The sequence below is a fragment of the Pseudomonas poae RE*1-1-14 genome (assembly GCF_000336465.1).
GTDB classification, from domain to species: Bacteria; Pseudomonadota; Gammaproteobacteria; order Pseudomonadales; family Pseudomonadaceae; genus Aquipseudomonas; species Aquipseudomonas poae.
Map to the genome: position 1 here is coordinate 229409 of NC_020209.1, position 113493 is coordinate 342901.

Annotated in this window: 109 protein-coding genes, 1 other RNA gene and 1 riboswitch (2 of these 111 only partly in view); of the genes, 67 read left to right on the plus strand and 43 right to left on the minus strand. The window is 61.5% G+C overall.

What is annotated here, in order from left to right; all coding sequences use genetic code 11:
• From H045_RS01055 to H045_RS01065, 3 genes are all read left to right on the plus strand, one after another.
• Positions 1–1012 carry the 3' portion of an MFS transporter gene (locus H045_RS01055; protein WP_015371168.1) on the plus strand. 353 nt of this gene lie to the left of the window's left edge, so only the last 1012 of its 1365 coding nucleotides appear in the window; the start codon falls outside the window, past its left edge; its stop codon occupies positions 1010–1012.
• Between the two features lie 11 nt (positions 1013–1023).
• Positions 1024–2577 (plus strand): galactarate dehydratase, encoded by a 1554-nt coding sequence (gene garD / locus H045_RS01060; RefSeq protein WP_004372231.1) that lies wholly within the window; start codon positions 1024–1026, stop codon positions 2575–2577.
• Between the two features lie 162 nt (positions 2578–2739).
• Positions 2740–3681: an AEC family transporter gene (locus H045_RS01065; protein ID WP_015371169.1), complete on the plus strand. Its 942-nt coding sequence runs from the start codon at positions 2740–2742 to the stop codon at positions 3679–3681.
• A gap of 36 nt (positions 3682–3717) precedes the next feature.
• Here the strand turns inward: H045_RS01065 and H045_RS01070 are convergent, their stop codons facing one another.
• From H045_RS01070 to gatC, 6 genes are all read right to left on the minus strand, one after another.
• Positions 3718–4101, minus strand: a complete 384-nt coding sequence (locus H045_RS01070; protein WP_015371170.1) for a carboxymuconolactone decarboxylase family protein — start codon at positions 4099–4101, stop codon at positions 3718–3720.
• Positions 4098–5144, minus strand: a complete 1047-nt coding sequence (locus H045_RS01075) for a calcium/sodium antiporter (RefSeq protein ID WP_041931412.1) — start codon at positions 5142–5144, stop codon at positions 4098–4100. The genes H045_RS01070 and H045_RS01075 overlap by 4 nt, the downstream gene beginning before the upstream one ends.
• Positions 5145–5202: 58 nt before the next feature.
• Positions 5203–5574, minus strand: a complete 372-nt coding sequence (locus H045_RS01080; RefSeq protein ID WP_004372219.1) for a septal ring lytic transglycosylase RlpA family protein — start codon at positions 5572–5574, stop codon at positions 5203–5205.
• Between the two features lie 161 nt (positions 5575–5735).
• On the minus strand, positions 5736–7181 hold the full coding sequence (gatB, locus tag H045_RS01085) for an Asp-tRNA(Asn)/Glu-tRNA(Gln) amidotransferase subunit GatB (RefSeq protein ID WP_004372217.1): 1446 nt from the start codon (positions 7179–7181) through the stop codon (positions 5736–5738).
• A gap of 10 nt (positions 7182–7191) precedes the next feature.
• The gene (gene gatA, locus H045_RS01090) at positions 7192–8643 is read right to left on the minus strand and encodes an Asp-tRNA(Asn)/Glu-tRNA(Gln) amidotransferase subunit GatA (RefSeq protein WP_015371171.1); all 1452 of its coding nucleotides are present in this window, start codon (positions 8641–8643) and stop codon (positions 7192–7194) included.
• Between the two features lie 16 nt (positions 8644–8659).
• Complete coding sequence (gene gatC / locus H045_RS01095) at positions 8660–8947, minus strand: Asp-tRNA(Asn)/Glu-tRNA(Gln) amidotransferase subunit GatC (RefSeq protein WP_004372213.1); 288 nt, start codon at positions 8945–8947, stop codon at positions 8660–8662.
• Between the two features lie 210 nt (positions 8948–9157).
• Between gatC and mreB the strand changes: the two genes are divergently transcribed.
• The 8 genes from mreB (at position 9158) to tldD (ending at position 20338) form a co-directional block, all read left to right on the plus strand.
• Positions 9158–10195 (plus strand): rod shape-determining protein MreB, encoded by a 1038-nt coding sequence (gene mreB, locus H045_RS01100; RefSeq protein ID WP_002555108.1) that lies wholly within the window; start codon positions 9158–9160, stop codon positions 10193–10195.
• A 168-nt stretch (positions 10196–10363) separates the two neighbouring features.
• Positions 10364–11428 (plus strand): rod shape-determining protein MreC, encoded by a 1065-nt coding sequence (mreC, locus tag H045_RS01105; RefSeq protein ID WP_004372132.1) that lies wholly within the window; start codon positions 10364–10366, stop codon positions 11426–11428.
• Positions 11428–11916 (plus strand): rod shape-determining protein MreD, encoded by a 489-nt coding sequence (mreD, locus tag H045_RS01110; RefSeq protein WP_004372130.1) that lies wholly within the window; start codon positions 11428–11430, stop codon positions 11914–11916. Before mreC ends, mreD begins: the two co-directional genes overlap by 1 nt.
• 51 nt (positions 11917–11967) lie before the next feature.
• Positions 11968–12564, plus strand: a complete 597-nt coding sequence (locus H045_RS01115; protein ID WP_004372128.1) for a Maf family protein — start codon at positions 11968–11970, stop codon at positions 12562–12564.
• Between the two features lie 70 nt (positions 12565–12634).
• Positions 12635–14092, plus strand: coding sequence for a ribonuclease G (gene rng / locus H045_RS01120; protein WP_004372126.1), 1458 nt, complete (start codon positions 12635–12637; stop codon positions 14090–14092).
• A 76-nt stretch (positions 14093–14168) separates the two neighbouring features.
• A complete protein-coding gene (locus tag H045_RS01125) occupies positions 14169–17984 on the plus strand; it encodes a YhdP family protein (RefSeq protein ID WP_015371172.1) in 3816 nt (1271 codons plus the stop codon).
• A 46-nt stretch (positions 17985–18030) separates the two neighbouring features.
• Positions 18031–18879: a carbon-nitrogen hydrolase family protein gene (locus H045_RS01130; protein ID WP_004372122.1), complete on the plus strand. Its 849-nt coding sequence runs from the start codon at positions 18031–18033 to the stop codon at positions 18877–18879.
• 16 nt (positions 18880–18895) lie between these two features.
• Entirely contained in the window at positions 18896–20338 is a 1443-nt protein-coding gene (gene tldD / locus H045_RS01135; protein ID WP_004372119.1) for a metalloprotease TldD, read from the plus strand.
• A gap of 45 nt (positions 20339–20383) precedes the next feature.
• Here tldD and yjgA read toward each other — a convergent pair whose 3' ends face one another.
• Positions 20384–20905, minus strand: coding sequence for a ribosome biogenesis factor YjgA (yjgA, locus tag H045_RS01140; RefSeq protein WP_004372117.1), 522 nt, complete (start codon positions 20903–20905; stop codon positions 20384–20386).
• A 108-nt stretch (positions 20906–21013) separates the two neighbouring features.
• Here yjgA and pmbA point away from each other — a divergent pair, with 108 nt between their 5' ends.
• The 6 genes from pmbA to H045_RS01170 all read left to right on the plus strand — a co-directional run bounded on the left by pmbA (position 21014) and on the right by H045_RS01170 (position 26271).
• Complete coding sequence (pmbA, locus tag H045_RS01145) at positions 21014–22360, plus strand: metalloprotease PmbA (RefSeq protein ID WP_004372115.1); 1347 nt, start codon at positions 21014–21016, stop codon at positions 22358–22360.
• 150 nt (positions 22361–22510) lie between these two features.
• A complete protein-coding gene (locus H045_RS01150) occupies positions 22511–22906 on the plus strand; it encodes a hypothetical protein (RefSeq protein ID WP_015371173.1) in 396 nt (131 codons plus the stop codon).
• Entirely contained in the window at positions 22899–24275 is a 1377-nt protein-coding gene (locus tag H045_RS01155; protein WP_015371174.1) for a class II fumarate hydratase, read from the plus strand. Before H045_RS01150 ends, H045_RS01155 begins: the two co-directional genes overlap by 8 nt.
• A gap of 27 nt (positions 24276–24302) precedes the next feature.
• The gene (locus tag H045_RS01160) at positions 24303–24731 is read left to right on the plus strand and encodes a hypothetical protein (protein WP_004372109.1); all 429 of its coding nucleotides are present in this window, start codon (positions 24303–24305) and stop codon (positions 24729–24731) included.
• A gap of 1 nt (position 24732) precedes the next feature.
• Positions 24733–25344 (plus strand): superoxide dismutase, encoded by a 612-nt coding sequence (locus H045_RS01165; RefSeq protein ID WP_004372107.1) that lies wholly within the window; start codon positions 24733–24735, stop codon positions 25342–25344.
• 33 nt (positions 25345–25377) lie between these two features.
• Positions 25378–26271 (plus strand): ZIP family metal transporter, encoded by an 894-nt coding sequence (locus tag H045_RS01170; protein ID WP_015371175.1) that lies wholly within the window; start codon positions 25378–25380, stop codon positions 26269–26271.
• 26 nt (positions 26272–26297) lie between these two features.
• Here the strand turns inward: H045_RS01170 and H045_RS01175 are convergent, their stop codons facing one another.
• From H045_RS01175 to H045_RS01220, 10 genes are all read right to left on the minus strand, one after another.
• The gene (locus tag H045_RS01175) at positions 26298–26570 is read right to left on the minus strand and encodes an HPr family phosphocarrier protein (protein WP_004372103.1); all 273 of its coding nucleotides are present in this window, start codon (positions 26568–26570) and stop codon (positions 26298–26300) included.
• Between the two features lie 16 nt (positions 26571–26586).
• Positions 26587–27444, minus strand: a complete 858-nt coding sequence (rapZ, locus tag H045_RS01180) for an RNase adapter RapZ (RefSeq protein ID WP_004372101.1) — start codon at positions 27442–27444, stop codon at positions 26587–26589.
• 2 nt (positions 27445–27446) lie between these two features.
• Positions 27447–27902, minus strand: coding sequence for a PTS IIA-like nitrogen regulatory protein PtsN (gene ptsN, locus H045_RS01185; protein ID WP_004372099.1), 456 nt, complete (start codon positions 27900–27902; stop codon positions 27447–27449).
• 9 nt (positions 27903–27911) lie between these two features.
• The gene (gene hpf, locus H045_RS01190; RefSeq protein ID WP_003171804.1) at positions 27912–28217 is read right to left on the minus strand and encodes a ribosome hibernation-promoting factor, HPF/YfiA family; all 306 of its coding nucleotides are present in this window, start codon (positions 28215–28217) and stop codon (positions 27912–27914) included.
• A 76-nt stretch (positions 28218–28293) separates the two neighbouring features.
• Positions 28294–29787, minus strand: a complete 1494-nt coding sequence (locus H045_RS01195; protein WP_015371176.1) for an RNA polymerase factor sigma-54 — start codon at positions 29785–29787, stop codon at positions 28294–28296.
• Between the two features lie 184 nt (positions 29788–29971).
• Positions 29972–30697, minus strand: a complete 726-nt coding sequence (lptB, locus tag H045_RS01200) for an LPS export ABC transporter ATP-binding protein (RefSeq protein WP_004372092.1) — start codon at positions 30695–30697, stop codon at positions 29972–29974.
• Positions 30697–31230 (minus strand): lipopolysaccharide transport periplasmic protein LptA, encoded by a 534-nt coding sequence (gene lptA / locus H045_RS01205; RefSeq protein ID WP_041931413.1) that lies wholly within the window; start codon positions 31228–31230, stop codon positions 30697–30699. The genes lptB and lptA overlap by 1 nt, the downstream gene beginning before the upstream one ends.
• The gene (lptC, locus tag H045_RS01210; RefSeq protein WP_015371178.1) at positions 31217–31789 is read right to left on the minus strand and encodes an LPS export ABC transporter periplasmic protein LptC; all 573 of its coding nucleotides are present in this window, start codon (positions 31787–31789) and stop codon (positions 31217–31219) included. The genes lptA and lptC overlap by 14 nt, the downstream gene beginning before the upstream one ends.
• Before the next feature lie 8 nt (positions 31790–31797).
• Positions 31798–32322 (minus strand): KdsC family phosphatase, encoded by a 525-nt coding sequence (locus H045_RS01215; protein WP_015371179.1) that lies wholly within the window; start codon positions 32320–32322, stop codon positions 31798–31800.
• Complete coding sequence (locus H045_RS01220) at positions 32323–33297, minus strand: KpsF/GutQ family sugar-phosphate isomerase (RefSeq protein WP_015371180.1); 975 nt, start codon at positions 33295–33297, stop codon at positions 32323–32325.
• A 306-nt stretch (positions 33298–33603) separates the two neighbouring features.
• Between H045_RS01220 and H045_RS01225 the strand changes: the two genes are divergently transcribed.
• From H045_RS01225 to hisC, 10 genes are all read left to right on the plus strand, one after another.
• On the plus strand, positions 33604–34413 hold the full coding sequence (locus H045_RS01225) for an ATP-binding cassette domain-containing protein (RefSeq protein WP_003216128.1): 810 nt from the start codon (positions 33604–33606) through the stop codon (positions 34411–34413).
• Positions 34413–35210, plus strand: a complete 798-nt coding sequence (gene mlaE / locus H045_RS01230) for a lipid asymmetry maintenance ABC transporter permease subunit MlaE (RefSeq protein WP_004372077.1) — start codon at positions 34413–34415, stop codon at positions 35208–35210. Before H045_RS01225 ends, mlaE begins: the two co-directional genes overlap by 1 nt.
• The gene (mlaD, locus tag H045_RS01235) at positions 35210–35677 is read left to right on the plus strand and encodes an outer membrane lipid asymmetry maintenance protein MlaD (protein ID WP_003171814.1); all 468 of its coding nucleotides are present in this window, start codon (positions 35210–35212) and stop codon (positions 35675–35677) included. The genes mlaE and mlaD overlap by 1 nt, the downstream gene beginning before the upstream one ends.
• 11 nt (positions 35678–35688) lie before the next feature.
• The gene (locus H045_RS01240; RefSeq protein WP_004372074.1) at positions 35689–36336 is read left to right on the plus strand and encodes an MlaC/ttg2D family ABC transporter substrate-binding protein; all 648 of its coding nucleotides are present in this window, start codon (positions 35689–35691) and stop codon (positions 36334–36336) included.
• On the plus strand, positions 36333–36638 hold the full coding sequence (locus H045_RS01245; protein ID WP_004372071.1) for an STAS domain-containing protein: 306 nt from the start codon (positions 36333–36335) through the stop codon (positions 36636–36638). Before H045_RS01240 ends, H045_RS01245 begins: the two co-directional genes overlap by 4 nt.
• Positions 36639–36752: 114 nt before the next feature.
• On the plus strand, positions 36753–36992 hold the full coding sequence (locus tag H045_RS01250) for a BolA family protein (protein WP_003188597.1): 240 nt from the start codon (positions 36753–36755) through the stop codon (positions 36990–36992).
• A gap of 23 nt (positions 36993–37015) precedes the next feature.
• On the plus strand, positions 37016–38281 hold the full coding sequence (murA, locus tag H045_RS01255) for a UDP-N-acetylglucosamine 1-carboxyvinyltransferase (RefSeq protein WP_004372068.1): 1266 nt from the start codon (positions 37016–37018) through the stop codon (positions 38279–38281).
• A gap of 282 nt (positions 38282–38563) precedes the next feature.
• Positions 38564–39199: an ATP phosphoribosyltransferase gene (gene hisG, locus H045_RS01260; RefSeq protein ID WP_003188599.1), complete on the plus strand. Its 636-nt coding sequence runs from the start codon at positions 38564–38566 to the stop codon at positions 39197–39199.
• A 128-nt stretch (positions 39200–39327) separates the two neighbouring features.
• Positions 39328–40647, plus strand: a complete 1320-nt coding sequence (gene hisD / locus H045_RS01265; protein WP_004372061.1) for a histidinol dehydrogenase — start codon at positions 39328–39330, stop codon at positions 40645–40647.
• Between the two features lie 3 nt (positions 40648–40650).
• Positions 40651–41703: a histidinol-phosphate transaminase gene (gene hisC / locus H045_RS01270; protein WP_015371181.1), complete on the plus strand. Its 1053-nt coding sequence runs from the start codon at positions 40651–40653 to the stop codon at positions 41701–41703.
• Positions 41704–41768: 65 nt separating this feature from the next.
• On the opposite strand, the gene H045_RS01275 is transcribed toward hisC, so the two are convergent.
• Positions 41769–43043, minus strand: a complete 1275-nt coding sequence (locus tag H045_RS01275; RefSeq protein ID WP_015371182.1) for a uracil-xanthine permease family protein — start codon at positions 43041–43043, stop codon at positions 41769–41771.
• Positions 43044–43045: 2 nt separating this feature from the next.
• The gene (gene upp, locus H045_RS01280; protein WP_004372055.1) at positions 43046–43684 is read right to left on the minus strand and encodes a uracil phosphoribosyltransferase; all 639 of its coding nucleotides are present in this window, start codon (positions 43682–43684) and stop codon (positions 43046–43048) included.
• A 164-nt stretch (positions 43685–43848) separates the two neighbouring features.
• Here upp and H045_RS01285 point away from each other — a divergent pair, with 164 nt between their 5' ends.
• The 3 genes from H045_RS01285 to H045_RS01295 all read left to right on the plus strand — a co-directional run bounded on the left by H045_RS01285 (position 43849) and on the right by H045_RS01295 (position 45230).
• Positions 43849–44406: a hypoxanthine-guanine phosphoribosyltransferase gene (locus H045_RS01285; RefSeq protein WP_004372053.1), complete on the plus strand. Its 558-nt coding sequence runs from the start codon at positions 43849–43851 to the stop codon at positions 44404–44406.
• A gap of 3 nt (positions 44407–44409) precedes the next feature.
• Complete coding sequence (locus H045_RS01290) at positions 44410–44877, plus strand: WbuC family cupin fold metalloprotein (RefSeq protein WP_015371183.1); 468 nt, start codon at positions 44410–44412, stop codon at positions 44875–44877.
• 65 nt (positions 44878–44942) lie between these two features.
• On the plus strand, positions 44943–45230 hold the full coding sequence (locus tag H045_RS01295; protein WP_004372049.1) for a PA4642 family protein: 288 nt from the start codon (positions 44943–44945) through the stop codon (positions 45228–45230).
• A gap of 52 nt (positions 45231–45282) precedes the next feature.
• Here H045_RS01295 and mqo read toward each other — a convergent pair whose 3' ends face one another.
• The gene (mqo, locus tag H045_RS01300) at positions 45283–46782 is read right to left on the minus strand and encodes a malate dehydrogenase (quinone) (RefSeq protein WP_004372047.1); all 1500 of its coding nucleotides are present in this window, start codon (positions 46780–46782) and stop codon (positions 45283–45285) included.
• A gap of 729 nt (positions 46783–47511) precedes the next feature.
• Positions 47512–47745, minus strand: coding sequence for a hypothetical protein (locus H045_RS01305; protein ID WP_004372043.1), 234 nt, complete (start codon positions 47743–47745; stop codon positions 47512–47514).
• Positions 47746–47926: 181 nt separating this feature from the next.
• On the opposite strand from H045_RS01305, the gene H045_RS01310 reads away from it, so the two are divergent.
• Positions 47927–48514, plus strand: a complete 588-nt coding sequence (locus H045_RS01310) for a YajG family lipoprotein (RefSeq protein WP_004372041.1) — start codon at positions 47927–47929, stop codon at positions 48512–48514.
• Positions 48515–48574: 60 nt separating this feature from the next.
• On the opposite strand, the gene H045_RS01315 is transcribed toward H045_RS01310, so the two are convergent.
• Complete coding sequence (locus H045_RS01315) at positions 48575–48784, minus strand: hypothetical protein (protein WP_004372040.1); 210 nt, start codon at positions 48782–48784, stop codon at positions 48575–48577.
• A gap of 183 nt (positions 48785–48967) precedes the next feature.
• On the opposite strand from H045_RS01315, the gene H045_RS01320 reads away from it, so the two are divergent.
• The gene (locus H045_RS01320) at positions 48968–49225 is read left to right on the plus strand and encodes a hypothetical protein (protein WP_004372038.1); all 258 of its coding nucleotides are present in this window, start codon (positions 48968–48970) and stop codon (positions 49223–49225) included.
• 111 nt (positions 49226–49336) lie between these two features.
• Here H045_RS01320 and H045_RS01325 read toward each other — a convergent pair whose 3' ends face one another.
• Complete coding sequence (locus H045_RS01325; RefSeq protein WP_032870584.1) at positions 49337–50500, minus strand: 1-acyl-sn-glycerol-3-phosphate acyltransferase; 1164 nt, start codon at positions 50498–50500, stop codon at positions 49337–49339.
• A gap of 133 nt (positions 50501–50633) precedes the next feature.
• On the opposite strand from H045_RS01325, the gene H045_RS24215 reads away from it, so the two are divergent.
• The 4 genes from H045_RS24215 to H045_RS01340 all read left to right on the plus strand — a co-directional run bounded on the left by H045_RS24215 (position 50634) and on the right by H045_RS01340 (position 52689).
• The gene (locus tag H045_RS24215; RefSeq protein ID WP_004372034.1) at positions 50634–50816 is read left to right on the plus strand and encodes a CPXCG motif-containing cysteine-rich protein; all 183 of its coding nucleotides are present in this window, start codon (positions 50634–50636) and stop codon (positions 50814–50816) included.
• A gap of 11 nt (positions 50817–50827) precedes the next feature.
• The gene (locus H045_RS01330) at positions 50828–51088 is read left to right on the plus strand and encodes a putative signal transducing protein (RefSeq protein ID WP_015371185.1); all 261 of its coding nucleotides are present in this window, start codon (positions 50828–50830) and stop codon (positions 51086–51088) included.
• A gap of 36 nt (positions 51089–51124) precedes the next feature.
• Positions 51125–51745, plus strand: a complete 621-nt coding sequence (locus H045_RS01335) for an SOS response-associated peptidase (protein ID WP_004372030.1) — start codon at positions 51125–51127, stop codon at positions 51743–51745.
• A 125-nt stretch (positions 51746–51870) separates the two neighbouring features.
• Positions 51871–52689, plus strand: a complete 819-nt coding sequence (locus H045_RS01340; RefSeq protein WP_015371186.1) for a M48 family metallopeptidase — start codon at positions 51871–51873, stop codon at positions 52687–52689.
• Positions 52690–52815: 126 nt separating this feature from the next.
• Here the strand turns inward: H045_RS01340 and H045_RS01345 are convergent, their stop codons facing one another.
• The 3 genes from H045_RS01345 to H045_RS01355 all read right to left on the minus strand — a co-directional run bounded on the left by H045_RS01345 (position 52816) and on the right by H045_RS01355 (position 55651).
• Positions 52816–53400 (minus strand): TMEM165/GDT1 family protein, encoded by a 585-nt coding sequence (locus H045_RS01345; RefSeq protein WP_004372026.1) that lies wholly within the window; start codon positions 53398–53400, stop codon positions 52816–52818.
• 87 nt (positions 53401–53487) lie between these two features.
• Positions 53488–53608, minus strand: a riboswitch (yybP-ykoY riboswitch).
• A gap of 50 nt (positions 53609–53658) precedes the next feature.
• Positions 53659–54657: a class I SAM-dependent methyltransferase gene (locus H045_RS01350; RefSeq protein WP_015371187.1), complete on the minus strand. Its 999-nt coding sequence runs from the start codon at positions 54655–54657 to the stop codon at positions 53659–53661.
• A gap of 31 nt (positions 54658–54688) precedes the next feature.
• The gene (locus tag H045_RS01355) at positions 54689–55651 is read right to left on the minus strand and encodes a 2-hydroxyacid dehydrogenase (protein ID WP_015371188.1); all 963 of its coding nucleotides are present in this window, start codon (positions 55649–55651) and stop codon (positions 54689–54691) included.
• Positions 55652–55739: 88 nt separating this feature from the next.
• Between H045_RS01355 and H045_RS01360 the strand changes: the two genes are divergently transcribed.
• The 5 genes from H045_RS01360 to H045_RS01380 all read left to right on the plus strand — a co-directional run bounded on the left by H045_RS01360 (position 55740) and on the right by H045_RS01380 (position 64694).
• A complete protein-coding gene (locus H045_RS01360) occupies positions 55740–56372 on the plus strand; it encodes a LysE family translocator (protein WP_004372020.1) in 633 nt (210 codons plus the stop codon).
• 145 nt (positions 56373–56517) lie between these two features.
• Positions 56518–58200 (plus strand): fatty acid--CoA ligase, encoded by a 1683-nt coding sequence (locus H045_RS01365; RefSeq protein ID WP_015371189.1) that lies wholly within the window; start codon positions 56518–56520, stop codon positions 58198–58200.
• Positions 58201–58531: 331 nt separating this feature from the next.
• Positions 58532–60391, plus strand: a complete 1860-nt coding sequence (locus H045_RS01370; protein ID WP_015371190.1) for a DUF1302 domain-containing protein — start codon at positions 58532–58534, stop codon at positions 60389–60391.
• Between the two features lie 44 nt (positions 60392–60435).
• A complete protein-coding gene (locus H045_RS01375) occupies positions 60436–61800 on the plus strand; it encodes a DUF1329 domain-containing protein (RefSeq protein WP_015371191.1) in 1365 nt (454 codons plus the stop codon).
• A 164-nt stretch (positions 61801–61964) separates the two neighbouring features.
• Complete coding sequence (locus H045_RS01380; protein WP_015371192.1) at positions 61965–64694, plus strand: winged helix-turn-helix domain-containing protein; 2730 nt, start codon at positions 61965–61967, stop codon at positions 64692–64694.
• Here the strand turns inward: H045_RS01380 and H045_RS01385 are convergent.
• Together H045_RS01385 and H045_RS01390 are read right to left on the minus strand one after the other, a co-directional pair.
• Complete coding sequence (locus H045_RS01385; RefSeq protein WP_004372007.1) at positions 64691–65962, minus strand: type II toxin-antitoxin system HipA family toxin; 1272 nt, start codon at positions 65960–65962, stop codon at positions 64691–64693. The genes H045_RS01380 and H045_RS01385 overlap by 4 nt on opposite strands.
• Positions 65959–66429, minus strand: a complete 471-nt coding sequence (locus tag H045_RS01390; protein ID WP_015371193.1) for a helix-turn-helix domain-containing protein — start codon at positions 66427–66429, stop codon at positions 65959–65961. The genes H045_RS01385 and H045_RS01390 overlap by 4 nt, the downstream gene beginning before the upstream one ends.
• 372 nt (positions 66430–66801) lie before the next feature.
• Here H045_RS01390 and H045_RS01395 point away from each other — a divergent pair, with 372 nt between their 5' ends.
• Positions 66802–67575 carry a YiaD family glycine zipper/OmpA-like lipoprotein gene (locus H045_RS01395; RefSeq protein WP_015371194.1) on the plus strand — a complete coding sequence of 258 codons (774 nt, stop codon included), beginning with the start codon at positions 66802–66804 and terminating at the stop codon, positions 67573–67575.
• 69 nt (positions 67576–67644) lie between these two features.
• Here H045_RS01395 and H045_RS01400 read toward each other — a convergent pair whose 3' ends face one another.
• The 4 genes from H045_RS01400 to H045_RS01415 form a co-directional block, all read right to left on the minus strand.
• Entirely contained in the window at positions 67645–68226 is a 582-nt protein-coding gene (locus H045_RS01400) for a BON domain-containing protein (protein WP_004371998.1), read from the minus strand.
• The gene (locus H045_RS01405; protein WP_007904374.1) at positions 68223–68816 is read right to left on the minus strand and encodes a phosphoheptose isomerase; all 594 of its coding nucleotides are present in this window, start codon (positions 68814–68816) and stop codon (positions 68223–68225) included. Before H045_RS01405 ends, H045_RS01400 begins: the two co-directional genes overlap by 4 nt.
• A gap of 92 nt (positions 68817–68908) precedes the next feature.
• Positions 68909–69280, minus strand: coding sequence for a YraN family protein (locus H045_RS01410; RefSeq protein WP_004371996.1), 372 nt, complete (start codon positions 69278–69280; stop codon positions 68909–68911).
• Positions 69280–71091 (minus strand): penicillin-binding protein activator, encoded by a 1812-nt coding sequence (locus tag H045_RS01415; RefSeq protein WP_015371195.1) that lies wholly within the window; start codon positions 71089–71091, stop codon positions 69280–69282. Before H045_RS01415 ends, H045_RS01410 begins: the two co-directional genes overlap by 1 nt.
• Positions 71092–71298: 207 nt before the next feature.
• Between H045_RS01415 and rsmI the strand changes: the two genes are divergently transcribed.
• The 20 genes from rsmI to H045_RS01510 all read left to right on the plus strand — a co-directional run bounded on the left by rsmI (position 71299) and on the right by H045_RS01510 (position 93291).
• Positions 71299–72171, plus strand: coding sequence for a 16S rRNA (cytidine(1402)-2'-O)-methyltransferase (rsmI, locus tag H045_RS01420; protein WP_015371196.1), 873 nt, complete (start codon positions 71299–71301; stop codon positions 72169–72171).
• Positions 72172–72267: 96 nt separating this feature from the next.
• Positions 72268–72621, plus strand: an RNA gene (gene rnpB / locus H045_RS24175) — RNase P RNA component class A.
• Between the two features lie 354 nt (positions 72622–72975).
• Positions 72976–73431 carry a division/cell wall cluster transcriptional repressor MraZ gene (gene mraZ, locus H045_RS01425; RefSeq protein WP_004371993.1) on the plus strand — a complete coding sequence of 152 codons (456 nt, stop codon included), beginning with the start codon at positions 72976–72978 and terminating at the stop codon, positions 73429–73431.
• Positions 73428–74375 carry a 16S rRNA (cytosine(1402)-N(4))-methyltransferase RsmH gene (rsmH, locus tag H045_RS01430; protein WP_004371992.1) on the plus strand — a complete coding sequence of 316 codons (948 nt, stop codon included), beginning with the start codon at positions 73428–73430 and terminating at the stop codon, positions 74373–74375. Before mraZ ends, rsmH begins: the two co-directional genes overlap by 4 nt.
• The gene (gene ftsL, locus H045_RS01435; protein ID WP_004371991.1) at positions 74372–74665 is read left to right on the plus strand and encodes a cell division protein FtsL; all 294 of its coding nucleotides are present in this window, start codon (positions 74372–74374) and stop codon (positions 74663–74665) included. Before rsmH ends, ftsL begins: the two co-directional genes overlap by 4 nt.
• Positions 74665–76407 (plus strand): peptidoglycan D,D-transpeptidase FtsI family protein, encoded by a 1743-nt coding sequence (locus H045_RS01440; RefSeq protein WP_163000907.1) that lies wholly within the window; start codon positions 74665–74667, stop codon positions 76405–76407. The genes ftsL and H045_RS01440 overlap by 1 nt, the downstream gene beginning before the upstream one ends.
• Positions 76407–77870, plus strand: a complete 1464-nt coding sequence (locus H045_RS01445; protein ID WP_015371197.1) for a UDP-N-acetylmuramoyl-L-alanyl-D-glutamate--2,6-diaminopimelate ligase — start codon at positions 76407–76409, stop codon at positions 77868–77870. The genes H045_RS01440 and H045_RS01445 overlap by 1 nt, the downstream gene beginning before the upstream one ends.
• On the plus strand, positions 77863–79233 hold the full coding sequence (locus H045_RS01450; protein ID WP_015371198.1) for a UDP-N-acetylmuramoyl-tripeptide--D-alanyl-D-alanine ligase: 1371 nt from the start codon (positions 77863–77865) through the stop codon (positions 79231–79233). The genes H045_RS01445 and H045_RS01450 overlap by 8 nt, the downstream gene beginning before the upstream one ends.
• The gene (mraY, locus tag H045_RS01455; RefSeq protein ID WP_004371987.1) at positions 79233–80315 is read left to right on the plus strand and encodes a phospho-N-acetylmuramoyl-pentapeptide-transferase; all 1083 of its coding nucleotides are present in this window, start codon (positions 79233–79235) and stop codon (positions 80313–80315) included. Before H045_RS01450 ends, mraY begins: the two co-directional genes overlap by 1 nt.
• 5 nt (positions 80316–80320) lie before the next feature.
• On the plus strand, positions 80321–81667 hold the full coding sequence (gene murD / locus H045_RS01460) for a UDP-N-acetylmuramoyl-L-alanine--D-glutamate ligase (RefSeq protein ID WP_004371986.1): 1347 nt from the start codon (positions 80321–80323) through the stop codon (positions 81665–81667).
• Positions 81664–82887 carry a putative lipid II flippase FtsW gene (ftsW, locus tag H045_RS01465; protein WP_004371985.1) on the plus strand — a complete coding sequence of 408 codons (1224 nt, stop codon included), beginning with the start codon at positions 81664–81666 and terminating at the stop codon, positions 82885–82887. Before murD ends, ftsW begins: the two co-directional genes overlap by 4 nt.
• A complete protein-coding gene (gene murG / locus H045_RS01470; RefSeq protein WP_015371199.1) occupies positions 82877–83947 on the plus strand; it encodes an undecaprenyldiphospho-muramoylpentapeptide beta-N-acetylglucosaminyltransferase in 1071 nt (356 codons plus the stop codon). Before ftsW ends, murG begins: the two co-directional genes overlap by 11 nt.
• The gene (gene murC / locus H045_RS01475) at positions 83940–85385 is read left to right on the plus strand and encodes a UDP-N-acetylmuramate--L-alanine ligase (protein WP_004371983.1); all 1446 of its coding nucleotides are present in this window, start codon (positions 83940–83942) and stop codon (positions 85383–85385) included. The genes murG and murC overlap by 8 nt, the downstream gene beginning before the upstream one ends.
• Positions 85382–86338 (plus strand): D-alanine--D-alanine ligase, encoded by a 957-nt coding sequence (locus H045_RS01480; protein WP_004371982.1) that lies wholly within the window; start codon positions 85382–85384, stop codon positions 86336–86338. Before murC ends, H045_RS01480 begins: the two co-directional genes overlap by 4 nt.
• Positions 86339–86341: 3 nt before the next feature.
• Positions 86342–87211, plus strand: coding sequence for a cell division protein FtsQ/DivIB (locus H045_RS01485; protein ID WP_004371981.1), 870 nt, complete (start codon positions 86342–86344; stop codon positions 87209–87211).
• Between the two features lie 15 nt (positions 87212–87226).
• Positions 87227–88489: a cell division protein FtsA gene (ftsA, locus tag H045_RS01490; protein ID WP_004371980.1), complete on the plus strand. Its 1263-nt coding sequence runs from the start codon at positions 87227–87229 to the stop codon at positions 88487–88489.
• A gap of 75 nt (positions 88490–88564) precedes the next feature.
• Positions 88565–89761, plus strand: coding sequence for a cell division protein FtsZ (gene ftsZ / locus H045_RS01495; RefSeq protein ID WP_004371979.1), 1197 nt, complete (start codon positions 88565–88567; stop codon positions 89759–89761).
• Positions 89762–89873: 112 nt separating this feature from the next.
• Complete coding sequence (lpxC, locus tag H045_RS01500) at positions 89874–90785, plus strand: UDP-3-O-acyl-N-acetylglucosamine deacetylase (RefSeq protein ID WP_003171886.1); 912 nt, start codon at positions 89874–89876, stop codon at positions 90783–90785.
• Between the two features lie 257 nt (positions 90786–91042).
• On the plus strand, positions 91043–92059 hold the full coding sequence (locus H045_RS01505) for a hypothetical protein (RefSeq protein ID WP_015371200.1): 1017 nt from the start codon (positions 91043–91045) through the stop codon (positions 92057–92059).
• 224 nt (positions 92060–92283) lie between these two features.
• Positions 92284–93291, plus strand: coding sequence for a hypothetical protein (locus H045_RS01510; RefSeq protein WP_015371201.1), 1008 nt, complete (start codon positions 92284–92286; stop codon positions 93289–93291).
• 44 nt (positions 93292–93335) lie between these two features.
• On the opposite strand, the gene H045_RS01515 is transcribed toward H045_RS01510, so the two are convergent.
• The 6 genes from H045_RS01515 to H045_RS01540 all read right to left on the minus strand — a co-directional run bounded on the left by H045_RS01515 (position 93336) and on the right by H045_RS01540 (position 102632).
• On the minus strand, positions 93336–94832 hold the full coding sequence (locus H045_RS01515) for a sensor domain-containing diguanylate cyclase (RefSeq protein WP_015371202.1): 1497 nt from the start codon (positions 94830–94832) through the stop codon (positions 93336–93338).
• A gap of 87 nt (positions 94833–94919) precedes the next feature.
• Positions 94920–96236: an OprD family porin gene (locus H045_RS01520; protein ID WP_015371203.1), complete on the minus strand. Its 1317-nt coding sequence runs from the start codon at positions 96234–96236 to the stop codon at positions 94920–94922.
• Positions 96237–96341: 105 nt separating this feature from the next.
• Positions 96342–97706 carry a heavy metal sensor histidine kinase gene (locus H045_RS01525; RefSeq protein ID WP_015371204.1) on the minus strand — a complete coding sequence of 455 codons (1365 nt, stop codon included), beginning with the start codon at positions 97704–97706 and terminating at the stop codon, positions 96342–96344.
• The gene (locus H045_RS01530) at positions 97696–98373 is read right to left on the minus strand and encodes a heavy metal response regulator transcription factor (RefSeq protein ID WP_004371973.1); all 678 of its coding nucleotides are present in this window, start codon (positions 98371–98373) and stop codon (positions 97696–97698) included. The genes H045_RS01525 and H045_RS01530 overlap by 11 nt, the downstream gene beginning before the upstream one ends.
• 9 nt (positions 98374–98382) lie before the next feature.
• A complete protein-coding gene (locus tag H045_RS01535) occupies positions 98383–101469 on the minus strand; it encodes a multidrug efflux RND transporter permease subunit (protein WP_015371205.1) in 3087 nt (1028 codons plus the stop codon).
• Positions 101466–102632, minus strand: coding sequence for an efflux RND transporter periplasmic adaptor subunit (locus H045_RS01540; protein WP_004371971.1), 1167 nt, complete (start codon positions 102630–102632; stop codon positions 101466–101468). The genes H045_RS01535 and H045_RS01540 overlap by 4 nt, the downstream gene beginning before the upstream one ends.
• A gap of 216 nt (positions 102633–102848) precedes the next feature.
• Here H045_RS01540 and H045_RS01545 point away from each other — a divergent pair, with 216 nt between their 5' ends.
• From H045_RS01545 to H045_RS01555, 3 genes are all read left to right on the plus strand, one after another.
• Positions 102849–103082, plus strand: a complete 234-nt coding sequence (locus H045_RS01545; RefSeq protein ID WP_004371970.1) for a hypothetical protein — start codon at positions 102849–102851, stop codon at positions 103080–103082.
• A 133-nt stretch (positions 103083–103215) separates the two neighbouring features.
• Positions 103216–104043, plus strand: coding sequence for a transporter substrate-binding domain-containing protein (locus tag H045_RS01550; protein WP_004371969.1), 828 nt, complete (start codon positions 103216–103218; stop codon positions 104041–104043).
• A 187-nt stretch (positions 104044–104230) separates the two neighbouring features.
• The gene (locus tag H045_RS01555) at positions 104231–105388 is read left to right on the plus strand and encodes a transporter substrate-binding domain-containing protein (RefSeq protein ID WP_041931414.1); all 1158 of its coding nucleotides are present in this window, start codon (positions 104231–104233) and stop codon (positions 105386–105388) included.
• Between the two features lie 9 nt (positions 105389–105397).
• Here the strand turns inward: H045_RS01555 and H045_RS01560 are convergent, their stop codons facing one another.
• From H045_RS01560 to H045_RS01580, 5 genes are all read right to left on the minus strand, one after another.
• Positions 105398–106141 carry a YkgJ family cysteine cluster protein gene (locus H045_RS01560; protein WP_004371967.1) on the minus strand — a complete coding sequence of 248 codons (744 nt, stop codon included), beginning with the start codon at positions 106139–106141 and terminating at the stop codon, positions 105398–105400.
• Positions 106142–106249: 108 nt separating this feature from the next.
• Positions 106250–106732, minus strand: a complete 483-nt coding sequence (locus H045_RS01565) for a GNAT family N-acetyltransferase (RefSeq protein WP_015371207.1) — start codon at positions 106730–106732, stop codon at positions 106250–106252.
• A 3-nt stretch (positions 106733–106735) separates the two neighbouring features.
• Positions 106736–107638, minus strand: a complete 903-nt coding sequence (locus tag H045_RS01570) for a chemotaxis protein CheV (protein ID WP_004371965.1) — start codon at positions 107636–107638, stop codon at positions 106736–106738.
• A gap of 111 nt (positions 107639–107749) precedes the next feature.
• Entirely contained in the window at positions 107750–108724 is a 975-nt protein-coding gene (locus H045_RS01575; RefSeq protein ID WP_015371208.1) for a 2-hydroxyacid dehydrogenase, read from the minus strand.
• Positions 108725–109099: 375 nt separating this feature from the next.
• Positions 109100–110068, minus strand: a complete 969-nt coding sequence (locus H045_RS01580; protein ID WP_004371963.1) for a LysR family transcriptional regulator — start codon at positions 110066–110068, stop codon at positions 109100–109102.
• A gap of 182 nt (positions 110069–110250) precedes the next feature.
• Here H045_RS01580 and H045_RS01585 point away from each other — a divergent pair, with 182 nt between their 5' ends.
• Together H045_RS01585 and H045_RS01590 are read left to right on the plus strand one after the other, a co-directional pair.
• On the plus strand, positions 110251–111708 hold the full coding sequence (locus H045_RS01585) for an efflux transporter outer membrane subunit (protein WP_041931581.1): 1458 nt from the start codon (positions 110251–110253) through the stop codon (positions 111706–111708).
• Positions 111705–113493, plus strand: the 5' portion of a protein-coding gene (locus H045_RS01590; RefSeq protein ID WP_015371210.1) for an FUSC family protein. 347 nt of this gene lie beyond the right edge of the window; only the first 1789 of its 2136 coding nucleotides appear in the window; it begins with the start codon at positions 111705–111707; its stop codon lies beyond the right edge, outside the window. Before H045_RS01585 ends, H045_RS01590 begins: the two co-directional genes overlap by 4 nt.

The window sequence follows — 113493 nt, forward strand, 5'->3', positions numbered from 1 at the left end:
GGCCGAAGCCCCGTCGTTTCCTGGCAATGCCCGTATCGTCGCGGCGTGGTTCCCCACGGCCGAGCGCGGCACGGCATCGGCGATCTTCAACTCGGCGCAGTACTTTGCCACCGTGTTGTTCGCGCCGCTGATGGGCTGGATCGTCTACAGCTTCGGCTGGCAGCACGTGTTCATCGTGATGGGCGTGATCGGCATCGTCTTCTCGCTGATCTGGCTGAAAGTTATCCACAGTCCGCGCCAGCACCCGATGATCAACGCAGCCGAACTCGATTACATCGCGGCCAATGGCGCGATGGTCGACATGGATCAGGACAAGGGCAAGGGCAAGAAAACCGACGGTCCGAAGTGGGATTACATCCGCCAGTTGCTGACCAACCGCATGATGCTCGGCGTGTACCTGGGCCAGTACTGCATCAACGGCATCACCTATTTCTTCCTGACGTGGTTTCCGGTGTACCTGGTGCAGGACCGTGGCATGACCATCCTCAAGGCCGGTTTCATCGCCTCGTTGCCGGCCATCTGCGGCTTTATCGGCGGTGTGCTGGGCGGGGTGATTTCCGATTACCTGCTGCGCAAGGGGCATTCGCTGACTTTCGCGCGCAAGGCGCCGATCATTGGCGGCCTGCTGATTTCCAGCAGCATCGTGGCGTGCAACTACGTGGATATCGAATGGATGGTGGTGGGCTTCATGGCCCTGGCCTTCTTCGGCAAAGGCGTTGGCGCACTGGGCTGGGCGGTGGTGTCCGACACCTCGCCCAAGCAGATCGCCGGCCTCAGTGGTGGCTTGTTCAACACCTTCGGTAACCTGGCGTCGATCACCACGCCCATCGTGATCGGTTACATCATCAGCACCACCGGCTCGTTCAAATGGGCGCTGGTGTTCGTCGGTGCCAACGCGCTGGTGGCGGTGTTCAGCTACCTGGTCATCGTTGGCCCGATCAAGCGTGTAGTCCTCAAAGAGCCGCCAAGCAAGGGGCCATCGTTGACCAACCTAACCGAAGCGCATTCCTGAGAGGCCCCGTGATGCAATTGATTGAACATGCCGACTCGCCGCGCTCGATCCGTTTGCACGAGCGCGACAACGTGGTGATCGTGGTCAATGACCAGGGCGTCCCGGCCGGGACCGAGTTCCCGGACGGCCTGGTCACCGTGGATTTCATCCCACAGAGCCATAAGGTGACGCTGGAAGATATTCCCGAAGGCGGTCAGATCATTCGCTACGGCCAGACCATCGGTTACGCCCTGGCGCCGATCCCGCGCGGCAGTTGGGTGCAGGAAGACCAACTGCGCATGCCCACCGCGCCGCCGCTGGACAGCCTGCCGCTGTCCACCGAGGTGCCTGACGCCCAGGCACCATTGGAAGGGTTCACGTTCGAGGGCTATCGCAACGCCGACGGCACGGTGGGCACGCGCAATATCCTCGGCATCACCACCACGGTGCAGTGTGTCACCGGCGTGCTGGACCATGCGGTCAAGCGCATCAAGGACGAATTGCTGCCCAAGTACCCGCATGTCGATGACGTGGTGGCGCTGACCCACAGCTACGGTTGCGGCGTGGCGATCACCGCGACCGACGCCTACATCCCGATCCGCACGGTGCGCAATCTGGCACGCAACCCGAACCTGGGCGGCGAAGCGCTGGTGATCAGCCTGGGCTGCGAGAAATTGCAGGCCGGGCAGGTGATGCATGAGAACGACAGCTCGGTCGACCTGAGCGAGCCGTGGCTGTATCGGCTACAGGACTCCAGCCACGGCTTCACCGAAATGATCGAGCAGATCATGGCGCTGGCCGAAACCCGCCTGAAAAAACTCGACCAGCGTCGCCGCGAAACTGTACCGGCGTCCGAGCTGATCCTGGGCATGCAGTGCGGCGGCAGCGATGCGTTTTCCGGCATCACCGCCAACCCGGCGCTGGGCTATGCCTCGGATCTGCTGTTGCGGGCCGGGGCGACGGTGATGTTTTCCGAAGTGACCGAAGTTCGTGATGCCATCTACCTGCTGACGTCGCGCGCGCAAACGAAGGAAATTGCCCAAGAGCTTGTGCGGGAAATGGACTGGTACGACCGCTACCTGGCCAAGGGCGAGGCGGACCGCAGCGCCAACACCACGCCGGGCAACAAGAAGGGCGGGTTGTCGAACATTGTCGAGAAGTCCCTGGGCTCCATCGTCAAGTCCGGCAGCAGCGCGATCAGCGGCGTGCTGGGCCCCGGCGAGCGGTTCAAGGGCAAAGGCCTGATCTTTTGCGCGACGCCGGCCAGCGACTTTGTGTGCGGCACCTTGCAACTGGCGGCGGGTATGAACCTGCATGTGTTCACCACTGGGCGCGGCACGCCTTACGGGCTGGCGATGGCGCCGGTGGTGAAGGTGTCGACGCGTACGGAGCTGGCGCAGCGCTGGCCGGACCTGATCGACATCGACGCCGGACGTATCGCCACCGGGCGGGCGAGTATCGAGGAACTGGGCTGGGAGTTGTTTCACTTCTACCTGGACGTGGCCAGCGGCAAGAAACAGACGTGGGCCGAGCATCACAAGCTGCATAACGACATCACCCTGTTCAACCCGGCGCCGATTACCTGAGACCGCGTCGCCTGCATCGGGAGCAAGCCCCCTCCCACATTTGACTGCATTCACAGTTCACAATGTGAGAGGAGGCTTGCTCCCGATAGCGGCCTACCAGACGCCACCGCGCCGCATGGCTTATCATTGGCCCTCTGACGACGCGCAAAGGTTCTCCCCGGCATGCTGGCTATCTTCCTCACTACCCTCACCATCACCGCGCCGGTGTTTGCCATGCTGTTTCTCGGTGTGCTGCTCAAGCGCATCAACTGGATCAACGACAACTTTATCCACACCGCCTCATCCCTGGTGTTCAACGTCACCATGCCGGCGCTGCTGTTTCTCGGCATCCTGCACGCCGACCTGCATGCCGCGCTCCAGCCGGGTTTGCTGATCTATTTTGCCGTCGCCACCGTACTGAGTTTCGCCTGTGCCTGGGGCTGGGCGATTTTTCGCTGCAAGCCGGCAGACCGGGGTATCTATGCCCAGGGCGCGTTTCGCGGCAACAACGGGGTGATCGGCCTGGCGCTGGCCGCCAGCATGTACGGCGACTATGGCATCTCCCTGGGCGCCGTCCTCGCGGCGCTGGTGATCCTGCTCTATAACACGCTGTCGACCATCGTGCTGGCGGTGTACAGCCCGGTGATCAAGTCCGACCCATGGAGCATCTGCAAGAGTGTGCTGGCCAACCCGCTGATCATCAGCGTGATCGTCGCCGCGCCGTTCGCCTACTTTCAGCTCGGCGTACCCGGCTGGCTGGAAAAATCCATGCAGTACCTGGCCGACACCACGCTGCCATTGGCGCTGATCTGCATCGGCGGCACCTTGTCCCTGGCGGCGCTGCGCAAGAGCGGCAACATGGCGCTCAGCGCGAGCCTGATGAAGATGGTCTGGCTGCCGATCGTCGCAACCCTGGGAGCGTGGCTGCTGGGTTTTCGCGGGCCGGAGCTGGGGATTCTGTTTCTGTACTTCGGTGCGCCCACCGCCGCAGCCAGTTATGTGATGGCCCGGGCGGCCGAGGGCAACCACGAGTTGGCGGCCGCGATTATCGTGATCACCACGCTGATGGCGGCGGTGACCACCAATATCGGGATTTTCGTGTTGCAGGCAGGTGGCTGGATCTGAGGTTGCGGTGGCTTGCCTGCGATGCCTACCTGAAGATCACTGCTGCTCTGCCTGATACACCTCAATCACTTCCTGCGCCGCCCGAAACGCATCAATCGCTGCCGGCACGCCGGCATACACCGCGCAATGCAGCAGCGCCTCGCGAATCTCTTCCACGGTACAGCCATTGTTCAACGCGCCGCGCACGTGACCCTTGAGTTCCTGCGGGCACTTGAGCGCGGTGAGGGCGGCGAGGGTGATCAGGCTGCGGGTCTTGAGCGGTAACCCTTCGCGATTCCACACACTGCCCCAGGCATGGTCGTTGACGAAGTCCTGCAACGGCTGGGTGAACTCGGTGGCATTACCCAGGGCTCGGTCGACGAACACATCGCCCATCACTTGGCGACGCATGGCGACGCCGGGCTTCTTCTGATCGGTCATTGCGGTTCCCTCTTGTGTTGGCGGCGCCAGGCGCGCAGCGTGCTGAACAGCAGAAAAGCCACCAGCGCCGGCAGGACGTAATACAGCATCAGGTGTTCAAGCTTGCCAGCCAGGGGCATGCCAGTGGTGAACGCCATCACATGCAGCCCATAGGCGAGATACAGGCCCAGCATCACCAGGCCTTCGGCGCGGGTCACGCGGTAGCCGCTGTAGAACACCGGCAGGCACAGTACCACCACGCCGAGCATCACCGGCAGGTCGAAATCCACGGCATTGGGCGACACCGACAGTGGCGTCGGCGCGAGCAGGGCGGTGAGCCCCAGCACCCCGAGCAGGTTGAACAGGTTGCTGCCGATCACGTTGCCCACGGCAATCTCGCGCTCGCCGCGCAGGGCGGCAATCAGCGACGTCGCCAGGCACGGCAAGGAGGTGCCGACGCCGATCAGTGTCAGCCCGACGATACGCTCCGACAGGCCCAGGTCGCCCGCCACGTCCACTGCCGCACCGAGCAGCAGATGCCCGGCCAGTACCAGCACCAGCAGCCCGCCAAAGATGCGCAATACGCTGCTCAGCCATGGTGCCCGGGCCACGGTGTCGAGGGTGCGCGGGCGGCGTGAGTGACGCGTCTGGTAATGCAGCACGCCGAGGTAGGCCAGCAGGGCGACCAGCAATAGCAGGCCGTCGAGCGGTGTCAGTTCCTCATTGGCGGCGAGGGTGAACACCAGCAGCGCAGCGACGATCATCACCGGGATGTCCAGGCGTACCAACTGGCGCGACACCCGCAGCGGGATGATCAGTGCCGCGAGGCCCAGGGTGACGAGGACGTTGAAGATGCTGCTGCCGATCACGCTGCCCACGGCAATATCGGTGTTGCCGGCGAGCGTGGCCTGCAGACTGACGGTCATCTGCGGCGCGCTGCTGCCGAAGGCGACGATGGTCAGGCCGATGATCAGCGGGCGCACCTTGAGGCTCGCGGCCAGGCGTACGGCGGCGCGCACCAGGACTTCGGCGCCGATGATCAGCAGCAGCAGGCCGCTGACCAGTTCGAGCAGGCTCCAGGGCGAGAGGGCGGTTAGTGCGGAAATGACCGGTGCTCCTTCTTCAATTGCTCATGGCCTGCACGCGAACCGGCGCAGTACCGCTGCTCAGCATGCCCAATTGCGCGGCAGCCTTGCGTGAAAGGTCGATCAGGCGCCCACGGGCATGCGGGCCGCGATCATTGATGCGCACGATCACGGAGCGGTTATTGTCGAGATTGGTCACCTTGACCTGCGTGCCGAAGGGCAGGCGCCGATGGGCGGCGGTCAGGGCGTTCTGGTTGAAGGGTTCACCGCTGGCGGTTCGGTTGCCATGGTGTTTGGCGCCGTAATAAGAGGCGGTGCCGGTTTCGTCGTAGCCATTGGGGTCGATGAGGCCGCTGGCGCAGCCGGCAAGCAGAGAGAACAGGGCCAGCAGGCCGAGTAGACGCTTCATGTTCAAGGTTTCCCCATTACAAATGTGGGAGCGGGCTTGCTCGCGAAAGCGGTGGATCAGTCAGCAGATTCGTTGCTTGACACACCGCATTCGCGAGCAAGCCCGCTCCCACAAGGGGTCAGAGTTGGACGTGAGGTCCTGCTCCGACCATTTCACCGCGTTTAGCCTTCGAGTTTGCTTTTCAGCAGCTCGTTCACCTGTTGCGGGTTGGCCTTGCCTTTGGACGCTTTCATCGCCTGGCCGACAAAGAAACCGAACATCTTGCCGCGTTTGGCTTCATCCGCCGCGCGGTATTGTTCGACCTGTTCGGCATTGGCCGCGAGCATTTCATCGAGTACGGCCGAGATGGCGCCGCTGTCGGTGACCTGCTTGAGGCCGCGTTTCTCGATGATCTCGTCAGCGTTGCCTTCGCCTGTCGCCATCGCTTCGAACACCGTTTTGGCGATCTTGCCGGAGATGGTGTTGTCCTTGATGCGCAGCAGCATGCCGCCCAGTTGCTCGGCCGAGACCGGCGCTTCGTCGATTTCCAGGCCTTGCTTGTTCAGCAGGCTGCCCAGCTCGACCATGACCCAGTTGGCCGCCAGCTTGGCGTCACCGGCAATGCTCACGACCTTTTCGAAGTAGTCGGCCTGCTCGCGGCTGGAGGCCAGTACGCTGGCGTCGTACACCGAGAGACCGAACTGCGCCTGGAAGCGCTCGCGTTTCTGCGGCGGCAGCTCCGGCAGGGTGGCGCGGATGTCATTGAGGAACGAATCCTCGATGACCACCGGCAGCAGGTCCGGGTCGGGGAAGTAACGGTAGTCGTTGGCTTCCTCCTTGCTGCGCATGGCGCGGGTTTCATCTTTGTTCGGGTCGTACAGGCGGGTTTGCTGGATCACCTTGCCGCCGTCCTCGATCAGTTCGATCTGGCGACGTACTTCGGTGTTGATCGCCTTTTCGATGAAACGGAACGAGTTGACGTTCTTGATCTCGCAGCGCGTGCCGTACTCGGTCTGGCCTTTTGGGCGCACCGACACGTTGCAGTCGCAACGCAGGGAGCCTTCGGCCATGTTGCCGTCGCAAATGCCCAGATAACGCACCAGCGCGTGGATCGTTTTGACGTAGGCCACGGCTTCCTTGGCGCTGCGCATGTCCGGCTCGGAGACGATTTCCAGCAGCGGCGTGCCGGCGCGGTTCAGGTCGATGCCGGTGGCGCCGTTGAATTCTTCATGCAGGCTCTTGCCCGCATCTTCTTCAAGGTGCGCACGGGTCACGCCGACGCGCTTGATGGTGCCGTCTTCCAGCGGGATATCCAGGTAGCCCTTGCCGACGATCGGCAATTCCATCTGGCTGATCTGGTAACCCTTGGGCAGGTCAGGGTAGAAGTAGTTCTTGCGCGCGAAGACGTTGTGCTGGCCGATTTCGGCGTCAATCGCCAGGCCGAACATCACCGCCATGCGCACCGCTTCCTGGTTCAGCACCGGCAGCACGCCGGGCATGCCCAGGTCGACCAGGCTGGCCTGGGTGTTGGGCCCTGCGCCGAACGTGGTGGCGCTGCCGGAGAAAATCTTCGATTGGGTGGCGAGCTGGGTATGAATCTCCAGCCCGATCACAACTTCCCATTGCATAGTGTTCTCCTCAGAAGCCGGTTGGGGTGCGAGTGTGCCAGTCAGTGTTCAACTGGTACTGGTGCGCCACATTGAGCAGGCGGCCTTCCTGGAAATACGGTGCGAGCAATTGCACGCCCACCGGCAGACCGTCGACGAAGCCGGCCGGCATGGACAAGCCCGGCAGACCTGCGAGGTTGGCGGTGATGGTGTAGAGGTCTTCGAGGTACTCGGCAATCGGGTCGCCGGTCTTGGCACCGATCTTCCAGGCCGGGTTCGGCGTGGTTGGGCCAAGGATCACGTCGACTTCTTCGAAGGCAGCCATGAAGTCGTTCTTGATCAGGCGACGGATTTTTTGCGCCTTGAGGTAGTACGCGTCGTAGTAGCCGGCCGACAGCGCGTAGGCGCCGACCATGATGCGCCGTTGCACTTCGGCGCCGAAGCCTTCGCCACGGGAGCGCTTGTACAGATCGGTGAGGTCCTTGGGGTTTTCGCAGCGGTAGCCGAAACGCACGCCGTCGAAACGCGACAGGTTGGAGGAGGCTTCGGCCGGGGCGATGACGTAGTAGGCGGGAATCGCGTGCTGGTTGTTCGGCAGGCTGATTTCCTTGATCACGGCGCCCAGGCCTTCCAGCGTCTTGACGCTGTTGTGCACGAGCTCTGCGATACGCGGGTCGAGACCGGCGCTGAAGTATTCCTTCGGCACGCCGATGCGCAGGCCCTTGAGCGAGGTGTTGAGGCTGGCGCTGTAGTCCGGCACCGGTTCATCGATGCTGGTGGAGTCCTGCGCATCGAAGCCGGCCATGCCTTGCAACAATATTGCGCAGTCTTCTGCGGTGCGCGCCAGCGGGCCGCCCTGATCGAGGCTCGACGCGTAGGCGATCATGCCCCAGCGCGACACGCGACCGTAGGTCGGCTTCAGGCCGGTGAGGTTGGTGAAGGCAGCCGGTTGGCGAATGGAACCGCCGGTGTCGGTGGCCGTGGCGGCCGGCAACAGGCGCGCGGCCACGGCAGCGGCCGAACCACCGGACGAGCCGCCCGGCACGTGTTCGAGGTTCCAGGGGTTTTTCACCGCGCCGTAGTAGCTCGACTCGTTGGCAGAACCCATGGCGAATTCGTCCATGTTGGTCTTGCCCAGGGTGACCGCGCCGGCGGCGGCCAGCTTGGACACCACGGTGGCGTCGTAGGGCGCTTTGAAGTTGTCGAGCATCTTCGAGCCGCAGCTGGTGCGAATGCCCTGGGTGCAGAACAGGTCCTTGTGGGCGATGGGCGCACCCAGCAGGGCGCCGTTCTCACCGTTGGCGCGACGCACGTCGGCGGCCTTGGCCTGGCTCAGGGCCAGTTCTTCGGTGAGGCTGATGAAGCTGTTGACCTTGGGATCGTGCTCGGCGATGCGCGCAAGCAGGGTTTTGGTCAGTTCTTCAGCGGAAAACTTTTTTTCGGCGAGACCACGGGCGATCTCGGCCAGAGTCATGTGATGCATGAAAGGCTCTTTCCCTTTAGTCGATGACTTTCGGAACCAGGTACAGGCCGTTTTCGACCGCTGGCGCGATGGACTGGTAGGCCTCGCGATTATCGCGTTCGGTCACGACGTCTGCGCGCAGGCGCTGGCTGGCTTCCAGCGGGTGAGCCAGGGGCTCGATGTCGTCGGTATTGACGGCCTGCATCTGGTCAACCAGCCCCAGAATGCTGTTCAGGGCTGCGGTGGTCTGTGGAAGATCGGCATCATTGAGGCCAAGCGAGGCCAGATGCGCGATTTTTTCCACGTCGGAGCGTTCAAGCGCCATGGGAATCTCCAGTGGAAAACGGAACGGAGAGCGTCCGTGTGTTAGATTGTCGGAACACTACCGCATTTCTACGGTCATAAGGCCGCGATTGTGGGGGTTGGTGCACAGAAAGTCGGCCAATTTAGCACATTGGCGCCTTGCCCAAAATCCCTGTCGTTGTTAGAGTTTGCCGCACTTTTTTACCCACGCGTTGCCTAGGGTCCTTTCCCCATGTTCAAGAAACTGCGTGGCATGTTTTCCAGCGATCTTTCCATTGACCTGGGCACTGCCAACACCCTTATTTACGTGCGCGAGCGCGGTATCGTTCTGAATGAGCCATCGGTTGTGGCCATTCGGACCCATGGTAATCAGAAAAGTGTCGTTGCCGTCGGCACCGAGGCCAAGCGCATGCTCGGCCGAACACCTGGCAATATTGCCGCCATTCGTCCGATGAAAGACGGCGTGATCGCCGACTTCAGCGTCTGCGAGAAGATGCTGCAGTACTTCATCAACAAGGTTCACGAAAACAGTTTCCTGCAGCCCAGCCCTCGTGTGCTGATCTGCGTTCCATGCAAATCCACCCAGGTTGAGCGTCGTGCCATCCGTGAGTCGGCCCTTGGCGCCGGTGCCCGTGAAGTGTTCCTGATCGAAGAGCCAATGGCTGCCGCGATCGGTGCCGGCCTGCCGGTGGAAGAAGCACGTGGTTCGATGGTGGTGGATATCGGTGGTGGTACTACCGAGATCGCCCTGATTTCCCTGAACGGTGTGGTGTATGCCGAATCCGTGCGCGTAGGCGGCGACCGCTTCGACGAAGCGATCATCACGTATGTGCGTCGTAACTACGGCAGCCTGATCGGCGAATCCACCGCCGAGCGCATCAAGCAGGAAATCGGCACCGCTTACCCGGGCGGCGAAGTGCGAGAAGTCGATGTGCGCGGTCGTAACCTGGCCGAAGGCGTGCCACGTGCCTTCACCCTGAACTCCAATGAAGTGCTGGAAGCTCTGCAAGAGTCCCTGGCGACCATCGTTCAGGCTGTGAAAAGTGCCCTGGAGCAGTCGCCGCCGGAGCTGGCTTCCGATATCGCCGAGCGTGGCCTGGTGCTGACCGGTGGTGGCGCGCTGCTGCGTGACCTCGACAAGCTGCTGGCCCAGGAAACCGGCTTGCCGGTAATCGTCGCCGAAGACCCGTTGACCTGCGTGGCCCGTGGCGGTGGTCGTGCACTGGAAATGATGGATAAACACACCATGGACCTGCTCTCCAGCGAATAAGATCGCTGGTCGCGCCATGATTCGCCCGCAGGCAGCACTTTGCAGTGCTGCCTGTCGGCGTTTATCTTCTTCAATCTGCATCCAGGCCGGTTTGATGCCGTATGAATAAAGAGAACATTTGCCCGGGAGGAGCGGCCTATTAAACCGCTTTTCGCCAAAGGCCCCTCATTGGGCGTGCGCTTGCTGGTGCTGGTCGTGCTTTCGGTCGCGCTGATGGTGGTCGATGCCCGCTTTGCGCTGCTCAAGCCCGTGCGCAGCCAGATGTCGCTGGTGTTGATGCAGACCTACTGGATCACCGACTTGCCGCAACGGCTCTATCAGGGCGTGGCCAGCCAATTCGGCAGCCGCACCGAGCTTGCCGCCGAAAACGAAAAACTCAAGACTGAAAACCTGCTGCTGCAGGGACGCATGCAAAAGCTGGCGGCCCTCACCGAGCAGAACGTTCGGCTGCGCGAGTTGCTCAACTCATCGGCGCTGGTCAACGAGAAGGTCGAAGTGGCCGAGCTGATCGGCATGGACCCCAATCCCTTCACTCATCGCATCATCATCAACAAGGGTGAGCGCGACGGCGTGGTGCTCGGTCAGCCGGTGCTCGATGCGCGTGGCCTGATGGGGCAGGTGGTTGAGCTGATGCCCTACACCTCCCGCGTGCTGTTGCTCACCGACACCACCCACAGCATCCCGGTGCAAGTCAATCGCAACGGCCTGCGGGCGATTGCCAGCGGCACCGGCAATCCAGAGCGCCTGGAGTTGCGCCACGTGGCCGATACCGCCGATATCAAGGAGGGCGACCTGCTGGTCAGCTCCGGACTTGGTCAGCGGTTTCCGGCGGGTTACCCGGTGGCGACGGTCAAGGAAGTGATCCACGATTCCGGCCAGCCATTCGCCATTGTGCGCGCCGTACCGACGGCCGCCCTCAACCGTAGCCGTTACCTTCTGCTGGTGTTCAGCGACAACCGTACCCCGGAAGAGCGCGCCAACGATGCCGCGCAGGCCCAGGAAGCGGAAGACAAGCAGAACGGCACGCTGCCGGTCACGCCCGCCATCGTGCCGAAGCCGGCCTTTGTGGGGCCACCGGCACCGGCGAATCTTCCGGCAGCGACGGCGCCGGTTGCGACACCCGCCAAGCCCGCCACGCACAGCGCACGCCCGGCAAAACCCGCAGCCAGCACCACGCCTGCCGCTAAGCCGCCTGCCGGCGCTGCGTCCACCACGCGGCAGAGGGAGGAATAATGGCCAGTACTCATTCGCGCAATGGCTGGGTGGTCTGGCTGACGTTCGCCGTCGGCTTGTTGCTCAGCGTGTCGCCGCTGCCGCAGTTCATGGAAATCCTTCGTCCGTTGTGGTTGGCCCTGCTGCTGGCGTTCTGGTCGCTGCACCTGCCACACCGGGTCGGCATGGTCACCGCGATGTTTCTGGGCTTGGCCGAAGATGTGCTCTATGGCACCTTGCTTGGCCAGAACGCGCTGATCCTCACCCTGATTACCTTTCTGGTGCTGTCGTTGCAGCAGCGTTTGCGCATGTTCCCGATGTGGCAGCAGTGCCTGGTGATCCTGGTGATTTTCGGCCTGGCGCAACTGGTTCAACTCTGGCTCAGCGCCTTGACCGGCAACCGCCAGCCAACGCTGGCGCTGGTATTGCCGGCCCTGGTCAGTGCGCTGCTGTGGCCCTGGATCAGTTTCGGCCTGCGTGGGCTGCGTCGCCGTTATAAAATAAATTGAATGGATTGCGAGGCTCTGCCTGGTTATCGAACCCCACAGGGAGAGTCTGCAATGAATTCGCTTTATCTGGCCTCGGGTTCTCCCCGGCGGCGTGAACTGCTGACCCAGATCGGTGTGCCCTTCACCGTGGTCAGCGCCGCCATTGATGAAACGCCTCTTACCGATGAATCGCCTGTTTCCTACGTCGAGCGTCTTGCACGCGGCAAGGCGACGGCGGGTTTCGCCGTGGTTGAGTCACCCTCCAATGGCTGTGTGCTGGGCGCCGACACTGCTGTGATTGTCGATGGCCGCATCCTCGGCAAACCCGTGGACCAGGCCGATGCCCTGGCGATGTTGATGGCCCTCGCAGGCCGTGAACACGAGGTGCTGACCGCCGTTGCCCTGACGGATGGTCAGCGCTGCGAAACTTTATGTGTAAGCAGTCTTGTACGGTTTCGCGAGATTGACGTCGAAGAAGCCACCACCTACTGGCACAGTGGCGAGCCCCAGGACAAGGCGGGTGGCTACGCTATCCAGGGCCTGGGTTCGGTGTTCGTTGCCGGGCTCAATGGCAGCTATTCCGCTGTGGTCGGGCTGCCGGTGTGCGAAACCGCGCAACTGCTCGGCCGATTCGGCATACCCTGTTGGCAAAACCTTACCGCGCGCTGAACGCCGTATTACAGCGCCAAGCCTTGAGCGATCGGTCACTATTGTGAAAACGCCAGAACGAGACCCAGCCATGAGTGAAGAGATTCTGATCAATATCACGCCGATGGAATCGCGCGTGGCGGTGGTAGAGAACGGTGTTCTGCAAGAAGTGCACGTCGAGCGCACCCAGAAGCGCGGGATTGTCGGCAACATCTATAAAGGCAAAGTGGTGCGCGTGCTGCCTGGGATGCAGGCGGCATTTATCGACATCGGCCTGGACCGTGCGGCATTCATTCACGCGTCTGAGATCTCCCTGCGTGAAGGGCCGGCGGTCGAGAGTATCAGCGCCCTGGTGCATGAGGGGCAGAGCCTGGTGGTGCAAGTCACCAAGGACCCCATCGGCTCCAAAGGTGCGCGGCTGACGACACAGTTGTCGATTCCTTCGCGTTATCTGGTGTACATGCCGCGTACGGCCCATGTCGGCATTTCCTTGAAGATCGAAGACGAAGGCGAGCGCGAACGCCTGAAAAAAGTGGTCAGCGACTGCGTGGCGGCCGAAGGCATCAAGGAAGCCGGCGGCTTTATCCTGCGCACCGCCGCCGAGGGCGCCGGCGCCGATGAGATCCTCATGGATATCCGCTACCTGCGACGTCTGTGGGAGCAGATCGGTGAGCAGATCAAGACCATTGGCGCGCCCAGCGTCATCTATGAAGACCTCGGCCTGGCGCTGCGTACCCTGCGCGACCTGGTCAGCCCGAAAATCGAGAAAATTCGCATCGACTCGCGGGAAACCTTCCAGCGCACTACGCAATTTGTGGCCGAACTGATGCCGGAAATTGCCGACCGCCTTGAGCATTACCCAGGCGAGCGACCGATCTTCGACCTGTATGGCGTCGAAGACGAGATCCAGAAAGCCCTTGAGCGTAAGGTGCCGCTCAAGTCCGGCGGCTATCTGGTGGTGGACCCGGCGGAAGCCATGACCACCATCGACGTCAACACGGGGGCATTCGTCGGCCACCGCAACCTGGAAGAGACCATCTTCAAGACCAACCTCGAGGCGGCCACGGCGATTGCCCGCCAACTGCGCCTGCGCAACCTGGGCGGGATCATCATCATCGACTTCATCGACATGGAAGATGAAGAGCATCAACGCCAGGTACTGCGCACCCTTGAGAAACAGTTGGAGCGCGATCACGCCAAGACCAACATCATCGGCATCACCGAGCTGGGCCTGGTGCAGATGACCCGCAAGCGCACCCGCGAAAGCCTCGAACAGGTGCTGTGCGAGCCCTGCAGCAGTTGCCAGGGACGCGGTAAATTGAAAACCCCGGAAACGGTTTGCTACGAGATTTTCCGGGAAATCCTCCGAGAGGCGCGGGCCTACCAGGCTGAAGGTTATAGAGTGCTGGCTAACCAGAAAGTGGTCGACCGGCTGCTGGACGAAGAGTCCGGCAACGTCGCTGAACTGGAGGGGTTTATCGGGCGCACGATTCGCTTCCAGGTCGAAACCATGTATTCCCAGGAACAATACGACGTGGTGCTGCTCTGATCCCCAATCGCCTGTTTTCTTCGAGCCCGGCAGACCTCTATCTGCCGTCCGCCTGCCGCCTTGAGGGTCGCCTGACATGGAGCGTCTGATACGCTTTTTTGCCGCTTTGACCCGCTGGGGCCTGGGCCTGTGTGCGCTGCTGCTGGTATTGGCGGCGGTGTACGTAAGCCTGGGGCGTGAACTGACTCCGTTAGTGGCCGAATACCGCGCCGAAATCGAAGCCAAGGCCCAGGCGGCGGTCGGCATGCCTCTGCGTATAGGCAGCCTGGAAGGGCGTTGGAGCGGCTTTGCCCCGGTGTTGCTGGCTCACGATGTGATGGTCGGCGAGGGCAACAGCGCCTTGCGCCTGGATCAGGTCGAAGTGGTACCGGATATCTGGGCCAGCCTGATCGCCCGTGAAGTGCGTCTGGCGCATCTGGAAGTCAGCGGCCTGCAACTGAGCGTCAAGGAAGACAAGGACGGCCACTGGGCCCTGCAGGGCCTGCCGCTGCCGGACGACCAGCCGCTGGACCCGCAGCAGTTGCTCCAGCGCATGCAGCGGGTCCAGCGCGTGTCGGTGCTCGACAGTCAGGTCACCCTGCAACCCTTCGATCAGGCGCCGGCGACCCTCACCTACGTCGGTCTGAGCCTGCACACCGGCACCGATCGCCAGCGGCTGGATGCACGTCTGACCCTCCCCGATGGTCAGCCGCTGGCCCTGAACCTGCGCACGCGCATCCGCGCTAGCCAGTGGCAGGACGGCGAAGTCCGGGCTTACCTGAGTCTGCCTCAGAGCGATTGGGCCAGGTGGATTCCCGCCCGGCTCACCCAGCAATGGAAACTCACCGAGCTTAAGGCCGGCGGAGAACTCTGGCTGACTTGGGCCAAGGGCGCCGTGCAAAGCGCGGCTGCGCGCCTCAACGCGCCTGAGATAAAAGGCAGCTATGCCGCGCGCAAGCCGGTGCATATCGAGAACTTTGCCCTTACGGCTTACCTGCAGCGCAGCGACACGGGCCTTAAGGTGCTGTTTGATTCGCTGGCGATGAACCTCGGCGACAGCCGCTGGGAATCGCGCCTGCAATTGCAGCAGGCGCTGGCGACCGACAAGAGCCCGGAAACCTGGAAGTTGCAGGCTGATCGCCTGGACCTGACCCCGATTACCCCCCTGTTGAATGCCCTGGCGCCGCTGCCGGAAGGCTTCGCCAAAACCGTCGAACATCTCAAGGTCACTGGCGTGTTGCGCAATGTGCTGGTGGATTTCCGTCCCCAGGACAGCACCGACCAGAAACTCAGTTTCGCCGCCAATCTTGAGCGCGTGGGTTTCGATGCCTACTCCGGTGCGCCGGCTGCCCGTAATGTGTCCGGCAGCATCAGTGGCGACCTGGGTCAGGGCGAGTTGCGCATGGACAGCAAGGATTTTTCCCTGCACCTGGACCCGATCTTCGCCAAGCCCTGGCAGTACATCCAGGCCAATGCTCGGCTGACCTGGAAGCTGGATAAACAAGGCTTCACCCTGATCGCTCCCTATATCAAGGTGCTGGGCGAAGAAGGCAAGGTGGCCGCCGACTTCCTGATTCGCCTGCATTTCGATCATAGCCAGGAAGACTACATGGACCTGCGGGTGGGCATGGTCGATGGCGATGGGCGCTTCACACCCAAGTACTTGCCGGCGGTGCTGAGCCCGGCCCTGGATGAGTGGCTGCGCACGGCAATTCTCAAGGGCGCTGTCGACCAGGGCTTCTTCCAGTACCAGGGTTCGTTGAGTCATAACGCGCTGCCGGCGTCGCGCAATATCAGCCTGTTCTTCAAGGTGCATGACGCCGAGCTGGCATTCCAGCCGGGCTGGCCCCATGTGAGCAAGGTCAACGGCGAAGTATTTGTCGAGGAAAGCGGCGTGCGCATTCTGGCCAGCAAGGGCCAGTTGCTCGACACAAAGGTCAAGGACGTCTACGTCAATATTCCCCACGCCCCTGCGGGCAAGGACAGCCACCTGTTGCTGACCGGTGGTTTTTCCGGCAGTCTGGGCGATGGCCTGAAGATTCTGCAGGAGGCGCCGATTGGTACGGCGTCGACCTTTGCCGGCTGGAGAGGCGAGGGCGACCTGCAAGGCAAGCTGGACCTGGATGTGCCGCTGGCCAAGGGCACCGAGCCGAAGATCGTGGTGGACTTCCAGACCGACAAGGCTCGCCTGCAATTAGCCGACCCGACCCTGGACCTCAACCAACTGAAGGGGAATTTCCGCTTCGACAGCGCCAAGGGGTTGAGCGGCGATCAAATCAGCGCCCAGGCGTTCGATCGGCCCATCAGCGCACAGATCTTCGCCGAGGGCAGGCCGGGCGCCATCAGCACTCGTGTTGTGGCCAAGGGTCAGGTCACGGTCAAGCGGCTGACTGACTGGCTGAACGTCACCCAGCCGCTGCCGGTGTCCGGTGATATTCCTTACCAGTTGCAAGTGATCCTCAATGGGGCAGACAGTCAGTTGATGGTCAATTCCGACCTCAAGGGCGTGGCGGTGGATCTGCCGGCGCCGTTTGGCATGCCAGCGAGCCAGGGCCGTGACAGCACGTTCCGCATGACCCTTCAGGGCGCCGAACGGCGTTACTGGTTTGATTACGGGGAGCTGGCGAACTTCACCTTCGCCGCACCGCCCGACAACTTCAATGAGGGGCGCGGCGAGTTGTTCCTTGGCGATGGCGATGCCGTGCTGCCGGGTGCGAAGGGCCTGCGCGTCCGCGGTGTGTTGTCGGAGCTGGATATCGATCCGTGGAAAAAACTGGTTGGGCGCTACGCCGGCAACGACCCGGGTGGCAGCGCCAAGCAACTGCTCAGTGGTGCGGATTTCAAGGTCGGCAAGCTGACCGGCTTTGGCAAGCAGTTCGATCAGGTCAGCCTGCTGCTGGACCGCAAACCTGCGGCCTGGGGCCTGCAGCTCGACAGCCAGCAGGCCAAAGGTTCGGTGAACCTGCCGGATGCCAAGGGCGCCCCCATTGCGATCAACCTGCAGTACGTGAAACTGCCTGCGGTTGACCCGACGGTGCAGGCGGATGAAAACGCGCCGGACCCGCTGGCCGACATCGATCCCAAGGATATTCCGGCGCTGGATATCAACATCGACCAACTGTTCCAGGGCCCGGATCTGGTGGGTGTATGGTCGCTGAAAATCCGGCCGACGGCCAAGGGCCTGGCTTTCAACAGCCTGGACCTGGGCCTCAAGGGCTTGCAGCTCAAGGGCGCTGGCGGTTGGGAAGGCACGGCTGGCGACAGCAGCAGTTGGTACAAAGGGCGCCTGGACGGCAAGAACATCGCCGATGTGCTCAAGGGCTGGGGCTTTGCGCCTACCGTGACCAGTCAGGAATTCCACCTCGATGTGGATGGCCGCTGGCCGGGCTCGCCGGCATGGGTCGGGCCCAAACGGTTCTCCGGGATGCTCGATGCCGATTTCCGCCAGGGTCAGTTTGTCGAAGTCGAGGGCGGTGCCCAGGCGTTGCGCGTGTTTGGCCTGCTCAATTTCAACTCCATCGGCCGTCGCCTGCGCCTGGACTTCTCCGACCTGCTCGGCAAGGGCTTGAGCTATGACCGGGTCAAAGGCTTGCTGGCGGCCAGCGATGGCGTGTTTGTGACGCGAGAGCCGATCACCATGACTGGGCCTTCGACCAACCTGGAGCTCAATGGCACCCTGGACCTGGTGGCCGACCGCGTGGATGCCAAGCTGCTGGTGACCCTGCCGGTGACCAATAACCTGCCGATTGCGGCACTGATTGTTGGCGCGCCGGCCATCGGTGGCGCGCTGTTTCTGATCGACAAGCTGATCGGTGACCGCGTTTCGCGCTTCGCCAGCGTGCAATACACCGTGCAGGGCCCGTGGAAGGATCCGAAGATTACCTTCGACAAGCCTTTCGAAAAGGCCAAGTGAGACTTGATGGAGTAGCCTGTGGCTATTCTTCTGTGGAGTATTGGCCATGACGTTTGCGGTAATTCAGATGGTCAGCCAGAGCGACGTGCTGGCCAACCTGGCCGAGGCCCGGCGCCTGCTGGAACAGGCCGCCGAGGGCGGTGCCCGGCTTGCGGTGTTGCCGGAAAACTTCGCCGCCATGGGCCGTCGCGATGCGGCCGATATCGGCCGCGCCGAAGCCTTGGGCGAAGGCCCCATCCTGCCGTGGTTGAAACAGGCGGCCCGCGACCTCACCTTATGGATAGTGGCCGGCACATTACCGTTACCGCCCAGGGATCAACCGAATGCCAAGTCCACGGCGTGCTCGTTGCTGATTGATGATCGTGGAGAGGTGGTTGCCCGTTACGACAAACTGCACCTGTTCGACGTCGACGTGGCGGATGCCCGGGGTCGCTATCGTGAATCCGACGACTATGCTTTTGGCAGCAATGTCATAGTGGCTGAGACGCCCGTCGGGCGATTGGGGCTGACGGTGTGTTACGACCTGCGCTTCCCGGAGTTGTACAGCGAGTTGCGTGCGGCGGGGGCTGAGCTGATCAGCGCGCCCTCGGCCTTTACGGCGGTTACTGGCGCTGCGCATTGGGACGTGCTGATACGGGCGCGGGCCATCGAAACCCAGTGCTATGTGTTGGCGGCGGCTCAGGGTGGCGTGCACCCAGGCCCAAGGGAAACTCATGGACATGCTGCCATCGTCGACCCTTGGGGTCGTGTGCTGGCGCAACAGGATCAAGGCGGAGCGGTGTTGATAGCCGCGCGCGACAGTACTGAACAGGCGTCGATACGGGCGCGCATGCCGGTGGTGAATCACCGACGCTTTTTCTCGCAGGGCGCGCAGCGACCTGCCTCAGAACGATGAATTTAAGGCCAAACCTATGAGCGAGTTGTTGTCCTCAGTCAGTGAACACCTCCTGGCACCCGGTGGCGTGACCATCGAAAGCTTGCAAACCGTGCTCGGTGATCTGGCCGGGCCAGGCATCGATGCGGCCGACCTTTACTTCCAGGGACAGATTTCCGAGTCCTGGTCGCTGGAAGACGGCATCGTCAAGGAGGGCAGTTTCAACCTCGACCAAGGCGTGGGTGTGCGTGCGCAATCCGGCGAAAAGACCGGCTTTGCCTACAGCAACGCGATCACCCTGGAAGCGCTGGGCCAAGCCGCGCGTGCTGCGCGTTCGATCTCCCGTGCCGGCCAGAATGGCACGGTGCAGGCGTTCAGTACCCAGGATGTCGCCCAGTTGTACGCCCCGGATAACCCGTTGGAGGTGATCAGTCGTGCGGAAAAGGTCGAGCTGCTCAAGCGCGTCGACGCCGCCACCCGTGCGCTGGATCCGCGAATCCAGCGCGTCACCGTGAGCATGGCCGGGGTGTGGGAGCGCATTCTCGTGGCTTCCACCGACGGCAGCCTGGCAGCGGATGTACGCCCACTGGTGCGCTTCAATGTCAGTGTGATCGTCGAACAGAACGGCCGCCGCGAACGCGGTGGGCATGGCGGCGGCGGGCGTACCGACTACCGGTATTTCCTCGCCGACGACCGCGCCATGGGGTATGCCCGTGAAGCGTTGCGCCAGGCGCTGGTCAATCTGGAAGCGATTCCGGCGCCGGCGGGCACGTTGCCGGTGGTGTTGGGCTCCGGTTGGTCCGGCGTGCTGCTTCACGAAGCGGTGGGCCATGGCCTGGAAGGTGACTTCAATCGCAAGGGCAGTTCGGCCTACAGCGGCCGTATGGGCGAGAGGGTTGCGTCCAAGCTGTGCACCATTGTCGATGACGGCACGCTGGCCGGTCGTCGTGGCTCGTTGACGGTCGACGATGAGGGCACTCCGACCGAGTGCACCACCCTGATCGAGAACGGCGTGCTCAAGGGCTACATGCAGGACAAGCTCAATGCCCGCCTGATGGGTGTGGCGCGTACCGGTAACGGTCGTCGCGAGTCCTACGCGCACTTGCCGATGCCGCGCATGACCAACACCTACATGCTCGGCGGCGAAAGCGACCCGGCGGAGATCATTGCGTCGGTCAAGCGCGGGATCTATTGCGCCAACCTGGGCGGTGGCCAGGTCGATATCACCAGTGGCAAGTTCGTGTTCTCCACCAGCGAGGCGTACCTGATCGAAGACGGCAAAATTACCGCACCGGTCAAAGGCGCGACCTTGATTGGCAACGGTCCGGAAGCGATGAGCAAGGTGTCGATGGTCGGTAACGACCTGTCGCTGGACAGCGGCGTGGGCACATGCGGCAAGGATGGGCAATCGGTGCCGGTGGGCGTCGGCCAGCCAACGCTGAAGATTGATGCGATCACCGTGGGTGGCACGGGGTCGTAAGGGATGGAGCTTCGGGTGGCGCAGACCGCCACCCGGGGAAGAGGATCAGCGCAGGCCGCGTTGAGTCTCGTCCAGCTCACGGATGTACTTGAAGATTTTACGGCTGGTGGCCGGCGCCTTGTTGTGCGCCTGCTCATGCTGGGCCTGACGGATCAGGGAGCGCAGTTGTTGGCGGTCCGCGTCCGGGTAGTCCAGCACGAATTTCTCCAGCACGGCGTCATCGCCCGCGATCAGGCGGTCACGCCAACGTTCCAGGTTGTGGAAGCGTTCGTTGTACTGGCGAGTGGAGGCATCGGTTTGATCAAGCAGGGCCAGGATGGCGTCAATATCCTGATCGCGCATCAATTTGCCGATAAACATGATGTGCCGTTTACGCGCGATATTCGCGCTGTGCTTGGGCGCATCGGCCAGCGCCCGACGCATTTCGTCGGTCAGTGGCAGTTTGGCAATCAAGTCTTTTTTGAGCGTTGTAAGGCGCTCGCCGAGGTCAACCAGCGCATGCAGCTCGCGTTTGACCTGGGTTTTGCTTTTCTCCCCATCGAGGGAGTCGTCGTAAGAATCAACCATGGTGGCAGTCCGCAAAGAAACGCCGCCATGATAACCAGTCGGGGGCCGCTTGTCCGGCCCGGTCGCTCGATGGCCTTAACCGAAAGCAGATTTTGAGTGGAGAAAACCATGAGTGCAGCCCAAAGCGTCGGTCCGCAAGCGTTACCGGCACTGCAGGAACAAGTCGAGCAGATCCTTGCCGAGGCCAAGCGCCAGGGGGCCGGTGCCTGTGAAGTGGCAGTGTCGCTTGAGCAGGGGCTGTCGACTTCGGTGCGTCAGCGGGAAGTGGAAACCGTCGAGTTCAACCGTGACCAGGGGTTTGGCATCACTCTGTATGTCGGTCAGCGCAAAGGCTCTGCGAGCACTTCGGCCAGTGGCCCGGACGCCATACGCGAGACCGTGGCTGCCGCCCTGGCCATTGCCAGGCACACGTCCGAGGATGAAAGCTCGGGCCTGGCCGACAAGGCGCTGATGGCCAGGGACGTGCAGGATTTTGACCTGTTTCACGCCTGGGACATCACCCCGGAGCAGGCCATCGAACAGGCGTTGACGTGTGAGGCAGCGGCGTTCGACGCCGATGCACGCATCAAGAACGCCGATGGCACCACGTTGAGCACTCACCAGGGTTGCCGTGTGTACGGCAACAGCCATGGGTTTATCGGTGGTTATGCGTCCACCCGCCATAGCCTGAGCTGCGTCATGATTGCCGAAGCCAATGGCCAGATGCAGCGTGATTACTGGTACGACGTCAACCGCCAGGGCGAGTTGCTGGCCGACCCGGTCAGCATCGGCCAGCGGGCGGCACAGCGTGCTGCCAGCCGCCTGGGTGCGCGACCGGTACCAACCTGTGAAGTGCCGGTGCTGTTTTCCGCAGAGCTGGCCGGGGGCCTGTTCGGTAGTTTCCTGGGGGCAATTTCCGGCGGCAACCTGTACCGCAAATCCTCGTTCCTTGAGGGGGCCATCGGTCAAAAGCTGTTCCCGGAGTGGATGACCATCGATGAGCGTCCACACCTGATGCGCGCCATGGGCAGTTCATCGTTCGATGGCGATGGCTTGGCCACCTATGCCAAGCCGTTCGTCGAGCAGGGGGAGCTGGTGTCCTATGTGTTGGGCACTTACGCCGCTCGCAAGCTCGGCCTGCCCAGCACCGCCAACGCGGGCGGCGTGCATAACCTTTTCGTGAGCCATGGCGATGAAGACCAGGCGGCGCTGTTGCGGCGCATGGGGCGTGGCCTGCTGGTGACCGAATTGATGGGGCATGGCCTGAACATGGTGACCGGCGATTACTCGCGCGGTGCCGCAGGTTTTTGGGTAGAGAACGGCGAGATTCAGTTTGCCGTCCAGGAAGTCACCATCGCCGGCAACATGCGCGATATGTTCAGGCAGATAGTGGCGGTCGGGAATGATCTGGAACTGCGCAGCAACATTCGAACGGGTTCGGTATTGATCGAGCGGATGACAGTGGCGGGCAGCTGACCTACTCGCAAACGCAAATAAAAAAGCGCGCTATTCACACGAATAGCGCGCTTTTTTTATGCCTGGATTGCCGGCGGGTCACTCTGCCGGCATTGCGTTGAGTCTTATTATCATTTAATAATAAATATCATTACTGAATGAGTGTGGATCATGAGCTCCGTCCTGCATGAAGATCCCTACCTCGAAAGTTGGCGCTGGATGAGCCGTCAGATTCGCTGCGGCCTCGATCCCAACGAGCCGCGCCTGATCGAGCATTACCTCAACGAAGGTCGATACCTGGCGTGCTGTACGGCGACTCACCCATGGACAATCGCTGAAACTTCATTCCGCTTGCTGATCGACACTGCCAGCGATATCGCCCTGCCGTGGCACTGGCGATCCCTGTGCCTGGACCAGGCCTGGCGCCCCCTGCGCGATCTGGAAAAACTCTCCCGCTGTGCCTGTCGCCTCAAGCGCTGGCAGGCGTTTGCCTGGCAATTGGCGACCTGCCAATTGCGCCCCTCCCTTTCTGTTTCTGACCTGGCGCAAGGATCCTCCGATGAGTAACACCCGTATCGAACGCGACAGCATGGGCGAACTGCACGTACCGGCCGAAGCGCTCTATGGCGCCCAGACCCAGCGCGCCGTGGACAACTTCCCGATCAGCCACCAGCGCATGCCGGCGCCCTTCATTCGCGCGCTGATTCTGGCCAAGGCGGCCGCCGCCAAAGCCAATGTCGAGCTCAAACAGCTCAGCGAAGGGCAGGGCAAGGCCATCGTCGATGCCGCCCAGGGTCTGCTCGAAGGCGACTTCATGCGCCACTTCCCGGTGGATATCTTCCAGACCGGGTCCGGCACCAGCTCCAACATGAACGCCAACGAAGTGATCGCCACCCTCGCCAGCCGTCTGCTGGGTGAGAGGGTCGACCCCAATGATCATGTCAACTGCGGTCAAAGCAGCAACGACATCATCCCCACCACTATCCATGTCAGCGCGGCAATGGTGCTGCATGAGCAAACGTTGCCGGCGCTGCTGCATCTGGTGCAGGTGATCGAGCAGAAAGCCGAGCAGGTGCACCCGTTCATCAAGACCGGCCGCACCCACCTGATGGACGCCATGCCGGTACGCATGAGCCAGGTGCTCAATGGCTGGGCGCAGCAGCTCAAGGCCAATATCGGGCATCTGCAGGACCTGCTGCCCAGTCTGCAGGCCCTGGCCCAGGGCGGCACTGCCGTTGGCACTGGCATCAACGCACATCCTGAATTCGCCGTGCGCTTCAGTCAGCAACTGAGCAGCCTGACCGGCGTGAAGTTCGCTCCCGGCAAGAACCTTTTCGCGCTGATCGGCTCCCAGGACACCGCCGTTGCCGTGTCGGGCCAACTGAAGGCGACCGCCGTGTCGCTGATGAAAATCGCCAATGACCTGCGCTGGATGAACTCCGGCCCATTGGCCGGCCTGGGCGAAATCGAATTGCAAGCCTTGCAGCCGGGCTCATCGATCATGCCCGGCAAGGTCAACCCGGTGATCCCCGAGGCGACGGCCATGGTCGCCGCGCAGGTGATCGGCAATGACACGGTCATCACCATCGCCGGCCAGTCGGGCAACTTCGAACTCAACGTGATGCTGCCGATCATCGCCCAGAACCTGCTCAGCAGCCTCGAGCTGCTGGGCAACTCCAGCCGTCTGCTGGCAGACAAGGCGATTGCCGGCTTCAAGGTCAACGAAGCCAGGCTCAAGGAAGCGTTGTCGCGCAACCCGATCCTGGTGACCGCACTCAACCCGATCATTGGTTACCAGAAGGCGGCGGAAATTGCCAAGAAGGCCTATCAGCAAGGTCGCCCGGTGATCGATGTCGCCCTTGAACACACTGACTTGCCGCGCAGCCAACTGGAGGTCCTGCTGGACCCGGAAAAACTCACGGCCGGCGGCGTGTAATCACCGACCCCGCTTTGGAGGCTCATCATGGAGCACTGGAAACGCACGATCGAACGGGCCAATCGCTGTTTTATGGCAGGTGAACTGGTGGACGCTCGCGAAGCCTACCTGCAAGCCCTGGCCCTGGCGCAAGTGCTGTTCGAACGCTGGGCAGATGCCGACGAAGCGGTGGCCGCCTGCGTCATTTCCCATCACAACCTGGCGGACCTGCACCTGCGGCTAAACCAGCCTGAGGAAAGCGCTGAATACCTCTGTGCCGTCCATCAGCGCCTCTTGCAGACCATGCAGGACTCGCGTCTGCGACCGCAATTGCGCGAGGCGGCGTTGCGCCAAAGCAGCAAAACCTACGTCGAACTGCTGAATTTCATCAGCGATCACGGTGAATATCCACGCACCCACCGCCTGCTGGGCGGTACCGCGGTGCAACCGATCCCGTCTCAATACGGAGCACATTGATATGAGCTACACCTTGCCTGCCTTGCCCTACGCTTACGACGCCCTGGAGCCGCACATCGATGCGCAAACCATGGAAATCCACTACACCAAGCACCATCAGACCTATATCAACAACCTGAACGCTGCGGTTGAGGGCACTGAGTTTGCCGACTGGCCGATTGAAAAGCTGGTGTCCAGTGTCCAGCAGTTGCCCGAGAAATTGCGCGCCGCGGTGATCAACCAGGGCGGCGGTCATGCCAACCACTCGTTGTTCTGGGCCGTCATGTCGCCCAAAGGTGGCGGCAAGCCCGCAGGCGCACTCGGCAAGGCGATCGATGAGCAATTGGGCGGCTTCGACAGCTTCAAGGACGCATTCACCAAAGCGGCGTTGACCCGCTTCGGCAGCGGTTGGGCCTGGCTGAGCGTTACTCCGCAAAAGACCCTGGTGGTGGAAAGCAGTGGTAACCAGGACAGCCCTCTGATGAACGGCAATACCCCGATCCTGGGTCTGGATGTCTGGGAACATGCTTATTACCTGCTGTACCAGAACCGTCGCCCGGAGTACATCAACGCCTTCTACAGCGTTATCAACTGGCCTGAAGTTTCTGCACGCTACCAGGCCGCTGTGGTCTGACATTTATCTCCACAACAAGACCTAAGGCCGACTATGGGTACTGGAACACTGGCGATCAGCAGCGTGCGATTGTTTCGCTATGCGTTTGGCTCGCTGCTGCTACTGGCAGGAACTGCATTGCTGGTGGCCCACGGCCTGGCCTGGCTGGACCTGGAGCCGCGCATCCTGAGGGCCTTGCAGGGCGGTGCGATCTGCGCGCTCGGCACAGCCTTGGGCGCGGTGCCCGTACTGGTGATCCGGCGCATGCCGGTGGCCTTGAGCGATACGCTGTTAGGTTTCGGGGCGGGGGTCATGCTGGCCGCGACCGCCTTTTCGCTGGTGGTGCCGGGAATTTCCGCTGCCGAAAGCCTGGGGCTGTCGCCCTGGGGCGCTGGTGGCCTGATCAGTTTCGGCATCATGCTGGGCGCATTCGGGTTATATCTGGTGGATCGCAAGGTTTCCGGTGCCAGCCCGGAGATGCTGGTGGGCACCCCGGATAAACCGGTCATTCCGCCTCGAATCTGGTTGTTTGTATTTGCCATCATCGCCCACAACATTCCGGAAGGCATGGCCGTGGGGGTGTCCGCCGGTGGCGGCATGCCGGATGCCGACAGCCTCGCGATGGGCATCGCGCTGCAGGATGTACCGGAAGGATTGGTGATCGCGCTGGTGTTGGCGGGGGCAGGCATGTCGCGGGTCAAGGCATTTCTGATCGGTGCCGCTTCAGGCCTGGTGGAGCCGGTGTTCGCCGTACTCTGTGCCTGGCTGGTCACCCTGGCCGAGGTGCTGTTGCCGCTGGGCCTGGCGTTGGCTGCGGGTGCGATGCTGCTGGTGGTGACTCACGAAGTCATTCCGGAATCGCGGCGCAATGGTCACGACAAGCTTGCCAGTCTGGGATTGTGCCTGGGGTTCTGCTTGATGATGGTGATGGACACTGCGCTGGGTTAAGGTCTGATCCTGCTCACCCGTTGGGGTCATTCGCCTTCGTCAAACTTGTTGTTGATCAACTCCACCAGTGCGGCCATTGCTTCATCCTCCTGTTCACCTTCGGTGTTCAGATGAATTTTGGTGCCCTTGCCCGCAGCCAGCATCATCATTGCCATGATGCTTTTGCCGTCGACCATCGATTCCGGCGTGCGCCCGGCGCGGATCTGGCAAGGAAACTGCCCGGCAACGCCGACGAATTTTGCCGAAGCTCGGGCGTGCAGGCCCAGCTTGTTGATAATTTCAATTTCCAGAGCGGGCATCGCGCAGGTGTTCCTTTCAGCTTAGGTCGCGGTGGCGGACCTGGACGTTCTTGAGGGTTTGCTGCAGCACCTGGCCGAGGCGTTCGGTCAGGTAGACAGAGCGGTGATGGCCGCCGGTGCAGCCAATGGCAATGGTGACATAAGCGCGATTACTCGCGGCAAAGCGCGGCAGCCATTTGAGCAGGTAGGTGGAGATGTCTTGGAACATATCTTCCACATCCGGCTGGGCGGCCAGGTAATCGATCACTGGCTGATCCAGCCCGGATTGTTCACGTAGCTCCGGCTTCCAGTAAGGATTGGGCAGGCAGCGCACATCGAATACCAGGTCGGCATCCACCGGCATGCCGCGCTTGAAGCCAAATGACTCGACCAGAAAGGCCGTACCAGGCTCAGGCTGATTGAGCAGGCGCAGCTTGATCGCGTCGCGCAGCTGGTACAGGTTCAGATTGGTGGTGTTGATCTTCAGGTCGGCCAGATCAATGATTGGTCCCAGCAGCTTGGTTTCGTCCTCTATGGCTTCGGCCAGCGAACGGTTCGGGCTGCTCAGCGGGTGGCGCCGGCGGGTTTCGGAGAAGCGCTTGAGCAGCGTCTCTTCGTCCGCGTCCAGGTACAGCACGTCACAATGAATATGCTTGCCGCGCACCTCTTCGAGCAGTTCGGGGAACCGCGAAAGGTGGCTGGGCAGGTTGCGGGCGTCAATCGAGACGGCGACCAGAGGTTGCGCCAGTTCGGTGTGGATGAGCGCGCGTTCGGCCAGTTCCGGCAGCAGCCCGGCGGGCAAATTATCGATGCAATAAAAGCCGCTGTCCTCAAGCACGTTGAGTGCGGTGCTCTTACCCGAGCCGGAGCGGCCACTGACAATGATCAGGCGCATGGTTATTGCTCGTCCAGCACAACCTGATACAACGCCTCATTGCTGCTGGCGTTGCGCAGTTTATGACGTACTTCCTTGCGGTCGAGCATACTGGCGATCTGCCGAAGCAGTTCCAGGTGAGCATCGGTGGCCGCTTCCGGGACCAGCAAAACGAAGAGCAGGTCGACCGGGGCACCGTCGATGGCGTCGAAATCGATGGGTCTTTCCAGGTGCAGCAAGGCGCTGACGGGGGTGTCGCAGCCTTTGAGTCGGCAGTGAGGGATGGCGATGCCGTTGCCAAAGCCGGTGGACCCCAGCTTTTCACGGTCGATCAGGGCCTTGAACACGACCTGCTCATCCAGCTCGGGCACTTCACGGCTGATCAGGTTGGCAATGTGTTCGAGGGCTTTTTTCTTGCTGCCACCCGGCGCGTTCACCAGGGAACGGCCGGGGGTCAGGATGGTTTCAAGTCGGATCATGGGGAGGCGTTAACGACCTGTACCTTGCATCAGGTGCAGATTCTTTTCCTTATGCTTTATGAGTTGGCGGTCGAGCTTGTCGTAGAGCGAGTCAATCGCCGCGTACATGTCTTCGTGTTCCGCATTGGCGACGAGCTTGGCATTCGGTACGTGCAGGGTGGCTTCGATTTTCTGCTTGAGCTTGTCGACCTCCATGATGACCTGCACGTTGGTGATCTTGTCGAAATGCCCCGCAAGCTTGTTCAGCTTGCTCTCGGTGTATTCACGCAGGGGCTTGGTGACTTCCAGCTGGTGTCCACTGATGTTGACTTGCATACAGCTTCTCCTTCGTTGCCAGTGCATAAAGCGACAGGCGAAAAGCGCCTGCCACTGGAACGCTGTGGCTCGCCCGTCACATCAAACGCTTACGCTCGCTGGAAGGCGCAATCCCAAGGGATTCGCGATACTTGGCGACGGTTCGACGGGCGACCTGAATGCCTTGTGCTTCCAGTAAACCAGCGATCTTACTGTCACTCAATGGCTTTTTCTGATTTTCCGCAGCAACCAGTTTTTTGATAATCGCGCGAATTGCCGTGGATGAGCATTCGCCGCCTTCGGAGGTGCTGACGTGGCTGGAGAAAAAGTATTTCAGCTCATATATACCCCGCGGGGTATGCATGAATTTCTGGGTGGTCACTCGCGAAATCGTCGATTCGTGCATGCCCACCGCTTCAGCGATATCGTGCAATACCAGCGGTTTCATCGCCTCGTCGCCGTACTCCAGGAAGCCGCGCTGGTGTTCGACGATCTGGGTGGCGACTTTCATCAGGGTTTCGTTGCGGCTTTGCAGGCTCTTGATGAACCAGCGGGCTTCCTGCAACTGGTTGCGCATGAAGGTGTTGTCGGCGCTGGTGTCGGCGCGGCGTACAAAGCCGGCGTATTGCGGGTTGACCCGCAGCCGGGGCACGGATTCCTGGTTAAGCTCAACCAGCCAACGCTCGTTGTCCTTGCGGACGATCACGTCGGGGACCACGTATTCGGCTTCGCTGGACTCGATCTGCGAGCCCGGACGCGGGTTGAGGCTCTGCACCAGCTCGATGACCTGGCGCAGCTCATCTTCCTTGAGCTTCATGCGACGCATCAGCTGGCTGTAGTCACGGCTGCCCAGCAAGTCGATGTAGTCGGTGACAAGGCGCTGGGCTTCGGTGAGCCATGGCGTCTTGGCGGGCAATTGACGCAATTGCAGCAGCAGGCATTCACTGAGGTTGCGCGCACCAATGCCGGCAGGCTCGAACTGCTGGATGCGATGCAGAACGGCTTCGATTTCGTCCAGTTCGATATCCAGTTCCGGGTCGAAGGCTTCCAGAATTTCGTCGAGCGTCTCGTCCAGATAGCCCTGGTTGTTGATGCAGTCGATCAGGGTGACGGCGATCAGGCGATCGGTGTCGGACATCGGCGCCAGGTTCAATTGCCACAGCAAGTGGCTCTGCAGGCTTTCGCCCACGGACGTGCGGGTGGTGAAGTCCCACTCGTCATCGTCATTGCTGGGCAGGCTGCTCGCGCTGGTCTGATAGACGTCTTCCCAGGCAGTGTCCACGGGCAGTTCGTTGGGAATGCGTTCGTTCCAGTCGCCTTCCTCGAGGTTGTCCACCGTGGGTGCGGTTTCCTGATAGGAGGTTTCCTGCACGTCCGGGTTGGGTTTTTGCTCGATGTTGTCGGCCAGTGGGTCTGCATTATCGAAGTCGTCGCCTTCTTCCTGGCGTTCGAGCATCGGATTGGACTCCAGAGCCTCCTGGATTTCCTGTTGCAGGTCCAGGGTCGACAATTGGAGCAGGCGGATGGCCTGTTGCAGCTGCGGTGTCATCGTCAGCTGCTGGCCCATTCTCAGGACTAGCGATGGTTTCATGGCAGGGGCTTAACACCTTATTCGCCGGCGCAATGCGCCATCCACGACAGGGCGCGCGAGCGCCAAACATAAGCAAATTATATGCCTGATATCGGGTGCTTTGCCTAGAGCGCGATGACAATAAAAATACCGAGGTCTTCATTGACTCGCGCGCTCGTTGGCGAACGCCCTGATACCACCGTGTCTACAGGCGGAACTCGTGACCCAGGTACACTTCCTTGACCAGTTCGTTGGCCAGGATAGTCGCCGAATCGCCTTCGGCGATCAGTTGGCCATCGTTGACGATATAGGCGGTTTCGCAAATATCGAGGGTCTCACGGACGTTGTGGTCAGTGATCAGCACACCGATGCCCTTGGCCTTCAGATGATGGATGATCTGCTTGATATCGCCGACCGAGATCGGGTCGACGCCGGCAAACGGTTCGTCCAGCAGGATGAACTTGGGCGCAGTGGCCAGGGCGCGGGCGATTTCCACGCGGCGACGCTCGCCACCGGACAAGCTCATGCCGAGGTTGTCGCGAATGTGGTTGATGTGAAATTCCTGCAGCAGGCTTTCGAGCTCCTGACGGCGGCCGTCGCGGTCGAGTTCCTTGCGGGTCTCGAGGATCGCCATGATGTTGTCGGCCACCGACAGTTTGCGGAAGATCGACGCTTCCTGTGGCAGATAACCGATACCGGCGCGTGCACGACCGTGCATGGGTTGGTGGCTGACATCGAGGTCGTCGATCAGCACGCGGCCCTGGTCGGCCTGGACTAAACCCACGATCATATAGAAGCAGGTGGTCTTGCCGGCGCCGTTGGGGCCGAGCAAGCCGACGATCTGGCCGCTGTCGATCGACAGGCTGACGTCGCGCACGACCTGACGGCTTTTGTAGGCCTTGGCCAGATGCTGGGCTTTCAGGGTTGCCATTACTCGGCCTTCTTCTTCGGCTGGATAACCATGTCGATACGCGGACGCGGTGCAGTGACCTTGGAGCCATTGGCGCGGCCGGCGTTGGCGATCTGCTTCACGGTGTCATAGGTGATCTTTTCACCTTCCGTGGAGTTGCCGTCGGGGCTCAGCACCTTGGCCTGGTCGATCAGCACAATGCGATTCTGCTGGGCGTGATACTGGATGATCTTGCCGTAGCCCTTCATCGGGCCGGTATCGGCAGGGGCCTGCTTCTGTTCGAAGTAGGCCAGGTTGCCCACCGATGTCACCACGTCGATGTCGCCAGCCGGGGTGCGCGTGAGAGTCACCGTGTTGCCGGTGATCTTCATCGAGCCCTGGGTGATGATGACGCCGCCGGTGTAGGTCGCGACGCCTTGCTTGTCATCGAGCTGAGCATCGTCAGCCGAAATATGGATCGGTTGCTGGCTATCGTTCGGCAGAGCCCAGGCGCTCACGCTTCCCAGTGCTGCGCCCAGACCGAGCAAAATAGGGAGAGTTTTAACGAGCCTCATACTGTCCTCTTACGTTCGATAGCAGGTGTATCCTGCTTTCTTTCAAATACGCTTTCATTCCCTTGCCAGTCGATACACCGCCAGCGCCGTCGATTCTAACGTCTTGCTCGGTCTGCGCATATTGCCTTTGTGGGAATACGGTCATGCGACTGCTGGTAATGATGGTGTCGCGGTTCTGTGCGTCAGTACGTGCGACGCGCACCGAGTCGATCAATTCCACCTCGGTGCCGTCCGGGTTGACCTCGCCACGCTTGCTGGTCACGTGCCACGGGAACTCGGTGCCACGGTACAAATTCAGGTCCGGGTTGGTCAGCAGGGTGACTTCGGAAGCCTTCAAATGCTCGACCTTGTCCGATGTCATCTCGTATTGCACCTTGCCATCGGGCAGGAACTGCACGCTGTAGGCGTTGGTGGCGTAATAGTCGATAACCCCTTCGTCAGCCTGCGCAACAGGCTGGTCGAGAAAGCGCTCCGGGCTGATATTCCAGTAGCCTACCGCGAGAAACAGCGCGGCAATGACCCCGAATAACAGGAAGTTGCGAATCTTTTTGCTCAGCATAAAACGCTCTATAGGTAGGCGGCGTGGGCCGCTTCAAGGCGGCCCTGGGCACGCAGGATCAACTCGCAGAACTCGCGGGCGGCGCCTTCACCGCCGCGTGCGGTCGTGATGCCATGGGCGTGTTCACGCACGAACGCGGCAGCATTGGCGACAGCCATGCCCAGACCCACCCGGCGAATCACCGGCAGGTCCGGCAAGTCATCACCCAGGTAGGCGACCTGCTCATAGCTTAGGTTGAGTTGGCCAAGAAGCTCGTCGAGCACCACCAGTTTATCCTCACGGCCCTGATACAGGTGAGGAATCCCCAGGTTTTGTGCGCGGCGTTCCACAACCGGTGTTTTTCGACCACTGATAATGGCCGTTTGCACGCCTGCGGCCATCAACATCTTGATGCCCTGGCCGTCGAGGGTGTTGAACGTCTTGAATTCGCTGCCGTCTTCGAGAAAGTACAGGCGGCCGTCGGTCAGCACGCCGTCTACGTCGAAAATCGCCAGTTTGATGTGCTTGCCGCGTTGCAGCAGGTCGTCGCTCATTTACATCACTCCCGCACGCAGCAAGTCGTGCATGTTCAGGGCGCCAATCGGGCGGTCGTCGGCATTGACCACCACCAGCGCGCCGATCTTGTGGTCTTCCATGATCTTCAGCGCTTCGGCTGCCAGCATCTCGGGGCGTGCCGTCTTGCCGTGGGGTGTCATCACGTCGTCAATGGTGGCCGTGTGGATATCAATGGTGCGGTCCAGGGTGCGGCGCAGGTCGCCGTCAGTGAACACGCCGGCCAGTCGCCCGTCCGCTTCAAGAATAACGGTCATGCCCAAGCCCTTGCGCGTCATTTCCATCAGCGCATCTTTTAGCAGCGTGCCGCGTTGGACGTGGGGCAATTCATCCCCGGAATGCATCACATTTTCCACCTTGAGCAGCAGACGGCGGCCCAGGGCGCCACCGGGGTGGGAAAATGCAAAGTCCTCGGCGGTGAACCCGCGCGCTTCGAGCAGCGCCACGGCGAGCGCGTCGCCCATCACCAGGGTGGCGGTGGTGGAAGACGTCGGCGCCAGGTTGAGCGGGCAGGCCTCGTGGGTCACGTGTACGTTCAGATTGACTTCGGCAGCCTTGGCCAGTGTCGACTCCGGGTTGCCGGTGATGCTGATCATCTGGATGCCCAGGCGTTTGATCAGCGGCAGCAGGGTCACGATTTCGTTGGTGGTGCCGGAGTTGGACAGGGCCAGGATCACGTCGTCGCGGGTGATCATGCCCATATCGCCATGACTGGCTTCAGCCGGGTGCACGAAAAACGCAGTGGTGCCGGTGCTTGCCAGGGTGGCGGCAATTTTATTGCCAACGTGGCCGGATTTGCCCATGCCGACCACCACAACGCGGCCCTTGCTGGCCAGAATCAGCTCGCAGGCGCGTACGAAATCCGCGTCGATGTGGGCCAGCAGGCCTTCTACGGCCTCAAGCTCCAGGCGGATCGTACGTTGTGCGGATTGAATGAGGTCGCTGGATTGGCTCATGTCTGAAGTCGTATAGCCTGACGAAAAGTCGGCGATTATAGCGGTAATGAACAATTCCCTCACGCTAGTTCGTCAGGCTTTATTCGATGGGCTCAAATTTACACTCAGTTACATACCTCGCGTTTTTTTCGCTGTCCTGATTCTGAACGAGCGATGTTCCGGCCTTGGGGGCTCTGCACCAGCGGTGATATAGTTCGCCGCTTGTTCGGCCCGCCCAGTACACGCGGCTATTTATATTGCGCAAGCGTGCAAACGTTTGTCGTTCACGTGGTGTCTGAGTGTGAGTCCGCATCCCAAGGAGTTTAGATGAGTGCCGATAACGCCTACGCGGTCGAGCTGAAGGGCCTTTCCTTCAAGCGCGGGACGCGCAGCATCTTCAATAACGTCGATATTCGCATTCCCCGCGGCAAGGTCACGGGCATCATGGGGCCTTCCGGTTGCGGCAAGACCACCCTGTTGCGTCTGATGGGCATGCAGTTGCGGCCCAGCGCGGGCGAAGTGTGGGTCAACGGCCAGAACCTGCCGACGCTGTCGCGCAGCGATCTGTTCGACGCGCGCAAGCACATGGGCGTGCTGTTCCAGAGCGGCGCGCTGTTCACGGACCTGGACGTTTTCGAGAACGTGGCCTTCCCGCTGCGGGTGCACACCCAGCTGTCCGACGAGATGATTCGCGACATCGTGTTGTTGAAACTGCAGGCCGTCGGCCTTCGCGGTGCCATCGACCTGATGCCCGACGAACTGTCCGGCGGCATGAAGCGCCGTGTCGCGCTGGCGCGAGCCATTGCGCTGGATCCGCAGATCCTCATGTACGACGAGCCTTTCGTTGGTCAGGACCCGATCGCCATGGGCGTGCTGGTGCGTCTGATCCGTCTGCTTAACGATGCGCTGGGCATCACCAGTATCGTGGTGTCCCACGACCTGGCCGAAACCGCGAGCATCGCCGACTACCTGTATGTAGTCGGCGATGGTCAGGTGCTGGGGCAGGGCACGCCCGAAGAGCTGATGAACGCCGACAACCCGCGCATTCGTCAATTCATGACCGGTGATCCCGACGGTCCGGTGCCCTTTCATTTTCCGGCAGCGGATTACCGCTCAGACCTTCTGGGGAAGCGTTGATGCGCAAGACATCTCTCATCGAGAAGGTCCGCCTTTTCGGTCGGTCCGGCATCGATATCATCGAAGTGCTGGGTCGTTCGACCATTTTCCTGTTCCATGCCCTACTGGGGCGCGGTGGCATCGGCGGTGGCTTTGGCCTGCTGATCAAGCAATTGCACGCCGTGGGCGTGATGTCGCTGGTCATCATCGTGGTGTCCGGGGTGTTCATCGGCATGGTGCTGGCGCTGCAAGGGTTCAACATCCTTTCAAGCTACGGCTCGGAACAGGCGGTGGGCCAGATGGTTGCCCTGACGCTGTTGCGTGAGCTGGGGCCGGTGGTTACCGCGCTGCTGTTCGCCGGGCGCGCAGGTTCTGCGTTGACCGCCGAAATTGGCAACATGAAATCCACCGAGCAGTTGTCCAGCCTGGAAATGATCGGCGTGGACCCGCTCAAGTACATCGTTGCCCCGCGCCTGTGGGCCGGCTTCATTTCCCTGCCGTTGCTGGCGATGATTTTCAGCGTGGTGGGTATCTGGGGCGGTTCGTGGGTGGCGGTGGACTGGCTGGGCGTCTATGACGGTTCCTACTGGGCCAACATGCAAAACAGCGTGACCTTCACGGGTGACGTGCTCAACGGCATCATAAAGAGCATTGTCTTCGCGTTTGTCGTGACCTGGATTGCCGTATTCCAAGGCTATGACTGTGAGCCCACATCCGAGGGGATCAGCCGTGCCACCACCAAGACCGTTGTGTACGCCTCGCTGGCGGTACTGGGCCTTGACTTCATTTTGACCGCCTTGATGTTTGGAGACTTCTGATGCAAAACCGCACTGTGGAAATCGGTGTCGGCCTTTTCTTGCTGGCTGGCATCCTGGCTTTACTGTTGCTGGCCCTGCGGGTCAGCGGTCTTTCGGCCAGCCCTACCGCCGATACCTATAAACTTTACGCATACTTCGACAATATCGCCGGTTTGACGGTCAGAGCTAAAGTGACCATGGCCGGTGTCACCATCGGCAAGGTCACGGCAATCGATCTGGACCGCGACAGCTTCACCGGGCGAGTGACGATGCAACTGGACAAGAAGGTGGATAACCTGCCGACTGACTCCACGGCATCTATCCTTACTGCGGGTTTGCTGGGCGAGAAGTACATCGGTGTCAGCGTGGGTGGGGAAACAGCCCTGCTCAAGGATGGTTCGACCATCCACGACACGCAGTCGTCGCTGGTGCTTGAAGACCTGATCGGTAAGTTCCTGCTCAACACGGTCAATAAAGACGCCAAATGAGGAATCTGTTCATGATCTCTACCTTGCGACGTGGCCTGCTGGTACTGCTTGCAGCGTTGCCGCTGATGGCAAACGCGGCAGGTTCTGCCCACGACCTGGTGCAGGACACGACCAACAAGATGTTGGCTGACCTGACGGCCAACAAAGAAAAGTACAAACAGGACCCGAGCCAGTTTTACAACGCGCTCAATACCATCGTGGGCCCCGTGGTGGATGCCGAAGGCATCTCCCGCAGCATCATGACGGTGAAGTATTCGCGCAAGGCCACCCCGGCGCAGATGCAGACCTTCCAGGAAAACTTCAAGCGCGGGCTGTTCCAGTTCTACGGTAACGCCTTGCTCGAGTACAACAACCAGGGCATCACCGTGGCCCCGGCCGGCGACGAATCGGGTGACCGCACCAGCGTCAACATGAGCGTCAAGGGCAACAACGGCGCGGTTTACCCTGTGCAGTACACGCTGGAGAAGGTCAAGGGCGAGTGGAAGCTGCGCAACGTGATCATCAATGGCATCAACATTGGCAAACTGTTCCGTGACCAGTTCGCCGACGCGATGCAGCGCAATGGCAACGACCTGGACAAGACCATCAATGGCTGGGCCGGTGAAGTGGCCAAGGCCAAGGAAACTTCCGACAAGGAAGCCGGGAAGTCTGCGCAATGACCGAGTCGGCTGTTCGTATCGGCGCTGCCGGCGAGCTGTTCCTCAGTGGTGTGCTGGATTACCGCACCGGGCCTGACCTGCGCAAGCAGGGCCAGGCGCTGATCAAGGCCAGCGACGCACCTGCAGTGGTGCTTGATTGCTCGGCGGTGACCAAGTCGAGCAGCGTGGGCCTGTCCTTGCTACTGTGCTTCATGCGTGATGCCGAAGCGGCCAACAAGCCATTCAGCATTCGTGCGTTGCCTGAGGACATGCGCGAGATCGCCGAAGTTTCCGGTCTGACCGAGCTGTTGGCGCATCCTTAATACACGTTATTACAGAAGCCCCCCGTCAGAGTCCTGCTATGCGGGGTTCGCAGGCGCGGGGCTTTTTTGTATGATGTGCGATCCGTGCGCACTGGGCGCCGATAGAGGTTGAACATGCAGGCCCTAGAAGTTAAGAGCTTTCTCGAAGGAAAGCTGCCGGAAACGACCGTAGAGGTTGAAGGCGAAGGCTGCAATTTCCAGCTGAACGTGATTAGCGATGAACTGGCGGCACTCAGCCCGGTCAAGCGTCAGCAGCAGATCTATGCCCATTTGAACCCATGGATCACCGATGGCAGCATCCATGCGGTCACTATGAAATTTTTCAGCCGCGCGGCCTGGGCCGAGCGCACCTGAGCCCCCAAGGCGTCGAGATTCTTATGGATAAATTGATTATTACCGGCGGTGCCCGCCTTGACGGCGAGATCCGTATCTCCGGTGCGAAAAACTCTGCCTTGCCGATCCTGGCAGCGACCCTGCTGTGCGATGGCCCGGTGACCGTGGCCAACCTGCCGCACCTGCACGACATCACCACCATGATCGAACTGTTCGGTCGCATGGGCATTGAGCCGGTAATCGACGAGAAACTCTCGGTCGAAATCGACCCGCGCACCATCAAGACCCTGATCGCTCCGTACGAACTGGTGAAAACCATGCGTGCGTCGATCCTGGTGCTGGGCCCCATGGTTGCCCGTTTCGGCGAAGCTGAAGTGGCCCTGCCTGGCGGTTGCGCCATCGGTTCGCGTCCGGTCGACCTGCACATCCGTGGCCTTGAAGCCATGGGCGCGGTCATCGACGTCGAAGGCGGCTACATCAAGGCCAAGGCGCCTGAAGGCGGCCTGCGTGGCGCCAACTTCTTCTTCGATACCGTCAGCGTGACCGGCACCGAAAACATCATGATGGCCGCTGCCCTGGCCAACGGCCGCAGCGTCCTGCAAAACGCCGCGCGTGAGCCTGAAGTGGTCGACCTGGCCAACTTCCTGATCGCCATGGGTGCCAACATCAGTGGCGCCGGCACCGACACCATCACCATCGACGGCGTGAAGCGTCTGCACTCGGCCACCTACAAAGTGATGCCGGACCGTATCGAGACCGGCACCTATCTGGTTGCAGCCGCTGTTACCGGTGGCCGCGTCAAGGTCAAGGACACCGATCCGACCATCCTTGAAGCGGTTCTGGAAAAACTCAAGGAAGCCGGCGCTGAAATCACCACCGGTGAAGACTGGATCGAGCTGAACATGCACGGCAAGCGGCCAAAGGCCGTCAACGTGCGTACCGCTCCGTACCCGGCGTTCCCGACCGACATGCAGGCGCAGTTCATTTCCCTGAACGCAATTGCCGAAGGCACCGGCGCGGTGATCGAGACCATCTTCGAAAACCGCTTCATGCATGTGTACGAACTGCACCGCATGGGCGCCAAGATCCAGGTCGAAGGCAACACCGCCATCGTCACCGGTATCGACAAGCTCAAAGGCGCGCCAGTGATGGCTACCGACCTGCGTGCGTCGGCCAGCCTGGTGATCTCGGCACTGTGCGCTGACGGCGACACCCTGATCGACCGCATCTACCACATCGACCGTGGCTACGAGTGCATCGAAGAAAAACTGCAGATGCTCGGCGCGAAAATCCGCCGCGTACCGGGCTAGCCCTGGCGCATTAACACCGTCACTGCTCCGGCGAGCAGGTTTTATGTGGCTGGCGGGCTTGTGTGGCGAGCGGGCTTGCCCCGCGTTGGACTGCGCAGCAGTCCCGTTTTTGGGTCGCTACGCAACCCAGCGCGGTGCAACCTCGCTCGCCACAGGCAGGTGCTTGCCGTTATGTGGCCGGTGTGCTGAATTTGTTTCAAATCGGGGCTGTCATGGCCTCGATCTGTGTCTGGCGCCCTTTGCGACCAGACCGCAATCGCCTGATGAAGGACTGACGTTTCCATGTTGACCATCGCACTGTCCAAGGGCCGCATCCTTGACGACACGTTGCCGCTGCTGGCTGAAGCGGGCATCGTGCCGACCGAGAATCCGGACAAGAGCCGCAAGCTGATCATCCCCACGACCCAGGACGACGTGCGCCTGTTGATCGTGCGGGCAACCGACGTGCCGACCTACGTTGAGCATGGCGCGGCCGACCTTGGCGTTGCCGGCAAGGACGTGCTGATGGAGTACGGTGGCCAGGGCCTGTATGAGCCGCTGGACCTGCGCATTGCCCTGTGCAAGCTGATGACCGCCGGCCGTGTTGGTGATGTCGAGCCGAAAGGCCGCCTGCGGGTCGCCACCAAGTTCGTCAACGTTGCCAAGCGCTACTACGCCGAACAAGGCCGCCAGGTCGATATCATCAAGCTCTACGGCTCCATGGAGCTGGCGCCGCTGATCGGCTTGGCCGACAAGATCATCGACGTGGTCGACACCGGCAACACCCTGCGTGCCAACGGGCTTGAACCCCAGGATTTCATTGCCGACATCAGCTCCCGGCTGATCGTCAACAAAGCCTCCATGAAGATGCAGCATGCTCGTATCCAGGCGTTGATCGATACCCTGCGCAAGGCAGTGGAGTCGCGACACCGCGGTTGACTCACCCGCGTAGCCCAACGGCTGCGCCCGTCTATCCGCCTCATAGCCAGAATTCTCAGGTGCCCAAGCGGAAACGACTGCTAGTTTAGGGCGCCTGAGTTTTTGCCAATTCTATTGAGGCCCTCGCTATGACCACGTCCACTGCAATTGCCCGACTCAACGCTGCCGACCCGGATTTCGCCCATCATCTGGATCATCTGCTGAGCTGGGAAAGCGTGTCCGACGACTCGGTCAACGGGCGAGTGCTGGACATCATCAAGGCCGTGCGCGAGCGCGGTGACGCGGCACTGGTGGACTTCACCCGCCAGTTCGATGGCCTGGACGTCAAGTCCATGGCCGACCTGATCCTGCCCCGCGAGCGCCTGGAGCTTGCGTTGACACGCATCACCGGCCCGCAGCGTGAAGCACTGGAAGTGGCGGCAGCTCGCGTGCGCAGCTACCACGAGAAGCAGAAGCAGGATTCCTGGAGCTACACCGAGGCCGACGGCACCGTGCTCGGTCAGAAGGTCACGCCACTGGACCGCGCCGGCCTTTACGTGCCGGGCGGTAAGGCGTCGTATCCGTCTTCGGTATTGATGAATGCGATTCCGGCCAAAGTGGCGGGCGTGACCGAAGTGGTCATGGTGGTGCCGACCCCGCGTGGCGAAATCAACGAGCTGGTGCTGGCAGCGGCCTGCATCGCTGGCGTTGACCGCGTGTTCACCATTGGCGGCGCCCAGGCGGTTGCGGCCCTGGCCTATGGCACCGAGAGCGTGCCGAAGGTCGACAAGGTGGTCGGCCCCGGCAACATCTATGTGGCCACCGCCAAGCGCCATGTGTTCGGTCAGGTCGGTATCGACATGATCGCCGGCCCCTCGGAAATCCTGGTGGTATGCGATGGCCAGACCGATCCGGACTGGATTGCCATGGACCTGTTCTCCCAGGCCGAGCACGACGAGGACGCCCAGGCGATTCTGGTCTGCCCGGACGCAGAGTTCCTCGACAAGGTCGCCGCCAGCATCGCCAAGCTGCTGCCGACCATGGAGCGCGCCGAGATCATCGAGAAGTCGATCAATGGCCGTGGCGCGTTGATCCTGGTGCGCGACATGGAGCAAGCCATCGAAGTGGCCAACCGCATCGCGCCGGAGCACCTGGAGCTGTCCGTTGCCGATCCGCAAGCCTGGCTGCCGTCGATTCGTCATGCCGGTGCGATCTTCATGGGTCGTCACACCAGCGAGGCGCTGGGCGACTACTGCGCAGGTCCCAACCATGTGCTGCCCACCTCCGGCACGGCGCGTTTCTCGTCGCCGCTGGGGGTGTATGACTTCCAGAAGCGCTCGTCGATCATCTTCTGCTCGCCACAAGGCGCCTCCGAACTGGGCAAGACCGCCTCGGTGCTGGCCCGTGGCGAATCCCTGAGCGCCCACGCGCGCAGCGCCGAATACCGCATCCTTGAAGAGGGGAAATAACCCATGAGCAAATTCTGGAGCCCCTTCGTCAAGGACCTGGTGCCTTACGTGCCCGGCGAACAGCCCAAGCTGACCAAACTGGTCAAGCTCAACACCAATGAAAACCCCTACGGTCCATCGCCCAAGGCGCTGGCGGCGATGCAAGCCGAGTTGAACGACAATCTGCGCCTGTACCCGGACCCCAACAGCGACCTGCTCAAGCAGGCCGTGGCCGACTATTACCAGATCGATGCCGGCAAGGTGTTCCTCGGCAACGGCTCCGACGAGGTGCTGGCGCATATCTTCCACGGTCTGTTCCAACACCACCTGCCGCTGCTGTTCCCGGATATCAGCTACAGCTTTTATCCGGTGTACTGCGGCCTCTATGGCATCCAGTCGGCCCCGGTGCCCCTGGACGAACAGTTCCAGATTCGCGCGGCGGATTACGCCAGGCCCAACGGCGGGATCATCTTCCCCAACCCGAACGCCCCGACCGGCTGCGTGCTGGCCCTGGATGCCGTGGAACAGATCCTCAAGGCCAGCCCCGACTCGGTGGTGGTGGTCGATGAAGCCTATATCGATTTCGGCGGCGACACCGCCATCAGCCTGGTAGATCGCTACCCGAACCTGCTGGTGACACAGACCCTGTCCAAGTCGCGCTCACTGGCCGGTTTGCGCGTGGGCCTTGCCGTGGGCCATCCGGATTTGATCGAGGCGCTGGAGCGGGTCAAGAACAGTTTCAACTCCTACCCGCTCGATCGCCTGGCGATTGCCGGCGCGGCGGCGGCGTTCAAGGACCGTGAGTACTTCGACAAGACCTGCCAGTTGGTGATCGACAGCCGTGAGACGCTGGTGGCGCAATTGAAAGGGAAGGGCTTTGAAGTGTTGCCGTCGGCGGCCAACTTCATCTTCGCCCGTCACCCCCGGCATGATGCGGCTGGTCTGGCTGCGAAGCTGCGTGAGCAAGGGGTGATCGTGCGGCACTTCAAGCAGGCGCGGATTGCCCAGTTCCTGCGGATCAGCATTGGCACGCCTGAGCAGAACCAGGCGCTGATCGATGGGCTCGGCGAACTCTGACAGACGCTGAAAATCAAATGTGGGAGCTGGCTTGCCTGCTCCCACACTGATTTGCGTTTAGTCAATTACAGCAGCGGCTCATCCGGCTTCTTGTTCTTCCAGCCGTCATTGCCCGGCAGCAGCAGGTTCAAACCAATTGCCACCACCGCACACAGGGCGATGCCCTTGAGGCCGAAGTCGTCCGGGCCGGTGCCGGTGCCGACCAGCACGCCGCCAATCCCGAACACCAGGGTCACCGACACAATCACCAGATTGCGCGCCTCGCCCAGGTCGATCCTGTGACGGATCAATGTGTTCATGCCCACCGCGGCAATCGAGCCGAACAGCAGGCACAGGATCCCGCCCATCACCGGCACCGGAATGCTCTGCAGTAGGGCGCCGAACTTGCCGATAAACGCCAGGCTGATGGCGAATACCGCCGCCCAGGTCATGATCTTCGGGTTGTAGTTCTTGGTCAGCATCACCGCGCCGGTCACTTCGGCGTAGGTGGTGTTCGGCGGGCCGCCGAACAGGCCGGCGGCCGTGGTGGCGATGCCGTCACCCAGCAGGGTGCGATGCAGGCCGGGCTTCTTCAGGTAGTCGCGACCGGTCACGCTGCCCACCGCAATCACACCGCCGATATGTTCGATCGCCGGGGCCAGGGCCACCGGGACGATGAACAGGATTGCCTGCCAGTTGAACTCCGGCGCGGTGAAGTGGGGCAGGGCGAACCAGGGCGCGGCGGCGATTTTGGCCGTGTCGACCACGCCGAAATAGAACGCCATGGCAAAGCCCACGAGTACGCCGGAAATGATCGGCACCAGGCGGAAAATACCCTTGCCGAACACCGCCACGATCAACGTGGTCAGCAGCGCCGGCATCGAGATCATCATTGCCGTCTGATAATGAATCAGCTCGGCACCGTCACCGGACTTGCCCATCGCCATGTTCGCTGCAATCGGCGCCATGGCCAGACCGATGGAGATGATCACCGGGCCAATCACCACCGGCGGCAGCAGGCGGTCGATAAAACCGGTGCCTTTGATCTTCACGGCCAGGCCGAGGAAGGTATACACGAAACCGGCCGCCATCACCCCGCCCATGGTCGCCGCAAGGCCGAACTGGCCCTTGGCGAGAATGATCGGCGTGATGAACGCAAAGCTCGATGCCAGGAACACCGGCACCTGCCGCCCGGTCACCACCTGGAACAACAGCGTGCCCAGGCCAGCGGTGAACAGTGCGACGTTTGGATCAAGGCCGGTGATCAGCGGCATCAACACCAGCGCGCCAAATGCCACGAAGAGCATCTGTGCGCCAGACAGGATCTGGCGCCAAAGCGGGTCGTTGAATTCATCCTGCATGGTCACGCGTCCTTCTGCTTGGTGCCGAAGATTTTGTCCCCGGCATCGCCCAGGCCCGGGATGATATAGCCGTGTTCGTTGAGGCGCTCGTCGATGGAGGCCGTGTAGATCTGCACATCCGGGTGCGCTTTCTCGACGGCGGCGATGCCTTCGGGCGCGGCGACCAGCACCATGGCGCGAATGTCCTTGCAGCCGGCCTTTTTCAGCAGGTCGATGGTGGCGACCATGGAACTGCCGGTGGCGAGCATCGGGTCGATGATCATCGCCAGGCGCTCGTCGATTTCCGGAACGAGTTTTTCCAGGTAGGTATGGGCCTGCAGGGTTTCTTCATTGCGGGCCACGCCCACGGCGCTGACTTTGGCGCCCGGGATCAGGCTGAGCACGCCTTCGAGCATGCCGATACCGGCGCGCAGGATCGGCACCACGGTGATCTTTTTACCGGCGATTTTCTCCACCTGGACGGGACCGGCCCAACCGGGGATCTCGTAGGTTTCCAGGGGTAAATCCTTGGTGGCTTCGTAAGTGAGCAACGCTCCGACTTCCTGAGCAAGCTCACGGAAGTTCTTCGTGCTGATGTCGGCGCGGCGCATAAGGCCGAGCTTGTGCTGGATCAGCGGGTGGCGGATCTCGCGAGTGGGCATGGGAAAGGCTCCGGCAGCGGGCAAAAAAACCGGCCTAGATTAATCTATCCGAGGGTGATGTCCTATAGACAATCAAGTACGTTAGTCCATAAAGGCTTGAACGTTGCCGCTCACATGCGTACCTTTGCCCGCTTTTCTTGCCACAGCACCCCTTGGAGAGCGCCATGTCCGCTGATCTCGAGCATATCCGTCAAATCATGCGCGAGGCTGACTGCCTGTACAGCGAAGCGCAAGTCGAAGAGGCGATCGCCAAGGTTGGCGCGCACATCAGCCGCGAACTGGCCGACAGCAACCCGGTGGTGTTCTGCGTGATGAACGGTGGCCTGATCTTCGCCGGCAAGCTGCTCACCCATCTGCAGTTCCCGCTCGAAGCGTCCTACCTGCACGCCACCCGCTATCGCAATGAAACCAGCGGCGGCGACCTGTTCTGGAAGGCCAAACCGGAAGTTTCGTTCATCGACCGCGACGTGCTGATCATCGACGACATCCTTGATGAAGGTCACACCCTGGGCGCAATCATCGACTTCTGCAAACACGCCGGTGCGCGTAAAGTGCACACCGCCGTGTTGATCGACAAAGATCACGACCGCAAGGCGCGCCCGGACCTGAAAGCCGATTATGTCGGCCTGCCCTGCATCGACCGCTACATCTTCGGTTACGGCATGGATTACAAAGGTTACTGGCGCAACGCCAATGGCATCTACGCCGTCAAAGGGATGTAAGTCATGACCCGCTTTCTTGATCAGACTCTGTTTGCCGAATTGGCTGAGAAAGCGCAGGCCAGCCCTCGTGGCAGGCACCACCATAACTTTCATCAGATGGAGGATCCGTGCCACCGCATGGCCGTCGGCCTGCAGCCCAGCACCTATGTGCCGCCTCATCGGCATTTGAGCGCAGACAAGGCAGAAACCTTGCTGGTGCTCAAGGGTAGTCTGGGTTTGCTGATCTTCAACGACAGCGGTGACGTGATCGCCAGGCGGGTCATGCAGGCCGGTGGCGAGTGCGCGGGTGTCGACTTGCCGCCTGGGGTATTCCACGGGCTGGTAGTGCTGGAGCCCGACACGGTGATGTTCGAGTGCAAGGCTGGCCCTTATCGTCCGGTGGGCGAGGGCGAACTGGCCAGTTGGGCGCCGCGTGAAGGCGATGCCGAGGTGGCGGCTTATCAAGAGTGGATGCTGGCCCAGTTCGACTAGGCTCTTCACCGCTTGCACAGGTAGACTTCAATCCCCGTGAAAATGTCTGCAGGCTGGAGTCGGTAATGCGTAAAGATAAGAAACAGGTGATTGGTGACGAGATCGGCGACGACCAGATCAAGTTGTTCCTGGATTTCGAACCGGTTGACGCGACCTCACCGTCCCTGCACAAGTTGATCAAGGCCTACCGTGGCTTGCGTATCGATGACTTCGAGCGCTTCCTCGGTTTTTTCAAAGAGGCCGGCCTGGACCTGGATGGCAAGGACGAGCAGGGCCAGACTTTTGTCGACCTGATCAAGGACCAGCGCCACGCGTCTGAGTACATCGAACTGATTGAAAAAGCCCGCGGCTGATTATTCAGGCCATAAAAAAACGCCCCGAAGGGCGTTTTTTATTGCTCGGACCTCAAGCGTAGCTTTCAGCCTCGTCAACCAGCTCCAGGCTGATGTTGTTGTGCGTGTTGATCCTGCGATACAGCTCGGCATCGCTTTCCAGTACTTTTTCCCGCGCCGGGAAGATCTCGTGCAGCTTGGCCGCCCATTCGCCGGCAGCTTTTTCCGGGAAGCAACGCTCGATCAGTTCCAGCATGATCGAAACCGTCACCGACGCCCCTGGAGACGCGCCCAACAATGCCGCCAGCGAACCGTCTTTAGCTGAGACCAGCTCGGTGCCAAACTGCAGCACGCCGCCTTTCTTCGGGTCTTTCTTGATGATCTGCACCCGTTGGCCGGCCACTTCCAGGCGCCAGTCTGCAGCGTTGGCTTCTGGATAGAAGCGGCGCAGGGATTCCAGGCGCTGTTCCATGGATTGGCGCACTTCGCTGACCAGGTATTTGGTCAGGTCCATGTTGTCGCGCGCCACGGCCAGCATTGGGCCGATGTTGCCGGCGCGAATCGACATCGGCAGGTCGAGGAATGAACCGTACTTGAGGAACTTGGTGGTAAAGCCGGCGTATGGGCCGAACAGCAGGGACTTCTTGCCATCCACCACGCGGGTATCCAGGTGCGGCACAGACATCGGTGGCGAGCCCACCGCTGCCTGGCTGTAGACCTTGGCCTGGTGATGCTTGACCACGTCCGGGTTGTCGCAACGCAGCCACTGGCCGCTCACCGGGAAACCGCCGAAGCCTTTGCTTTCCTCGATGCCCGATGCTTGCAGCAGCGGCAGAGCCGCACCACCGGCGCCAAGGAACACGAACCTGGCGTCGATATCGCGGCTTTCGCCGCTGTTGACGTCCTTGATGCTCACGGTCCAGCCGGCACCGTTGCGCTTGAGCCCGGTGACACGCTTGCAGTATTTGACCTGGGCGTCCGGCGTGCTGGTGAGGTGACCGAGCAACTGGTTGGTCAGGGCGCCGAAGTTGACGTCGGTGCCGTTCATCACGCGGGTGGCTGCGATTTTTTCGTCAAGCGGACGACCGGGCATCATCAGCGGCATCCACTCGGCCATTTCGCCACGGTCTTCGGTGTAGTGCATGTCCGAAAACGCATGGTGCTGGACGAGGGTGTCAAAGCGCTTCTTGAGAAACGCCACGCCGCTTTCGCCCTGCACGAAGCTCAGGTGCGGTACCGGGCTGATAAAGGATTTGGCCGAGCCAAAGGTGCCCTTTTGGGTCAGGTACGCCCAGAACTGCTTCGACACCTCGAACTGGGTGTTGATATGCACGGCTTTCTTGATGTCGATGGAGCCATCGGCGGCCTGTGGCGTGTAGTTCAACTCACACAGGCCGGCGTGGCCGGTACCGGCGTTGTTCCACGGGTTGGAACTCTCCGCGGCACCCGAGTCCATCAGCTCAACGACTTCCAGCTTGAGGCCGGGGTCGAGCTCTTTGAGCAGTACGGCCAGGGTGGCACTCATGATGCCGGCCCCTACCAGTACTACGTCGACTGCTTCGTTATGCGCCATTTAACGCGTCTCCAAAATCTGCAGCACCAAATTGACGGCATGGCTGCCAGGAGTGACGGGGCGGTTCACGTGTTGCCCCAGGTAACCCATGGCCAGAATCGCCATGTCCGTTTCGCAATTTTCTTGCAACTTCCAGCGCACGCTTGCTGCCGGGCTGATCTGCCTATGAACGCATTCATGGGCGCCTGTGGCAATTCGACTTATGGTCAAAGCGTGCGATTCGTGCAATCAATCCGTCGCGGACAGGCTCAAGCTCCGGTGGTTGACGCGTAGTTGGTCCTGCGGGGTTGGGCTGTTCCAGACGCTGATGGTGCTTGTACAAACGCCAAACTATTCATTTGCTCGCCACACTCTTGTGAAGTTGTGAAAACCCGTTTTTTCACGCTCTTTTGAAGACGTGAACCTCAAAAAAGGGCTGCCTCAGCCTGGCACCTGGCCCGAAACACTTTTGCCGACATGCGGCAAAACGGGCAAACAACTCAAGTGGCCGAGCGCAATGGCAGCTCTGGCAGATTCGGTAAAGGCGGGGTGGTTTGCAAGGAAAACAGCAAGCACGCCAGCTTCACTCGATCTGTGTGGGCGGCTCTCTGTGGGCGATTCTTGGGTTAATGCCGAGGCATTAACGATGCTGCGAGGCCCGATCAGGAGACGTCCTTATAATCGGGGGGAGATTGTAGCGAAGAACGCCGCAGAAATGGGCGCGTTTTATGACTTTTATTAGGTTTGTGGTCAGGAGGCCAACGCCTGGCGCGAATGTGCGTGCGTGACCTGCGGCCGAACCCGAGCGTTTGCGGGCAGTGGGCGGTGCATCCAGCACAGACGCGTCTCGGTGACTTCCACCCAGCCTTCGCCGACAGGTGGCAGGCTGCATTGCTTGAAGGCCAGGCAATGGCCCTTCACGTCGAGCAACGCGAACTGGCGATGACGGGTGTGTGACATGAACAACGATTTGAGCAGGCGCATGGCGTGTACCGGTTGTGTTACATGCTTGAAGGTTGCCAGTCTGCCATGACACTGGAATGACGAATTTATGCGAAATTGTAATTTCGCCGTGGCTTCAGCTGCCGTTCAGGATCGCTGGTGAGTGGCGCGCGTGCACCGTTATACTGGCGGCCTGTTTGCATCTAGTCCTGGAGAAATGAGTATGTTGCAACGCCTGTTGTTCGGTTTGATCACTGTGACCAGTTTGACCCTGGTTGGCTGCGCCAACAGCCCGCAACAACTCAGCCCGCAACCCAAGATCACCACGCAGCTGGCGCCGGTGGGGCATGGCCAGCCAGTGTCGGTGCGTGTGGTGGATGGCCGTCCATCGCCAACCCTGGGCTCGCGCGGCGGCCTGTACCCGGAGACTGCACTGATTTCGGTGAACGGTCAGGACGTGCTGCCCAAGCTGCAGGCCCAGGCCGAAGCCGCTGTGCGCCTGCTGGGGTTCACGCCGACCACTTCGCCGGGCGCGCCTCAACTGACGGTCACCTTGGCCGAACTGAAATACCAGTCACCCAAGGAAGGCCTGTACGTGACTGAAGCCTCCATCGGCGCCACGTTCAAGTCCGATGTCAGCGCCGGTACCCGTCGTTACAGCGGCCGTTATGCGGCTTCGCTCAATCAGCGCTTTGGCATGTCGCCAAACCAGGAGACCAACACCAAGCTGGTCAGCGACGTTCTCAGCGACGCCCTGACCCGTCTGTTCAAGGACCCAAGCATCGGCCAGTTGCTCAGCTCGCAGCAGTAAGCCGCTCACAAAAAAACCGGGCTCGTCGCTGAGCCCGGTTTTTTTTCGCCCGGCGTTTCTTCACGCGGCGCTGTGGACGTGGAAGTCCAGCATGCTTACGCCCGTGAGCAGATCCATCTCCGGCCAATCCGCATGCTGATGCCCGCCCAAGGCGCAATACACCAGCCAGTGGCGGTCCTGAACGTTGAACGCCAGGCTGCCGATCAGCGCCTCCTGTTCATCACTTTGGGCGACCAGATACAACCGGTCCTGGTTCTGCGCGTGCAACATGACAAGCTCCCGGGCGTTCGAAGGGCAACAGAATGGCTTGTTAAGGTGACGTTCAGGTGACGTCGTAAATTACTGGATACATTAAACGTACACGGGGCATGGAGCTTTTTGGGCGCAGGAGGCCACAGACGCCCAGGTACGTATCTGAATGGATACCAGGTTTTCGATTCACCGAGGTTTGCGATGGCACTGCCCGCACTGTTGATCAATGCTGTTGCCCTGTTGATGGCCTGCCTTGCGGCGGTGCTGCTGTTTATCACTCGCCTGCACGAACAACGTGCGATGGCCGATCTCAGCGCGCAGAGCGAAGAGCGCGCAATCGATCAGCCGATGCTGTTTCTGGATGTACGCACTGAACGGGCGCACCGCCTGGCTTACCGTATAGGGTTTGCAGGTCTCGGGTTGGCGCTGGTCTTGTCCTGGCTCGGCACTCACTTCTAAAAGCGCTGCAAAACCCATGTGGTCGCTCCCGGTAGCGGTATTTCAGCCAATACAGGTATCGACTGATTCACCGTCATCGGGAACAAGCACTTCCCACATCTGGAGCGGCGCTTAAAGCGGGATACCGGCCTTGACGCGGTATTGGTTACGCACCGGGGTCGCGTATTGCGTGATCAGGTATGGCCGGTGTTCCGCCGGGCACTCATTCAAACGCCGTTCCCACTCTGCCTTCGCCTTGGCCAGCTCATCCGCCGGAAACACTTCGGCCGCAGTCGGCACCTGCAATTGCGGGTCCGCATCGGCCCACTGCGCATACGCCAGGTAATGCACCGGGAACAACCGATAACCGCCGAGAATCTGCCGGTCCATTTCCACGGCCAGCAGTTTGGTATCTTCGAAGCGCTCGGTAATCGGCGGTGCGAAGTTGATGTGCACGCGGCCCTTGTAACCGGTGATGCCCAGCGCGATGCTCACATCGTCCTCGCCCGGCGCCTTGCTGTAGGTGCCGGTGGTGGCGCGGATGTACAGCTCGCGCGCCTTGGCGGTATCGCAGGGGTCGTACTCGTAGCTGATGGACACCGGCGTCAGGTTCAACGACTGGATCACCTCGGCGAACGGTTCGTCCTTGCGGCTCACGTGGAACATCTTGAGGATCGCCGATTCGGTGCGATCATCGCCGTCCTTGGCGCGGCCCTCGGCCTGGGCGATCCAGATCGACTGGCAGTCGCGGCGGATCGAATGATTGATGTAGGCCGACAGCAAATGATACGCCGCCATCTTTTCCTTTCGTCCCGTGATCGAGCGGTGCACGATGAAACTCTTGTTCAGGCGCATCAGGTCGCTGACAAACGGCTTTTGCAGCAGGTTGTCACCGATGGCGATGCGTGGCGTCGGCAGGCCGGCGTGGTACACGGCATAGTTGACGAAGGCCGGGTCCATCACGATATCGCGGTGGTTGGCCAGGAACAGGTAGGCGGTGCCGGACTTGAGCTGTTCGACGCCCGTGTAGGTCACGCCGTCGGTCGCTCGGTCAATGGTGTGGTCGACGTAATACTCGACCTTGTCCTGCAGCGTGGCCACGGTGGTGACGCCGGCGAATTCACGGCGCAGCTTGCGGGCGATCATTGGCTTGAGCAGCCAGCCCAGGGTGCCGGCGAAGCGGGGGAAGCGGAAGTGGGTCAGGATGTCCAGAAAGGCCTTGTCGCTGAACAGGCGTGCCAGCACTGCCGGGACTTCGCTGTCGTTGTAAGGTCGGATGGTATCGAATTCGCCCATCATGCTCTCTTGTTGGAAACGGCTAGGGTAAGTAAAGGAAATACCAGGGTGCGGCGCGGGTAATTGGCCCGGCCGATCAATAGCCCTGTAAATAGACCGGCGATTATACGCACAAGTCACCTGGGAGACTGCGATGCTGGAAACTGAACCGTATGATTGTCCTTATTGTGGTGAGCCGGCAGAGGCGGTGCTGGATCTGTCCGGTGGTGATCAGCAGTACATCGAGGATTGCCCGGTCTGTTGTCGACCGATTAATTTCATCCTGCAAACGGATGGCCATGAATGGATGCTTGAAGTCCACGCCGAGAACGAATAGCAGGCACGCCCATGCAGCGCATCTACGAACCGGAAAACCTGATGGAAGGCGAGTTGCTGCAACAGATGCTCGCCAGCGAGGGCATCGATGCGCACCTGGTAGGGCGCCATCTGCTCGGTGGCGCCGGCGAGTTGCCGATTTTCGGCCTGCTGGGTCTGGAGGTCGACAACGACCGGGCGGCCTATGCCCGCGAGCTGATTACCGCCTATATCGGCGCGCAGCCCTTGCCCGGCGACGAACCCGACAGCTTTCCCGACGTGCTGGTCTGTTAGGCTGTCGGTCGGTTTACCCAAGAGTCGTGTTGCCCCATGTGTGGACGTTATGCCCTGTTTCGCTGGAACCCCGGTTTTGCCGCCCTGCCGGGTTTTCCGGCGGACCAGCAGGCCCAGTGGAACATTTCCCCGAATGATTCGGTGCTGATCCAGCGCCAAAACGAAGGCCAGCGCACCCTGGCACGCGCGCGCTGGGGCCTGACCCCGCCGTGGCTGACCGACCTGTCCCGCACGCCGGCCCATGCCCGTGCCGAAACCCTGGCGGAGCAACCGATGTTTCGCGAGGCATTTCGCCAGCGTCGCTGCCTGCTGCCGGCCAACGGGTTCTACGAATGGCGCGGCACCCAGCGCAAACGCCCGTACTGGTTGACGCCGGGGGAGGGCTCGACGTTGTTTTTTGCCGCGATCTGGGAAGCGTATCCCGTGCAGGAGCAGGTATGGCTGAGCACCGCGGTGGTTACCCAGGCCGCGCAAAGCCAGCGCCGGCCGCTGATCCTCGATGCGGCGGGCCAGGCGGCGTGGCTCGATCCCGAGACCCCGTTGCATGTGCTGCAGGCGCTGCTCGCCAGCGAGCCCACCGCGTTGCGCGAAAGGGTCCTGGCCAATATGGTCAACGATCCAAAGCTCAACGGGCCGGAGTGCCTGACCCCGGCCTGACAGTGCTGCCGATGCTGCCCGCGTGTGGGATGTATCGGAAATACAGCCGTTAAACGTCATGTGTATCTGGCGCGGATACACACGAGGGCCTACGATACGCGCCATGTTTTCAGGGAGCGTCTCGCATGAAAAAGTCATTGGCAGTAAATGTATTGGCGGCGGCCATGCTGCTGGCCGGGTGTCAGTCGGTCAACACCACCAGCGGCGGCGCCGTTGGGGTTGAGCGCAAGCAATACATGTTCAGCATGCTGTCGAGTCAGGAAGTCGACCAGATGTATGCCCAGTCCTATCAGCAGACGCTGGGCGAAGCCAGTGGCAAGGGCCTGGTGGACAAAACCAGCGCCAATGCCAAGCGTGTGCAGGCCATTGCCAATCGGCTGATCGCCCAGGCGCCCACTTTCCGCCCGGATGCGGCGCAGTGGAAGTGGGAAGTGAACCTGATCAAGAGCGACGAGATGAATGCCAACTGCGGGCCTGGCGGCAAGATCTTCGTGTACAGCGCGTTGATCGACAACCTCAAGCTCACCGATGACGAACTCGCCGCAGTGATGGGCCATGAAATTGCCCACGCCTTGCGCGAGCATGGCCGTGAAGCCATGTCCAAGGCCTATGGTATCCAGATGGCCAAGCAGGGCGCGGGTGCGATATTCGGCCTGGGCCAGGACAGCCTGGCGCTGGCCGATACCGTGGCCAACTACGGCATGACCTTGCCCAACAGCCGCAGCAATGAAAACGAAGCCGACCTGATCGGCCTTGAACTGTCGGCCCGCGCCGGCTACAACCCGAACGCGGCGATCACGCTGTGGAACAAGATGGCCAAGGCTTCCGAAGGCGCACCGCCCGAGTTCATGAGCACTCACCCGGCCTCCGATAGCCGGATCGCCTCGCTGCAGGCGGCCATTCCGAAAGTGATGCCGTTGTACCAACAGGCCAAAAAATCCTGATAATTTTGAGTCTGGCGAGGATCTAGTGTGGGAGCGGGCTTGCTCGCGAAAGCGGTCTATCAGAGAGATACAGTAACTGACACTCCGCATTCGCGAGCAAGCCCGCTCCTACAGTTTTAAACTGGGCTAGATCCACCCGCTGCTTTGCATCGCCTTGTAGACCGCCACGATGGCCAGGATGAAAAACGCCGTCGCTGCCAGTCGGCGAATCAAGGTCAGCGGCAGTTTCTCCGCTGCAAAATTCCCCGCCAGCACTACCGGTACGTTAGCAATCAACATGCCCAGGGTCGTGCCAATAATCACCAGCCACAGCTCCGGGTACTGCGCCGCCAGCATTACCGTGGCGATCTGCGTCTTGTCACCGATCTCTGCGAGGAAGAACGCAATCAGGGTGGTCAGGAACGGTCCGAACTTGCGCGTCGTGCTGGCCTCGTCATCGTCAAGTTTGTCCGGCACCAGGGTCCACAAGGCCGTGGCACAGAAGCTCGCCGCGAGGATCCAGTGCAGTACCGCGTCCGAGAAGAAGCTGCCAAACCAGGCGCCCACGGCACCGGCGGCCGCATGGTTGGCCAGGGTCGCGGCGACGATGCCGGCGATGATTGGCCAGGGTTTGCGAAAGCGTGCGGCAAGGATGAGCGCGAGCAGTTGCGTCTTGTCGCCGATTTCGGCCAAGGCAACGATTGCGGTGGGGACGAGCAGAGAATCCAGCATCAGGTAGGTTCCAGGGGCGGGTCGACACGGCTATGACACGTACAGCCTTCCCGCCCCGGGTAAGGTGTGCGTGTCATAGGTCTTGTCAAACCCCGGTCCGTCTGTGCGGACTCCTGGGTCGCATACGCCATGGTCTGTTGACCAAGTATGTTGACGTATGCCGGACGAGATTGAACTCGTGGGAGACTACTCCCCTAGGACGGAGCGGATTCTGCCTAGCCAGGACACATTCGGCAAGCCTTCTTTTTCAAACGCCCGTCAGGGGCGTTTGGCTCGGTAAATGCGAAAACCGTTGCCCTCGGCCTTCACCGCACAGATGCCCAGGTGCTCTTCGATCAGCGGCTGATACTTGAGGAAACTGTTGGCGACCAGGCGAAGTTCGCCGCCTTTTGCCAGGTGTTTCGCCGCTTTTCGCAGCAGGTTTTCGGTGGCGAAATAATCGGTGTGCACGCCGACATGAAACGGCGGGTTGCTCAGGATCGCGTTCAATCCCATCGGCGCGGCGTCGATACCGTTGCCGGTCAGCACCTCGGCTTCCAGGCCGTTGGCTGCCAGGGTGAGGCGACTGCTGGCGGTGGCGAAGGCGTCTACGTCCAGCATCGTCACGCTGTTGTGCGGGTAACGCCGCTTGACCGCAGCCCCCAGCACACCTGCGCCGCAACCGAAGTCCAGCAGATGGCCGCTCGGCAGCTTGTCCAGATGCGCCAACAACAACTCGGTGCCGCGATCCAGGCGCCCGTGGCTGAACACGCCCGGCAGGCTGACCACTTTCAGCGGGCCCTCGGCCAGCGGCACCTCGAACACCTGTGCCAGGCTTTCCAGTTCAACGGCCTGCGGTGCATCGACCACGGTGATTTGCCACAGCTGGCAATGCCGCGCGTTATCCAGCTTGCGCGGTTTGCCGAACCGGACCAACTGCTTGGCGGCGCTTTCGATACCGCCTTTTTTCTCACCCACCAGAAATAGTTCGGCGCCGGGCAGGCGCGCGGCCACCGCATTGAGCAGGTAATCGGTGAGGTCCTTGGACTTGGGCAGGAAGATCACCGCCGCGTCGAACGCGCGCTCGGGCACATTCACGCCAAACGCGCTGCGCTCCGGGAAGCGTGCGTCGAGCGCTGCCTGGTCACCGGCATGCCAACACCAGCCGTGGGCATTGGGCAGGCGACGGAGCAAGTCGTCGGCCGGCAAACCCACCAGCAGCAGGTTGCCTTGAAAAAGTTCGGGCTGGCGAAGCAGTACTTCACTGCGCGGATCCATGGTCAGCTCCTTGAAAAAGGGGCGCAGTCTATCAACTGACGACCCGCAGCGGGGCACCACTAAAAAAGCCCCGAGCGTTTTCCGCCAGTTGGCCGACGATACGCTGGCGCGCCTCGCGACTGCCCCAGGCGTTATGCGGCGTGACGATCAACCGAGGAATATCACCGGCCAGCAGCGGGTTGCCATTGACCGGCGGCTCCACGCTCAACACATCCGTGGCGGCGCCGCCCAGATGCCCGCTGCGCAACGCGTCGGCCAGCGCCTGTTCATTGATCAAGCCGCCGCGTGCGGTGTTGACCACCAGCGCGCCGGGCTTGAGCAGTGCGAGCTCGCGGGCGCCGATCAAATCGCGGGTGTGCTCGTTGAGCGGGCAGTGCAGGGTCAGTGCGTCGATCTGCGCCAGCAACTCATCCAGCGGCACCCGATCCGCGCGGGCGGGGCGGCCAGGAATCGCGCCCAGCAGCACGCGCATGCCAAAGGCCTCGGCCAGCCGCGCAACGGCGCTGCCCAGTTCGCCATGGCCGAGCAGGCCGAGCGTCTTGCCTTGCAGCTCGACAATCGGATGGTCCAGCAGGCAAAACTGCCTGGCTTCCTGCCATTTGCCAGCGGCCATGTCGCGCTGATAGTCCTGCAGGCGCGTGGCCAGGTTGAGCAGCAGCATCAGCGTGTGCTGCGCCACCGACGGCGTTCCGTAGCCCTGGCAGTTGCTCACGGTGATGCCGTGGGCGCGGGCGGCCGCAAGGTCAACGTTGTTGGTGCCGGTGGCCGATACCAGGATCAGCTTGAGTTCGGGGCAGGCTGCCAGCGTGTCGGCGTCGAGCACGATCTTGTTGCTGATGGCGATCTGGGCACCCTGCAGGCGTTCGATCACATTCTGCGCGGTGGTCTGCTCGCACAGCTGCAGGTCGCTGAAGCAGGCCTGCAACCCGCTGAGGTCGAGGTCGCCAAGGTCGAGGGAGGGGTGATCGAGGAAGACGGCGTGGCGATTGTTCATGCTCAACTGTACCTTTTGCGGCGAAGTTCGAAGGCGTAATCTGCCGAGACTATCAGATGAAATAATCCGTTACGTAATGGGAGCGAACATGTACCTCGCCGAGTTTTTGACCGTGGCCCTCATTCACCTGTTGGCGGTGGCCAGCCCTGGCCCTGACTTCGCCGTGGTGGTGCGCGAAAGCGTCACCCACGGCCGTCGCGCCGGGACCTGGACCGCGCTGGGCGTCGGCTCGGCGATTTTCGTGCACGTGGGCTACTCGTTGCTCGGCATCGGCTTGATCGTGTCCCAGTCCATCGTACTGTTCAACGCGCTGAAATGGGCGGCAGCCGCCTACCTGCTCTACATCGGCTTCAAGGCTCTGCGCGCGCAGCCGGCCAAACCGCTCGCCGAGGGCGAGTTGCAGCGTGAAGCGGGCGAGCGCACGCCGCGTGGGGCGTTTACTGCCGGGTTCGTCACCAACGGGCTGAATCCCAAGGCCACGCTGTTCTTTCTGTCGCTGTTCACCGTGGTGATCAACCCGCACACGCCGCTGGCGGTGCAGGCCGGCTATGGCGTGTACCTGGCGGTGGCGACGGGGTTGTGGTTCTGTCTGGTGGCGATGCTGTTCAGCCAGCAGCGCGTGCGCGCCGGGTTTGCGCGGATGGGGCACTGGTTCGATCGCACCATGGGCGCCGTGTTGATTGCCATCGGCGTGAAGCTGGCGTTCACCAGCATGAAATAACCCGCTGGCGTTTCTCAAATGCTGGCGCAAAGCTAGCATTTGCAGCGCTCTGCAAATCATTCCTTTGGCTGATTTGGTTGAAACACAAGGCCTCTACAGTGCAAGTCTTCAAGCCAAGACCGTGCAGTCATAAAAAGGGATTCGTATGTTGCAGACCCGTGTTATCCCGCCCGCCGAAGGCGCTTACCAATACCCGTTGTTGATCAAGCGCCTGTTGATGTCCGGCACCCGCTACGAAAAGACCCGGGAAATCGTCTACCGCGACAGGCTGCGCTACACCTATCCCACCTTGATCGAGCGCGTCGCGCGGCTGGCCAACGTGCTCACCGCAGCCGGGGTCAAGGCCGGTGACACCGTCGCGGTGATGGACTGGGACAGCCACCGCTACCTGGAATGCATGTTTGCCATCCCGATGATCGGCGCGGTGGTCCATACCATCAACGTGCGTCTGTCGCCGGAGCAGATTCTCTACACCATGAACCACGCCGAGGACCGCTTCGTGCTGGTCAACAGCGAGTTCGTCGGGCTCTATCAGGCCATCGCCGGGCAACTCACCACGGTGGACAAGACCCTGCTGCTCACCGACGACGACGCCAGCACCGCCGAGTTGCCCAACCTGGTGGGCGAGTACGAAACCCTGCTGGCCGCCGCGAGCCCCACATACGACTTCGAGGATTTCGACGAGCACTCGGTCGCCACCACTTTCTACACCACCGGCACCACCGGCAACCCCAAGGGTGTGTACTTCACCCATCGCCAGTTGGTGCTGCACACCATTGGCGTGGCGACCATCATGGGCAGCGTCGACAGCGTGCGCCTGCTGGGTACCAATGACGTGTATATGCCGATCACGCCGATGTTTCATGTGCATGCTTGGGGCCTGCCGTACGTGGCGACCATGCTCGGCTTGAAACAGGTGTATCCCGGCCGCTACGACCCGGAATACCTGGTGGCGTTATGGCGCAAGGAGCACGTCACCTTTTCCCATTGCGTGCCGACCATTCTGCAAATGCTGCTCAACGCCAAGGCCGCCCAGGACGTGGACTTTGGCGGCTGGAAAATCGTCATCGGCGGCAGCGCGCTCAACCGCACCCTGTATGAAACGGCCAAGGCTCGGGGCATTCAACTGACGGCCGCCTATGGCATGTCCGAGACCGGGCCGCTGGTGTCCTGCGCCCACCTCAACGATGAGCTGATGGCCGGCAGTGAGGACGAGCGCACCACGTATCGCATCAAGGCCGGTGTCCCGGGGCCGCTGGTGGACGCGGCGATTGTCGACGCCGAGGGCAACTTTTTGCCCGCCGATGGGGAGTCCCAGGGTGAGCTGGTGCTACGTGCGCCGTGGCTCAGCGAAGGCTATTTCAACGAGCCGCAAAAGGGCGCCGAGTTGTGGGCCGGTGGCTGGATGCACACAGGTGACGTGGCCACCCTGGATGCTTTTGGCGTGATCGACATTCGCGACCGCATCAAGGATGTGATCAAGACTGGCGGCGAGTGGGTCTCGTCCCTGGCCCTCGAAGACCTGATCAGCCGCCACCCGTCGGTGCGCGAAGTCGCCGTGGTGGGCATCGCTGATCCGCAATGGGGCGAGCGCCCGTTTGCGTTGCTGGTGGTGCGCGACGGTCATGAGATCGGTGCGCGCGAACTCAAGGAACACCTCAAGCCATTCGTGGAGTTGGGCCACTTGAGCAAGTGGGCGATTCCGAGCCAGATCGCCGTTGTTACGGAAATTCCCAAGACCAGCGTTGGCAAGCTCGACAAAAAACGTATCCGCGTCGACATCATCGAATGGCAGGCCAACAACAGCACGTTCCTGTCCACCCTCTGAGCCCGTCCGCCGTGCCCGTTCGGGCACGGCAATGCTCTATCTTGCGGCTTTACTTGTGATTTGCCGAATTTCAGCCATCCTTCCCGCGTCGGCCTTCGCCGACGTGGCGAAAGGACTGTGGCAGACGGGTTGGTGATGCAAATCACACTTTAGAGGGATCAAGCGGTATGCCCTGCTGGCTATAGTCACTCACAGAGTTTTTCAAGGATGTTGCACTTCAGGCCATGGGGGCCTGGCTGCCGGACGGCATTGGAATCGTTGTATTCCGGCCGTTACACGCATCACCGAAAAAACTCACTGCCATAACAATAATGCACATGGAGTAGCGTCGATGACCTCAGTAAACCAGTTCTGGCGCCGGGCAAAACTGCCCCTGGCCGTCAGTCTCGCCTCTACGCTCGCCGGGCCTGCATTCGGCGTCAGTTTCAATATCGGTGAAATCGAAGGGAGCTTTGACTCGTCGCTGTCCGTGGGCGCCAGCTGGTCCACTGCCAAGGCCAACCGCGACCTGATCGGCGCCAACAACGGCGGCCGAGGGTTGTCCCAGACGTCCGACGACGGTCACCTGAACTTCAAGCGCGGCGAGACCTTCTCGAAGATCTTCAAGGGCATTCACGACCTGGAGCTGAAATACGGCGATACCGGCGTGTTTGTGCGTGGCAAGTACTGGTATGACTTCGAGCTCAAAGACGAAAGCCGTCAGTTCAAGGACATCAGTGACAACAACCGCAAAGAGGGCGCCAAATCCTCGGGCGGGCAGATTCTCGATGCGTTCATCTACCACAACTACAGCATCGCCGATCAGCCCGGTAACGTGCGATTCGGCAAGCAGGTGGTGAGCTGGGGTGAAAGTACCTTCATCGGCGGCGGCATCAACTCCATCAACCCGATCGACGTGTCCGCGTTCCGTCGTCCGGGCGCCGAGATCAAGGAAGGCCTGATTCCGGTCAACATGTTCTATGTGTCCCAGACGCTCACCGACAACCTGTCGGCCGAGGCGTTTTACCAGTTGGAATGGGACCAGACCGTTACCGATAACTGCGGCACCTTCTTCTCCCAGCCTGACGTGATCTCCGACGGCTGCAGCAATAACCTGCGGGTGCTGAACAAGCGCTCGACCATTCCAGGCGCGGCGTTGCCGACCCTGAATGCGCTGGGCGTGGACGTCAACGGCGAGGGCGTGCTGGTGCGCCGTGGGCCGGACCGTGATGCGCGCGACAGCGGCCAGTTCGGCATGGCCATGCACTACAACTTCGAACCGCTGGACACCGAGTTCGGCGCGTACTTCATGAACTACCACAGCCGTGCGCCGATCTTCAGTGCCCAGGGTGCGCCGGCGTCGGCATTCACTCGACCACTGGGGCCGCTGGCGGCACTGCGTCCGCTGATCGTGGCGGGCAGTTCCAACTACTTCGTCGAATACCCGGAAGATATCCGCCTCTACGGCTTGAGCTTCTCCACCACGCTGCCTACCGGCACCGCCTGGAGCGGTGAGCTGAGCTACCGTCCGAATGCGCCAGTGCAACTGAGCACCACCGATATCCTGTTTGCCGGCGTCACGCCGATTCCAGGCTTCGGCAACGCATCCGTGCTAAAAGGCAGCCCGGGCCAGGACCTGCATGGTTACAACCGCAAGGAAGTGACGCAGTTCCAGACCACCTTCACGCACTTCTTCGACCAGGTGATGGGGGCCAGCCGCCTGACCACCGTCGGCGAAATCGGCGTAACCCACGTGGGCGGACTGGAGAGCAAGTCCCAGGCCCGTTACGGCCGCGATCCGGTCTTCGGTCCGGGCACCTTGCCGGGCGGGTTCTGCAATGCGCTCAACGCTTCCACCGCCAGCGGCGCCGGTCTGCAGAATGCGGCCGGCCTGAACACCAACTGCAGCAACGACGGCTACACCACCGCAACGTCCTGGGGCTACCGCGCACGCGCCATCTGGGAATACCCGGACGTGTTCGCCGGGGTCAACCTCAAGCCGAACGTAGCCTGGTCCCATGACGTCAAGGGTTACTCCCCAGGCCCTGGCGGCAACTTTGAAGAAGGCCGCAAGGCGGTCAGCCTGGGCCTGGATGCCGAGTACCAGAACACCTACACCGCGAGCCTGGCCTACACCAACTTCTTTGGTGGCAAGTTCAGCACCGTGGATGACCGCGACTTCGTGGCCTTGAGCTTCGGCGCCAACTTCTAAGCACACTTTTCCAAGCGACATGCATTTTCAGGAAGAACAAGAACATGAAAATAAGCAAAAGTCTGTTGCACATCGGTGTGCTGGGGCTGTCGATCATGGCGAGCCACGTCATGGCCGCCGTCTCGGCGGATGAAGCCGCCAAACTGGGCACGAGCCTGACGCCGATGGGCGCCGAAATGGCCGGTAACGCGGCAGGCACCATTCCTAAATGGTCACCCATGCCCACCAACGCCGGTGCGGTCGATGCCCGTGGTTTCCTGGCCAACCCTTATGCCAGTGAACAACCGCAATTCACCATCACCGCGCAGAACGTCGAGCAGTACAAGGACAAGCTGGCGCCGGGGCAGTACGCGATGTTCAAGCGCTACCCGGACACCTTCAAGATGCCGGTCTACCCGACCCATCGCGGCGCCACCGTGCCGGCGGATGTGTTCGCAGCTATCAAGAAGAACGCCACCACCACCAACCTGGTGTCCGGCGGCAATGGCCTGGAAAACTTCGAAACGGCCGTGCCGTTCCCGATTCCAAAGACCGGCGTTGAAGTGATCTGGAACCACATCACCCGCTATCGCGGTGGCAGCGTGACGCGTCTGGTCACCCAGGCTACGCCGCAAACCAACGGTTCCTACAGCCTGGTGTACTTTCGCAACCAGTTTGTATTCCGCGACAAGATGAAGGACTTCGACCCGAAAAACCCGGGCAACGTGCTGTTCTACTTCAAGCAACAAGTGACCGCGCCGGCGCGTCTGGCCGGTGGTGTGCTGCTGGTGCACGAAACCCTGGACCAGGTGAAGGAGCCGCGTTCGGCGTGGGTGTATAACGCCGGTCAGCGCCGCGTGCGCCGTGCGCCGCAAGTGTCCTATGACGGTCCGGGCACCGCCGCCGACGGCCTGCGTACCTCCGACAACCTCGACATGTACAACGGCGCCCCGGATCGCTACGACTGGAAGCTGGAAGGCAAAAAGGAAATCTACATCGCCTCCAACAGCTACAAGATCGACGACCCCAAGCTCAAGTACGCTGACATCATCAAGGCCGGCCACATCAATCAGGACCTGACGCGCTATGAACTGCGCCGTGTCTGGCATGTGGTCGCCACCTTGAAGGAAGGCCAGCGCCATATCTATGCCAAGCGTGACTTCTTCATCGATGAAGACACCTGGCAGGCGGCGGTGATCGACCATTACGACGGTCGTGGTCAACTGTGGCGTGTCGCCGAAGCCCATGCCGAGAACTACTACGACAAGCAAGTGCCGTGGTATGCCCTGGAAACCCTCTACGACCTGCAGTCCGGCCGCTACCTGGCGCTGGGCATGAAGAACGAAGAGAAACAGGCCTATGACTTTGGCTTCACCGCCAGCACCAGCGACTTCACCCCGGCGGCGCTGCGTCAGGATGGTGTTCGCTAAGCGATAACGGTTCCACACTGGGGGAGGGGGCAAGCCCCCTTTCCACATTTCTTGTCGCAGTTCTTTTTAAGGCAAATGTTGCAAAGATCTACAAGGCAGCTGCTTTTACCGCTAGTCTGCGGACATCTGCAATGCCGACAACAGCCTTATACAAGAGCCCGGCGATGACTGATCTGTCCCGAATCCAGGGGCCTGCCAGCGCGGTCATGCCGCTTCTGGAAGGTCGCTTCTACAGGCCTCCGCTGCCTGACGGCTACGTGCCGCGACCCCGCTTGTGCGAACGGCTGAGCGCGGGGCTCGAAGGGCGGTTGCTGCTGGTCAGCGCGCCGGCAGGGTTCGGCAAGAGCTCATTGGCGGTGGAGTTCTGCCAGGCGTTGCCGGCCCATTGGCAGAGCCTGTGGTTGGGCTTGAGTGCGAGGGACAGCGATCCGGGGCGATTCCTCGAGCGGCTGCTCGAGGGTTTGCAGCACTATTTCCCGCAGATCGGCGTCCAGTCTCTGGGCCTGCTGAAAATGCGCCAGCGTCACCAGCCATTCGCCTTCGAAGAATGGCTCGACGGCCTGCTCGACGAGCTGACGCTTTACCTTTCCACCGGTGCACCACTGTTGCTGGTGCTGGATGACTACCATTTGGCCCAGGGCCCGGTGCTGGATCGCTGCCTGCAATTTTTCCTCAATCATCTGCCTGATGGCCTGGTCGTACTGGTCACCAGTCGCCAGCGTCCCGACTGGCATCTGGCGCGGCTGCGTTTGTCCCGGCACCTGCTGGAACTCAACGAACAGGACCTGCGTCTGACCCACGCCGAATCCCTGGCGGTACTGGACCACCACAGCAGCTCACTGCGCGGCGAGGCGCTGGAAAACCTGATTCGTCGCAGCGAAGGCTGGGTGGCCGGCCTGCGTTTCTGGTTGCTGGCCGCGTCCGAGGCCGGCAGCGAAGAGGCTTTGCCGCAGAGTCTGCACGGTGGCGAGGGGCTGATTCGCGATTATCTGCTTGAAGAGGTGATCGACTGCCTGCCGCCTGAAGTGCAGGCCTTTCTATTCGACACCGCGCCCCAGGAGCGTTTTTGCAGCGAGCTGTGCGACGCCGTGCGCGAGGCGCACGACAGCGCGGAAATCCTGCGCTACCTGCAAGCGCACCAGGTGTTTCTCGTGCCGCTTGACGATCAGGGCCACTGGTACCGCTATCACCATTTGTTCTCCGACCTGTTGCGCACCCGCCGCGCCAGTGCCGCCGTGCTGCCGGCGGCGAGCCTGCACCTGCGTGCCTGTCGCTGGTTCAATGCCCAGGGCTTGATCGATGAGGCCGTGGAGCAGGCACTGCGCGCCGGCCATCTGGATGTGGCGGCCAATCTGGTGCAGAACCTGTCCGAAGAGCAACTGCTGGCCGAGCAGAATATCGGCATGTTGCTGCGCTGGAAAATGGACCTGCCCGACAGCCTGCTGATCAGCACGCCGCGCCTGATCGTGCTGTACAGCTGGGCATTGGGTCTGGCCTGCCAGCTGGATGCGGCGGAAGAACTATCCAGCTATCTCAGCCGCTTTCTGCCGGCGCCGTCGGCCACTGCGCAAAGGTCGATGCTGGCCCAGTGGCTGGCGTTGAGCGGGATCATCGCTCGGGGGCGTGGCGACCGTGAGCTGACCCAACGTTACTGCAGCGAAGCGTTGGAGAGTCTGCCGCAACGGCGTTATGGCCAGCGCCTGATATGCCTGTCGACGCTGTCCAACCTGGCCATCGTCGATGCCGACCTGTGGCGTGCCCGTGGTCTTAACCGTGAGTCCCTGGAGCTGGCGCAACGGGTGGGCAACCCGCTATTCGAGGCGCTGGCCCATTACGACCGCGCGCGGGTATTGCAGGCGCGCGGCGAGATCCTGCGTGCCCTTGATGAAGTGCGCCAGGGCCTGCAACGCCTGCAAGGCCTGGCGCCGCAGCGTCTGTATGCGGTGCGTGCGCGGCTGTCGCTGTACGAAGGGTATCTGCTGCTGATGCGCAATCAGCCCGACGCCGGTATCGCTTGCCTGCGCGCCGGCCTGGCCGAAGCCCGGGCGTGCCGCGATATCAGCGTGCTGATCGGTCATTGTGTGATCGCCAGCTTTGAAGGACGCCGCGCAGGCTTCGCCAAGGCCTTTGCCGAACTGGCCGAGGCCGAGCGCCTGATGCATATCTGGGACGTGCCGCCGATCTACTACCTGGCAATGATTACCCTGATCAAATGCGAGCTGTGGCTGGCTCAGGGCCGCACCGAACTGGCGGACGCGTGGCTTGCGCGGCTAGCGCAGACCTACAACGGCGAGCATGCGGCCGCTGCGCCAGAGTTTCACCCACATCTGGCGCAGCATATCGAGCTGCAGCAGGCCGCCCTTGATGCCATTCGCAATCAGCCCGCTGCCGCGCTGCAACGTCTCGGCGACCTGGCGCAACACGGCCACGACAGCGGGCGCCAGATGATCGCCCTGCTGGCGCTGACCCAGCAGGCGCAATTGCTGCTGGACTGCGGCGAGGAAGCCAAGGCACGCCCGGTACTGGCATGTGCACTGCAAGCGGGGGCGGGCGGCGCGTTGCTGCCGTTCCAGCGACTGCTGGACGCGTACCCTGAGTGGATGCGCGAGCAACTGGGCAAAGACGCCCAGGGCGTGCTCAATCAAAGCTTGCTGGCCCAGCTGCCGGCAGCGCTGGCGCCCGACACCATGCTTGCCCACGAAACCCTCAGCAGTCGGGAGCTGGCGGTGCTGCAATTGATCGCCCAGGGCTGCTCGAACCAGGAAATCAGCAACCGGCTGTTTATTTCCCTGCACACGGTCAAGACCCATGCGAGCCACATCAACAGCAAGTTGGGGGTGGAGCGCAGGACGCAGGCCGTGGCGCGGGCGCAGGCGTTGAGGTTGATTGGTTAAGCGCTGGCTTTTTCGAAAGCGCTGGCCATGTATTCCTGTTCCCGTTGCGAGAGGCCAATGGCTTTGGCGACGGTGCGCCAATGACTGACTGAATTGCTGCAGTCTGCAATTATTTCATCGGCATCCGCGAGGCTGATTCGGAAGAATCCGGCGACTTCCCTCGCGAGCTCAAGGTCGAGAGTGTTGTCGTATTCCGTGATGTTCAGCTTCAATCCATCCCCGACAGGCGTTGGGTTCAAGTCATAGGCGTCCGACAAGCGCCACCCCTTGCCGGGTTCGAGAATAAAGCCATGATTGCGCAAATGATCGTCGGTGTTCGACGCGAGGATGTTGAACACGATACGTGTCCACAGCTCCTTCAGATCCTTATCGGTGTTCGAGCCATGGCGCATCAGTATTTCGGCCAGCTCAAGGTAGCTCGCTCCACTTCCCGCGTCGTCGCCGTCTACATGTCCTGTCAGCGTCATGGCAGAGGCAAAATGGAGGCGGCCGCCTGCTGCGGTTCGGTCGAAGCGTTTGACCATGAAGCAATGGTGATCACTGGCATAGCGCCTCCCAACCGCAGAGGCAACGCGTAAGCCGCAGCCTTTGGCCAAGGCATTGACTACCAGTTCCCAGCCACCCACATCGTAGGTATCGCGGGTGGAGGGGAACTTGGCGATCCACAGGTGACTGTTTGTGTCCGACACACTCGCCTTGGGACGGGCGCCGCCAAGGGAGCCGCCGGGCGCGATCAGCATGCGCAGCCATTCCCGTCCTTCAGGAGCACGGTTTTCCGGGTCGTTCTCCAGCGCGCGGCTGGCCCTTTCAAGGGCATGCAGCTCGATAAAGGGGGGCGCCGCAACCGCGTCCCGATCATCAAGGAAGTTGCCGCTATCGTTCAGTCGGTAGCGCAGAGCGCCAGCGCGATAGAGGTCATGCACGCCCAGCAAGTAGTCCGATTCCCCAAGCCGAGTGTCTGCACTGACTGCGCCTTCTCGTATATCGCGCTCCAGTCGACGCTGCATGAGGAGCCGTCCCCAGCGGTCAGGGCATGAATCGCTGAATACGCCAAACATGTTCCGGCCATTCGCTGGGAACTGCGCCCCCGCGAAAGGCCCGATACTCGGATCGATCTGAATGGCGCTCAGTGTTGGATTTTGCAGAGAGGCCGGATCGGTTTCGTACTCGAATTTTTCGCTTGTACGGGTTTTTCGAGTATGCAGCCAGCCAAGGCGCACGGGGCCGTCGATGCCTTCCCAGTCGGCGTACACCCCTATCATTGTCATGGCCTGTCTGTCCTTTTTCGCGCCGGAATCAGCGCTGCAAGCGAATCGCTGCTGAGCGTGTCCTGTTCAAGCGAGGGTTCGAATGTTGAGGCTGGCGGCTCGTTAAGAATGGGAGCGTTCTTTGTTGTAACTTTCCCTGACTTCAATCGGGCGTCCCTATGAGACACAGCGGCTTTGCGGGCCAACAGCGCAGCATCCTGCAGATGCCGGCCCAACTCATCTTCTGCGGCAACGACGTTAAGGTCTGTTTCAAGCCCCAGCACTTGCAGGACTGCCAGATAGGCGCCAATTGTGCTTCCGGATGAGCCACGCTCAAGCGCGCGCAAAGTCATCTGCGACATGCCTGCACGTTCAGCAGCCTGTTTTGCGGTAATTTTACGCCGCATGCGCGCCAGTCTTATGCGTTCGCCGAAATCCGAGAGGAGACGCTCAGTAGCAGGCAACAGGGGAGAAACTTTTTTTGCCATGCCAGTATTCCTGCATTTTCTGAGTTTTGATGAAAGAATAATAGCACCTTAAACTCTGTTTAAAAGTGCAATTATTCTGGCTTAATAACTCGCTTTCTTATAGTTTAATAGCACAATGTCACCGTTAACACGCAGTTGGATAGGTGAGGCTTGGAGGAATCGGGCTGTCCTGTCTGGAGAAGCGTTCCACTGGAACTGCAGGCCGCGTTCAGCCTGGGTCTGCTACGGTCTGAAAGCGACAAGAACGGTTTGCCCTCGATGCCCCTCGGTTAGCCACCACGGAATCTTTACCATTTGTCGCGTTCAAAACTCGGCACAGGCCAGTTGCCAATGTCCTCTGCATCACAAAATGCAAAAGTAGGAGCTCTCTTCATGTTCACTCCGCGTCGTCTGCTTGTTGTCGCCACCGCCGTAGCCCTGTTGTCCGGCTGCGCTTCTCCCAATCCCTACAGCGGCAATCAGGGGCAGGCCAGCAATGGTTCCGAGGGCGGAATGAGCAAGACCGCCAAATACGGCGGTCTTGGCGCCCTGGCCGGTGCCCTGGCTGGCGCTGCCATCGACCATAACCACCGTGGCAAGGGCGCGCTGATTGGGGCGGCAGTTGCCGGTGCCGGTGCTGCCGGCTATGGCTATTACGCCGACCAGCAGGAAAAGAAACTGCGTGAAAGCATGGCCAATACCGGCGTTGAAGTGCAGCGTCAGGGCGATCAGATCAAGCTGATCATGCCGGGTAATATCACCTTTGCCACCAACTCGGACGCGATCGCCAGCAGCTTCTATCAGCCGCTGAACAACCTGGCCAGCTCGCTCAAGCAGTTCAGCCAGAACACTATCCAGATCGTTGGCTACACCGACAGCACTGGCAGCCGCCAACTGAACATGGACCTGTCCCAGCGTCGTGCCCAGAGCGTGGCCAACTACCTGACCTCCCAAGGCGTCAGCCCAGCCAACCTGAGCGCACGCGGTGCCGGCCCGGATAACCCGATTGCCAGCAACTCTGACGTGAACGGCCGTGCGCAAAACCGTCGCGTCGAGGTCAACCTGGGCCCGATCCCTGGCCAGCAATACGGCCAACCGGCTGGTCAGCAGCAGGCGCCACAGCAAAACAACCAGTTCCAGGGCAACCCGTACCAGCAGTACCAATAAGCCCCGGCCACTAAAAAGGGCGCAGTGCAATCAATGCACGGCGCCCTTTTTTTATGGCGGTGGTTTGGATTAGTCGATGTATTCGAACACCTTCACGATCTTCTGCACGCCGGACACGCCCTGTACCAGATTGGATGCGCGGGTCGCTTCCGCCTGAGTCAACAGGCCCATCAGGTAAACGATACCGTTGTCGGTAACCACTTTGATCCGCGAGCCCGGCACCGCGTTGTCGGTGAGCATCTGCGCCTTGATCTTGGTGGTCAGCAGGGCGTCGTTGCTGATGGCCAGCAGCGTGATCGGGTCCATCACCTGCAGCTCATTGTGTACTTTCTTGACCCGCTGCACCGCCGAGGCAGCTTGTTCGGCCTGGGCCTTGAGGTCGGCGCGCGGCGTTTGCCCTGCCAGCAGTACCACGCCGTTGAAGCTGGTCACTACAATGCGCGAAGCGCCGTTGCCCAGATCGGTCGCGGCCTTTGCCACGTTGACCTTGACCTTGGTTTCGATCAGCGAGTCATCAATGGTGCTGCCGAAGGTACGCGTGCCCCTGTCGTCCTGGATGGGGGTATCCCGTGTCGCGGTGATGGCCGTGCTGCAACCGCTGATGCCGAGGCACAGCGCAATAGTCACCAGGCTGAGTCGTTTAACGGTCATTCTTCACTCCCGAACAGTTGACTGTCGATCAGATCGCACAGGCAGTGGATCGCCAACAGGTGGACTTCTTGAATACGTGCGGTGACATTGGCCGGGACGCGAATCTCGACGTCTTCGGGCAGCAACAGCGAGGCCATGCCGCCACCGTCGCGTCCGGTCAATGCTACGACAATCATTTCGCGATCATGTGCGGCTTGGATCGCTTGAATAATGTTCGCCGAGTTGCCGCTGGTGGAAATCGCCAGCAGCACGTCACCTGGTTGGCCCAGGGCGCGAATTTGCTTGGAGAAGATTTCGTTGTAGCTGTAGTCGTTGGCAATCGAGGTGATCGTCGACGAATCGGTGGTCAGGGCAATGGCCGGCAGGCTCGGGCGCTCGCGCTCGAAGCGGTTGAGCAGCTCGGACGAGAAGTGCTGGGCATCGCCGGCGGATCCGCCGTTGCCGCACGAAAGCATTTTGCCCTCGTTGAGCAAGGCATTGACCATGACCTGACTGGCTTGCTCGATGTGCGGTGCAAGTACGTCCATCGCCTGTTGCTTGGTGTCGATGCTGGCCTGGAAAAGCTGGCGAATTCGGGATTGCATGTCCATCTGTGTGACCTTAAGTAGCGCGGCTGTTTGGCACAGAAATGTGCAGCCCGCAAAGCAAAGAGCAAAAATGTAGGGTGAAGATGCCCGACGAATCAGCTGTCGAAGGCGCTTTTGAGCCAGTTCAGATCAGCCTTGCCAGACGGTGTGCTTTCTATGGCAACCACATCGAAACGGCAGGGGGCGTCGGACCAGCGATGCTCCTTGAGCAGAAAAAACTGCGCGGCGAGTATCAGCTTCTGACGTTTGCGCCCGTCGATACTTGCGAGCGCGCCACCCCATTGTGCGTGTTTTCTGTAGCGGACTTCGACGAATACTACTGTATCGCCGTCAAGCATGACCAGATCAAGCTCGCCGCGTTTACACAACCAGTTCTGCGCCAGCAGGCGCAGACCCTGTTGCTGCAGGTAATTCAGAGCTTGCAGTTCGGCATCCTTGCCGCTTTGTGCGCTGGACCGCTCAGGCATCAGCGTGCGGTATCGGGCAGGCGCTGGACCTCGCCACCGACGAACTTGGCCCATGGCAGTTGGCGGTCAACGCGTTGGTTGGTGCTGATGCCCAGGCTGCCCGACAAGCCGTCAATGCGGCTGTCCGGCAGTGCCTTGAGCTGGCCCAGACGCGGCGCCAGGCGGTAGGCATCGACGCCCATCGCGTACAGACGGCCGAGGCTGCCATTGGCTTGCGGCCACTGCGCCGCCACCTGGTTGCGCAGGGGGTCGGTGGTGTTGAGCAGCCATGGCGTTTCGCAGAACATCACGTTGGTCATGTCCAGGTACTGGTTTTTGTCACCGCTGGCGCTGAACACGTGGGACGTGGCATACACAGGCACATCGCCGGCGTACTGGAAGTTCAGGGTCGGCTTGATCTGCTGGGCCAGTTGCGGCGGCACGGCCAGGAAAATGAACTCGATGTCCTGGCGGCGCGAAGGCTGGGCTGCGACGTCAGTGCCTACAGCGTTTTGCAGGCTCTTGGCGCGGCCTTCGCTTTTACGCAACTGGAACAGGTCGGCGATCTGCTGGGCGAGGGCGACCGGCTGATCGACGTACTCGACACCCAGCACCGTGCCGCCATTGGCTTCCCAATCCTGACGGAAGGCTCTATAGACACGCTCGCCCCATTCGCCACGGGGCACCATTGCGGCAGCACGATGCAGGCCGTCTGCACGGGCGCGGCGCGATACTTCGCGGGCTTCATCTTCAGCCGCCAGGCCAAACTGGAACAACTGCGCCGGGTTTTGATCGGTTTCGCTGTAATTCAGCGCCAGGGTGGTAATTGGCAATTGGGGGCGCGCGCTGAGCTGCTTGACCAGCGGCTTCTCGAGAGGGCCGACCACCAGTTGCACGCCGGCGGCCTGGGCCTTGGCGTAGAAGTCATCGAGGGAGGTCAGGCGCGAGCTGTCGTAGAACTCGATCACCGGTGGCTTTTGCCCGGCTTGTTCAGCCTGGTAGTGCGCAGCCATGAAACCTTCACGCAGGGCCTTGCCGACAGCGGCCAGAGGGCCATCCTGGGGCAGCAGCACGGCGATTTTGTTCAGGGGTTGGCTGGCCAGTTCCTTGAGCTTGGTCAGTGGCGTCGGCAGCTGCACGGCCGCTGGGTGGCCAGGATTTTGCGCGCGCCAGGTGTCGATGGCCGCCTGTTGTTGCTCCAGGGTGCCGGCGCCCTTGACTGCCTTGGCCAGGCTGATCCAGCCGTCCAGCGTGGGATTGCCAGTGGCTTGCAGCTGTTCTGCCGGCAGCGCGGCAATCAGGGCCCATATTGCGTCGTGGTTGCTGCTGGCGGCATCGCCTGTGAGCAATGGCGCCATTGCCACACGCTCGCGCGCAGCGGCCAGGATTTGCCCGTCGGCTTCATAAGCGCGTGCATGCACGGTGCCGGTACGCACCTGCTGCTCTGCGGGCAACTGCTTGAGGTTTTGCAGGCTTGGATGGTTCAGGGCGGCCAAGGCAGCCTTGGGCTGATTGCGCGCCATGGCCAGTTCGGCCGCCAGGGTGCTGGCAAAGACTTGCGGGGCTGGTTTGAGGGCGTCCAGAGGCACCTGCGCGAGGATTTGCGCCGAGCGGCCGGGGTTGTTCTGCTTGTAGGCCAGGTCGGCCGCGCTCAGGCGCAGCAGCGCAGCCTGTTCGGGCGTTTTGGCGGTGGTGGCCTGTTCGAGCAGTTGCTCGATACTGGCGTCCGGGGTCCGTGGAAGGTCGCCAAGGCTGGACGAGGGCGAGCTGGCGCACGCGGCCAATAAGGCGGCGAGGCAGAGGGCGGAGAGCAGCCGCAGGCAAGCGATCATGTAAGTGTCCTGATACCGATCAAATTAGCGTGGAAGTGTACCCAAGCACTGGCCCAGGCGCGATGTTAGTGGCGTTAAAGCATTGAATAAGGTCGTGCAAAGCGTTTCCATCACTTCTGGAGTCTGAGCAAGCACTCGCGGTGATGGCACATTTTCAAGGCCTCTACGCGCTACAATGCGCATTTGCCAATCATAGAGGTGTGCGTTTTGACTGCTCCAGGTCCTTTGAATTCCACTGCAGGCGCGCTTTTTGTCGTGGCGACGCCTATTGGCAACCTGGATGACATCAGTTCCCGGGCGCTGAAAATCCTGCGCGAGGTCAAATTGATCGCGGCGGAAGACACGCGGCACTCGCAGCGGTTGATGCAGCACTTTGGTATCAGCACGCCACTAGCCGCGTGCCACGAGCATAACGAACGTGAAGAAGGCAGTCGGTTTATCACCCGACTGTTGGCGGGTGATGATGTTGCGCTGATCTCCGACGCGGGTACGCCGCTGATTTCCGATCCGGGTTACCACCTGGTACGTCAGGCGCGTGCCGCAGGTATTACTGTAGTGCCTGTTCCTGGAGCGTGCGCGTTGATTGCTGCATTATCTGCTGCGGGCCTGCCATCGGACCGCTTTATCTTCGAGGGTTTTCTGCCGGCCAAGACCGTGGGGCGTCGTGCCCGTCTTCAGGCGGTAAAGGAAGAACCGCGCACCCTGATCTTCTATGAGGCGCCGCATCGCATCCTTGAATGCCTTCAGGACATGGAGCTGGTATTCGGCGGTGATCGTCTGGCGCTGCTGGCGCGCGAACTGACCAAGACCTTCGAAACCCTCAAGGGCTTGCCGCTCGAAGAGTTGCGCGCGTTTGTTGAGGGCGATAGTAACCAGCAGCGCGGCGAGTGCGTGGTGCTGGTCGCGGGCTGGACCGCACCGGAGAGCGAAGACGCGGTCGGCAGCGAGGCCATGCGCATCCTCGATCTATTGCTCAAGGAGATGCCGCTCAAGCGGGCTGCAGCCCTGGCAGCAGAGATTACCGGGCTGCGCAAGAATGTCCTGTATCAGGTGGCGCTGGATAAACAGAAGGCCGAATAGTTCCGGGGGTAAGCAGGCATTTCGTCTGAACGTGATGGCATTGCTGCACTTTTAATACTTGTCCTGAGGCCGCCGGGCCGTTAACCTTCTCGGCGGAGAGTCGATTGGACAGTCGCTGCCCTCTATGAAAATTAGAGGGGGGAGGAAAGTCCGGGCTCCATAGGGCGAAGTGCCAGGTAATGCCTGGGAGGCGTGAGCCTACGGAAAGTGCCACAGAAAATAACCGCCTAAGCACTTCGGTGCCGGTAAGGGTGAAAAGGTGCGGTAAGAGCGCACCGCACGACTGGCAACAGTTCGTGGCTAGGTAAACCCCACTTGGAGCAAGACCAAATAGGGTCCCAAGGCGTGGCCCGCGCTGGGACCGGGTAGGTTGCTAAAGATGTCCAGTGATGGCCATCGTAGACGAATGACTGTTCAAGACAGAACCCGGCTTACAGATCGACTCTCCACCTTTTTCCTTCTGTCCGACTCCGGGACAGAAAACCGGTAGTAACGCAAGAATCCCTCCCTGCCAAATCATTGGCAGATGCGTCTTCGTAATACCAAAAAAATCTTACTCTTAATAAATCACTTTAACTTTAAGCCATAGCTCTTTGAGCTATTTACGCTTGATGAGCCAAAAGTACCGTCAAACTCTGATTTCTCCTCCCTTAACGCTCGTAAATCTCCGTTCTGTAAGGCTTTTCCGTGTATTCGCGCCTTGACGGTGTGGTGGGCGCATTCCTATAGTGTGCGCAAGTGGCGGAAAGTGGCACAAAGTGGGTTTTTTGAACGTAAAACGCTAAAATTTGGAGAAACGCATCTGTGTTTCGCGGAGCTAACGCAATCAGTCTCGATGCAAAAGGCCGTCTCGCTATGCCGAGCCGGTATCGTGACGAGCTGATTTCGCGAAGTTCCGGGCAATTAATCATCACGATCGATGCCGTAGATCCTTGTTTGTGTGTTTACCCGCTCGATGAGTGGGAGTTGATCGAAACCAAGCTGCGTGCCTTGCCTTCATTGCGTGAAGAAAACCGCCGTCTGCAGCGTTTGCTGATTGGTAATGCCGTCGACCTCGAACTCGATGGCAGTGGTCGTTTCCTGGTGCCCCCGCGTTTGCGCGAATACGCCAGGCTCGACAAGCGCGCAATGCTGGTTGGCCAACTGAACAAGTTCCAATTGTGGGACGAAGATGCCTGGGATGCTGTTTCCGCAGCTGACCTGGCGGCTATTCAACAACCGGGCGCCATGCCCGACGAACTGCGTGATCTGATCCTGTGACTATTGATAGCGGCTTTAACCACATCACCGTACTGCTTGACGAAGCCGTTGAGGCTCTCGCCGTACGCGCGGATGGCTGCTATCTGGACGGCACGTTCGGCAGGGGCGGGCATAGCCGCCTGATACTCAGCCAGCTCGGGTCCGACGGTAAACTCCTCGGGTTCGACAAAGACCCTCAAGCGATTGCCACCGGGCAAGCGCTAGCGGCCGAAGACGGCCGCTTTGTCGTTGTGCAGCGCAGCTTTGCCGAGCTGGGTGCCGAAGTGGCCGAGCGCGGCATGGCAGGCAAGGTGGCCGGGGTTTTGCTCGACCTGGGCGTGTCTTCGCCGCAGCTCGATGACCCGGAGCGCGGCTTCAGTTTCATGAACGACGGCCCACTCGACATGCGCATGGACCCTACCCGTGGCGTCAGCGCCGCGCAGTTCATCGCCACCGCCCCGGTGGAAGAAATCGCCCGCGTGTTCAAGGAATACGGTGAAGAGCGCTTCGCCGGCCGCATGGCACGTGCCGTGGTCGAACGCCGGGAGATCCAGCCGTTCGAGCGCACCGCAGATCTTGCCGAAGTGCTGAAAGTCGCCAACCCTGCCTGGGAAAAAGGCAAGAACCCGGCGACCCGTGCGTTCCAGGGCCTGCGCATTCACGTCAACAACGAATTGGGCGACCTGGAAGCCGGCCTCGAAGCCGCCCTGGACGCCCTGGAAGTGGGCGGTCGCCTGGTGGTGATCAGCTTCCACTCGCTGGAAGACCGCATCGTCAAACTGTTCATGCGCCGCCTCGTCAAGGGCGAGTCCGACAACCTGCCGCGCAACCTGCCGGTGCGGTTCGAGGCCTTCGTGCCGAAAATCAAGATCCATGGCAAAGCGCAGTTCGCCTCCGAAGCCGAACTCAAGGCCAACCCACGTTCCCGTAGCGCCGTCATGCGCGTCGCGGAGAAGTTGCGGTGAGCAAGCTTTTCGCCAAACCCCTGCCGGGCGGCAGCTTCTTTATGTTGCTGCTGTTTGTCGGCGTGCTGGTTTCCGCCATTGCGGTGTCTTACAGCGCCCACTACAACCGTCAATTGCTCAATACCCTGTACGGGGAATTGAGCGTGCGTGATAAAGCGCAGGCTGAATGGGGCCGGTTGATTCTGGAGCAAAGCACCTGGACGGCCCACAGCCGTATCGAAGTGCTGGCCACCGAACAGCTGAAAATGCACATTCCCGGCGCGGCTGACGTTCGCATGGTGGCGCCATGATGAAGCTCGAGGGCGCACTCTACCCATGGCGTTTCCGCCTGATGCTCGGCCTGCTGGCCTTGATGGTGGGCGCTATCGCCTGGCGAATCATCGATCTCCAAGTAGTCGACCGTGACTTCCTGATTGGCCAGGGTGATGCGCGCAGCCTGCGACATATCCCGATTCCAGCGCACCGCGGCCTGATCACCGACCGTAACGGCGAGCCGCTGGCCGTGAGTACGCCGGTGACCACCCTGTGGGCCAACGCCAAGGAATTGCAGGTGGCCAAGGACAAGTGGCCGCAACTGGCCGCTGCCCTGGGTCAGGACCCAAAAGCCCTGGCTGAGCGGCTTGAAGCCCAGGCCAACAAGGAATTCATCTACCTGGTGCGCGGCCTCACGCCCGAGCAGGGTCAGCAGGTACTCGACCTCAAGGTCCCCGGTGTCTATGGCATCGAGGAATTTCGTCGTTTCTACCCGGCCGGTGAAACCACTGCGCACATGGTCGGCTTTACCGACATCGACGACCACGGTCGCGAAGGTGTCGAGTTGGCTTACGACGAATGGCTGGCGGGCGTTCCGGGCAAGCGCCAGGTCATCAAGGACCGTCGCGGGCGTCTGATCAAGGACGTCCAGGTCACCAAGAACGCCAAGGCCGGCAAGCCTCTGGCGTTGTCGATCGACCTGCGCCTGCAATACCTGGCCAACCGCGAGCTACGTAACGCGATCATCGAAAACGGCGCCAAGGCCGGCAGCCTGGTGATCATGGACGTGAAGACCGGTGAGATCCTCGCCATGGTCAACCAGCCCACCTACAACCCCAACAACCGTCGCAACCTGCAACCGGCGATGATGCGCAACCGCGCAATGATCGACGTGTTCGAACCGGGTTCGACCATGAAAGCCATCTCCATGAGTGCCGCTCTGGAGACCGGACGCTGGAAGCCCAGCGACAAGGTCGAGGTGTACCCCGGCACCTTGCAGTTGGGCAAATACACCATTCGCGACGTATCTCGCACCGAAGGCCCGGTGCTGGACCTGACCGGTATCCTGATCAACTCCAGTAACGTCGGCATGAGCAAGGTCGCCTTTGATATCGGCGGCGAAACCATTTATCACCTGGCGCAGAAGATCGGCCTGGGTCAACCCACCGGCCTCGACTTCCCCGGTGAGCGCGTGGGGAACCTGCCGAACTACCGCGACTGGAAAAAAGCCGAGACCGCCACGCTGTCCTATGGCTATGGCCTGTCGGTGACCGCGATCCAGCTGGCACACGCTTTCTCTGTATTGGCAAACAACGGCCGCATGGTTCCGTTGAGCCTGATTCACGTTGACGAGGCACCGAAAGCCACCCAGGTGATTCCGGAGAAAGTGGCCAAGACCATGCAGGGCATGCTGCAACAGGTGATCGAAGCGCCGCGCGGTGTATTCCGCGCCCAGGTGCCGGCGTATCACGTGGCCGGCAAGTCCGGTACCGCGCGTAAAACGTCGGTGGGCACCAAGGGCTATGCCGAGAACTCCTACCGCTCGCTGTTCGCCGGCTTCGGTCCGATGAGTGACCCACGCTACGCGATCGTCGTCGTGATCGATGAACCGAGCAAGGCTGGCTACTTCGGTGGCCTGGTCTCGGCGCCGGTGTTCAGCAAAGTCATGTCCGGCACCCTGCGCCTGATGAACATCACCCCGGACAACCTGCCGCCGACCCAGCAAGCCAACGCCGCACCTCCGGCCGCTGCTGTCAAAGCCAATGGAGGGCGCGGCTGATGTCTCTTAGCCTGAACAAGATTTTTGCTCACGCCGGCCGCGATCTGCTGATTCGCGAGCTGACCCTGGACAGCCGTAATGTGCGAGCCGGTGACCTGTTCCTGGCCGTACCGGGTGGCAAGTTCGACGGCCGTGAACATATTGCCGATGCCTTGCAGCGCGGTGCGGCAGCCGTGGCCTATGAAGTGGAAGGCGCCACCGTGCTGCCGATCACCGATGTGCCGCTGATTCCGGTCAAGGGCCTGGCCAGGCAGCTGTCGGATATCGCCGGGCGCTTTTACGGTGAGCCGAGCCGCCATCTCAACCTCGTCGGCGTGACGGGCACCAACGGCAAGACCAGCGTGACCCAACTGGTCGCCCAGGCCCTTGACCTGCTGGGCCAGCACTGCGGCATCGTCGGCACCCTGGGTACCGGCTTTTACGGCGCTCTGCAAAGCGGCCTGCACACCACGCCGAACCCGATCGCCGTGCAGGCGACCCTGGCCGACCTGAAAAAGGCCGGGGCCAGAGCCGTCGCCATGGAAGTGTCGTCCCACGGCCTCGACCAGGGACGCGTCACCGCGCTGGCCTTCGATGTGGCTGTGATGACCAATCTGTCTCGCGACCACCTCGACTACCACGGCACCATGGAGGCGTACGGTGCCGCCAAGGCCAGGCTGTTTGCCTGGAACGACCTCAAGTGCCGCGTGATCAACCTGGACGACGACTTCGGCCGGCAACTGGCTGCTCAGCACAGCGAAGCGCGCCTGATTACCTACAGCCTGGAAGATTCGAGCGCCTACCTTTATTGTCGTCAGGCCCAATTCAACGACGAAGGCGTGCGCGCCACGCTGGTGACGCCGCAAGGCGAGCACCACCTGCGCAGCACCTTGCTCGGCCGTTTCAACCTGAGCAACGTGCTCGCCGCTGTCGGCGCCTTGCTCGGCCTGGATTACGCCCTCGACGAAATTCTCAAAGTGCTGCCAATGCTCGAAGGCCCTGCCGGACGTATGCAGCGCCTGGGCGGCGGCGCGCAGCCGCTGGTGGTGGTCGATTACGCCCACACCCCAGACGCGCTGGAAAAAGTCCTGTCGGCGCTGCGCCCGCATGCCAAGGGCAAGCTGCTGTGCCTGTTCGGCTGCGGCGGTGACCGTGATCGTGGCAAGCGTCCGCTGATGGCCGGCATCGTCGAGCGCCTGGCCGACGGCGTGCTGGTGACCGATGACAACCCGCGCAGCGAAGATCCCGCGCGGATTTTCGACGACATTCGCCAAGGCTTCAAAGACACCGCGAACGTGACTTTCGTCGCCGGGCGCGGCGCCGCCATTGCCCAACTGATCGCCAGTGCCAGCGTGGACGACGTGGTGGTACTGGCGGGCAAAGGTCATGAGGACTATCAGGAAATCAACGGCGAACGCCATGCCTTCTCCGATCTGGTCGAGGCCGATCGTGCCCTGACTGCCTGGGAGACCGCCCATGCTTAAAGCCATGACGTTCAACGAACTGGCCCAGGCCCTGTCGGCGCGCATGCTGTCCGGCGATTGCCGATTCGACGGTGTCAGTATCGACAGCCGCAACATTACGCCTGGGCAATTGTTCGTGGCGTTGACCGGCCCGCGTTTCGACGGCCATGACTACCTGAACGACGTGGCCGCCAAGGGCGCCGCAGGTGCCCTGGTTGAGCGCGAAGTGGCGGGCGCTGCCCTGCCGCAGCTGCTGGTCGCCGACACTCGTCTGGCCCTGGGCCAGTTGGGTGCGCTGAACCGTTGCGCATTCGATAAACCCGTGGCAGCCATCACTGGCTCCAGCGGCAAGACCACGGTCAAGGAGTTGCTCGCCGGCGTGCTGCGTACTCGCGGCCCGGTGCTCGCCACCCGTGGCAACCTCAACAATGATTTCGGTGCACCGCTGACCCTGCTCGAACTGGCCCCGGAACATACCGCTGCCGTGATCGAGTTGGGCGCCTCGCGCGTCGGCGAAATCGCCTATACCGTGGCGCTGACCAAGCCCCACGTTGCCGTAATCAACAACGCAGGCACCGCCCACGTGGGCGAATTCGGCGGCCCGGAAAAGATCGTCGAGGCCAAGGGTGAAATCCTTGAAGGCCTGGACGCTTCGGGCACGGCCGTGTTGAACCTCGACGACAAGGCTTTCGAGACCTGGCGCATCCGCGCCGACGGTCGCAAGGTGTTGACGTTCGCGGTGCTCAATGCCGCGGCGGATTTTCATGCCTCCCACATCGCCGTCGACGCCCGTGGCTGCCCGTCCTTCACCCTGCACACGCCACAAGGCAGCGCGCCTGTGCAACTGAATCTGCTGGGTAACCATAACGTCGCCAACGCCCTGGCCGCCGCCGCCGCCGCCCATGCCCTGGGCGTCTCGCTGGCCGGTATCGCCAGCGGCCTGGGCGCGGTGCAGCCGGTCAAGGGCCGCACGGTCGCGCAACTGGCCGGTAACGGCATGCGCGTGATCGATGACACCTACAACGCCAACCCGTCCTCCATCAATGCCGCTGTCGACCTGCTCAAAGGTTTTGCCGGGCGCAAGGTGCTGGTGCTGGGCGATATCGGCGAGCTGGGCGACTGGGCCGAGCAGGGCCATCGAGAAGTCGGCGCGTATGCCGTCGGCAAAGTCGACGCCCTCTACGCCGTCGGCCCGAACATGGCCCATGCGGTCTCGGCCTTTGGCAACGGTGCGCAGCATTTCGCCACCCAGGGCGAGCTGATCCAGGCCCTGACGGCGGCTGAACAAGATCCACAGACAACCCTTTTGATCAAGGGGTCGCGCAGCGCGGTGATGGAAAACGTCGTCGCAGCCTTGTGCGGTTCCAGTACGGAGAAACATTAATGCTGCTGCTGCTGGCTGAGTATCTGCAACAGTTTCACAAAGGCTTCGCGGTCTTTCAGTACCTGACCCTGCGCGGGATTCTCGGTGTGCTGACCGCGTTGTGCTTGTCGCTGTTTCTGGGTCCGTGGATGATCCGCACCCTGCAGAACCTGCAAATTGGTCAATCGGTGCGCAATGACGGCCCGCAGTCGCACCTGTCCAAATCCGGCACGCCAACCATGGGCGGCGCGTTGATCCTGTCGTCCATCGGCATCAGCACGTTGCTCTGGGCTGACCTGCACAACCGCTACGTGTGGGTGGTGCTGCTGGTGACCCTGTTGTTCGGTGCCATCGGCTGGGTCGATGACTACCGCAAAGTGATCGAGAAAAATTCCAAGGGCCTGCCGAGCCGCTGGAAGTACTTCTGGCAGTCGGTGTTCGGCCTGGCCGCGGCGATCTTCCTGTACACCACCGCGCCAAGCGCTGTGGAAACCACGCTGATTATCCCGATGCTCAAGGACGCCAGCATTCCACTGGGCATTGGCTTCGTGGTGCTGACCTATTTCGTGATCGTCGGCTCCAGCAACGCGGTCAACCTGACCGACGGCCTCGACGGCCTGGCGATCATGCCGACGGTGATGGTGGGCGGCGCGCTCGGCATCTTCTGCTACCTGTCGGGTAACGTGAAATTCGCTGAATACCTGCTGATTCCCTACGTACCGGGCGCGGGTGAGCTGATCGTGTTCTGCGGCGCCCTCATCGGTGCGGGCCTGGGGTTCCTCTGGTTCAACACCTACCCGGCGCAGGTCTTCATGGGCGATGTCGGCGCACTGGCGCTGGGCGCCGCGCTGGGCACCATCGCCGTGATCGTGCGCCAGGAAATCGTGCTGTTCATCATGGGCGGTGTGTTCGTGATGGAAACCCTGTCGGTGGTCATCCAGGTGGCGTCCTTCAAGCTGACCGGGCGCCGCGTGTTTCGCATGGCGCCGATTCACCACCACTTTGAACTCAAAGGCTGGCCCGAGCCACGCGTGATCGTCCGTTTCTGGATCATCACCGTGATTCTGGTCCTGGTCGGCCTTGCCACGCTGAAACTGAGGTAGAACGAGTGTCCCTGATCGCTTCAGACCACTTCCGCATCGTTGTCGGCCTCGGCAAGAGCGGCATGTCCCTGGTTCGCTTCCTGGCGAACCGGGGCACGTCGTTTGCCGTGGCCGACACGCGGGAAAATCCACCGGAGCTGGTCACGCTGCGCCGTGACTACCCGCAGGTGGAAGTGCGTTGTGGCGAGCTGGACGTCGAGTTCCTGTGCCGCGCCGATGAGCTCTACGTGAGCCCCGGCCTGGCCCTGGCGACTCCCGCCCTGCAAGCAGCGGCGGCACGTGGTGTGAAGCTGTCCGGCGATATCGACTTGTTTGCGCGCAATGCCAAGGCACCCATCGTGGCCATCAGCGGTTCCAACGCCAAAAGCACCGTGACTACCCTGGTGGGCGAAATGGCGGCTGCGGCCGGCAAGCGCGTGGCGGTCGGCGGCAACCTTGGCGTACCGGCGCTGGACCTGCTCAGCGACGACGTCGAGCTGTACGTGATGGAGTTGTCGAGCTTCCAGCTGGAAACCACCCACGACCTCGGCGCCGAAGTCGCCACCGTATTGAACGTGAGTGAAGACCACATGGATCGCTACAGCGGCCTGCCGGCTTATCACCTGGCCAAGCACCGGATCTTTCGCGGTGCGCGGCAGGTGGTGGTCAACCGCCAGGATGCCCTGAGCCGTCCGTTGATGGGCGAAGGCCTGCCGTGCTGGACCTTCGGCCTGGGCAAACCCGACTTCAAGGGCTTCGGCATTCGTGAAGAGAACGGCGAGAAATACCTGGCCTTCGAATTCGAACACCTGATGCCGGTGCGCGAGCTGAAAATCCGTGGCGCCCATAACCAGTCCAATGCCCTCGCGGCCCTGGCGCTGGGGCATGCCGTGGGCCTGCCGTTCGACGCCATGCTGGCGAGCCTGCGCACCTTCGGCGGTCTCGAGCATCGCTGCCAATGGGTTCGCGACCTTGACGGCGTGAGCTATTACAACGATTCCAAGGCCACCAACGTCGGCGCTGCATTGGCAGCCATCGAAGGCCTGGGCGCCGATATTGACGGCAAGCTGGTGCTGATCGCCGGTGGCGACGGCAAGGGTGCCGACTTCAAGGACCTCAAGGCGCCAGTCGCCGCCCATTGCCGCGCCGTGGTGTTGATGGGCCGTGACTCGGACCTGATCGCCGCTGCCCTCGGTAACGACGTGGTGCAAGTACGTGCCGCCTCCCTCGACGACGCGATTGCCCAGTGCAAGGCCTTGGCCCAACCGGGCGATGCGGTGCTGCTGTCGCCAGCGTGCGCCAGTTTCGACATGTTCAAGAACTATGAAGAGCGCGGCCAGTTGTTCGCTCGCGCCGTGGAGGCTTTGGCATGAGCCTCAATCTGAGAAACATCATCAAGCCGTATCCGTCGCCGATCATCACCGGGCGCGGCATTGACCTTGATTTCCCGATGCTCGCCGGCTGCCTCGCGCTGCTGGGCCTGGGCCTGGTGATGATCACCTCGGCATCGTCCGAAGTGGCCGCCGTGCAGTCGGGCAACACCCTCTACATGATGATCCGTCACCTGGTGTACCTGGTGATCGGCCTCGGCGCGTGCATCGTCACCATGATGATTCCCATCGCCACCTGGCAACGCCTGGGCTGGCTGATGCTGATCGGTGCATTTGGCCTGCTGATCATGGTGATCCTGCCCGGCATCGGCCGCGAGGTGAACGGCTCGATGCGCTGGATCGGCTTCGGCGCGTTCAACGTGCAGCCGTCGGAAATCGCCAAGGTGTTCGTGGTCATCTACCTCGCCGGTTATCTGGTGCGTCGTCAGAAAGAAGTGCGCGAGAGCTGGATGGGCTTTTTCAAACCGTTCATCGTGCTGCTGCCGATGGCCGGCCTGTTGCTGATGGAGCCTGACTTCGGCGCCACCGTGGTGATGATGGGCGCGGCGGCGGCGATGCTGTTTCTCGGCGGCGTCGGTCTGTTTCGCTTTACCTTGATGGTGGTGCTGGCGGTGGCCGCGGTCACCGTGCTGGTGCAGGCGCAACCCTACCGGATGGCGCGTCTGATTACCTTTACCGATCCCTGGTCCGATCAATTCGGCTCCGGCTACCAGTTGACCCAGGCGCTGATCGCCTTCGGTCGCGGCGAGTGGCTGGGCGTGGGCCTGGGCAACAGCGTGCAGAAACAGTTCTACCTGCCGGAAGCCCACACCGACTTCGTGTTCTCGGTGCTTGCCGAAGAACTCGGCGTGGTCGGCTCGTTGTGCACCGTCGCGCTGTTCGTGTTCGTGTGTGTGCGCGGCATGTACATCGGCTTGTGGGCCGAGAAGGCCAAACAATATTTCGCCGCTTATGTGGCGTACGGTCTGTCGTTCCTGTGGATCGGCCAGTTCCTGATCAACATCGGCGTGAACGTCGGCCTGCTGCCGACCAAGGGCCTGACCTTGCCGTTCCTCAGTTACGGCGGCAGTTCGTTGGTGATTTGCTGTGCGTGCCTGGGCTTGTTGCTGCGCATCGAGTGGGAAAGTCGAACCCACCTGGGCAGCGAAGAGATGGAGTTCAGCGAAAGCGACTTCGCCGAGGAGCCGACCCATGGGCGCTAATGTGCTGATCATGGCGGGCGGCACTGGGGGCCATGTGTTCCCGGCCCTGGCGTGTGCGCGTGAATTCCAGAACCGTGGCTACAGCGTGCACTGGCTGGGTACACCGCGCGGCATCGAAAACGAGCTGGTGCCGAACGCCGGTTTGCCGCTGCATCTGATCAACGTCACCGGCCTGCGCGGCAAGAGCAAATTGTCCCTGCTCAAGGCACCGTTGGTGTTGCTCAAGGCAGTGTGGCAGGCGCGCAAGGTTATCCGTCAATTACAGCCGGTGTGCGTGCTCGGCTTTGGCGGCTATGTGACCGGTCCTGGCGGTGTGGCGGCAAAACTCGCCGGCGTGCCGGTGATCGTGCACGAACAGAATGCCGTCGCCGGCACCGCCAACCGCTTGCTGGTGCCGTTGGCCGCGCGGGTGTGTGAAGCCTTCCCGAATACGTTTGCCGCCTCGGACAAGCGCCGCACCACCGGCAACCCGGTGCGCACCGAGCTGTTTATGGACATCGCGCGCCAGGCCCTGGCCGGGCGCAAGGCGCACCTGCTGATCCTGGGCGGAAGCCTGGGCGCAGAGCCGTTGAACAAATTGCTGCCGGAAGCGGTGGCGCAACTCCCTGAGGAATTGCGCCCGGAGATCTTCCACCAGGCCGGCAAGAACCACGATGAAGTCACCGCCACGCGTTACCGCGAAGCCGGTGTGGACGCCAATGTGCAGCCCTTCATCAAAGACATGGCCCAAGCCTATGGCTGGGCCGACCTGGTGGTCTGCCGCGCTGGCGCGCTGACTGTCAGTGAACTGGCCGCCGCCGGTCTGCCGTCCTTGCTGGTGCCTTTGCCCCATGCCATCGACGATCACCAGACTCGCAACGCCGAATATTTGGCCGGGGAGGGCGCTGCCTTCCTGCTGCCGCAAAGAACGACTGGCGCCGCCGATTTGGCCGCACGCCTGACCGAGGTTTTGATGCAACCGGAACGACTGAACAGCATGGCGAGCACCGCAAGCCGCCTGGCCAAACCTGACGCAACTCGCACCGTGGTCGATATCTGCCTGGAGGTGGCCCATGGTTGAGAATCAGAAAGCCATGCCACAACCCGAAATGCGCCGCATCCGTCGCATCCACTTCGTCGGCATCGGCGGCGTGGGCATGTGCGGTATTGCCGAAGTGCTGCTGAACCTGGGCTATCAGGTGTCCGGCTCGGACTTGAAAGAGTCGCCGGTGACCGACCGCCTGAAGACCTTCGGCGCACAGATCTTTATCGGCCACCGTGCCGAGAACGCCGCCGAGGCTGACGTGCTGGTGGTGTCCAGCGCCGTGAACACCTCCAACCCGGAAGTGGCCACCGCCCTTGAGCGTCGCATTCCGGTGGTGCCGCGCGCCGAAATGCTCGCCGAGCTGATGCGCTACCGTCACGGCATCGCCGTGGCCGGCACCCATGGCAAAACCACCACTACCAGCCTGATCGCCTCGGTGTTCGCCGCCGGTGGCCTGGACCCGACCTTCGTCATCGGTGGCCGCCTGAATGCAGCCGGCACCAATGCCCAGCTCGGCACCAGTCGCTACCTGATCGCCGAAGCCGATGAAAGCGATGCGAGCTTCCTGCACCTGCAACCGATGGTCGCCGTGGTCACCAACATCGACGAAGACCACATGGCCACCTACGACGGTGACTTCAACAAGTTGAAGAAGACCTTCGTCGAGTTCCTGCACAACCTGCCGTTCTACGGGTTGGCGGTGCTGTGCCTGGACGATCCGGTGGTTCGTGAAATCCTGCCGCAGGTCAAGCGCCCGACCGTGACCTACGGCTTCAGCGAAGACGCCGACGTGCGGGCGATCAACGTGCGCCAGGAAGGCATGCAGACCTACTTCACCGTGCTGCGTCCCGACCGCGAGCCGCTGGATGTCTCGGTCAACATGCCGGGCAACCACAACGTGCTCAATTCCCTGGCAACCATCTGCATCGCCTCCGATGAAGGCGTCAGCGATGAAGCCATCGTCGAAGGCCTGTCACGCTTTGCCGGCGTGGGGCGTCGCTTCCAGGTCTACGGCCAACTGCCGGTGGACGGCGGCGACGTGATGCTGGTGGACGACTACGGTCACCACCCCACCGAAGTGGCCGCCGTGATCAAGGCCGTGCGCGGTGGTTGGCCGGAGCGTCGCCTGGTGATGGTCTACCAGCCGCATCGCTACAGCCGCACCCGCGATCTGTACGACGATTTCGTCAATGTCTTGGCCGATGCCAACGTGCTGTTGTTGATGGAAGTCTATCCAGCCGGTGAAGAGCCGATTCCGGGTGCCGACAGCCGCAAGCTGTGCAACAGCATCCGCCAGCGTGGGCAGTTGGACCCGATCTACATCGAGCGTGGCGTGGACCTGGCACCGATCGTCAAGCCGCTGCTGCGTGCCGGCGACATCCTGCTGTGCCAGGGCGCCGGTGACATCGGTGGCCTTGCACCCAAGTTGCTCGCCAGTCCGCTGTTTGCCGCGCAGAAGGGGGTGTCGAAATGATCACCGACTACGCGTCTCTGTTCTCCACCATCACGCCTGCCGACTTCGGCCGTGTGGCTGTGTTGTTCGGCGGCAAGAGCGCCGAGCGCGAAGTGTCGCTCAAGTCCGGCAACGCGGTGCTTCAAGCGCTGCAGAGCGCCGGTGTGAATGCTTTTGGTATCGACGTCGGCGATGATTTTCTCGCGCGTCTGCAGGCCGAAAAAATCGACCGTGCCTTCATCATCCTGCACGGCCGTGGCGGTGAAGACGGCAGCATGCAAGGCCTGTTGGAATGCGCTGGCATTCCTTACACCGGCAGCGGGATCCTTGCGTCCGCACTGGCCATGGACAAGCTGCGCACCAAGCAGGTGTGGCACAGCCTGGGCATTCCAACGCCACGTCACAGTGTGCTGCGCAGCGAAGACGATTGTATTTCGGCGGCCAAGGAACTGGGCCTGCCTTTGATCGTCAAACCAGCCCATGAAGGCTCCAGTATCGGCATGGCCAAAGTGAACTCGGCCGCCGAATTGATCGACGCATGGAAAGCGGCCAGTACCTACGATTCGCAAGTGATGGTTGAACAGTGGATCCAGGGTCCCGAGTACACCATCGCCACCCTGCGTGGCCAGGTATTGCCGCCCATCGCATTGGGCACGCCCCACACCTTTTACGACTACGACGCCAAGTACGTGGCTTCCGATACCCAGTACCGGATCCCTTGCGGCCTTGACGCAGACAAAGAACAGCTATTGATGGACCTCACGGCCAAGGCCTGCGAGGCGCTGGGTATCGCCGGTTGGGCGCGGGCAGACGTGATGCAGGATGACCAGGGCAACTTCTGGTTCCTGGAAGTCAACACGGCGCCGGGCATGACCGACCACAGCCTGGTCCCCATGGCGGCCCGTGCCGCCGGTCTGGATTTTCAGCAGTTGGTGCTGGCGATTCTTGCCGAAAGTATTGAGCCAAGAGGCTAAGACATGAAAGGCGCATCGCTTCGTCATCAGCCCTCCCAAGCACCGAGCCGCAAGCCGGTGCCACGGGGTGCCAGCCGCATGGTGGCTAAAGAGCCGATGTCGGCGCGCCTGCCGAAAGCCAATTTTGGTTTCCTCAAGGCGCTGTTCTGGCCGGTGCTGCTGGTGGTGTTGGGCTTTGGCACTTATGAAGGTGCGCAGCGGCTGTTGCCGTATGCCGACCGGCCGATCACCAAAATCAGTGTGCAGGGTGACTTGAGCTACATCAGCCAGCAGGCGGTACAGCAGCGCATCGGCCCTTACCTGGCGGCGAGCTTTTTCACCATCGACCTGGCCGGGATGCGCTCGGAGCTGGAACAGATGCCGTGGATCGCTCACGCCGAGGTGCGCCGTGTATGGCCGGACCAGGTGACTATCCGCCTGGAAGAGCAACTGCCGGTAGCGCGTTGGGGTAACGAGGCGCTGTTGAACAACCAGGGCCAGGCGTTCACCCCGCGTGAGCTGGCCAACTATGAGCACCTGCCGCAGCTGTTCGGGCCGCAGCGGGCGCAGCAGCAAGTGATGCAGCAGTACCAGGCCTTGAGCCAGATGCTGCGGCCGCTGGGCTTCTCCATTGCACGCCTGGAACTGCGTGAGCGGGGCAGCTGGTTTTTGACGACCGGGGCAGGCAGTTCCGGCCCGGGTATCGAGTTGTTGCTGGGACGCGACCGCTTGGTGGAGAAGATGCGCCGTTTCATTGCCATCTACGACAAGACCTTGAAAGAACAGATTACGAACATTGCGAGCGTCGACCTGCGTTACGCCAACGGCCTGGCCGTCGGCTGGCGTGAACCGGCTGCGCCGACGACAGACAAACCCGCTGTCGCGAAGAATTAAGAAGAGGCAGGACCCATGGCAAACGTGCAAAGCGGCAAAATGATCGTCGGTCTCGATATCGGCACCTCCAAGGTGGTGGCGCTGGTCGGCGAGGTCGGGGAAGACGGCGTGATCGAGATCGTCGGTATTGGCACGCATCCGTCCCGGGGCCTGAAGAAGGGCGTGGTGGTGAACATCGAGTCCACTGTGCAGTCGATCCAGCGCGCCATCGAAGAAGCGCAGCTGATGGCCGGTTGCCGAATTCACTCGGCGTTCGTCGGCGTGGCCGGCAACCATATCCGCAGCCTGAACTCCCACGGCATCGTGGCGATCCGCGACCGTGAAGTCAGCTCGGCGGACCTTGAGCGCGTACTCGACGCCGCCCAGGCCGTGGCAATTCCGGCGGACCAGCGCGTGCTGCACACCCTGCCGCAGGACTACGTGATCGATAACCAGGAAGGCGTGCGTGAGCCTCTGGGCATGTCGGGCGTGCGTCTGGAAGCCAAGGTTCACGTGGTGACCTGCGCCGTCAACGCTGCACAGAACATTGAAAAATGCGTGCGCCGCTGCGGCCTGGAAATCGACGACATCATTCTGGAGCAACTGGCGTCGGCGTATTCGGTACTCACCGACGACGAGAAAGAACTGGGCGTGTGCCTGGTCGATATCGGCGGCGGCACTACAGACATTGCGATCTTCACCGAGGGTGCGATTCGTCACACCGCCGTGATCCCGATTGCGGGCGATCAGGTCACCAACGACATCGCCATGGCGCTGCGTACACCGACCCAGTACGCCGAAGAAATCAAGATTCGCTACGCCTGTGCCCTGGCCAAGCTGGCCGGTGCCGGCGAGACCATCAAGGTGCCGAGCGTGGGCGACCGTCCACCGCGCGAGTTGTCGCGCCAGGCCTTGGCCGAAGTGGTCGAGCCGCGCTACGACGAGCTGTTCACCCTGATCCAGGCTGAACTGCGTCGCAGCGGCTACGAAGATCTGATCCCGGCCGGCATCGTGCTGACCGGTGGCACCTCGAAGATGGAAGGCGCGGTCGAACTGGCCGAGGAGATCTTCCACATGCCAGTGCGCTTGGGCTTGCCCCATGGCGTCAAAGGCCTCGGCGATGTCGTGCGCAACCCGATTTATTCCACCGGTGTGGGTTTGCTGTTGTACGGGCTGCAAAAGCAGACCGACGGCATCTCCATGTCGGGCCCGAGTATTCGCGACAGCTACCGCAGCGACGACGAAGCGAAAGCGCCGTTGTTCGAGCGGTTGCAGGCGTGGGTCAAAGGCAATTTCTAAAGACTTACCGTGACACCGCAACACCCGTAACAAGCAGTAGGCGAAAAAACTAGAGAAAATGAAAGGAGAGGGAACATGTTCGAACTCGTAGACAACATCCCCGCTAGCCCGGTTATCAAAGTAATCGGTGTCGGCGGTGGCGGCGGCAACGCTGTCAACCATATGGTCAAGAGCAACATTGAAGGCGTTGAATTCATCTGCGCCAACACGGATGCCCAGGCGCTGAAAAGCATCGGCGCGCGGACCATCCTGCAATTGGGCACAGCCGTGACCAAGGGCCTCGGCGCTGGCGCCAACCCGGAAGTCGGCCGTCAAGCTGCGCTGGAAGACCGCGAGCGTATTGCTGAAGTGCTGCAAGGCACCAACATGGTGTTCATCACCACCGGCATGGGCGGCGGTACCGGTACCGGTGCAGCGCCGATCATTGCCGAAGTGGCCAAGGAAATGGGGATTCTGACCGTTGCCGTGGTAACGCGTCCGTTCCCGTTCGAAGGCCGCAAGCGTATGCAGATCGCCGACGAAGGTATCCGTCTGCTGTCTGAAAGCGTCGACTCGTTGATCACCATTCCCAACGAGAAGCTGCTGACCATCCTGGGCAAGGACGCAAGCCTGCTGTCCGCGTTCGCCAAGGCTGACGATGTACTGGCCGGTGCCGTGCGCGGTATCTCCGACATCATCAAGCGCCCAGGCATGATCAACGTCGACTTTGCCGACGTGCGTACCGTGATGAGCGAAATGGGCATGGCGATGATGGGTACTGGCTGCGCCAGCGGTCCGAACCGTGCGCGTGAAGCGACCGAAGCGGCCATCCGCAACCCGTTGCTCGAAGACGTGAACCTGCAAGGCGCACGCGGCATTCTGGTGAACATCACTGCCGGCCCTGACCTGTCCCTGGGTGAGTACTCCGACGTGGGTAGCATCATCGAAGCCTTCGCGTCCGAGCACGCGATGGTCAAAGTCGGTACCGTTATCGATCCAGACATGCGCGACGAATTGCACGTGACTGTGGTTGCTACCGGCCTGGGTGCCAAAATCGAGAAGCCTGTGAAGGTCATCGACAACACCCTGCACAACAGCCAGGCGAGCCAGTCGGCTGCCGCTCCAGCGCCTGCGCGCCAGGAACTGCCGTCGGTGAACTACCGTGACCTGGATCGTCCGACCGTGATGCGCAACCAGGCTCAGGCCGGTGCTGCTGCGTCCCGTAGCCCGAATCCGCAAGATGACCTGGATTACCTGGACATCCCGGCATTCCTGCGTCGTCAGGCCGATTAATGGAATGTATCAGGGCTATGAAGGTGATTGGTGTTCAGCAAAGGTCTGGTCTGCTATTATCGCCAGCCTTTGTTGATACCAGTTCGCAATTTGCGCTGAAGCGGTCCAAGCCATGATTAAACAACGCACTCTGAAGAATATTATTCGTGCCACAGGTGTAGGTCTGCACTCCGGGGAAAAGGTCTACCTGACCCTCAAGCCTGCACCTGTCGACACCGGCATCGTGTTTGTGCGTGCCGACCTGGACCCTGTCGTGCAGATACCTGCGCGCGCGGAAAACGTTGGCGAAACAACCATGTCGACCACGTTGGTCAACGGTGACGTCAAGGTGGACACGGTGGAGCACTTGCTCTCGGCCATGGCCGGTCTGGGCATCGATAACGCCTACGTCGAGCTCTCCGCGTCCGAAGTCCCGATCATGGATGGCAGCGCTGGACCTTTCGTATTCCTGATTCAATCTGCCGGCCTGGAAGAACAGGACGCAGCCAAGAAGTTCATTCGCATTCTGCGGGAAGTGACAGTAGAAGACGGCGACAAGCGCGCCACCTTCGTCCCGTTCGAAGGCTTTAAAGTGAGCTTTGAGATCGATTTCGATCACCCGGTATTCCGTGACCGCACCCAAAGTGCAAGCGTGGATTTTTCCAGCACTTCGTTCGTAAAAGAAGTCAGCCGCGCCCGTACCTTTGGTTTCATGAGTGACATCGAGTACCTGCGCAAGCACAACCTCGCACTCGGCGGCAGCGTTGAAAACGCCATCGTGGTCGACGCGGATGGTGTACTGAACGAAGACGGCCTTCGCTACGAAGACGAATTCGTGAAGCACAAGATCCTCGATGCAATCGGTGACCTCTACCTGCTGGGCAATAGCCTGATAGGCGAGTTCAAAGGCTTCAAGTCGGGCCATGCCCTTAACAACCAGCTGCTGCGCAAGTTGATTGAGCAGACAGACGCTTGGGAAGTCGTGACCTTCGAAGATGCCAGCACCGCACCGATCTCTTACATGCGTCCCGTTGCGGCGGTGTAAGTAACAACTCTCTTTCTTTAGTTTTTAAAGGCTACCTTCGGGTAGCCTTTTTTTTGCCAAAAATTCGGCGCAAATGACATGTGTTGTAACGGGCGACGTTTGTGTCGTGGGAACTGATGCTTCCAGGTACACCACAAGCTAGAGGTAAGCTCGTCGAGTTTCCAATATGCGAGTAGGGAGCAAGTTCGAACGGAGTATGAATATTGGATAAGGTTTATGTAGAACTAACTATTTGATTACTCTCAAGAGATTTTGCTATGAATGGCGTATCTGCAGCTCAAACTTATCGTTCCGTTGATATTCAGCCACCAAGCCAGAGTGGCATGGAAAAGCAGCAACAAGAACCCAATAGCGTCCAAAGGCCGCGCGCTTTGACTGCCGCCTATACCGCCAATGTGTTGGGCGGTCAGGCCTCATTTCAGCCAATCCCCACGCTTGCGTTTCGCCCGAAGACTTATCTCACGCTCAGTGCGACAGCCAATCTCATTCCTGGTCTTGTCAGCGCAGGCGCCAGCAAGACTATACGATTCGATCCGTTGATCAGGGTTAGCCCGACGGACACTGGCGGCGTCACTGTGGGTTTCACCCCACGGCTGGAAGTTGAATTAAGCGGCGCAGTTCGCGCAGGCCTGACGAATATCTTCAATACTGGCCTGGGCGTGAATGGGGGGCTGGGTGGTGCACAGAAGTTTACCTTTGGTGCGCCGCAATTCAGCGCCAATCTCGAACCCAATGGCGTATTCAACGCCCATGCTGATTTAAATCCCACGCTTGGCAGTGAGCAAACAGTAAGCGCGAATATTGGCGCGGGATTTGGTGTGGGAGCCATCAGCGTCGGTGCGAATCAAAGTTTTTCCCATAGTCTTGGCCAGCAGATAAAAGTGGGCGGGCCTGGTGTCCAGTTTCAGTTGAGTTCCACCGGTCAGCCGAAGATATCCACCAACTGGGATAGAACGGTATCGATCTCGAACAGTTATACCTTTTCGCCCAAGGCCAATTTGAATGGGCAAATCAGTGCCGGTCAGGTAGATGCCCGTGCGAGTTTGGGAGCGGGGCCATCATTTACCATAGAACACAACGTTATCTTCAACACCGACCCTGCAAGGAAAGCGCCTCCAAGGCATGAGTTTTCAGCCAGATCAGGCGTAAGTGTCGATGGCTCTTTCGGTTTCAGGGTGAGCCTGCTTCCCAGTGGATCACCTTTGAATATATCGGCTGAGGTCGGCTTCAATCCGGGCGTGTCCGTGTCCGGTGGTGGGCGCTACACCCTCTAATGGTTGAAACAGCCGTGTCAGTGAAAGGGAGCACACCCTCCCTTCGCTGACATTTGTTGAAACTACCTACGCCGTACTTGTAGGAACTGTTACTTCGCTCTGTCCCACAAAGTCAGCGTGAAGCCGTTGAATGACGATATTCGCATCGATGAAGCCAAGTTCGAATGGTTTATTCGTCAATTCATGAAGCGCTGCACGAAACTTATAAAGCGAGTGTATTAGCTATGAGCCAGATTTCTGCAAATCCGCTGTATCGTTCGCCCACCCCACCACCGCAAAACAACGATGAGGTGAATAAACGACAGCCTCCGCGCGCCCTCACTGCCCCCTATACCGCCAAAGTGTTCGGCGGTGAGGCCAAGTTTCAACCGATTCCCACTGTCACCTTCACGCCCGCTACGCATGCCACGATTGCGGCCAGAATCACGCCGCTGCCTGGCGGTCCGAGTGTGGGTGCAAGCGCGACCGCGCGGTTCCTGCCCGATATCGTCTTGCGTCCTAACGACGCCGGCGGCCTCAATGTCAGCGTGACGCCAAAGATGCAGCTCCAACTGAACGCCGATTTGACGGCGGGTATTCCCAATATCCTGGGGACCGGCATTGGTGTCAGGGGCGGTGGCAGTGCGTCCAAGTGGTTTACGTTCAATGCTCCAGAGGCCCGCTTCAATCTGAATCCGGACCTTTCATTCAATGCAAGCGCCCATCTCAATCCTGCCCTGACGACCACTCAGCGTATTGGCTTGAATGGTGGATTGCAGGGCCGTGTTTCATCTTCGGGATTGGGGGCCGGTGCTGGGGTGGATCAGGCTTTTACGCATCAGACGCAGCAAGAGTTCAAACTCGGCGGCCCCGGCGTCAAGTTCGAAATGATTCCTGGCTCAAAGCCGACGATAACGCAGAACGTCGATAAAACGGTGTCCATCTCAAACAGTTACAGCTTCCTGCCGCGCACATCCGTGAATGCGAATGCCCAGGCCGGTCCGCTTACTGTCAGTGCCGGTGCCGGTGTCTTACCGGGTGTCACGGTCAAGTACAAAGTGACATTGAGCACTGACCTCGCAAGCAAGACGCCACCCAAGACCGAAGTGTCCGTGTCGTCTGGCGTTCGGTTGGACGGGTCCTTCGCTATCGGCGTGTCGCTGTTGCCTCGCGACTGGCCTGTCAGTCTCAGCGCATCCGTGGGGGCTCAGCCCTATGTCAGGGTCTCGGCGGACGCTAGCTATACGGTTTGAACGCTGACGCCCAAACCACGCCTGTCTTTATGGGCAGGCGTTTCTCAACCCAGGGTTGCGGCATCCACAATCCGGTTGCGACCCGTGTGCTTGGCTTCATACAGCGCCTGGTCCGCACTGAGCAATAACGCCTCCAGGGAGGTTCGACTGCGCTTGTTCCAGGTGCTCAAGCCGATGCTCACGGTGATGGGGCGACCATCTTCGGCCACCCTCGGCAAATGCTCCACACCACTGCGGATGTGCTCGGCAATCACCCAGGCGCCGTTGGCGTCGGTATGCGGCAGCACCACTGCAAACTCTTCCCCGCCATAGCGCGCCGCCAGGTCAGCGGGGCGGCGTATGTTGCTGCCGATCACCTGAGCCACGTTGCGCAGTGCCTCATCGCCGCCGTTATGGCCATGCCGGTCGTTGAAGGCCTTGAAGTGGTCCACATCAATCATCAGCAGCGTGAGCGACTCGGTGGAGCGCTGTGCGCGGTCCCATTCCAGGCGCAGGCGCTCATCGAGGATGCGGCGGTTGGGCAGGCCGGTCAGTGCATCGGTGGCGGCCAGTTCCGACAGCACGCGCTCGGCGCGATGACGACGGCGCAGTTCGCGGCGCAGCATCCAGCTCAGCCACAGCACGCCAATGCACAATATGCCGGTGGCCCCGCCGGTCAGCAGCGCGGCGCGGTGCCATTGGGCGAAGACATCCTCTCTGGACAGCGCCACCACGACAATCAGCGGCAGTGCACCGACGTTGGTGAAGGTATACAGACGCTCCTTGCCGCTGATGGCGGAAATCGCCTGAAAACTGCCCATGCCCTCACGCAGCATTCGCTTGAAGTTGGGCCGGTCGCTCAGGTCCTTGTCGATCATTTCGCGCTCCAGCAGCGGCTGCTGGGCCAAAAGGATGCCTTTGCTGCTCAACAGGTTGATGCTGCTGCCGTTGCCGATGGTCAGGCTGCTGAATAGCTGGTCGAAGTACGCCAGGCGCATGGTCGCTACCGCGACGCCGGCGAACTCACCGTTGGGCCCCGACACACGCCGGCTGAATGCCATGCGCCAGACCTGCTCGCAGTTGCAGTGAATCCTGAAGGGCCGGCTGATGAACAGCCCGGCCTGTGCGTTATTGGCGTGCACCTGGAAATAATCACGGTTGGCGAAATTACGCGGCGTGGGTTTGAGGGCCGAAGAGTCCGCAATCACGTCGCCCTTGGCGTCCAGCAGCAGGACTTCGCCCTTGTAGGGCGCGGCGGTGGACAGATCAAACTGCAGCCGATGGCGAATATCCGCAGCCACCCCGGACAAGTTTTCACGTTGCCCGGTCTCGATCAGCTCGGTGAGTGCCAGGTCGTACAGCTCGACGTTGCGCAACACATCGGCATTGATCAACTGGGCAATGTTGGTGGTCGAGCGCGTGGCTGCCAGCAGCGTGCTGGCGTGCTCACGGATCAACAGCGCCGTGACGATGATCAAAATCAGTGCGACGGTGAGACCGCTGCCCAGCATCAGCAACAGTTCCGGGTGGGCAGGCGGGGTGCGACCAGAGCGTTTATTCATCGGGCAGACTTCAGCAGCGCAGATGCTGGCAGTTTAGTTCTACCCGATGAAAAGTGAATGCCCTGCTAAAAAGAAAGATTTGGCGCGTCAGAACACTTCGAATGGATAGTCGAGGATCATGCGGTACTCGTCCACGTCCCGATCCACCGCCGAGTAGCCGTTGCTGCCTCGGTGGGTCGCCCATTGCAGACGCACGGCGAGGTCCTTGGCCTTGCCGCTCTGCACCACATACTTCAAGTCGATATCGCGTTCCCAGTGCCTGGCGTCCTTGCCGTCGGCGCTGTACCACGCGCTGTAGCCACGGCTCTGCGGGTCGACTTTGGTCAGGTCAGTCTGGCCGCTGATGTAGGACACGGCCGAGGTCAGGCCGGGCAGGCCCAGGCCGCCGAAGTTATAGGCGTACTTGAGTTTCCATGAGCGTTCGTTGGGCCCGTTGAAGTCCGAGTATTGCTGGGAATTGTCGAGGAAGACGCTGTCGCCCTGGGCAATGTAGTCAAACGGGGTGTTGCCGTTGACCCGCTGGTACGCGGCAGTGACGCTGTGATGGCCGGCCGCCACGGTGAAGTGCAGGCTGTAGGTGTTGTTGTCGATAGCCCCCAGCAGCGACTGCCCTGTGTCCTGGGTGTGGTAGTAGTGCAGGCCGGGATTGAGACTGATCATCTCGTTCACCACATAGGTGTAGTCCAGGTCGTAGTAGTACTGCTGCCACACGTCCTTGAGTTCGGAGGCGTAGAGGTTGCTGGTCACGCTGGGAATGGCGCTGAACGAGACACCGGCCCAGTTCAGGTGCTGGCTGTCGGTATTGAGTGGGAGTGCGCCGTAACTGGTGCCGATGCGCCGGTGACCACTCTGGTTGTAGAGCTTGGTGAAACTGGCCTGGCCGCCTTCGAACAGCCAGCCGTCGATGCTGTGGTTGGTCAGGCTGATGCCACGGAAAGTCTGGGGCAGCATGCGGGTCATGCCGCCGGCGATCACCGGGTTGTTGAGGAACAGGTCGCCGGCTTTAAGCTCGGTGTCGAACGCGCGCATCTTCAGGGTGCCGCCAGCGGTCGAGAACGCACCGGGCGCCTTGCCGTTGCCGCCGCCGTAGGGAAGGATGCTGGAGCCGTCAGTGCCGCCACCGCCGTCGAGCTTGAGGCCGAGCATGGCGTGGGCGTCCAGGCCAAAACCCACGGGGCCCTGGGTGTAGCCCGATTCGAACGTGCCGAGAAAGCCCTGGCCCCACTCCTTGCTGTCATCGGTGTGAATGTCGCGACGGTCGCGGTTCATGTAGTAGTTGCGTGCATTGAGCTTGAGGCTGGAGCCTTCGACGAAACCGTCGGTGGGAGGGGTGTCGGCTGCGTGGGCGAGGGGGCTGATCGTTGCTGCAATGGCGAGGAATAACGGGGTGAGCGAGGTCTGCACCGGTGGCTCCTTTATGGATGGCAAAAAAAAGCCGCTGATGATCGGCGGCTTTGAGAATCGAAGAGTGTAACAAGATAATGACTGTTGCCAAAACCGCAACAGTTGTCAGCGCGGCAGGATAATGCCGAAGGTATTCGCGCCACCCTCGCTGCGTACGAACACATCGCCGGCATGCATCAACGCAATCGCCTTGACGATGGCCAGTCCCAGTCCGTGATTGGCCCCGCTGTTGCTGCGCGACGCGTCCACCCGATAGAAGCGCTCGAACAACCGCGGCAGGTGCTCGGCGGCAATCGCCTCGCCGGGGTTGGTCACAGCAATCGCCACTTGCTGCTGTTGCACCTCGATAGTCACCTCGATGATCTGCCCCGGCGCGGTGTGTTGCACCGCATTACTCAGCAGGTTGATCAGTGCACGGCGCAGGTGGGCTTTTTCGATCTGCACCTGGGCGTCGCCCTGTACCCGCACCTGGACCTGGGCGTCTTCGAGGATGAAGTCCAGGTAGTCGAGCGTGGTCGCCACTTCATCGGCCAGGGAGCTTTCGATCAGCTTGGTGGCCTTGCTGCCCTGATCGGCGCTGGCCAGGAACAGCATGTCGTTGATGATCGAGCGCAGGCGCTCGAGTTCTTCCAGGTTCGATTGCAGCACCTCGAAGTAATGCTCGGCCGAGCGCCCGCGTGTGAGGGCCACCTGGGTCTGACCGATCAGGTTGGTCAGCGGCGAGCGCAGTTCGTGGGCCACATCGGCATTGAACGATTCCAGGCGTGAATAGGCCTGTTCGACGCGGTCGAGGGTGGCGTTGAACGAGTTGACGAACTGACTCAGTTCCGGCGGCAACGGCGACAGTTGCAGGCGCCCGGAGAGCTTGGGCGGCGCCAGCTTGCGCGCTTCGCCGGAGAGTCTTTCCAGCGGTTTGAGGCCGATGCGCGCCACCCAGAATCCCAGCAGCGAGGCCAGCACCACGCCGACCAGCGCAAGACTGACCAGGGCCACCAGCAGGTGATGCTGGGTGGCGCGGAAGTTCTCGGTATCGATGGCAATCATGAAACGCAGGGGCGGGCGCTGATCCTTGGCCGCGAACTGGCTCACCAGCACCTTGAACGGATAGGCATGGTCAGGCAGGCGCAAATCGCGTTTACCGACCGGGCCCTGGGCGAATGCGCGAATCTGCGCGTCCGGATCGCCGTACTCGTAGTTGGGGTCGCTGCTGACCACCCAGAAGCGGATGCGCTTGTCTTCCTCTCCCAGCAGCTTGAGCTTGGCGCGGATTTTCACCCAATGCTCCGGCGTACCGAAACGATTGACCGACGACTCCAGCACGCTGTAACGCGCATCCAGCTCCGCCCCCGGCAACAGGCCCAGGCCGCGATCCACCTGCTGGTACAGCACGCCGCCGATCAACAGGAAGATCAGCGCCGCCACCAGGGTGAACAGTCCGCTCAGACGCACGGCAATCGAGTCAACCGACACTGCGATTCTCCAACACGTACCCCATACCGCGAATGGTGTGCAGCAGCTTGTGTTCGAACGGCCCGTCGAGCTTGGCGCGCAGACGTTTGATCGCCACTTCGACCACGTTGGCGTCGCTGTCGAAATTGATGTCCCAGACCATCTCGGCAATCGCCGTCTTGGAGAGGATTTCGCCCTGGCGGCGGGCCAATACGCTGAGCAGCGAAAACTCCTTGGCGGTAAGGTCCAGGCGCACGCCATTGCGGCTGGCCTTGCGGCTGATCAGGTCGATCCACAGGTCGGCGACCGTCACCTGTACCGGCTCGTGACCACCGCTGCGCCGGGTCAGCGCCTGCAGGCGTGCAACCAGCTCTAGAAATGAAAACGGCTTGCCCAGGTAATCATCGGCGCCTTCGCGCAGGCCGCGAATGCGGTCTTCCACGCGTTCGCGGGCAGTGAGCATGATGACCGGCGTCTGCTTGCGCGCGCGCAACGCCCGCAGCACGCCGAAGCCGTCGAGGCCGGGCAGCATCACATCGAGCACGATCACCGCGTAGTCGTTCTCCAGCGCCAGGTGTAACCCCTCGACGCCCTCGCGCGCCACGTCGACGGTGTAGCCTTGCTCGGTGAGGCCGCGATGCAGGTAGTCTGCGGTTTTTTCTTCATCTTCGATAATCAGGACGCGCATGGCACCGCCTCAGCGTGTGGTCGCCAGCTCGGCAGCTGGTTTGGGCCGGTGGAAAAACCTTTCGAGGTACAAGTATATGACCGGCGTGGTGAACAGCGTCAGTGCCTGGCTCACCAGCAACCCGCCGACCACCGCGATACCCAGTGGCTGGCGCAACTCGGCGCCAGGGCCGGCGCCCAGCATCAACGGCACGGCGCCGAGCAGGGCGGCGAGGGTGGTCATGATGATCGGCCGGAACCGCGTGACACAGGCCTCGTAAATGGCATCGTGCGGCGCCATGCCGCGCACGCGCTGCGCCTCCAGGGCGAAATCGATCATCAGGATGCCATTCTTCTTGACGATGCCGATCAGCAACACCAGGCCTATCAGCGCCATGATCGAAAAGTCCTGGCCCATCAACGTCAGCATGATCAGCGCCCCCAGCCCGGCTGACGGCAGGGTGGAAATAATCGTCAGTGGGTGCACGAAGCTTTCGTACAACACCCCCAGGATGATGTAGACCGCCACCAGCGCCGCGAGGATCAGCCACGGCTGGCTGGCGAGCGAACTCTGGAAGGCCTGGGCCGCGCCCTGGAAGTTGCCGATGATCGTGGTCGGCATGCCGATTTCATTCTTGGCCTGCTCGAGCATGATTACCGCGTCGCCCAGGGCCACGCCGGGCGCCAGGTTGAACGACAAGTTGGCGGCCGGGAACATGCCGTCATGGCTGATCGACAACGGCCCGACGGTGGGCGCGTCGACGCTGGCCAGCGCCGACAGCGGCACCATCTCGTTGGTCAGCGGCGAGCGCAGGTAAAAATAGTGCAGGCTCTCGGCCTTGCCGCGTTGCCGGGTGTCCAGCTCGAGCACCACCTGGTACTGGTTGGTCTCGGTCTGGAACTCGTTGATCTGGCGCTGGCCGAACGCGTCGTACAGCGCCTGATCGACATCGGTGGCGGTGAGCCCGAAGCGCGCGGCGGCCTGGCGGTCGATGCTGATGTGAGTGATGCTGCCGCCCAGTTGCAGGTCGTTGGACAGGTCGCGAAACGCCGGGTTGCCGCGCAGTTTTTCGGTGAGGCGCTGGGTCCAGGTATTCAGCGTCGCACCGTCGTTGCTCTTGAGCACGTATTGGTACTGCGCGCGGCTGGGGCCGGAGCTGAGGTTGATGTCCTGCCCGGCGCGCAGGTACAGGACGATGCCCGGCACCTTCGCCAGTTTCGGACGGATACGGTCGATGAACTGGCTGGCGGACACATCGCGCTCGCCCCGGTCTTTCAAGGCGATCCAAAAGCGGCCGTTGGCGATGGTCTGGTTACTGCCGGTGACGCCCACCGAATGGGAAAACGCCAGCACCGCCGGGTCGTCCTTGACGATCTCGGCCAGGGCCTTGTGCTTGGCGACCATGTCCGGGTACGACACGTCGGCCGCTGCTTCGCTGGTGCCGAGCACAAAGCCGGTGTCCTGCACCGGGAAAAAGCCCTTGGGGATAAACACGTAGCCGACCACGGCCAGCGCCAGCGTCACCAGAAAGAGTGCCGCTATGCTGCGCTGATGGGCCAGCGCGCGGCGCAGATTGCGTGCGTAACCGGCCAGCAGGCGTTCGCTGAAGCCGGGTTTGTCGTGGGCCGCGTGCGTGGGCGCGCGCATGAACAGCGCGGCGAGGGTGGGCGCCAGGGTCAGCGAGACCACCACCGAAATCAGGATGGTCGAGGTCGCCGTCAGCGCGAACTCCTTGAACAGCCGTCCGACCACGCCGCCCATGAACAACAGCGGAATAAACGCCGCCACCAGCGAAAAGCTGATGGAAACCACGGTAAACCCGATCTCGCCGGCGCCCTTGATCGCCGCTTCGCGCTGGCCCAGCCCGGCTTCGAGGTGACGGTGGATGTTTTCCACCACCACAATCGCATCGTCCACCACAAAGCCCACGGCGATCACGATTGCCACCAGCGTGAGGTTGTTCAGGCTGAACCCCATCAGGTACATCAGCGCGAAGCTGGCGATCAGCGACACCCCCAGCACGCTGGACACAATCAGTGTGGCCGACAGCTGGCGCAGGAACAGTGCCATCACCGCCACCACCAGCAGGATGGCGATCAGCAGGGTCACTTCCACTTCGTGCAGCGAGGCGCGAATGGTCCTGGTGCGGTCGGTCAACACGCTGACCTGCACCGACGCCGGCAACATCGCCTCCAGACGCGGCAGCTCGGCCTGGATGCGGTCCACGGTGTCCACGATGTTGGCGCCGGGCTGGCGTGAGATCACCAGGTTGACGCCGGGCGTATCGCCGGACCAAGCCTGCACGTAGGCGTTTTCCGAGCCGTTGACCACTTTGGCGATGTCACGCAGTTGAACCGGTGCGCCGTTTTTGTAGGACACAATCAGCTGGGCGTAGTCCTCGGGTTGAAACAGCTGGTCGTTGGTCGACAGGGTCGACACGCTGTCCTTGCCGTAGATTGCGCCCTTGGCCAGGTTAAGGCTCGATTGCTGGATGGCCAGGCGCACGTCGGCCAGGGTCAGTCCGATGGCGGCGAGTTTGTCCGGCGAGGCCTGCACGCGAATCGCCGGGCGTTGCTGGCCGGTGATGTTGATCTGGCCGACTCCGTCGATCTGGCTGATCTGCCGCGCCAGCAGGGTTTCCACGTAGTCGCTCAGTTCGGTGCCGGGCATGCTGGCGGAGCTGACGCTGAGAATCAGCACCGGGCTGTCGGCCGGATTGACCTTTTTCCAGGTCGGCAGGTTGGGCATGTCGCGGGGCAGCTTGCCGGCTGCGGTATTGATCGCCGCCTGCACTTCCTGGGCAGCGGTGTCGATGCTCTTGCTCAGGGTGAACTGCAAGGTCAGCAGGCTTGAGCCCAATGCGCTGCTGGAGGTCATCTGGGTCATGCCGGGGATGGCGCTGAACTGCACCTCCAATGGCGTCGCCACCGATGAGGCCATGGTGTCGGGGCTGGCGCCGGGCAGTTGGGCAGTGACCTGGATCGTCGGAAATTCCGCCTCCGGCAGTGGGGCGATGGCCAGGCGCGGGAAGGCAATGATCCCGAGCAGCACCAGGGCGAAGGTCAGCAGCAGGGTGGCGACCGGGTGGTCGACGCAACAGGCCGAAGGCGACTTCATGGCTGCACCTTGGCATCGACGGTCTGGATCACCTGCGGCGGTTCCTTGAGTACGTCCACCTGGGCACCGGCCTTGAGCCGCGATTGGCCGTCGCTCACCAGCACGTCGCCGGCCTGCACGCCCTGAATGATAGTGAGGTCGCTGTCTTGATAGGTGACTTGCACGGGCACCACTTCAACCTTGCCCGCGTTGACCCGGTACACGAAATGCGTGTCCAGCCCGCGTTGCACCACGGTGGGCGGCACCACCAGGGCATTTTTGTCGAGGGCGGTCTGGATCTTGATGGTCACCAGTTGACCCGGCCACAGGCGTTGTGCAGCGTTGTCGAACTCGGCCTTGGCGCGCAGGGTGCCGGTGGTGGAGCTGATCTGGTTGTCGATCAGGCTCAAGTGGCCCGCGCCGAGCAGGTCACCGGTCTGGCCGTCGGTGTCGGCACCGAGATACGCGTCGACACTGGCTTTGTCGGGGGCTGCGATCAGGCCCTGCAGGGTTGGCAGCATCTGTTGCGGCAGGGAAAACTCGACGGCAATCGGGTCAATCTGGGTGACCGAGAACAACCCCTGGGTGTCGCTTGTGCGCAGGAAGTTGCCTTCGTCGACGCTACGAATCCCTACGCGACCGCTGACCGGTGAACGAATTTGCGTGTACGAAAGCTGCACCTGAGCCGCATCAATCGCGGCCTGGTTGCCCTGTGCGGTGGCCTTGAGCTGGTTGACCAGGGCCTGTTGCTGGTCATAGGTCTGCTTCGATACGCCGTTATCGATGCTCAGCTCCTTGTAACGTTTGAGGTTGATCAACGCCACTTGCAACTGGGCCTGGTTCTCGCCCAATTGCGCCCTGGCCTGGGCGAGGCTGGCGCGGATCGAGCGGTCGTCGAGGGTGGCGAGCAGGTCGCCGGCCTTGACCCGTTGGCCTTCCTTGACCAGTAATTGGGTGAGAATGCCGTCCACCTGGGGGCGAATGACCACGCTGTGCAACGACAGCACTGTGCCAATGCCGCTGACAAAGCGCGGGACGTCCTGCTGCGCCACGCTCACCACTCGCACCGGTATGGCGCTCGGCGCGGCCAGCCGGGTTTTGGCCGGGCGGGTCAAGGCCCAGGCGGTAACGGCCAGCACCACGAGGACGCCAACGATAAGAGCGGTTTTGCGTTGAATGAGCATGGGCGAGCGCCAGAAGCGCAGTTGCGGGCGCGGCGCCGCAAGCTGCAAGTGGATAGTTATAGTGAGCGTTATAGCGGTGGCATCCGGTCAGCAGCGTGACGTCAAACTGATAGCCGTGACAGCTGGCGCTTGCAACTTGCCGCTTGAAGCTTACCGCTCGCCCCTCCGGCCCCGCTATACTCGCGCCCTCACACCCATCGCAGCGCCGGAGCTTTCATGACTTCCCCGACACAACCCCCTGTTGAGGCGACTGATCTCGCCGATCCGGCCAGCGCTGACGGCGTTGAAAAAACCGAGATTGCGGCGTTCAAATTCCCGTTCAAACCGGGTGAACTGGCTGGCGCGAAGCAAACTGCCCAGCCCTGGTACAAGAACGGAGCCAGGAACGGTCACACCAAGTCGCCGGGCATGGCGCCGCCGGGTACGCGTCGGTCAATGGGCAAACGTTGAGAGTATTCAGTTGAGTGCTGTATCGGCCTTTGCCTACAAAGCTGGCTGATATTTCCGCTTGTAGGTCTACGTCCGTTTCTTGAAAGCTTGCACGGCATTCGCCCACGGCCCCCTCTGAAAGGGTCCGTCGGCCATGTCGATTTTTCTGGAAAAGGACGTTCCCGTGGCCCAGATACGCGTCTGCGTAGTGTTTGCCTTAGCGCTGTCGACTGGTATTTTTCCCTTCGCCCTGGCGGATGACTCGCCACGAAACGAAATCCGTTTTGCCGTCGTCGCACAATTTCCACCTTTCCAAAGCCGCAATCAGCAGGACCAGTTGGTCGGGCTGCATATTGAACTGGGTAGGGCCTTGTGCCAGCAGCTCAATGTGCGGTGCACCTGGGTCGACCAGGTGTTATCAGAAAATTTCTCGGGCCTTGAAGCCAGGCAATTCGACGCGATCATGGGCATCGCCCCGACACCGCAGCGGCGCCGAGAGGTGAGCTTCACCGACGACCTCTATCCGTTCACCACGCGCCTGGTTGCGCGCAAAAACTCCGGCCTGATGCCCACCGCGCGCGCGCTCAGGGGCAAGTGCGTGGGCGTCTTGCTGGGCAGCAACCGCGAGGCCTTCGCCTTGGCCGAATGGGCTCCCAGGGGAGTTCGGATCAAGAGCTACTGGCTCAACGATCAACTGGTTCGCGCACTGGTGGCGGGGGATATCGACGCCACATTGCAAGGCACCGTAGAAATTCGCGACGTGCTGCTCGACACCGCCGTCGGCCAGGATTTCGATTTTCTCGGCCCAGTCGTCTCGTCGCCCCTTCTTGGCGACAGCGTGGCGATCGCGGTGCGCAAGTCCGATACCGCGTTGCGGCGCGATCTTAATGGCGCGCTTGAGCAGTTGATGCACAACGGCGAATACCAGCGGATCGTCCAGCCTTACCGACTGGATACGCTCGCTCCCCGCAGTGATGGCTGACCGATCTGTGATAAACGCCCCATGCCGTTCAGTGCCTTTGGGAAATTACCTACGCGCCAAGCGGACATGTCGCGCTTAGACAGGGTCGAGTGCCTGCTAAAAAGTGGCCTGCTGGAAAGTTGAGTGCGTTCGGGCCTGAGTGATTGAGCCGGGACGCCTCCCACCCTCTTTGCACAGGACAGTTTGTATGACTAGACGAATACTGGCGCTTAGCCTGGCATTGTTTGCCGGGAGCGGGTGTGCGGTTCCCCCGCCGCCTGCGGCGTCGTGGAGCGAGATACGTTTTGGCGTCGAAGCCGATGTAAAACCATTTGAGTACCGGGATGAGCGAGGCGAGCTCAAAGGGCTGGATATCGAACTGGGCAACGCGCTGTGTGCCGAGCTCAACGCGCGCTGCGTGTGGGTCGATCAGCCCTATGCCAGCAATATCGAGGCGCTGCAGGGCGGGCGCTTTGACGCAATCATGCCGATGACGCCGACCCCGGCTCGACGCGAAAACCTCGACTTCACCGACCTGCTCTATCCGTTGGAAAGCCGCCTGGTTGCCCGCACCGGGGCCAATCTGCTGCCCGAGGCGCAATCGCTCAAGGGCAAGCGTGTCGGCGTGTTGGCCGGCACCAGCCGCGAAGCCTTTGCCAAGGCACGCTGGGCGCCCCAGGGCGTGGTGATACGCAGTTTCAACCTCAATGCAGAGCTGATCGCCAGCCTGTTGAAAGGCGAGCTGGACGCGACCCTGCAGAACACCATCGAAATCACCGAAGCCTTGTTGAACACCCCGCAAGGCGCTGCATTTGCCTTTGCGGGTCCCCGCATCGTCGATGAAATACTCGGCGGCGGCGTTGCGATCGCCACGCGCAAGAGCGACCCCACGTTGACGGCCGCCCTGAACCGCGCCCTGCAACGCCTGAAAGACAATGGCAAGTACGCGGCGATTACCCAGTCGTACCTGGCGCCGGTGGCCGCAGAGCCACAGCCGGCCACAATGGTTCACGTTCCGGCAGGCGCTGGTTTGCCGTTTTCGCAAACCGTGCAACTGGGGCAAACGCTCTACCTCTCCGGGCTGCTGGGGCAGGATGAAAGTGGCAAGCTCGTGCGCGGCGGCATCCGCGCAGAAACGGCCCAGGCCCTTGAGACCTTGCGCAACACGCTCAAGAGCAGAGGCGTGGGAATGGACAGGGTGGCCAAATGCACGGTGATTCTTGCCGACATCAACGATTTTTCGGCGATGAACAGCGTTTATACCCGCTATTTTCCTTCTGACCGCCTGCCGGCGCGTACCACGTTCGCCGCCGGCAAGCTGTTGGACAATGCCCGCATAGAAATCGAATGCCTGGCCGGGCTGTGAACTGGCGTGCTAGGACGCGCGCAATGAAATAAAGGCGTAATTGGCCGGCACCTGGGTGGCGATTCGGGCGCCGGCATCGAGCATTTGTTCGGCAACGTCCATCGCAGACACATGAAACACCCACTCGTTGCTCGCTGTCGGCTGCTGCACCGCCAATTCGATCGCCTGAGCAAAGGCGTTCATGTCCGGCAGGTACGCGGTAAATCCATCACCTTTGAGCGCCGTGGTGCAGATGCCCAGCAGCGCGCACACCGCCTCCTTGGTTTGCACATCATCGCGGTCTGCCTGGCGTGAACGCCTGATCAGCTCGGCCAATTGCGCATCCACCAGTTCACCGCCGACGATCAATGCCGGGCCCTGTTCCCAGGATTCCGGCGGGCAGTCCTTGGTAGCGGTGCTGAGCGGAATATGCGGGTTGATTTCCATCGGGTAGATGCGGCACACCAGTGGACGACGCTCATAGATGCCGCAGCGGTTGTCTTCGTCAAGATTCCGGCAGCGCCCGGCGTTGTAGGCGGCAAAGGTGATCGCCACGAACGCCTCGGCCGTGCCGCTGGGCACCACCACCGAACGGCGTTCGGCATGCTCGCGCTGGTTGACGGGAAGGCCCAGGCCGTTGCCGAGAAAAGCTTCCACCAGAATGATGATATTGCCGCCGTCGGCAGCCCACTGGCGGGCCTCGGCGAGGGTGAGGGGCACATGATGGTCGCTGCAGCATTTGCCGCAACCGACGCAGGAAAAGTGAGTGTTCATGGCGTATCTGTCACCAGGCAAGGTCAGAGGGCGCTCTTGAACGGCGGCGGTTTTTTACCGCTACCCAGCGTTTAGGTTCTCTGAAAGCAAGTTATGCGCCAGTGATTGTCAGACGTCAGGCACCACGTCGCGTAGGACAAATCTCATTCCGACGCTTTCATACAGGTTCCGGGCGCGTTGGTTACTCTCGCGCACCTTGAGATCGGCACAGGGTTCGCCGCGCTGCTTGAACACTGCAAACGCGTGCAGTAACAGCGCTCGACCGAGCCCCTGCCCCTGAGCATCGGGATGCACCGACAGGTTCTTGATAAACGCGCTGGTCCAGCAGTGCGCCACGCCGAGAACGCAATCCGCGCGACTGACCACCAGGCACAACGCAGGATCGAACTCGGCATCGGTGAAAAATGACTGGCGCCATTGCGCCAGGTTGGCGACACGACCACCGCCCTGGTCTTCGGTCAGGCGCAACAGCGCATGAATGTCCGGCGCCAGCTCGTCGCGGTAAGGCTCCAACCGAATAGCCTGTGGCCACTGCGGCGCGGGCAGGTTGCCCGTGAGGTCGCGCCGCAGTAACTGGTAATACTCGGTCACCCTTTACAGGCCCTTTTGCGCCACGGCCTGCGCGGCTATCACCAGGCACTTGGTCAGCTCGGGCGAGGAGAACTTGGTCAACACCGCGTCGGCTCCGGCCAGGCGGGCTTTTTCGCTGTTCATCGCGCTGTCCAGGGAGGTGTGCAGCAGCACGTAGAGTTGCTGGAAGTCCGGCGTTTCACGCAGGGTGCGGGTGAGGGCGTAGCCGTCCATTTCCGACATTTCGATGTCGGACACCACCACGTTGATCTGCTCGGCGGTGCCTTGCAGTTCCAGCAGCACATCAATGGCTTCCTTGGCGCTGCGCGCGGTGTGGCAGGTCAGGCCGAGGTTGCGCAGCGTGTGCACCGATTGCTGCAGGGCCACCTGGCTGTCGTCCACCACCAGGATGCGGGCGTTGCCGAGCACTTCGGCTTCGTCCATGGTCAAGTCGGTGGGCGCCGCTTCAATGGGTGCCGGCGCGATGCCGTGGATCACCTTCTCGATATCCAGCACCTGTACCAAGCCGCCTTCCACCTGGGTCACCCCGGTGATAAACGCCCGATTGCCGCCCGAGCCGTAGGGCGGCGGACGGATGTCGGTGGTCAGGCAATGCACGATCTTGCTCACCGCCTGCACATGCAGGCCCTGCTTGGAACGGCTTACATCGGTGACGATCAGGCAGCCACCGTCGGGGTCCGCCAAGGGCATTTCACCCAGCGCCCGGCTCAGGTCGATCACCGCCAGCGAGTTACCGCGCAGCGTGGCGATGCCTTTGACGTGCGGGTGCGACTCCGGCAGCTTGGTCAGCGGCGGGCAGGGGATGATTTCGCTGACCTTGAGCAGGTTGATCGCCATCAGCTTGCCGCTGCGCAAGGTAAAGAGCAGAAGCGAGAGTGAGTCTGCGCGGGCTTTGGTGGTGGGCATAAAAACCTTCTGTGGATCAGGGAAGACAGTCTATGGAAGGTTATCGACTTCGCAGAGCCAGGCTTTAACCGGATTTTGTGTCTGCTGGAGCCCCTGCCACAGGGTGTGCTGTCAGCCCTTCCACACGTGCGGGTTCACCAGATCCTGCGGGCGCTGGCCCAGCAGGGCGCTGCGCAGGTTGTCGAGGGCGCGGTCGGCCATGGCTTCGCGGGTTTCATCGGTCGCCGAGCCAATGTGCGGCAGCGTCACCGCATTGCTCAACTGGAACAGCGGTGACTCGGCCAGCGGTTCCTTCTCGTACACATCCAGCCCGGCGCCGCGAATGGTCTGGTTCTGCAAGGCCTGGATCAATGCCGGTTCATCCACCACCGGGCCTCGGGATATGTTGATCAGGATGGCACTGGACTTCATCAGCGCCAGCTCCCGGGTGCTGATCAGATGACGCGTCTTGTCGCTCAACGGCACCACCAGGCAGACGAAGTCCGACTCGGCCAGCAGTTGCTCCAGGCTGCGAAACTGCGCGCCCAGCTCCTGCTCGAGGGCGGTCTTGCGACTGTTGCCGCTGTACAGGATCGGCATGTTGAAACCCAGGCGCCCACGCCGGGCCACGGCGGCGCCGATGTTACCCATGCCGACGATGCCCAGGGTCTTGCCGTGCACATCGCAGCCAAACAACGCTGCGCCGACGCTGGCTTTCCACTGCCCGGCCTTGGTCCAGGCGTCCAGCTCGGCGACCCGACGTGCGCTGCTCATCAGCAGCGCAAAAGCGAGGTCGGCGGTGCTTTCGGTCAGCACATCCGGAGTGTTGGTGAGCATGATCCCGCGCTCATCAAGGTACGCCACGTCGTAGTTGTCGTAGCCCACCGACACGCTGGACACCACCTCCAGTTTGCTCGCGCCCCGCAACTGCTCGCGGCCCAGTTTGCGCCCCGCACCGATCAAACCGTGAGCATGGGGCAGGGCTTCATTGAACTGCGCGTTGATGTCACCGAGCTTGGGATTGGGTGCGATCACGTCGAAATCCTGTTGCAGGCGTTCGATCATGGGCGCGGTGATACGGCTGAAGGCGAGGACAGTCTTTTTCATGGCAGGCGGGCTCATCGACTACGGAAGAATGCCAGGCACGCTAACATCCCCACTGACAATTGTCAGGCCGCGCAGCCAGCACGAGCGGGCTTTGTTGTGGCAAGCCCCAATGCCGTTCAGTTAAGGAAAATGTGTGGGTTTATTGTGGCGAGCGGGCTTGCCCCGCGTTGGGATGCGAAGCGCCCCCAATCCAGCAAAACGCGGTGTACCTGATACGGCTCAGCGCCTGGTTCAGGGGCTGCTGCGCAGCCCAACGCAGGACAAGCCTGCTCGCTACAGGGAATCTGCGCTTAACTGAACGGCATTGGGACAAGCCTGCTCGCCACAACAGGCCCTTATGCCACAGCGATCTTGTCACCTGAAATAGCGGACAGCTCAGTTCGCCAGCCGCGCCCCGCTGAGGCTGCCGCTCAGCTCATACGCCACCAGCTCCGCCTGATGCGCCGCCAGAATCTCCGGCAACGAACCGCGCAGGTATTCCACCCAGGTCTTGATCTTCGCATCCAGGTATTGGCGCGATGGGTAGATGGCGTACAGGTTCAGCTCCTGGGAACGGTAGTTGGGCATCACCCGCACCAGCGTGCCGTTGCGCAGGCCCTCGATGGCCGCATACACCGGCAGCAGGCCGATGCCCATGCCGCTGGTGATGGCGGTTTTCATCGCGTCGGCCGAGTTCACCAGAAACGGCGAGGTGTTGATCGCCACGCTTTCCTGGCCTTCGGGGCCGTTGAAGATCCATTTGTCCAGCTGGATCACCGGGCTGACCAGGCGCAGGCAGGCGTGGTTGAGCAGGTCGTGGGGGCGATGGGCGCAGCCCTTGGCCTTGACGTAATCCGGCGAGGCACAGGCAATGCTGTAGGTGATGCCCAGGCGCTGAGAGACGAAGCCCGAGTCCGGCAGCTCGCTGGCCAGCACGATGGACACGTCGTAGCCCTCGTCGAGCAGATCGGGCACGCGGTTGGCCAGGGTCAGGTCGAAGGTCACGTCCGGGTGCGTGCGGCGGTAGCGGGCGATGGCATCAATCACGAAATGCTGGCCGATGCCGGTCATGGTGTGCACTTTCAGTTGCCCGGCGGGGCGGGCATGGGCGTCGCTGGCTTCGGCCTCGGCTTCCTCGACATAGGCCAGGATCTGCTCGCAGCGCAGCAGGTAGCGTTTGCCGGCTTCGGTGAGGGCGATGCGGCGAGTGGTGCGGTTGAGCAAGCGGGTTTGCAGGTGGGCCTCGAGGTTGGAGACCGCGCGCGAGACATTGGCGGTGGTGGTGTCCAGTTGCACGGCGGCGGCGGTGAAGCTGCCGGCTTCGGCCACGCAACTGAACGCGCGCATGTTTTGCAAAGTGTCCATGGAGAGTTCTCAGGGGAGATGACAAATTGTGACAGAAAGTGGCCCCGTCCAGTGATCCCTACCAACGGATTGTCGCGTGAACGGTAACAAAGATTCACAGGAATGCCAGCTTATCCTCCTCCAGCGCCCCGCCTAGAATTGCGCCGCCTCTCCCGCACCTACCCATCAGGAATTCGCTTGCCGTGCCGCGTCGCATCAGCAGAGAGCTGAAGACTCTCAGTGTTTGGGCTTTATCGTTAGCAATCAGCGGCTGTATCGGAACCGGCGGCATCGCCCCCCAAGGCCAGCCCTTGAATGCCAATAACCTGGCCACCGATGCGGCTATCCAGCACGCCGCCCAGGACGCGCACTGGCCCACCGCGCAATGGTGGCAGGCCTATGGCGATCCGCAGCTCAACCGCTGGGTCGAGCTCGCCACCCAAGGCAGTCCGAGCATGGCCATGGCCGCCGCCAGGGTGCGTGAGGCTCGGGCGCTGGCCGGGATGGCCGAGTCGGCCGAATCCCTGCAGATCAACAGCGCCACCACTCTCAAGCGCCACCATTGGCCGAAGGATCAGTTCTATGGCCCCGGCGAGCTAAGCGGGTCGACCACCTGGGACAACACTTCATCCTTGAGCCTGAGCTACCCCCTTGACCTGTGGGGTCGTGAAAGCAAGGCCTTCGAGCGTGCCGTCGACCTGGCCCATGTGCGCGCGGCCGAGGCGCGCCAAGCTCGACTCGAGCTGCAAAACAACGTGGTGCGCGACTATATCCAGTGGTCGTTGCACTACGCCAATCGCGATATCGTGGCGGCCACGCTGGCCCAGCAACAGCAAATGCTCGACCTGGCCAATAAGCGACTGGACGCCGGCATCGGCACGCATTTGGAGGTCAGCCAGGCTGAAAGCTCATTGCCCGAAACCCATCGCCAACTGGACGCGCTCGACGAAGACATCGCCCTGGGCCGCAACCAATTGGCGGCGCTCGCCGGTAAAGGACCCGGTGAGGGCGCGCAGTTACAGCGCCCGACGTTGTCGCTCGCCGCGCCGCTGAAGTTGCCATCGAGCCTGCCCGCGCAGTTGCTCGGCCAGCGCCCGGACGTGGTCGCCAGCCGCTGGCAGGTCGTGGCGCAGGCACGTGGCATCGATGTCGCGCAAGCCGGTTTTTACCCCAATGTCGACCTGGTCGGCGGCCTTGGCTACATGGCCACCGGCGGCGGCTTGCTGGCCTTCATGGCCGGCAAAAAATTCAACTACAACGTCGGGCCGGCGATCAGCTTGCCGATCTTCGACGGTGGGCGATTGCGTGCCGAGCTGGGTGAAGCCAGCGCCGGATATGACATCGCCGTGGCGCACTACAACCAGACTCTGGTCAATGCACTCAAGGGCATCAGCGACCAGTTGATCCGCCGCGCATCCATGGACAAGCAAGCCTCTTTCGCCGCGCAGTCCGTGGCGTCAGCGCAGAAAACCCATGACATCGCGACCGTCGCCTACCAGCGCGGCCTCACTGACTACCTCACTGTGCTGAGCACGCAAACGCTGCTGTTTCGCCAACAGCAGATCGAGCAGCAGGTGCAGGCCGCACGCCTGAGTGCCCATGCCGAACTGGTGACAGCACTGGGCGGCGGCGTCGAAGCCGGGCAGGACGCGCCGCAATGAAATACCTGCAGTCCCTTGAATGGCGCCGGGGCTTCTTCGATTGGGCGCGCAGCGACGGCGTGACCTGGGTGTATATCTTCAAGGTGCTGATCGCCGCGTTCCTCACGCTGTGGCTGGCCATGCGCCTGGAATTGCCGCAACCGCGCACCGCCATGATCACCGTGTTTATCGTGATGCAGCCGCAGAGCGGCCAGGTATTGGCCAAAAGTTTTTACCGCTTGCTGGGCACCCTGGCCGGCTCGGCGGTGATGGTGCTGTTGATCGCCTTGTTTGCGCAGAACACCGAATTGTTCCTCGGTGCGCTGGCAATCTGGGTGGGCCTGTGCACGGCGGGCGCGACGCGCTATCGCAACTTTCGCGCCTATGGTTGTGTGCTGGCCGGCTACACGGCGGCGATAGTCGGCTTGCCGGCGCTGGCGCACCCGGACAGCGCCTTTATGGCGGCGGTGTGGCGCGTGCTGGAAATCTCCCTGGGGATTGTGTGTTCCACGCTGGTCAGCGCTGCGATCCTGCCGCAAACCGCCAGCGCCGCGATGCGCAATGCGCTGTATCAGCGTTTTGGCGTGTTCGCGCTGTTTGTCACCGACGGCCTGCGTGGGCGCAGTCAACGCGAGGGGTTCGAAGCCGCCAACGTGCGTTTTATGGCCGAAGCCGTGGGCCTGGAAGGGCTGCGCAGCGTCACGGTGTTCGAAGACCCACACATGCGCCGGCGCAGCGGTCGACTCAACCGCCTCAACAGCGAATTCATGAGCCTCACCACGCGCTTTAACGCCCTGCATCAGTTGCTGGTGCGACTGCGTGCGGGCGGTGCCAATGAGGGGGCGGATGCGATCAAACCGGGGCTGCAGGACCTCGCAGAATTGCTCGATGGTTTCTCGAACCGCGCCCTCACCAGCGCTGACGCCGCACACCTTGCCGAGCAACTGAGCGCCTATAGGCAAGACTTGCCCAGCACACTGCGCAGCCTGCGCGCGCACTTTGAGCAGGGCAGTCCCGGCGGCGCCGAGCACCTGGATTTTCATACCGCCTGCGAGCTGCTCTATCGCTTCGTCGACGACCTGCACAACTACGCGCGCACCCACGCGTCCCTGGCCGATCACCGCCATGCGCGGGAGCAGGGGAACGAACCCTACACGCCGAAAACCAACTGGCTGGCCTGCGCCGCGTCAGGCATTCGCGCGGCGTTCATCCTGATTGTTCTGGGCAGTTACTGGGTGGCCACTGCCTGGCCCAGCGGCGCAACCATGACGCTGATCGCCGCCGCGACGGTCGGCCTTTGCGCGGCTACGCCCAACCCTAAACGCATGGCCTTTCAGATGGCCTGCGGCACCTTGCTCGGCGCGCTGGTGGGCTTTGTCGAGATGTTCTTTATCTTCCCGTGGATCGACGGTTTTCCGTTGCTGTGCGTGATGCTTGCGCCGGTGATCGTCCTTGGCACCTTCCTCGCTTCACGCCCGCAGTACGCCGGGGTGGGGCTTGGCCTGCTGATTTTCTTCGGCACCGGCTCGGTGCCGGACAACCTTACGGTCTACAACCCCTACACCTTTATCAACGACTACCTGGCCATGGTGATCGGCATGCTGGTGTGCGCGGCGGCCGGGGCGATCATCCTGCCGCCCAACAGCCGCTGGCTGTGGCGGCGCCTGGAGCAGGACCTGCGCGAACAAGTGGTGTATGCCATCGGCGGCAAGCTCAAGGGCCTGACCGCACGGTTTGAAAGCCGTACACGCGATCTCCTGCACCAGGCCTACGGCCTCGCCGTCGCCCAGCCGCAGGTGCAGCGCG

What these genes read in the sequence shown, in the direction of transcription:
- pmbA (WP_004372115.1), top strand. Translation starts at nt 21,014, where the DNA reads ATGAGTGCAGCCCAAAGCGTCGGTCCGCAAGCGTTACCGGCACTGCAG.
- H045_RS01350 (WP_015371187.1), bottom strand. Translation starts at nt 54,657, where the DNA reads ATGGATCCGCGCAGTGAAGTACTGCTTCGCCAGCCCGAACTTTTTCAA.
- H045_RS01515 (WP_015371202.1), bottom strand. Translation starts at nt 94,832, where the DNA reads ATGAATAAACGCTCTGGTCGCACCCCGCCTGCCCACCCGGAACTGTTG.
- H045_RS01545 (WP_004371970.1), top strand. Translation starts at nt 102,849, where the DNA reads ATGACTTCCCCGACACAACCCCCTGTTGAGGCGACTGATCTCGCCGAT.
- H045_RS01125 (WP_015371172.1), top strand. Translation starts at nt 14,169, where the DNA reads ATGGAGCGTCTGATACGCTTTTTTGCCGCTTTGACCCGCTGGGGCCTG.
- mlaE (WP_004372077.1), top strand. Translation starts at nt 34,413, where the DNA reads ATGCGCAAGACATCTCTCATCGAGAAGGTCCGCCTTTTCGGTCGGTCC.
- tldD (WP_004372119.1), top strand. Translation starts at nt 18,896, where the DNA reads ATGAGCGAGTTGTTGTCCTCAGTCAGTGAACACCTCCTGGCACCCGGT.
- H045_RS01170 (WP_015371175.1), top strand. Translation starts at nt 25,378, where the DNA reads ATGGGTACTGGAACACTGGCGATCAGCAGCGTGCGATTGTTTCGCTAT.
- H045_RS01380 (WP_015371192.1), top strand. Translation starts at nt 61,965, where the DNA reads ATGACTGATCTGTCCCGAATCCAGGGGCCTGCCAGCGCGGTCATGCCG.
- H045_RS01505 (WP_015371200.1), top strand. Translation starts at nt 91,043, where the DNA reads ATGAATGGCGTATCTGCAGCTCAAACTTATCGTTCCGTTGATATTCAG.
- H045_RS01155 (WP_015371174.1), top strand. Translation starts at nt 22,899, where the DNA reads ATGAGTAACACCCGTATCGAACGCGACAGCATGGGCGAACTGCACGTA.
- ftsW (WP_004371985.1), top strand. Translation starts at nt 81,664, where the DNA reads ATGAGCCTCAATCTGAGAAACATCATCAAGCCGTATCCGTCGCCGATC.
- mreB (WP_002555108.1), top strand. Translation starts at nt 9,158, where the DNA reads ATGTTCAAGAAACTGCGTGGCATGTTTTCCAGCGATCTTTCCATTGAC.
- H045_RS01365 (WP_015371189.1), top strand. Translation starts at nt 56,518, where the DNA reads ATGTTGCAGACCCGTGTTATCCCGCCCGCCGAAGGCGCTTACCAATAC.
- upp (WP_004372055.1), bottom strand. Translation starts at nt 43,684, where the DNA reads ATGCCCACTCGCGAGATCCGCCACCCGCTGATCCAGCACAAGCTCGGC.
- lptC (WP_015371178.1), bottom strand. Translation starts at nt 31,789, where the DNA reads ATGCTGAGCAAAAAGATTCGCAACTTCCTGTTATTCGGGGTCATTGCC.
- H045_RS01320 (WP_004372038.1), top strand. Translation starts at nt 48,968, where the DNA reads ATGGCACTGCCCGCACTGTTGATCAATGCTGTTGCCCTGTTGATGGCC.
- mlaD (WP_003171814.1), top strand. Translation starts at nt 35,210, where the DNA reads ATGCAAAACCGCACTGTGGAAATCGGTGTCGGCCTTTTCTTGCTGGCT.
- H045_RS01175 (WP_004372103.1), bottom strand. Translation starts at nt 26,570, where the DNA reads ATGCCCGCTCTGGAAATTGAAATTATCAACAAGCTGGGCCTGCACGCC.
- H045_RS01395 (WP_015371194.1), top strand. Translation starts at nt 66,802, where the DNA reads ATGTTCACTCCGCGTCGTCTGCTTGTTGTCGCCACCGCCGTAGCCCTG.
- mreD (WP_004372130.1), top strand. Translation starts at nt 11,428, where the DNA reads ATGGCCAGTACTCATTCGCGCAATGGCTGGGTGGTCTGGCTGACGTTC.
- rng (WP_004372126.1), top strand. Translation starts at nt 12,635, where the DNA reads ATGAGTGAAGAGATTCTGATCAATATCACGCCGATGGAATCGCGCGTG.
- H045_RS01575 (WP_015371208.1), bottom strand. Translation starts at nt 108,724, where the DNA reads ATGAAAAAGACTGTCCTCGCCTTCAGCCGTATCACCGCGCCCATGATC.
- H045_RS01080 (WP_004372219.1), bottom strand. Translation starts at nt 5,574, where the DNA reads ATGAAGCGTCTACTCGGCCTGCTGGCCCTGTTCTCTCTGCTTGCCGGC.
- murG (WP_015371199.1), top strand. Translation starts at nt 82,877, where the DNA reads ATGGGCGCTAATGTGCTGATCATGGCGGGCGGCACTGGGGGCCATGTG.
- H045_RS01355 (WP_015371188.1), bottom strand. Translation starts at nt 55,651, where the DNA reads ATGAACAATCGCCACGCCGTCTTCCTCGATCACCCCTCCCTCGACCTT.
- H045_RS01340 (WP_015371186.1), top strand. Translation starts at nt 51,871, where the DNA reads ATGAAAAAGTCATTGGCAGTAAATGTATTGGCGGCGGCCATGCTGCTG.
- H045_RS01070 (WP_015371170.1), bottom strand. Translation starts at nt 4,101, where the DNA reads ATGACCGATCAGAAGAAGCCCGGCGTCGCCATGCGTCGCCAAGTGATG.
- H045_RS01580 (WP_004371963.1), bottom strand. Translation starts at nt 110,068, where the DNA reads ATGGACACTTTGCAAAACATGCGCGCGTTCAGTTGCGTGGCCGAAGCC.
- hisC (WP_015371181.1), top strand. Translation starts at nt 40,651, where the DNA reads ATGAGCAAATTCTGGAGCCCCTTCGTCAAGGACCTGGTGCCTTACGTG.
- H045_RS01115 (WP_004372128.1), top strand. Translation starts at nt 11,968, where the DNA reads ATGAATTCGCTTTATCTGGCCTCGGGTTCTCCCCGGCGGCGTGAACTG.
- yjgA (WP_004372117.1), bottom strand. Translation starts at nt 20,905, where the DNA reads ATGGTTGATTCTTACGACGACTCCCTCGATGGGGAGAAAAGCAAAACC.
- H045_RS01360 (WP_004372020.1), top strand. Translation starts at nt 55,740, where the DNA reads ATGTACCTCGCCGAGTTTTTGACCGTGGCCCTCATTCACCTGTTGGCG.
- H045_RS01385 (WP_004372007.1), bottom strand. Translation starts at nt 65,962, where the DNA reads ATGACAATGATAGGGGTGTACGCCGACTGGGAAGGCATCGACGGCCCC.
- H045_RS01130 (WP_004372122.1), top strand. Translation starts at nt 18,031, where the DNA reads ATGACGTTTGCGGTAATTCAGATGGTCAGCCAGAGCGACGTGCTGGCC.
- H045_RS01485 (WP_004371981.1), top strand. Translation starts at nt 86,342, where the DNA reads ATGAAAGGCGCATCGCTTCGTCATCAGCCCTCCCAAGCACCGAGCCGC.
- H045_RS01335 (WP_004372030.1), top strand. Translation starts at nt 51,125, where the DNA reads ATGTGTGGACGTTATGCCCTGTTTCGCTGGAACCCCGGTTTTGCCGCC.
- H045_RS01295 (WP_004372049.1), top strand. Translation starts at nt 44,943, where the DNA reads ATGCGTAAAGATAAGAAACAGGTGATTGGTGACGAGATCGGCGACGAC.
- H045_RS01530 (WP_004371973.1), bottom strand. Translation starts at nt 98,373, where the DNA reads ATGCGCGTCCTGATTATCGAAGATGAAGAAAAAACCGCAGACTACCTG.
- hisD (WP_004372061.1), top strand. Translation starts at nt 39,328, where the DNA reads ATGACCACGTCCACTGCAATTGCCCGACTCAACGCTGCCGACCCGGAT.
- gatB (WP_004372217.1), bottom strand. Translation starts at nt 7,181, where the DNA reads ATGCAATGGGAAGTTGTGATCGGGCTGGAGATTCATACCCAGCTCGCC.
- H045_RS01370 (WP_015371190.1), top strand. Translation starts at nt 58,532, where the DNA reads ATGACCTCAGTAAACCAGTTCTGGCGCCGGGCAAAACTGCCCCTGGCC.
- hisG (WP_003188599.1), top strand. Translation starts at nt 38,564, where the DNA reads ATGTTGACCATCGCACTGTCCAAGGGCCGCATCCTTGACGACACGTTG.
- H045_RS24215 (WP_004372034.1), top strand. Translation starts at nt 50,634, where the DNA reads ATGCTGGAAACTGAACCGTATGATTGTCCTTATTGTGGTGAGCCGGCA.
- H045_RS01510 (WP_015371201.1), top strand. Translation starts at nt 92,284, where the DNA reads ATGAGCCAGATTTCTGCAAATCCGCTGTATCGTTCGCCCACCCCACCA.
- H045_RS01450 (WP_015371198.1), top strand. Translation starts at nt 77,863, where the DNA reads ATGCTTAAAGCCATGACGTTCAACGAACTGGCCCAGGCCCTGTCGGCG.
- hpf (WP_003171804.1), bottom strand. Translation starts at nt 28,217, where the DNA reads ATGCAAGTCAACATCAGTGGACACCAGCTGGAAGTCACCAAGCCCCTG.
- lpxC (WP_003171886.1), top strand. Translation starts at nt 89,874, where the DNA reads ATGATTAAACAACGCACTCTGAAGAATATTATTCGTGCCACAGGTGTA.
- ptsN (WP_004372099.1), bottom strand. Translation starts at nt 27,902, where the DNA reads ATGATCCGACTTGAAACCATCCTGACCCCCGGCCGTTCCCTGGTGAAC.
- H045_RS01315 (WP_004372040.1), bottom strand. Translation starts at nt 48,784, where the DNA reads ATGTTGCACGCGCAGAACCAGGACCGGTTGTATCTGGTCGCCCAAAGT.
- H045_RS01405 (WP_007904374.1), bottom strand. Translation starts at nt 68,816, where the DNA reads ATGGACATGCAATCCCGAATTCGCCAGCTTTTCCAGGCCAGCATCGAC.
- gatC (WP_004372213.1), bottom strand. Translation starts at nt 8,947, where the DNA reads ATGGCGCTTGAACGCTCCGACGTGGAAAAAATCGCGCATCTGGCCTCG.
- H045_RS01560 (WP_004371967.1), bottom strand. Translation starts at nt 106,141, where the DNA reads ATGAACACTCACTTTTCCTGCGTCGGTTGCGGCAAATGCTGCAGCGAC.
- H045_RS01550 (WP_004371969.1), top strand. Translation starts at nt 103,216, where the DNA reads ATGTCGATTTTTCTGGAAAAGGACGTTCCCGTGGCCCAGATACGCGTC.
- lptB (WP_004372092.1), bottom strand. Translation starts at nt 30,697, where the DNA reads ATGGCAACCCTGAAAGCCCAGCATCTGGCCAAGGCCTACAAAAGCCGT.
- H045_RS01390 (WP_015371193.1), bottom strand. Translation starts at nt 66,429, where the DNA reads ATGGCAAAAAAAGTTTCTCCCCTGTTGCCTGCTACTGAGCGTCTCCTC.
- H045_RS01225 (WP_003216128.1), top strand. Translation starts at nt 33,604, where the DNA reads ATGAGTGCCGATAACGCCTACGCGGTCGAGCTGAAGGGCCTTTCCTTC.
- H045_RS01195 (WP_015371176.1), bottom strand. Translation starts at nt 29,787, where the DNA reads ATGAAACCATCGCTAGTCCTGAGAATGGGCCAGCAGCTGACGATGACA.
- mqo (WP_004372047.1), bottom strand. Translation starts at nt 46,782, where the DNA reads ATGGCGCATAACGAAGCAGTCGACGTAGTACTGGTAGGGGCCGGCATC.
- lptA (WP_041931413.1), bottom strand. Translation starts at nt 31,230, where the DNA reads ATGAGGCTCGTTAAAACTCTCCCTATTTTGCTCGGTCTGGGCGCAGCA.
- H045_RS01415 (WP_015371195.1), bottom strand. Translation starts at nt 71,091, where the DNA reads ATGATCGCTTGCCTGCGGCTGCTCTCCGCCCTCTGCCTCGCCGCCTTA.
- H045_RS01445 (WP_015371197.1), top strand. Translation starts at nt 76,407, where the DNA reads ATGTCTCTTAGCCTGAACAAGATTTTTGCTCACGCCGGCCGCGATCTG.
- H045_RS01250 (WP_003188597.1), top strand. Translation starts at nt 36,753, where the DNA reads ATGCAGGCCCTAGAAGTTAAGAGCTTTCTCGAAGGAAAGCTGCCGGAA.
- H045_RS01345 (WP_004372026.1), bottom strand. Translation starts at nt 53,400, where the DNA reads ATGCTGGATTCTCTGCTCGTCCCCACCGCAATCGTTGCCTTGGCCGAA.
- H045_RS01330 (WP_015371185.1), top strand. Translation starts at nt 50,828, where the DNA reads ATGCAGCGCATCTACGAACCGGAAAACCTGATGGAAGGCGAGTTGCTG.
- H045_RS01400 (WP_004371998.1), bottom strand. Translation starts at nt 68,226, where the DNA reads ATGACCGTTAAACGACTCAGCCTGGTGACTATTGCGCTGTGCCTCGGC.
- H045_RS01285 (WP_004372053.1), top strand. Translation starts at nt 43,849, where the DNA reads ATGTCCGCTGATCTCGAGCATATCCGTCAAATCATGCGCGAGGCTGAC.
- H045_RS01310 (WP_004372041.1), top strand. Translation starts at nt 47,927, where the DNA reads ATGTTGCAACGCCTGTTGTTCGGTTTGATCACTGTGACCAGTTTGACC.
- H045_RS01160 (WP_004372109.1), top strand. Translation starts at nt 24,303, where the DNA reads ATGGAGCACTGGAAACGCACGATCGAACGGGCCAATCGCTGTTTTATG.
- H045_RS01480 (WP_004371982.1), top strand. Translation starts at nt 85,382, where the DNA reads ATGATCACCGACTACGCGTCTCTGTTCTCCACCATCACGCCTGCCGAC.
- H045_RS01220 (WP_015371180.1), bottom strand. Translation starts at nt 33,297, where the DNA reads ATGAGCCAATCCAGCGACCTCATTCAATCCGCACAACGTACGATCCGC.
- H045_RS01275 (WP_015371182.1), bottom strand. Translation starts at nt 43,043, where the DNA reads ATGCAGGATGAATTCAACGACCCGCTTTGGCGCCAGATCCTGTCTGGC.
- H045_RS01290 (WP_015371183.1), top strand. Translation starts at nt 44,410, where the DNA reads ATGACCCGCTTTCTTGATCAGACTCTGTTTGCCGAATTGGCTGAGAAA.
- H045_RS01240 (WP_004372074.1), top strand. Translation starts at nt 35,689, where the DNA reads ATGATCTCTACCTTGCGACGTGGCCTGCTGGTACTGCTTGCAGCGTTG.
- H045_RS01150 (WP_015371173.1), top strand. Translation starts at nt 22,511, where the DNA reads ATGAGCTCCGTCCTGCATGAAGATCCCTACCTCGAAAGTTGGCGCTGG.
- H045_RS01325 (WP_032870584.1), bottom strand. Translation starts at nt 50,500, where the DNA reads ATGGGCGAATTCGATACCATCCGACCTTACAACGACAGCGAAGTCCCG.
- H045_RS01410 (WP_004371996.1), bottom strand. Translation starts at nt 69,280, where the DNA reads ATGCCTGAGCGGTCCAGCGCACAAAGCGGCAAGGATGCCGAACTGCAA.
- mraY (WP_004371987.1), top strand. Translation starts at nt 79,233, where the DNA reads ATGCTGCTGCTGCTGGCTGAGTATCTGCAACAGTTTCACAAAGGCTTC.
- ftsZ (WP_004371979.1), top strand. Translation starts at nt 88,565, where the DNA reads ATGTTCGAACTCGTAGACAACATCCCCGCTAGCCCGGTTATCAAAGTA.
- rapZ (WP_004372101.1), bottom strand. Translation starts at nt 27,444, where the DNA reads ATGCGCCTGATCATTGTCAGTGGCCGCTCCGGCTCGGGTAAGAGCACC.
- H045_RS01535 (WP_015371205.1), bottom strand. Translation starts at nt 101,469, where the DNA reads ATGAAGTCGCCTTCGGCCTGTTGCGTCGACCACCCGGTCGCCACCCTG.
- H045_RS01555 (WP_041931414.1), top strand. Translation starts at nt 104,231, where the DNA reads ATGACTAGACGAATACTGGCGCTTAGCCTGGCATTGTTTGCCGGGAGC.
- H045_RS01305 (WP_004372043.1), bottom strand. Translation starts at nt 47,745, where the DNA reads ATGCGCCTGCTCAAATCGTTGTTCATGTCACACACCCGTCATCGCCAG.
- murC (WP_004371983.1), top strand. Translation starts at nt 83,940, where the DNA reads ATGGTTGAGAATCAGAAAGCCATGCCACAACCCGAAATGCGCCGCATC.
- garD (WP_004372231.1), top strand. Translation starts at nt 1,024, where the DNA reads ATGCAATTGATTGAACATGCCGACTCGCCGCGCTCGATCCGTTTGCAC.
- H045_RS01540 (WP_004371971.1), bottom strand. Translation starts at nt 102,632, where the DNA reads ATGCTCATTCAACGCAAAACCGCTCTTATCGTTGGCGTCCTCGTGGTG.
- H045_RS01570 (WP_004371965.1), bottom strand. Translation starts at nt 107,638, where the DNA reads ATGCCCACCACCAAAGCCCGCGCAGACTCACTCTCGCTTCTGCTCTTT.
- H045_RS01440 (WP_163000907.1), top strand. Translation starts at nt 74,665, where the DNA reads ATGAAGCTCGAGGGCGCACTCTACCCATGGCGTTTCCGCCTGATGCTC.
- H045_RS01245 (WP_004372071.1), top strand. Translation starts at nt 36,333, where the DNA reads ATGACCGAGTCGGCTGTTCGTATCGGCGCTGCCGGCGAGCTGTTCCTC.
- H045_RS01215 (WP_015371179.1), bottom strand. Translation starts at nt 32,322, where the DNA reads ATGAGCGACGACCTGCTGCAACGCGGCAAGCACATCAAACTGGCGATT.
- H045_RS01375 (WP_015371191.1), top strand. Translation starts at nt 60,436, where the DNA reads ATGAAAATAAGCAAAAGTCTGTTGCACATCGGTGTGCTGGGGCTGTCG.
- murA (WP_004372068.1), top strand. Translation starts at nt 37,016, where the DNA reads ATGGATAAATTGATTATTACCGGCGGTGCCCGCCTTGACGGCGAGATC.
- H045_RS01165 (WP_004372107.1), top strand. Translation starts at nt 24,733, where the DNA reads ATGAGCTACACCTTGCCTGCCTTGCCCTACGCTTACGACGCCCTGGAG.
- H045_RS01065 (WP_015371169.1), top strand. Translation starts at nt 2,740, where the DNA reads ATGCTGGCTATCTTCCTCACTACCCTCACCATCACCGCGCCGGTGTTT.
- gatA (WP_015371171.1), bottom strand. Translation starts at nt 8,643, where the DNA reads ATGCATCACATGACTCTGGCCGAGATCGCCCGTGGTCTCGCCGAAAAA.
- ftsA (WP_004371980.1), top strand. Translation starts at nt 87,227, where the DNA reads ATGGCAAACGTGCAAAGCGGCAAAATGATCGTCGGTCTCGATATCGGC.